We start from the raw sequence: 115343 nt of genomic DNA, 5'->3' as shown, positions 1-115343 counted from the left end.
GCGTTGCGGCGCTGAGCACACCCCGGCACAGGAATTCAAAACTGCCCACCCGCATCGGCAAGGGGAACAGCCCGAAGGCCTCGTCGTCGAGCGTCGCCGCGACATGGTTGTAGAGCGCGGCGTAGTGGGCCAGGGGCACGCGGGCTGCGGGGTCGGCCAGCAGGGCGGCGTCGATGCCGACTTCGGCGGCAAGCTGCTCTGCATCGCGATCCTGGGCCGACGCGCCCGCCAGCATGCCCAGCACGAAGCCGATCGCCACGGTGGCGCGCGAGGGCGGCGAAAGTTCGGAATTTGTCGCGTGCATGACAAGCCAACTGAAGCGCGAAAGCGATTGGCGGAGTTTGCACGATCGGCGGCCAATCCGGCACTGGCACTGCGATGTGCGGGCGGCTACTTTCACAGGAAGCCCGCCGAATCTTCACGATGCGGGCACCGGAGAACACCGATGACCGACCCGCGCGTCCACACCCAGTTGGCCCCGTACAAGACCAAGCACCGCGTCCGCTTCGTCACCGCCGCCGCGCTGTTCGACGGCCACGACGCCTCGATCAACATCATGCGGCGGCTGCTGCAGGCGACCGGCTGCGAGGTGATCCACCTGGGGCATAACCGCTCGGTGGGCGAGATCGTGAACGCAGCGCTGCAGGAGGATGTGCAGGGCATCGCGATCACCTCGTACCAGGGCGGGCATGTCGAGTTCTTCAAGTACATGGTCGACCTGCTGCGCGAGGCGGGCGCGGGGCATGTCAAGGTGTTCGGCGGTGGCGGTGGCGTGATCGTGCCGGCCGAGGCGCGCGAGCTGATGGACTACGGCGTGACGCGGATCTACTCGCCGGAAGACGGCGCCGCGCTGGGCCTGCAGGGCATGATCAACGACGTGGTGGCGAAGGCGGATTTCGAGATCGCGCGTGAGCTGCCGACCGATACCGACGCGCTGCTCGCCGGGCTGCGCGGTGGCGACCGGCGCCTGCTGGCGCGCACGATCACCGCGCTGGAAGCAGGCTCTGCCGCGCCCGCTGTGCGCGAGGCGATTCTGCGCGAAGCCGAGGCACTGAGCACACCGCGCCTGGGCATCACCGGCACCGGTGGTTCGGGCAAGAGCTCGCTGACCGACGAGCTGATCCGCCGATTCCGCCTCGATCAGGCGGACCGCATGAAGATCGCGGTGATCGCGGTGGACCCCTCACGCAAGCGCACCGGTGGCGCGCTGCTGGGCGACCGCATCCGCATGAACGCAATCGAGCACGCCAACATCTACATGCGCTCGCTCGCCACCCGCGACACCGGTAGCGAAATCTCGGCCGCGCTGCCGGAAGTGATTGCCGCCTGCAAGCTCGCCGGCTTCGATCTGGTGATCGTGGAGACCTCCGGCATCGGCCAGGGCGATGCGGCGGTGGTGCCGCATGTGGATCGCTCGCTGTACGTGATGACGCCGGAGTTCGGCGCCGCGAGCCAGCTCGAGAAGATCGACATGCTGGACTTCGCCGACTTCGTCGCGATCAACAAGTTCGACCGCAAGGGCGCGGCCGATGCGCTGCGCGATGTGGCCAAGCAGGTGCAGCGCAACCGCGAGGCCTTCAACCAGCGCCCGCATGAGATGCCGGTGTTCGGCACGCAGGCGAGCCGCTTCAACGACGATGGCGTGACCGCGCTGTACCAGGCGGTGCGCGCCGAGCTGCAGGGGCTCGGCCTGCATTTCGAAGCGGGCCGCCTGCCGCTAGTGCATGTGCGGCATTCGACGCACCAGACGCCGATCGTGCCGCCGGAGCGCAGCCGCTATCTCGCGGAGATTTCGGACACGCTGCGCGGCTATCACAAGCGCGTGGCCACGCAGAGCCGCATCGCACGCGAACGCCAGCAACTGGCAGCCGCACGCGAGATGTTGCTGTCGTCCCCGCGCAGGCGGGGACCCAGCGACTCACACGCGACGCTGGATTCCCGCCTGCGCGGGAATGACGCGCTCGGTGCGGACCTCGACGCGCTGATCGCCGAGCGCGAAGCGCAGCTCGGCGCGCACGAGAAGAAACTGCTCGCCGACTGGCCGCAGGTGGCGGCGTCCTACGCCGGCGACGAGTACGTGGTGAAGATTCGCGACAAGGAGATCCGCACCCGGCTGGTATCCGAAACCCTTTCCGGCAACTTCATCCGCAAGGTGTCGCTGCCGAAGTACGAGGACCACGGCGAGCTGCTGCGCTTCCTGATGCGCGAGAACCTGCCCGGCGCCTACCCCTACACCGCCGGCGTGTTCGCGTTCAAACGCGAGAATGAAGACCCGACGCGGATGTTCGCTGGCGAGGGCGACGCCTTCCGCACCAATCGCCGCTTCAAGCTGCTCTCCGAAGGCATGCCGGCCAAGCGGCTTTCCACCGCCTTCGACTCGGTGACGCTGTACGGCAACGACCCCGACCTGCGGCCGGACATCTACGGCAAGGTCGGCAACTCAGGCGTGTCGATCGCGACGCTCGATGATCTGAAGGTGCTGTACTCCGGCTTCGACCTCTGCGCACCGAACACCAGCGTGTCGATGACGATCAACGGGCCGGCGCCGACGATTCTCGCGATGTACCTGAACGCGGCGATCGACCAGCAGCTGGAGAAGTTCGAAGCGGACAACGGGCGCGTGCCGACCGAGGACGAGATCGCGAAGATCCGCGCCTGGACGCTGGCCACCGTGCGCGGCACGGTGCAGGCCGACATCCTGAAGGAAGACCAGGGCCAGAACACCTGCATCTTCTCGACCGAGTTTTCGCTGAAGGTGATGGGCGACATCCAGCAGTACTTCGTCGAGCACGATGTGAAGAACTTCTACTCGGTGTCGATCTCGGGTTATCACATCGCCGAGGCCGGCGCGAACCCGATCTCGCAGCTCGCCTTCACGCTGGCGAACGGCTTCACCTATGTCGAGGCGTATCTCGCACGCGGCATGCACATCGACGACTTCGCGCCGAACCTGAGCTTCTTCTTCAGCAACGGCATGGACCCGGAGTACGCGGTGCTGGGCCGCGTCGCGCGGCGCATCTGGGCGGTGGCGATGCGCGAGAAGTACGGCGCCAACGAGCGCAGCCAGAAGCTCAAGTACCACATCCAGACCTCCGGCCGCTCGCTGCACGCGCAGGAGATCGACTTCAACGACATCCGCACCACGCTGCAGGCGCTGATCGCGATCTACGACAACTGCAACTCGCTGCACACCAACGCCTTCGACGAGGCGATCACCACACCGACCGAAGACAGCGTGCGCCGCGCGATGGCGATCCAGCTGATCATCAACCGCGAGTGGGGTGTGGCGAAGTGCGAGAACCCCAACCAGGGCAGCTTCCTGATCGACGAGCTGACCGATCTGGTCGAGGAGGCGGTGCTGAAGGAATTCGAAGCGATCGCCGCACGCGGCGGCGTGCTCGGCGCGATGGAGACCGGCTACCAGCGCGGCAAGATCCAGGAAGAGTCGCTCTACTACGAGCACAAGAAGCACGACGGCAGCTACCCGATCGTCGGCGTGAACACCTTCCGCAATCCGCATGGCGATGCGGTGCTGGAGAAGCTGGAACTCGCGCGCTCGACCGAAGACGAAAAGCAGTCGCAGCTCGCACGCCTCGCTAGCTTCCATGCGAGCCATGCCGGCGAATCCCCAGCGATGCTCGCGCGGCTGAAGCAAGCGGTGATCCACGACGAGAACGTGTTCGCAGTGCTGATGGACGCCGTGCGCTGCTGCTCGCTCGGCCAGATCACGAATGCGCTGTTCGAGGTCGGCGGGCAGTACCGCAGGAACATGTAGCGCGCGATCCGTGTCCGCGCCGAACGGCCAGTCGGGCCGCTGCGTTCAAGGCTTCGGCAAGGCCTGCGCCGCAGGCAGCGGGCCCGGCGCGTCGTCCGGTGCAAGCAGCTGCGCCTGAAGCTGCTGCATCACGCCGCGATACAGCGCCAGATCGCCCACGACGCGGCTGCACACCAGCGCGCCTTCGATCAGGATCTTGGCTTCCCAGGCGCGCCGTTTCGCAACGGCCGGGGCGACGCCGCAATCGACCAGCAAGTCGGCCAGGTGTTCGGCGCGTTTGACGAAGCGTTCGCGCAGACCGGCGCCGAAACGCTCCAGCCCGTTACCGATGCCGAAGGCGTTGGCCGGCGTGAGCTGGCTGGCGCGGTACTGCACCTCGTCGATGACCTTGAGGTAGGCGGCCAGGCGTTCGCGCGGGGGCAGCGGGCTGGCGAGCAGCGCATCGACATGGGTCGTTGCCCAGGCGTCGGCCTGCATCAGCACGGCCACCGCCATCTCGTCCTTGCCGCCCGGGAAGTGGTGGTAGATGCTGGCGCGGCCAAGCCCGGTGCGCACGGTGATCAGCGCCAGCGTGGTGCCGTCGTATCCGTACTCGTAGAACAGATCGACCAGTTGGCCGATCAGTTGTTCGCGCGTGTCGCTCTTGGGTCGTGCCATCGCTGTTTCAGTGCTGCAGGGCGGTTGACAATCCTACCGTGATAATTACTATACCGATCGGTCGGTTAATTAACGGAGTGTCCCCCGTGTCTCTGATTCCGAAACTTCGCCGCATCGTGGCCCTGCTCGCATTCGGCGCGCTGTCTGGCGCCGGCGCCGCGGCGTCTCCGTGGCAGGCGGCAAGCCTGACGGCCACTGCAAACATCCGCTACGGCCAGCATTACATGGTCGCTCTGCCCGACGGCTACGAAGCCGACCCGCAACGTGCCTGGCCGCTGATCGTGTTCCTGCATGGTGCCGGCGAGTGGGGTGAGGATCTTGCGCGGGTGAAGACGCAGGGGCTGGGCGCCTACATCGAAGGCGGTGGCAAGCTGCCCGCGATCGTCGTCGCCCCGCAAACGCCAAGCGGCCAATTCTGGCATCCGCTGTTCGTCGATGCGGTGATGCGCGAAGTCGGCGCCCGCTACCGGATCGATACCGACCGCACCTACCTGACCGGCTTGTCGCTCGGCGCAATGGGCACCTGGAGCACCGCCCTCGCCTTCCCCGATCGCTTCGCCGCCCTGGCGCCGGTGGCGGGTTCCTTCCCGAACGACATGCTGGCCTACAACCTCGGTCGCCCCGAGCCCACCGCCGCCGACTGGCTGCCCGCCATCCGCCCGCTGAGCCACCTGCCGGTGTGGCTGGCGCATGGCGAAGTCGACCCGGTCGTCCCGTTCGCGATGGCCCGGCGCGTCGCCGGCGTGCTCAAGCAGCTTGGCATGACGCCAAAGACCGAGTGGATGCCAAATGTGGGCCACGATGCCTGGACGCGCACCTATGCCGAAACGCCAGCCTTCTATGAATGGCTGTTCGCGCAGCGTCGCGGCACCGCCCCCGCCGCACCCGCCCCCGGCGCCGAACTCGCGGGCCACTACCGGGCCGACAACCGCGAGACGGCGGATGTCACCGTGCATGCAGATCGGATCGACATCGCGCTGAGTGAAGGCTCGCAGATCGAGTTCCTGCCGATCGACCGCCGCCAGTTCATCGGACCATTCCTGATCCGTTTCGAGGACGACGCCACGGGCGCGCCGCGCGCCTTGGTGATTCCCGGCATCGGCCGCTTCGAACGGCAAGGTTGAGGCAGCGCCATGACCCGAGACACCTGTGCCGGGCTCGTGTTCGGGGCCATCATCGCCTGCCTGATGCCGCACGGTGCCGCGCACGCCGCGCAAGACGACGCGCTGCGGGAAACCCTGGATGCGTATGTCGAAGGCTGGTATGCCGGCGACGCCGCGCGCATCGAAACGGCCACCCATCCCGATCTGATCCGCCGCAAGCCTGCGCTGGCCGGCACCGACGGTACGATCCAGCTCGAAGAAATCGACCAGCTCGGCTTGCTCGCCGCCGCACGCAGCGGGCTCGGGCGCCGGGCTCCGGCGGAAGACCGCAAGCGGATGGCCACCGCGGTGTTCGCCCAGCGCGGCATTGCTGCGCTGGCATTGGTCGAGACAGGCGGCACCTTCAGCTACCTGCAACTGGTGCGCAATGGCGGCCGCTGGCAGGTGCTCAACGTGCTGTGGGAACCCAAGGCCAGCCCCGACGATGGGCCCACGATGCAAGAGGCGCCGCAGGTCGAGGCCGCCGTGCGCGACTATGTGGACGGCTGGTACAGCGGCGATGTGGCGCGGGTGCGCCGTGCGCTGCACCCGGAACATATCCGGCGCGAGCCGGCGCTGCTCGACGCAGGCGGTGACATCCGCATCACGACGCGCGATGCCGGAGCAGTGGCGGGCGCGGTTCGTAAAGGCGTCACCGCTGGGCGCTCGACCACGCAGGCGCAGACAAGGATCGAGGTCGCCGAGATCCGGGGTCGCTCTGCCGCCGTCATGCTCGAAGCTGGCGCGCGCGTCGAGTACCTCCAGATGGCACGCAACAAGGGGCGCTGGCAGATCGTCACTGTGCTTGCGGCACCCATCCCTGACTGACACACCCGCTAGCCACCGCCTGTCGCCCGTCAAGACGCCGCCTGCCGGCGAACGACGCACCCCGCGTTTGCGTCAGAATGCGGGATTGCACGCAACAGCCCGCAAGCGCTCATGACCTCCTCCAGCCACCGCACCCTCGCTTCCATCGGCCTCATTACCCTGCTCGCCGCGTGTGGGGGCGGCGGGGGTGGATCGTCCGGCGGCGCGATCCAGAACGCCGGCTTCCCCGCTTCATCCACGCTCGCTGCGCAGTGCATTGCGCCGCGCAGCGGCAGTTCGCCGGTGACCGGCATCCCTTATGCAGATCGCGCCGGATCGGCGGCGACCGAAAAGGCCTGGCTGCGCTCGTGGACCAATGAGCTCTACCTTTGGTATCGGGAAGTGCCGGATCCGGACCCGACGACCTTCTCGACCGTGCTGAGCTACTTCGACGTGCTGAAGACCACCGCGAAGACCGCCAGCGGCAAGTCCAAGGACCAGTTCCACTTCACCTACGCGACCGACAAGTGGGAAGCCATGTCGCAGGCGGGCGTATCGGCCGGCTACGGCGCGGAATGGGCAGTGGTGTCGCGCACGCCGCCGCGCGAGATCCACGTCGGCTATGTGCAGGCGGGTACGCCGGCGGAGCGCGCCGGCTTGCTGCGGGGCACGCAGATCCTCACCGTCGATGGTCTCGACGTCGCCAACAGCAGCAACGTGGATGGCCTGAACCAGGGCCTCGGCCCGGACGACCCCGGGGCGACGCACACCTTCACCGTGCGCGATCCGGGCGCGAGCACCACCCGCGATATCACGATGACCTCCGAAGCGATCACGATGCAGCCGGTGATGAACACGCACTGGATGCTCACCCCGACCGGCACGCTCGGCTACTTGCAGTTCAACGATCACATCGCGCCAGCCGAGGCCGCACTTGTGAGCGCAATCGAGCAGTTGCGCACAGTGGGCGTGAGCGATCTGGTGCTGGACATCCGCTACAACGGCGGTGGTTACCTCGCGATCGCGAGCCAGCTCGCCTACATGATCGCCGGGCCTGCGCGGACCACCGGCGCCACCTTCGAACGACAGGTGTTCAACGACAAATATCCGAGCACCAACCCGGTCACCGGGCGCGCGCTGACGCCAACGCCCTTCTACAACACCACGCTCGGCTTCTCGCTGACGCAGGGGCAGGCGCTGCCGACACTGGGCCTCAACCGGGTCTATGTGCTGACCGGCGCCGGCACCTGTTCGGCGAGCGAGGCCATCATCAACGGCCTGCGCGGCGTCGGCGTCGAAGTGATCCAGATCGGCAATACCACCTGCGGCAAGCCGTATGGCTTCTATGCGCAGGACAACTGCGGCACGACCTACTTCTCGATCCAGTTCCGCGGCGTCAACGCGGCCGGCTACGGTGACTATGCCGACGGTTTCGTACCCGCCAGCTCGGGCGACGCCGGCCTGCCGGGCTGCGTGGTGGCAGACGACTTCAGCCATGCGCTGGGCGACCCGGCCGAAGGCCGCTTTGCGGCGGCGCTGGGCTATCGCGCTACCGGTACCTGCCCGGTGCAGACGGCCGCCCGCTCGACGCTGGGCAACGCAGGCGGCCCGGCGATCAGCGGACGCGCACCATGGCGCGACAACCGCATCCTGCAGCGCTGACGATGCGCCGCGGCCTCGCCAGCGTCACGCTGCTGGTCGCGGCCTGCCAGGCCACACCCTTTGCGGTCGAGCAGGATGCCTTGCTCGACGCACCCGACGCCGCGACGCGGCAGGCGATTCAACGCGCCGCCAGTGATCTGTTCGATGGCGCCGCGCTGCTGCTGGCCGATGACGCCTTCACCCGCGACAGCAGCGTATCGATCGCGCAACGCGAACGGCGCGGGCCGGACGGCCTGCGGATCGAATCCCGCGACTTGGCGGTGCCACACGTGCTGACGCTGCGCACCGGCCGCGACGGCTGTGTGCTGTGGCGGCCCGATAGCGGCCGTCGCGCAACGCTGCCCGGTGTGCGTTGCCGCCCGGCGTAACGCGGCAAAACGAGCGGCCGGGCCCCGCTTGGCGCAATCCACACGCAAGCCAGCTGTGCTAGCGTGATGCGCACCGTGCGGGGGCTTGACGCCCGATCCGCACACCGCCTGATCCGGAGCCCTGAGATGTCCGCCGCCGCTCGAATTGCCGTGATCGCCGCGTCGCTGCTTGTTCCCTCGTTCGCGCAGGCCCAGGCCAAGCCGTTCTCGCTTGTCGATGGTTCCCAGCTGCAAAAGGCCGCCAATGGCGTCCTGTCCCTGATGAGTTACTCGGTGATACCGGACATCACATCGAGTTCGCTGTCGATCAGCAGCGCCTCGACCGGCAACCCCGATCTGGTGATGTCGCAGTTCGGCGGCGGCTTCACCTGGAGCACCGAGACGCCGCTCTACCTCGAAGGGGCTGCGGCCTACAGCCGTTACGACCCGAGCTTCGTCGCCACCAACGGCAGCGAGACCCGACCGATCCCGGTGAAATGGGTGTCGCTGTCCGCCACCGGCGGTATCGGCTGGGATTTCCCGATCGCCAAGTACTGGGTGTTCCGCCCGGTATTCAACTTCTCGCTCGGCGCGGTAACCAGCGATCTTGCGATCGGCAAGGCCTTCATCAACTACAAGCTCGGCCGCGAGGCCGACTTTCTGGACGGCGGCACGCTCAATTCCTACGGGCTCGGCGGCAGCCTGATGCTGGATTACGAAAAGAAGGTCGAGTCCCATGAGACCGATATCGAACTGCGCCTGACCAACCTGCAACTGCAGAGTTTTTCCGGCACCAGCGATTCGATCAAGGGTCACGCCAACTCGACCACCGCCAACCTGTGGGCGCGCTACCGCGCCCCAACCGGCTTCGTGGTGATGGATCGCCCCTTGCGCTACGTGCTGGAGTGTTCGCATTCCGAGTACTTCGGAGACCAGCGCGGCGCACTCGGCTTCGTGCGCCTGAGCCAGATCGGCGCCGGCATCGAGTTCGACTCCAGCGCGTACGACATCATCATCACCCGCACCCGGCTGGTGGCGCGCTATGCCTTCGGCGAGGGCGTCTCGGGCGTGTCGATCGGCTTCGCAGTCAGCTTCTGACGGCGCGGCGCGCAGGCAAGTCGCACCCTCGCGGCGATCCGCAAGCCCTTGTTAGAATTGCGGATTCATCCGCATCGCCCGCCCGCTCGTGAACCTCAACGTCGTCCTGCTGCTCGTCGTCACCCTGGTCTGGGGCACGACTTTTCCGCTGCTCAAATCCGCCGCCGCCACGCTGAGCGGCGTCGAGATCTCTGCGCTGCGCTTCCTCGTCGCCGGCGCGGTGATGCTGCCCTTTGCGTTCAAGGCCTCGCGTGCGGCGTGGCGTGACGGGGCCCTGCTCGGCGTTGTCGCGCTGGTGTCGTATGTGACGCAGGCCTTCGGGCTGGAATACATCTCTTCGAACCGCAGCGCCTTCATCACCAGCCTCAATGTGCTGATGGTGCCCTTCCTCGGCCTCGCGCTGGGCGGCCGCCTGAACCTGCAGGTGCTGCTGGCCGGCGCGCTCGCCTGCTTCGGCATCGGGCTGTTGTCGTGGGAAGGCGGCGGCAACTGGGTCGGCGATGCAGCCACGCTGGTCTGCGCGCTGGCCTACGCGATCTACGTGATCCTGCTGTCACGCTGCGCCGCTGCGCACAACCCGCGCACCCTCGCTGCCACGCAGATCGTGCTGATGGCCGCCTTCGCGGTGGTCTGGATGCTCGGCAGCGGCCTCGGCGGCGAACGCCTCGCCACGCTGCCGGCACGCCTGCAGCCGGTGTGGGTGTCGGTGCTTTATCTGGGCCTCGTCGCCAGCGCCGGCATGCTTTTCCTGCAGGCCGTCGCGCAACGCCATGTTGCGGCCGAGAAGGCCGCCGTGATTTACGCCATGGAACCGGTGTTCGCCTCGATCTTCGCCTGGCTGTGGCTGTCGGAGTCGCTCGGTGCGCGCGGCATGGTCGGCGGGGCGCTGGTGGTGGGTGCGGTGGTGCTCAGCGAGTGGCGCTTCAGCCAGGCCGCCGATGCGCGGGCAGGCTGAGCTTTTCGCGCAGTCATCCAAACGCTACGCCAATCCGGCAGGCATGGCGGCAAAGCCTTAGCGTCCGCCGCGCCCGGTCATGGCGCGCCGGGCGGCAGCAGCCGTCCGGTCGCCCACAGCCATGCGGTACGCAGCGCGAGCCCGCCGATGAACAGGTTGGCCGCAATGAAAACCGGCAGCGCCAGCATGCCCGCCGCAGCAATGCCTGCAATCGCGAGCTTGAGCCCCACCACCGTCGCAGCCGCAACGCCGAAGGTGTAGGCCCAATACGTGGGCGCGAAGGGCTGCGCGGCCAGCCATTGGCGCAGGCGCACGCCCAGCAGCAACTGGAACAGGCCGTAGCCCCACAGCATCAGCAGCCAGTGATCGTGGCCGACCGGATCGAGCATCAGCCAGGCCATCGCGCACACCACCGGCGGTGCGAACTGGATCCCGATCAGCGGGCGTTGCGGCGGCGGCAGCGCCGGACCCTGCCAGAGACGCTGCACCACCGGTGATTCAAGCGCAAACCACGAGAACAGGCCGGCACCGAGGAACAGCCAGCCCCAGTCCGCCTGCCCGAGCGCACCCAGCGCCGCGGCGCTGGTGAAGTTGCCGGCCACCGTGGGCAGGTAGATCGCCGGGACGATGTGCTGCGGGTCGCGTCCGCCTTGCCACAGCAGGCCGGTGTGCCACAGCGCGAACGCAAGGTGCCAGGCGATGCCGGCGAGCGCGAGACCCCAGGCCAGTCCAAGCGAATACGGCCGCGCCGCGAGCACCATCAGCAGCGTTGCCACGCCCAGCAAGGCCGGTGTGCTGCCCTGCACCGGATGGGTGAACTCGGCCGCGACCCGCGATGGTTCGCGCACCGCCTGGATTGCATACCCCAGCAGCAGCACCGCCCAAACCAGCGCGGCCAACAGCAGCACCCCTTCCCCCAGAGATTCCGGCACGCCCCAGAGGCGATGGGCGAGGCGCCAGGCCTGCCCGAGCCCGGACAGGCCCAGCACCATGCCGAAGAAGGAGGCGGGAAGAGGCGTGATGCGCATGATCGAATCGGAAGGGGGTCGCGATCGGGCGATTCTAGGGCCTGACGGCAGTTTCACGCGGCAGGTATCGAAACGTAGCGACGACACTTGTGCGTCACGTTGCAGGTGCTAGCCTGATGGCATAGCCTGGAACGAGCCGCAGCCCGATGAGCCCCCCCGCCACCGCACCGCTGATGACGCCCGACGTTGCCGCATTCATCGGCGGCGGACTCTCGATCACGCTCGCGTCCTGCGACAGCCGGCTGGTGCCGTCGATCGCCAAAGGCGTAGGTTGCCGCGTCGCGGAAGACCGCTCCACGCTCACCGTGTTCGTGTTCGCCGAGAGTGCCGAAGCCACCTGCCGCGACGTCGCGGCCAACGGCCGCATCGCGGTGACCTTCAGCCGGCCGAGCACGCACGAGACGATCCAGATCAAGGGCAACGACGCGCGCACGGTGCCACTGCTGCCGGGCGATGTCGCCTGCGTGCGGCGCAACCTCGATCGCTTTGCCGAGGACATCACGCCGCTCGGCTGGGGGCCGGACTTCATCGACGCGGTGTTCTGGCGCGACCCGGCCGAGTTGATCGCGATCCGTTTCACGCCGGATGGCGTCTTCGGCCAGACGCCGGGCCCGCGTGCCGGCGAAGCGCTGGCGAGGCGTGCGTGATGGGCGCGGTGCAACTCGAGGCGATCCGCGGCTGCCTCGAAGGCTGGATCCCCGCGGTGATCGCCACTGCCAGCGCCGACGGCACGCCGAACGTCACCTATGTCTCGCAGATGCAGTACGTCGACCCGCGGCATGTCGCGCTGTCCTTCCAGTTCTTCAACAAGACGCGCGAGAACATCCTCGCCAATGCGCGCTGTGCCGGCCTGGTGATCGACCCGGTAAGCGCCGAGAGTTTCCGCGTCGAGATGCTTTACCTGCGGACCGAGACCGAGGGCGCGCTGTTCCAGCACATGAAGGCGAAGCTCGCCGGCATCGCGTCGCATTCAGGCATGACAGGCGTCTTCAAGCTGCAGGGTGCGGACGTGTACCGGGTGCTCGGCGTCGAACGCATCCCCGGCCCGGCGCTGCCGCGCCCGCCGGCGCGGGTGAACCTGCTGCATGCGATGCGCAGCGCCAGCGCGCGCATCGCCGCCTGCACCGATCTCGACGGCGCGGTCGACGCGGCGCTCGAAGCACTCGGCAGCGATTTCGCGATCGACCACGCCATGCTGCTGTTCGCCGAGGAAGCGTGCGGCCGGCTCTACACCGTGGCCAGCCGCGGATATGCGGTGAGCGGGGTGGGTTCCGAGATCGCCTTCGGCGATGGCGTGATCGGCGTCGCGGCGCAGTACCGCACGCCGATCCGCATCAACCACATGACCATGGAGTACAGCTACGGGCGCGCGGCGCTCGACGGCGTGAGCACGCCGGCTTGGCCGCTGGAAACGCAGATCCCCTTTCCCGGACTGCCGGAGCCGCACAGCCAGCTCGCGGTGCCGGTGCTGGCGCACGGGCGGCTGCTCGGCGTGCTGTGCGTGGAAAGCCCGCACGACCTCCATTTCAGCTACGACGACGAGGACGCGCTGGTGGCGCTGGCAACACAGCTCGGTTCGGCGATCCATGCGCTGCAGCAGCAGGCACTGGCCGAGTCCGCCACGGCCGGGCAGCCGGCTGCGGTGACGCCCGCGCCGCTCGGCCAGCCGCTGGAAGTGCGTCACTACGGCGCCAACAACAGTGTCTTCGTCGGCGGTGATTACCTGATCAAGGGCGTGGCCGGCGCGATCCTGTGGTGCCTGCTGCAAACACGCGCCAAGACAGGTCGCGAGGATTTCTCGAACCGGGAATTGCGCGTCTCGCCGGAACTGCGCCTGCCGGATATCTGCGACAACCTCGAAGCGCGTCTGATCCTGCTGCAGCGCCGGCTCGACGAGCGCAATGCCGGCATCCGGATGCGCAAGACCGGTCGCGGACTCTTCCGCCTTGAAGTGGCTCTGCCCCTGACGCTGATCGAGCTGTGACACCGCCGTGAACGAAACAAGGGGCGGCTGCTCACCGCCCCCCGGCGAAGCGGCGCGCCCTCAGGCCACCGCAGCGCCCCGGTGGCGGAACACGTTGATCGCGAAGGTGAGGATCGCCGCGAACATCACCACGCTCGACACCGCAACGAGCGGTTCGATCGCGGCCATGCCCAGCGTCAGAGCGGCCAAGCCCGCCATCATCACCGGCAAGGACAGGTTGTAGAGCCAGAAGTGGGCGCTCGCCGCACGCGTGCCGGCAGCTTGCGGAAACTGGCTGTACACCCAGCCGGTGAGCGCCAGCGACACCCAGCCCAGCAGGTTCAGGTGGGCGTGCACCGGGCGCAAGCGGAAGTCGTGGGTGGCGGCCATGCCGACACCGAGCCCGACGGCGAGCACGAAATACACGAGCGAAAGCAGGATCCAGCGTTGGGTGGAACGGTTCATTGAAGTCTCCCTGGGGTTACGTCTTGTCATTGGGTCGGCCCGCCGATGGGGGTGGCGGGCTCGACACGCTCAGATGCCGAGCGCGAGGCTGAGCTTGCGCCAGTCACGCCCACCAAGCAACGGCCTGATCAGGTTCAGGACACCCTCGAACATTTCCGCCGGCGCGGTTTGCCGCATGCCGCCGAGCATGCCGGCGCGCTCGCTCGGCGTCATGTGCGGCAGCATCCAGCGGATCGCGAGCTGCAGGTGTTCCGGCGACTCGTTGGCGATGATCGCGTGCTCGATCGCGCGAATCTCGTCATCGCTGTAGTGCGCCCACAGCACCGCGTTGTGCTCGCGCTCTTCCTTGCCCATGTGCTCGAAGTTGTGCGCGACAAAGTCCGACAACTGGCGGTAGAGGCCCTGGGCGGCCTGCTCGTTTTCAGGTACGCGTTCGAGCAGCCAGCGCAGCTGCGCGATCTCGTGTTCGTGCGCGACGTGCTCGGCCTCGACCTCGGCGCAGGCGCCGGGCTGGCGCGCCTGCATCGCGCTGTGGATATGGCGGTTCTCGTTGGCGAGGTGGTGGGTGCAGATGTCGAGCAGCGCGCGCACTTCATCGCTGACGACGGCGACCTCGGCGGCGTCGTGCGCGTCGAGCCGGCCAACGCGCACCAGCGTGTGCGCCATGAAGGCGCGCAGGCCCTTGTGGATGAAGGCGTAGATATCGTGACGGGGGGTTTGCATGATGGTCTCCTGCAGTCTCTCGGGGTAGGCCGGGTCGGGTGATCCGGCCATTGCAGGATAGGAAGGACAGCAAGCCGGCGTTGCTAAATCTTGGCTCCGGCAATCCTAAGAATTTCTTAGTTGCGGCGGGCGCGTGAAGCGCATCACGCGCCCGGCGGGGCTCACTTGAGGATCAGCTCCTGCGCCATCTGCGAGCCGAGCACTTCGCGCATCACGCCACGGTCAGCGCCGCCCTGCTCCATCTGTTTCATCGAGCCCATGACCTTGGCCGACACCGCCTCGTCATCCGCCACGCGATCGAGCGCCGCCCAGTTCGGATAGGTGGTGGTGAGGATCAGGTCGGGCTCGCCGGGGTTGCGCGCCGCGACCGAGTACACCGCGTAACCGGTGATCAGGCCCGCCTTCTTGCGCGCTTCCATCAACGCCTTGTAGGGGCCGGCGAGAAAGCTCATGTAGTCGCTGAACTTGCCCGGCTTGATCTTGATGAAGCTCTGCTCCATCACCGGGCCTTCCTTGTAACTCTTCTCCTGGGCCATCGCCGAAGCGCCTGCAAGGCTGAAAGCGACACATACCGCAAGGGTGCAGATCGAACGCATGCGAATTCTCCTTCTGTCGGGTCGGGGATCGGCCGGTCGGCCGATTCGTTGGGTATAGACGGCGACAGCGGCCTTGCAAAGTCGCGTATCGCGCGCGACGTCGGCATCCCGGGATATCGGTCGTTCAATGCATGCGGTGCGTGAAATCCGTCACGGGTTTCTGATGGCATGAGCCGCGATTCACCGGCACGTCACACGAGGTCGGCAGGCTCCGTCGACCCGCAGGGTGAAGTCGTGCGCGGGGCGCCACGTTGTCAGAAAACATTCCAGGATAGAGACCATGCACCAGAAGAAACTGCTCGCGGTATTGATCGCCGCGCTTGCGTCCCCCGCCTTCGCCAGCTTCGACCTGATCGCGACCGGCGACCTGACCGGCAGCAGCGCCGGCTCCTTCGCCGACCTCTCCGGCCTCACCGGCACGCTGGAAAATGGCGCCGCAGCGAACCTGCTCGGCGGCCTCGGTTCCGGCCTCGCGTGGGCCGGCGGCAATACCTTCATCGCGCTGCCCGACCGCGGCCCCAACGCCGTCAGCTACAACGCTGCGGTAGACAACACCACCAGCTACATCCCGCGCCTGCAGACGATCACGATGTCGCTGAACGCCTCGCCCGCGGGCAGCTTCACGCTGACGCCGACGCTGACCTCGACCACGCTGCTGTACAGCACGACCGCGCTGACCTACGGCAGCGGCGCTGGCCTGGGCGTTGGCAACGGCGCACCGGCCCGGAACACCGCCGACAAGTTCTACTTTTCGGGACGTTCGGACAACTTCGATGCGACGAAGAATTCGCTCAACCCGAACAACGCGCGCCTCGATCCGGAAAGCATCCGGGTTTCCAACGACGGCAAAAGCGTCTTCGTCTCGGACGAGTACGGTCCCTATGTCTATCAGTTTGACCGTTCGACCGGCGCCCGCATCAAGAGCTTTGCGCTGCCGTCTGAGCTGGCAGTCAGCAGGTTGAGCCCGATCGGTCAGAACGAGATCGACGGCAACGCCACCGGCCGCGTCGCCAACAAGGGCATGGAAGGCCTTGCGATCACGCCGGACGGCAAGACGCTGGTCGGCATCGTCCAGGCACCGCTGAAGCAGGACACCAACGGCAATGTGCGCATCGTCACCATCGACATCGCCAGCGGCACCACCAAGCAGTTCGCCTACAAGCTGAGCACCGGTTCGGGTGTGAGTGACATCGTCGCGATCAACGACCACGAGTTCCTGGTCGACGAGCGTGACGGCAAGGGCCTGGGGGACAACAGCACGGCCAAGGTCAAGCAGTTGTTCAAGATCGACATCACCGGCGCGCAGGATGTGAGCGGCCTCTCCGGCGACCTGTCGTCGAAAGCGGTGACCAAGTCGGCCGCACCGATCCTCGATCTGGTCGCGAAGCTCACTGCGGCAGGCGTCAGCGCCAAGGACATTCCGGCGAAGATCGAAGGCGTGTCCTTTGGTCAGGACATCGTCGTCGGTGGTCAGACCCGCCATACGCTGTACATCGCCAACGACAACGACTTCGTCAGCACGGTGACCGATTCGAATCACCCGGCTGGCATCGCGAACCCGAACAAGTTCTACGTGTTCTCGTTCACCGACGCCGATCTGCCGGGTTATCAGGCACAGCAGATCAGCGCCGTGCCGGAGCCGGAGACCTACGCCATGCTGTTGGCCGGACTCGGCATCATCGGCGTGAGCGCACGTCGCCGCGCCAAGCGTGGCTGATTCGAAGCTGCTTCAAGTCTTGGCTCCAACCGCCCCGCAAGGGGCGGTTTTCATTTGCTCGGCGCGAGGCCGTCGTCGCCCCAGCGCAGAAAGAGACGCCGCAGTTCGCCGCTGCGCTCAAGCGTGTGAAGGCCGGCCGCGATGCGCTCGGAAACGGGCGCCGACACATGACGACCGACCAGCAGGTAGTACGGCGTGCTGTCCATCACCGCCGGCAGGACTTTCACTCGCCCCTTGAAGGGTCGCAGTTCGTCCTTGAAGCCGGGGCTGCGGTAGTAGAAAAAGCGGCCACGCCCGGCGAGCAGCTTCAGCAGGTTTTCGCCGCTCTCGCGCCCGCTCGAATCCACTTTCAGCCCGGGCATCGCGGCGAGCCGGGTCGCCGCACCAAAGCCGAAATTCACCAGCACGATGCCTTCGTCCCCCAGCCTTCTGACGTCGTCCCAGTCATTGACGCGCACTGTGTCGTTGGCTCTCACCGCGAGCTGCCAATTCACCGTGAACAACACGACCGGCGGGATCGTGAAATGCGCCTGGCGCGAGGGCGTGATCTGCTGGCCGCAGGACACATCGAGGGCACCGACTTCGAGCAGCTTTTCGATGCGCGCCAGTGGCATCCAGTCGTCGGTGCCGGAGAAGCGCAGACCGCCATCGACATTTTCGAGCGCGCGCAGGATATCGACACACAGGCCGGTTACGCCGTCACGCTGCTCGACGAACTTCGGTTCGGAGTGCAGTTGCGCAGCGGTCCGCAGCACCGTTGTGGCAGCGGCGCTGGCCGCGCCGCTCGCGAGCACCGCCAGGGCGCCGGCCAGCGCAAGCCGCCGGATCGTGCTGAACCGGCTGCCTGGCTCAGTCGGGCACGTAGCGCGCGTAGATGCGCTTGAGCTCACCACTCTTGTCCAGTTTTTCCAAAGCCGCGACCAGCCGCTTGCGCGCCGGCGCCGCGAGTTGTTTCGATACCGCAAGGTACTGTGCGTCGTCCTTGAAGGAATGCGGCAGGATCACCACCAGGTCCTTGAGGTTCGCCTCGGCAATGTAGTCGATCAGGTTGAGATCGGCCTGGTAGTAAAAGCGCACGTTGTTCACGCCCAGCGTGAGCTTCTTGAGGATGCTCGCCGGGTCCTTGCTGCCGGCGTCGATCTTCAGGCCGCCTTGCTTCTCGAGGAACGCGACGTAAGCGGTGCCCTGCGTGGTGGCGATGGTGCCGTCGAGCTTGCGCAGGTCGTCGAAGCTCGCGATCTTGAGGCCCTTGTCGGCGGCCTTTACCGCGATCTTGTGCTGGAAACTGAAGACCTTCGGTTCGAGGAAGTCGAACTTCGCCTCGCGCTCGGGCGTGCGGATCAGGCCGACGAACAGATCGATGCGCCCCTCGGTCAGTGCTGCTTCAACCTCCGGCAGTGGCTTCAACTGATTCTGTCCGGAGATCTTCAGATCGGGGTCCACATGCATCAGCGCCTGGATGATCTCGATGCACACGCCGGGCCGGGCGGTATCCGCGGGATCGTATTTGCCTTTGGTGGCCGACTGGCCGAGGGTGCTCAGCTCGAGCGGTGCAGCGTTCGCCTGCGAAAACCAGCACAACAACAGCAGCAGAAGGGTGCGGCGCATGGTGTACTCCTTCGTGTCGGACTGAGAACGCAGCGACGCAGCGGGGCGCCGACTGCCGGTTTGATCGAGCTAGTGGCGATTTATCGTCCGGTTCAAGCGCAGCTTGAGCGTTTTGCCGCAGTTCAGGCGCGCAGCAGATCCGGCTCGCCCTCGATTTCGGCGGCGGTGCGCCCTGCCAGCGCGCGCAGCACCCGAGCCATCCCGGCTGCGGACGTAATCGGCGCAGTATGCTCCACCGCAAGCAGGCCGATCACCGCGCCATCGCGCCCCTTGAGCGGCTGGCCGACGTAGGCCTCGATTTCATTCGCGCCGGGGTAGAGCTCGACGATGTTGCACGGCACGCTCACCGCCTCGCCGCCCAGCACCGTATGGCACGGCAGTTCGCGGGTAAGGTAACGAAACGGCTGGGAAAGGTCTTCGCCGTCGGCGATCGCGAGCACCTGGGCGTGTTCGCGGCCTTCGCGCCGCACCGCGATCATCGCAAAGCGCACCTGCAGCACGCGTGCAAGCGCCAGCACCAGCGCCTGGAGGTAGCGGGCGCCGCGAAAATCAGCCGTGATTTCGGATATGCGCAGCAGACGACTGGCCGGCCAGTCATCGTTACGCAGTTCGGGGTCTTTGGTCATCGCCGGGCTCCTGTCGGACAAGGCGGCCGGTTGGCCCGCCAAGCATGACACGAAAGCAACCGGGCGAGGTTGCGATCAGCCCGGTGCGCTGAGGAAAGCCGCGATGGCCTGCTTCGCTTCGGGCGCCGGATGGACGAAATGCAGCCCCACCTTGAAACCGTTCTCGCGCCGGCTCAGCACGCTGTGCAACACGGTCGCCTGGATCTCGACCACGGTCGGCGCGCGCAGTTTGACCGGCAAGGAAATCCGGATCTTGCAGTTCATCTTCGCCGGCGGGTTGGCCGGTGCGACGATGGCCATGCCGCCGGGGCTGATGTCCAGGGTGCGCACCGCGATCGGCTGCCGCCCCGTCAGCAGGACGTAGGCCACGCTGTGGAAAGCCTTGCGGGCATGCTGGCGGCGTTCCTGGCTGGCGACGGCGGGGTTGTTCATGACAGATCGGGTACAGCGGGAAGATTGTGTGCTGCCCGAATTATCTGACCGCGGAGCGTCTTTCGCCAGCCTGCGCTGCGTCTAAGCGGTGAACAATCGTCACAGCGCGCCAGCACGCTGCCACACGCCGGACTACCAGACGTAGCCGACGCCCGCGATCACCGTCACCTCGTTGTCGTGCCCGACGATCGGGCTCTGCGCGGTGCCGCTGTCGAAGAACTCGACGTTGCCCGTCAGGGTTGCCATCCAGTGGCGGTCAAAGCGATAGGTGGTGACCAGACTCACCATCGGCGACCAGGTCGCACCGGTGTCGTGCTGCGGCCGGCCGGGCCGCGCCTCTTCGGCCGAAACGCCGCCAAAGTAGTAGTTGGCAAGCTTGCTGGAACGCCACAGCACGCCAAGTCCGGGCATCACCAGCAGGCGATCACGCACGACCGGAAAGTCCGACCACAGCAGGCACTCCTGCCCCTTGCTGGTTCCGCTGATGTCGGTGGCCGCGCGCATGGTCAGCAGCGCATAGGGCGTGATCAGGTTGGCGCCGATGCCCGCCTCCGGCTCCCACTCGCGCTTCTTCATGCCGGCGAGCTCCGGCACCTCGGCCGGGTCCAGATTTCCGAAGCGCACACGGCCGTATGCAAATGCCGCAAAGCCGCCATCGCGACGGAAGTAGTAGCGCGCCCGATCGCCGAGGTACATGAAGCGCTCGCCAAAATACACCGCACCCGGGATCAGCAGCGCCGTATCGTCCTGCCCCTGATAGCGGGCATTCGACCCGATGAACACACCCCCCAGCACCAGGCCCTGTGGCACTGGCGAGGCGTCACCGGCGCCGCTGAGCATGTCGAGCGAACCGAGGTCCGTTTCCGCCAGCGCAGGCATCGAAGCCAGCCCGAGGCACGACAGGGCGCAAGCCAGCAAGACGCTCAACAATGAACCAACACGACGGCCATGACGCGGCATGAAAAGCTCCTGATAAGGAATCAATGCCGCGAGTCTATCCGTCGCGTGCCCGTCGACCAATCGACCCGGTCAAACGCAGGGCGTTTAACGATGGACTGGGCCTGAGGGGATGGTCCCGATCTTGCCGGTGGCGAACGCGGGTTGACCACAAGCCCTTCGGGCAGTAGGGCCTCGCCAATCAGCCCTACGGCCCCTTGGTTTCTTTGAGGGAGCAACGCGCTGCGCTACCCTTGCTCCTTCCTCTTGGCAGCGAAACCGCCAATCAAAGCGCCGCCGCAAAGGAGCATTAATGCGGCGCTTGGTTCGGGAACCGGTGCCGCAACGAGCGAAACGTTGTCGATGAAGACAGACGACGCATTGGCAAGATCGCCCCCCTCAATCACGCCAAATCCAACCGTCCAGGTACCAGTCTCTGGCACAACCATCGTCGTGTGGAGCCACGGCGTCCGGCCGTAATAGTTTTCGCCAAATGCACTGACTGTCTTCGAAACGAGTAACGGACTTGTTGAGTCAACGAGTGTCTTCACCAACTGACCGTGACTGAGCGAAGACAGTGTCGCGAAGGCGAAGTCGTGATACGTGGCGCCGCGATCGCTAGGTTCCCCGCTCCAAAACTTGAAGTCAAAATTGATGGAGTCTCCGGCCTTTGCCTCAATGGCTTGCCTGATCGCAGCGCCTTGAGAAGGCGCTGTTGTGGAACCCGACGCGGCAAAGGCCCCAGCACTTAGGCCGAGATGTGTTTCCAACAGTTCGACCGAAACGATTGAACTCGGGTTGCGCCGAATCCACCCTGCGGGGTTGCTACCGCTTCCTTCCCACTCCACTATCTGGCGCAAAAGCCCGTCCTGCTTCCAATCCGACTCGTGGCCTTGAAAATTGCCGTTCAATACATCTGCCTTCGCATTTACGGAGATGCCACACCAGATCAACACGATCATTGCTAAGAACGCGCTTCGCATATATCCCCCTTGGTTAAGTGCGTGATGCCACAAAGCAATATATGCACCATGCATTGCGCGATGGGAACAATGGAAGGGATACCGTTTGTCGAATCCGGTGTCGAAGTTTCCGATGTCAATATTGTCGACGCAGAAGCTTAAAAGGCTAGGACCGTCATAAGACCGGCGCCAGCCAGCGCGCCGCTTCCTCCACGCTCATGTGCTTCCTCTTCGCCCAATCTTCGAGTTGATCGCGGCCGATCTTCGGCACCGCGAAGTAGTGCGCTTCGGGGTGGCTGAAGTAAAAGCCGGACACCGCCGCCGCGGGCGTCATCGCGAAGGATTCGGTCAGGTGCAGTCCGGTCGCGCGCGGGGCTTCGAGCAGGTCGAAGAGCGGGCCTTTCTGGGTGTGGTCCGGGCAGGCCGGGTAGCCGGGCGCCGGGCGGATGCCTTTGTACTGCTCGGCGACGAGGGCCGCGGTGTCGAGCGACTCGTCGGCGGCGTAGCCCCAGTCGGACTTTCTCACCTTCTCGTGCAGGTACTCGGCGAAGGCTTCGGCGAGGCGGTCGGCCAGCGCCTTGAGCATGATGCCGCTGTAGTCGTCGTGCGCGGCGGCGAACTCTTCGAGCTTCTTCTCGATGCCGACCCCGGCGGTGACCGCGAAGCCACCCAGCCAGTCGGGCTTGCCGCCCTCGGGCGCGAGGAAGTCGGCGAGGCACCAGTGCGGCTTGCCGTCCGGGCGCTCGTGCTGCTGGCGCAGCTGCGGCAACAGCTGGCGCACCGCGCTACGTGACTCGTCGGTGTAGACGACGATGTCGTCGCCGCGACGGGCTGCCGGCCAGATGCCGAAAACGCCGTGCGCGGTGAGCCAGCGGCCGTCGATGATCTTCTTCAGCATCGCCTGCGCATCGGCATACACCTGCCGCGCGGTGACGCCGACCACCTCGTCGTCGAGGATGGCCGGGAAGGGGCCGGCGAGATCCCAGGTCTGGAAGAAGGGGCCCCAGTCGATGTACTCGGCGAGCTTCGCCAGATCCATGTTGCGCAGCGCGCGCAGGCCGGTGACGTCAGGCTTCGGTGGCGTGTAGGCATCGAAGTCGAGCTTCGCATGGTTGGCCGCAGCCGCGGCGTAGGGCACCAGCTGCACGCCGCGCTTCTTGCCGTGCTGTTCGCGCACCTTCTCGTAGTCCTCGGCAACTTCGGCGACGAAGGTGTTGCGGTGGTCGATGGAGAGCAGCTTGGTGACCACGCCGACGGCGCGCGAGGCGTCCGGCACGTAGACCACCGGGCCTTCGTAGTTCGGTGCGATCTTGATCGCGGTATGCGCGCGGCTGGTGGTGGCACCGCCGATCAGCAGCGGCACTTCAAAACCTTGGCGCTGCATCTCGGCCGCGATGTGGCTCATCTCTTCGAGCGAAGGCGTGATCAGGCCGGAGAGGCCGATCGCCTGCGCGCCGTGTTCGCGCGCGGCGTTGAGGATCTTCTCCGCCGGCACCATCACGCCGAGGTCCACCACGTCGTAGCCGTTGCAGCCCAGCACCACGCCGACAATGTTCTTGCCGATATCGTGCACATCGCCCTTCACGGTGGCGATGACGATCTTGCCTTTCGCGGCAGCGCCGGTGCGCAGCTTCTCCGCCTCGATGAAGGGGATCAGGTGGGCGACGGCCTGCTTCATGACGCGGGCGGACTTGACCACCTGCGGCAGGAACATCTTTCCGGCGCCGAAGAGATCGCCGACGACGTTCATGCCGTCCATCAGCGGGCCTTCGATCACCGACAGCGGCGGCTTGCCAGCAGCTTCGAGCGCAGCGCGCGCTTCCTCGGTGTCGGCCACCACGTAGTCGGTGATGCCGCGTACCAGCGCGTGCTTCAGGCGTTCGCCGACCGGCTGCTCGCGCCACGCGAGATCTTCGACGCGCTCTTTCGCGGAGCCCTTCACCTGCTGCGCGTACTCGACCAGCGCTTCGCCCGCGCCCGGGTGGCGGTTGAGCACTACGTCCTCGACCAGTTCGCGCAGCTTCGGTTCGAGCTCGTCGTACACGCCGAGCTGGCCGGCGTTGACGATGCCCATCGTGAGGCCCGCCTTGATCGCGTGGAACAGGAACACGGTGTGGATCGCCTCGCGCACATGGTCGTTGCCACGGAACGAGAAGGACACGTTCGAGATGCCGCCGGAGGTCTTGGCGTGCGGCAGGTTCTGGTGGATCCAGCGCACCGCCTCGATGAAGTCGACGCCGTAGTTGTCGTGCTCGGCGATGCCGGTGGCGATGGCGAACACGTTCGGGTCGAAGATGATGTCTTCGGGCGGGAAGCCAATGCCGGTGAGCAGCTTGTAGGCGCGCTCGCAGATCTCGATCTTGCGCTGATAGGTGTCGGCCTGGCCCTTCTCGTCGAAGGCCATCACCACGGCGGCCGCGCCGTAGCGCATCACCAGCCGCGCCTGTTCGAGGAACTTCTCTTCGCCTTCCTTCATCGAGATCGAGTTGACGATGCCCTTGCCCTGCAGGCACTTGAGTCCCGTCTCGATCACTTCCCACTTCGAGGAATCGATCATCACCGGCACGCGGGCGATGTCAGGTTCCGAGGCGATCAGCTTCAGGAAGCGTTCCATCGCCGCCTGCGAGTCGAGCATCGCCTCGTCCATGTTGATGTCGATGACCTGCGCGCCGTTCTCAACCTGCTGGCGGGCCACCGCCAGCGCGTCGTCGAAGCGGCCTTCGAGGATCATCTTCGCGAACACGCGCGAGCCGGTAACGTTGGTGCGCTCGCCGACGTTCACGAACAGCGAGTCGTCGGAGATCGCCAGCGGCTCCAGGCCAGAGAGGTGCATCACATGCGACTTCTTCGGCCGGTAGGCGGGCTTCACGCTAGCCACCGCTTCACCGATCGCCTTGATGTGATCCGGCGTCGTGCCGCAGCAGCCGCCGACGATGTTCACGAAACCGCTCTGCGCCCATTCGCCAACCTGGCGCGCCATGTTCTCCGGCGTGTCGTCGTACTCGCCGAAGGCATTCGGCAGGCCGGCGTTGGGGTGGGCCGAGCGCCAGGTCTCGGACACGCGCGCCATCTCTTCGACGTACTGGCGCAGCTCCTTCGCGCCCAGCGCGCAGTTGAGACCAATCGTCAGCGGGTTGGTATGCGCGAGCGAATCCCAGAAGGCCTCGGTGGTCTGGCCCGAGAGCGTGCGGCCCGAGGCGTCGGTGATGGTGCCGGAGATCATCACCGGCCAGCGGCGGCCGGCTTCGTCGAAGAAGCGTTCGATCGCGAACAGCGCGGCCTTGGCGTTGAGCGTGTCGAAGATGGTCTCGACCATCAGGATGTCGGCGCCGCCTTCGACCAGGCCCTTGGCCGACTCGATGTAGTCGGCGACCAGCGCATCGAAGGTGATGTTGCGGAAGCCGGGGTCGTTCACATCCGGCGACAGCGACGCGGTGCGCGAGGTCGGGCCGAGCACGCCGGCGACGAAGCGCGGGCGCCCGGTCTTCGCGGCGAACTCATCGCACACTTCGCGCGCGAGCCGCGCACCGGCGACGTTGAGCTCGTAGGCCAGATCCTGCATGCCGTACTCGCCCTGCGACACGCGCGTGGCGTTGAAGGTGTTGGTCTCGATGATGTCGGCGCCGGCATCCAGATACGCCGCGTGGATGCCGCGGATGATCTCGGGCTTGCTCAGCAGCAGCAGGTCGTTGTTGCCCTTCACGTCGCTCGCCCAGTCGGCGAAGCGCGTGCCGCGGTAGTCGGCCTCCTGCAGCTTGTGCTTCTGCACCATCGTGCCCATCGCGCCGTCGAGCAGCAGGATGCGGGTTTCGAGCAGGTCGCGGAGTTCTTCGGTACGGTCGGCTTGCATCATCGTTCTCGTCTGTCGTGTCGCATCGCCGGTGTGCGGCGGCAATGCCGAAATCTTGGGGGGCAGAAGGCGCGTCAGCGGCTCTGCATCAGGGTGTTCATCATCAGGCTGGCGATGGCGTCAGCGTCCGGGTTGTCCTGCTGGCCGAGGGCGCTGACGACGCGCAGTCGATCGGCCGGCGACTTGTTCTGCGACAGCTTGAACTTGGCCTCGACGCGCTGCATCTCAAGCGCGAAGCAGTGGATGTGGGCCAGCATGCCGGCGCGCTCATCTCGCCGCATGTGCCGCGTACCCGCCTCGCCGAGCGGATCGGGGTCGAAGGTATCGACCAGGTGGTCGAGCATTGCCTGCGCGGCCTCGCCGTCGATCACGCGCACCTTGGCATGCACATGCACCGTCGCGTAATTCCAGGTCGGCACGCCGGCCTGTTCGTACCAGGTCGGTGACACATACACATGCGGGCCGTGGAACACCGCGGTAACGGTGGCGCCTTCAGCTAACAGCGCGGCGTGCGGATTGGCACGCGCCACATGCCCGACCAGCGTGCCGGTGGCGTCGGCCACCAGCGGCAGATGGGTAATCACCGGTTCGCCGCCAGCCACGCTGATCAGCGTGGCAAACGGGTGCTGCGCGATCAGTTGAACGATCGCGTCGCGGTCCGGTGCGGCAAAGTGGTCGGGAACGTAGAGCGTCATCGCGGCCCTGAAAACAGAAAACCCGTTCGGCCTCGGCGGCGGAACGGGTTCTTGTGAAACGCGTCTCGCTTTAGCTGATTTCGGCCCGGTCGGGGTCGGCGCCCAGCAAGCTGAGGTCAAAGCGGCGCAAGGGGTGGCAGTTTGTTGCGACCCTGCAAAATTGTCAAGAATCCTGAGGATTCAGGGACTTGTGTGGCGGCGGCGCAAGCTGCCGGGCGCCGGCATTCGGGTGGTAGCTCGCCCGCACGGGGCCTTGTCGGTCGCCCTGCTCGGGCGCAGCATAGGCCATCGTCACTCGCCGCTGCCGGAGCCCCCATGACCCCCATCTACCTTGGCCTGACCCTGTTCTTCGTCGCCCACCTGTCGAGCGTGCTGCCACCGATGCGTCAGCAGATCGTCGGTCGCATCGGGGTCAACGCGTGGCGCGGCGTGCATTCGCTCTTGTCGCTTGCGGGTCTGGTACTGGTCGGCATGAACTGGGCGCAGGCCCCCGCTACGGCGGTATTTGCGCCAAGTCCGCTGGCCTGGATGCTGGCGCCGTGGACGAACACGCTGGCGCTGATCCTGTTCGTCGCGGGCGGGTTCAATTTCCCCGGCTACCTGCGAGCACGCCTGCATCACCCGATGGTGATCGGCGTGCTGATCTGGTCATTGACGCATCTGTTCGCCAACGGCGGCTTGCGGGAAACCGTGCTCTTCGGCTGCTTCGCGGCCTATTCGGCGTTTGCGCTGATCGTGGCTGTCGTCTTCCGCAAGCGCGCCACGGTAACGCCCGCACTGGGCGCCGACCTCAAGGCGGCAGCGATCGGGCTGATCGCCGCCGGTGCGGTGATGCACGGCCACGTCTGGCTGTTCGGCGTGCCCGCGCTGATGCCGCACTGAGGTCGCGCTGGGGCGCGCCGGCGCGCCTCAGACGCGGAAGCGCGAGGTCACGCTGTCGAGTTCGGCGGCGGTCTGTTCCAGCGCCTGCGCAGTCTGGGCTGCAGAGCTCATCTCCGCCGCGGTTTCCTCGACCTGGTGCGCAATGCGATCCACTTGCTGCGCGAGCAGGCTGCTGGCCTGGCTCTGTTCCCGCGTGGACGACGCGACATCGCGCACCAGCGCCTCGGCGGCCTGCGCGCCGGCCGCAATCCGGCTCAGCGTATCGGCCGCCGTCGCCGCCGCTTCGCGCGCCTTGTCGGCCAGCGGCAGCGCGTGATCCATGGTCTGTGCAGCGTCCAGCGTATCGCGCTGGATGCGCTCGACGACGTGCGAGATTTCCGAGGTGGCCGTTTCGGTGCGGGCCGCGAGCTTGCGCACCTCATCCGCCACCACCGCAAAGCCCCGCCCGTGTTCGCCGGCACGCGCCGCCTCGATCGCCGCATTGAGCGCGAGCAGGTTGGTCTGGCCAGCGATATCCTTGATCACCTGGGCAATCCGCGAGACTTCCTCGGCATTCTTTGCCAGCGCGCGCACCTGCTCGGCCGCGCCACCCAAGGTCGACGCCATGGTGCCGATGTCGTCCGCTGCCACGGAAACCTGGGCCTTACCCTCGCTCGCCAGCCCGGCCGCGTCGCTGGCGTGGCGCGCGGTTTCGGTGGCGTTGTCGGAGATGTGATTGATGGACACGGTCAGCTGCTCCATCGACGCGGCCATCGATTGGGTGCTGTCGGTCTGTTCGGCGGCCGCGCCCGCCACGGTGGTCGACGCGGTGTTGATCTCCTTGGCCGCGCTTGTCACGCGGGCAGCACCGGCGCCGATCTCACCGATCACGTCATGCAGCTTGCGCACCAGACGATCAAGCTCGCCGAGCAGGCTGTCGCCGCGCGCATTGTCGAGGCTGACCGTGAGGTCACCATTTGCAACCGCGCGCATCACCGCCACCGCCTTGACCGGCTCGCCGCCAATGTCGCGCAGCACCGCCCGCACGACCGCCGTCGCGACAAGCCCGACCAGCACCAGAATCACGACGATCGCCGCCAGTACCTTCACCAGTTCCTGCTGGAACACGACATCGAGGTCATCGACGTAGAGGCCGGTACCGATCGCCCAGTCCCAGGGTTCGAAATAGCGCAGGTACTGCAGCTTGGGCAATTGTTCGGTGCCACCGGGCTTGACCGTCAGAGTATCGGTGAAGCCGCTCTTGTCGAGCGCGGCGGTGACCATCTTGCGTACGGTGTAGACGCCGGACTTGTCCTTGCGATCCCAGTGGCTCTTGCCTTCGTATTCCGGCCGGATCGGGTGGGCCACCCCATTGCCCTTCGAGTCGTAGACGTAGAAGTATTCCTTGCCCTGGTAGCGCATCGACTTGAGCGCCTGCTTGGCGAGTTCCTGCGCCTGATCCTTCTGCAATTCGCCCTTTTCCACCCGCGCCTGCAATCCGGCGACGACGCTGTAGGCGATGTCGACGGCCGAAGTCAGTGTGAGCTTGCGGTCTTCGAGCAACTGCGTGCGCAGATGAACGATCTGCAGGGCGGCAAGAAACAGCATGCCGAGCAGGGCGACCGCGACGAGCACCATCAGGCGGGTTTTCAAGCTGAGTCTGGCGAACATGGGCGACCTCCGGTCTTTCGGCGCTCACCCCTGCAGAGCGCAATGCAGGGCTGGGTAGAGTCTGGTTAACGGCCTGATGGGCGCCGGGCTTGAGCGGGAGACGACACCACCCGGCGCAGCCTGCGTTAGAGTGGCGGCCGCCTTTCGTTCCCGCTTGCGCCATGAAGCTCTATCTCGCCGGCCCCGATGTATTCCGCTCCGATGCCCTTGCCTGGGCCGACACCGCACGCGCCCTGTGTGCCGCGCACGGACATGAGGCACTGGTGCCGCTCGATGGCGACGCCATCGATGCGGCGGGCATCTATGCGGCGAACGTTGCAATGATCCGCGCCGCCGATGTGGTGATGGCCAACCTGATGTCCTTCCGTGGCGTGGAGCCGGACTCGGGCACCGCCTTCGAGGTGGGTTTTGCCAGCGCGCTCGGCAAGCCCGTCATCGGCTACCTGCCGGACGCCGCGGTGCTGCGCGACCGGGTCGCGCAAGGATTCGGCCCCTTGCGCCAGACGGAAGACGGCGCGCTCGACCGCAACGGCCAGCGGGTGGAAGATTTCGGCCTGCCGCTGAACCTGATGCTCGCGATTGCTGCGCGAATCGTCGTGGGCGATCTCTCTGACGCGCTCGCCGCGCTTACGCGTTTCGTTCCGCACGACTGAGCCCATCGCGGGAATGTTGACGTTCCGCTTTGCGTCGTCATGTGAGGGGATCAGAATCGGGCTTCCACAACTTCGCATAGGCCCCCGCCATGGATGCCCCGAAGACCGAAGTGACCCGCACGCTGCTTGCCGTCATCACGATCGCCTTCCTGATCTTTGCCTCGCTGTGGGTGCTGCAACCCTTCATCGGCGGCCTGATCTGGGCAACGATGGTGGTGGTGGCGACCTGGCCGCTGATGATCGGCTTGCAGAAACGCCTGTGGGGGCGACGTAGCCTCGCCACCGCGGTGATGGTCGGCGTCCTGCTGCTGGTCCTGTTCGTGCCGCTGACGATCGCGATCACCACTGTCGTTACCAACGCCAACAAGGTCGCAGAACTCGTGCCGCGCCTGCAGGACGCCACCGTCCCGGCACCGCCGGCCTGGCTGGCAACCGTGCCGCTGGTCGGCGAGAAACTTTCCGCAACGTGGCAGGGGATTACCGAAAGCGGCATCGCACCGATCCTCGCAACGATCAAGCCCTACGCCGGCACCGCATTGAAGTGGACCGCCTCGCATGCGGGCAGCCTTGGCCTGGTCGTCATCCAGTTCCTGCTCACCGTCGCGATCGCCGGCATCCTCTACAGCACCGGCGAACAGGCTGCGCGCGGCGTCCGCGGGTTCGCCCGCCGCCTTGCCGGCGACCAGGGCGACCGGGTGGTGATCCTCGCCGGCCAAGCGATCCGCGGCGTCGCAATGGGCATCGTCGTGACCGCGCTGGTGCAATCGACCCTCGGGGGGCTCGGCCTGCTGATCTGCGGCGTGCCGTTTGCCGGACTGCTCACCGCCGTCATGTTCATGTGCTGCCTCGCGCAGATCGGCCCCATCCTGGTCCTCGCCCCGGCGGTCGGCTGGCTTTACTGGACCGGTGACACCACCTGGGGCACGGTGCTGCTGGTGTGGACCCTGGTCGTCGGCTCGCTCGACAACATCCTGCGCCCCTGGCTGATCAAGAAAGGCGCCGACCTCCCGCTGCTGCTGATCTTCGCCGGCGTCATCGGCGGCCTGTTCGCCTTCGGCCTGGTTGGCCTCTTCATCGGCCCAGTCGTACTCGCGGTGACTTACACCTTGCTGGATGCGTGGATCGGGGATGCGTGGCCGGCAAAGGACGAAATCTGATTTCACGCTCATCCATTCACCAGAAAACAAACGAGCACCCGAGGGTGCTCGTGCTTTATCCGACCAGTGCGCTATTCGTACCGAAAGAAGCACACGAGCCAAGTCTGTCTAGTCCTCAAATGATTCCTTCGCGATTTCGCTCTTAAAGATGAGCTTGAGGGAGCTGCCGTTCCACAGATAGTAGAACTTGCCCTCGTCCTCGTCGTTCTTGCGCCCCGTGACGATGAATAAGCGGCTTTCGACACGATAGGCCAATCGATCTTCTCCGTTGCCCATGACGCCGGCGACATACTCCAGATCCGGCACCGTATAGACCTTGCCATTGCGTTTGTTGATGATCGCAAAGCCGTGGCAATCGGTACCGCATCCCCAGGTCGCAACCCGATAATGGCCGGCAAAGTCTGGGTCCTGGCGAGACTGCTGAGTGATGACCGTCCGGTACTTCTTGGCAAGTTTGGTTTGTAGGACGAGGGTGACCGATGGGAACAGTCGGCTGTGTTCGACCACAGGGTAGTCATCAAAAGACGGGGCACACTTTGCCGCGCCACAATCGGTAGCGGAAGCGCAATCCGGTGCGGCGAACGCTATCGCGAGTGCGGCAAATACGGTGAATTCCCTATTCATGTTTTTCATACAGCCGCTCGCCTTCCGGTGATAACCAGAACCGTGTTTGCCCAATCGTCGTCCCTCGTGAGCCGCGACCACCGCGGAAGTTGTCAAAGAGGTAGTCGCTGTTCGGACCTGCCTTGAGGAATTCCCGAACCGCGTCAATGGCCTCTTCAAGATCGAAGCACTCAGGCTTTGACAGTGATTCATAGGTGTCCGGGTCGGAGCCCGAGAATTTCGGTGTCCCGCTGTAGACCGATTCGAACTGCCCTTTGGCTTGGCAAACGTCAGTGAATGTTTGGGGCGCGTGGCGATTTGGGTAACCCATCCGGTTGAGCCGGAAATGCTTGACGTTCAGAATCGCGGCCTTTTCCTTCATCCGTTCGTCCCGATCTGTAACCTTGGCAGAGCCCGACGACTCGGCGTAAAGAACTCGTGCGACGAAATTCAAATCTGCACCAGTGAACACAAGGCTGCTTGTTCGTGCGGGTGCATTGGCGATCTGATAGGTCTTTGTCAGATCAAACCATGCGACATGGCAAACGGTAACGACAATCGGACTTTTGTCACTTTTCGCGGTGAGTTGGCCATTCTTGATGATGAGCATGGTGCTCCGTCGAGTCGAGTTGCGCGATTAGTCAGTAGATAACAAGAACAGAGAGCTGTGATGGCGAGAGCACCTGCGTGGTCGAAACCGACGGCAACCCCAGCTGACCCGTCCCGGAGTAGGCATTGCAGGTCAAGGAAGCGCTTGCGCGTTTACTTCCACTGCCTTTCGCCTGCAAATCAATGCTGAGATCGACATCGGACGCTTGTGCATTCGCGACCTTCACCGGAATCGTGTAGACCTCTACGTTTCGATACTCTGGAGACGATGGTTCGAGCTCTGCCAGTGCTTCCCCGACTTGTTTTGGGTTGCCGCAATGCTGGAGGATCAATGATTGCCAATCGCTTCCCCCAACCTTGACCGGGCGGAACGCCGGCCTCACTCGATAACGCAGCCCGAGTACCGTTTCGCGCTGGACCGAAAGTCGAATTAGCCATGAACGCGTGACCTGGAGCTGCCAGATCGGCAGTCCAGCCCGAAATGCCTCTGCCGGCAATTGCTTCTGAGCGACCCTCTTCGCTATCGCGCGTTCGTCCGTCTTAACGTCTTCTCGTGCTACCAAGTAGGGGTCTATGGCGCTACGACGGAGCGAGGCGGCAATTTCGTCACCGTCGAGTAGAGCAGAAACTCTGGTTCGCGGTATCTGCGGTTTGCCATCGACCTTTAGCGCTACTTCTGGAAAATGCAGGTCGTTGTATTCGGCGGCTGCGCCTTGCCAACCGAATGGCGCGAGGTAGCTCGATAGCTTGAATGACTTTGGCTTTACCGTCGAGTTTTGCAGCGTGTATTCGATAACGACGCTTTCGGCAGAAAGCCTGACGTTTGTGGCCTTGAGGGAAATGCCTTCGGGCAGGGTGCCGACGAGCGCCGGAAAAACCGCGCCGGATTCCGACTCCCATGCAATTGCAGGCCCTGCTGCGAAGAGCATATAGCAGAGGGCCGTACTAATGCCCTGTCGCATCATTTGCATCCGGCCTCTCCCGGCAGAAAGAAATACCTGAACACGCGATACTTATCACCGCGAAACGTTGCGATGTTGTATGGGCCATACGGCACGTTGCGCTTTGCGTTGAATGCTGTGTACATATTGTTCTGTATGGCCTTGCCCGCTTTCATGACGCCGGTTTCGCGTTTAGGGTGCCCTTCCGGAAAGGGCGCAAAGATCGCCATGTGTCCAGTCCAGAACAACACGTCACCTGCTTGCATCGGTTGTGTCGCGGGATCAATTTCGCGGAAACGATTTGTCTCTGTGACGTAGGCTACGAAGTCCGCTGTCATCCTGTAACCATAGGGAAAACCGGCCTCGGTATAGATCTTGAATGTGGTGCCGGAACAGTCTCCTACTATCCCTTTTTCAGAGCGGGCGCCGACCATCTGGTAAGGCGTTCCCTCCCATGTTGCTGCGACTTCCACGATCTTCCAGCCTTCGGCTTCAGAGAGATAGCGCCCGACGGTGCACTCCTTTCCCTGAGTGTTAGACCGTTCGCTGGTGACCGATCTTGCGATAAGTGTTTCGGCCATCAGTCGCCTCCTTCGCCGTTCGAGTGTTCGTGGGGAATGAAAAGGAGTTCGACGGACTCGATGGCGTCATTCTTGTATAGGCTTGTGCGACCTTGGTCATCGGTTACACCATCGATCAATGCACCACCCTCGGCTCTAATGCGATAAGTCATGTTGGCTATCGGTTGCCCGATGGGGTCAGTCAGTATGAAGTGCTCATCAAACACTTCATTCACGAGTTCGAACCGTGCAATCTGATCGATGAAGCCTTCAAGTATTTTTGTTTCGCCATTTGGTCCTGTCACACCCTCGATCGCGACGTTGCCCGACTTTGCCCTATAGCGGCGATTGGCAATAGGTTCGCCCTTATGTGACTTCAGCACGAAGTAACGATCACCTTCTTCTCCGTTGCTCTTCGGCATGCATGGCAACTCGCTGCTCGCTCTCGCCCCCCCAGTCAAGTTCTTCTGACTCGCCTTGAGCTTCACGCTGCCTGGTGCGGTGAGGGTGATGTTGCCGCCTTCGATCTGGATCGCGGCACCGGCGGCGGTGAGGTGGACGTGGCTCTTGGCGCTGATCTGCACGCTGGCGTGCGTGCTGGAGAGGGCGACCTGCTTTTGCGCGGCGACGGTGGCGGTGTTGTCGTGGGCGTGCGCGGTGACTTTTCCGGCTACCGCGTGCAGTTTGATGCCAGCGTCAGTGATCGGGCGGGTGGCATCGGCTTTCTTGCCAACGGTGTAAAGCACGAGGCCACCGCCACTGGCCCAGCGGATCGCTCCCTGCGCGGCGGCTTCGAGGCTTTGGCCGGCGGTGACGATGAGGTGATTGGCAACCGCGGTACTGTGCGCCGGCGTGGCGAACGCGATGCTCGCCTCGCCAAACAGTGAGAGGTGCGGCGCAGCCCAGGCGGCGGCGGTTCCGGTGCCGCCGGCGATGCCGGCGGGACTTTGCCCGCAAGCAGTGGTTTCAGCCAGATCCTTGGTCTGACTTGTGCAGCCCGCGAGCGGCGGCAGTTGCTTGGGCTCCGACGGGTCTTTCGGCAGTTTCGCGCGAGAGGTGCTCGCCGCCTTGGCGAGGGCTGTCGCAAGCTCACTGCTGCTCTCCAGCACTGCGCTGGCACCACTCGCATCGACATGCGACGCACCGCGATGGCCCGCTTCGCCGGCCGAGACTTGCAGGCCCTGCCCGGCACGCACGGCGCCGGCAGCGCTCGTGGCCAGTTCCGCACCATGACCACGCGCCGCTTCGCGCGCGTTGTCGGTCTGCGCGCGCAGGTGCCCCAGTTGCAGGCGGCTGTCGAACTGGGTCGTGGAGAGGCGCAGGCCGTCTTGCCCCGGCGTGGCGTCAAAGATCAGCGCGTTGTGGCCGCCGGCGCGGGACTGGCTCGCTGCTAGCGCTTGCGTTTTGATGCCCGAGAAGACCGGCTTGTGCGCGTGGGCCCCTGTGGTGCCAGGAAACCACGCGGGCGCGTTGCCGGTCGCCTTGGCCGCACCGGCGGAAACTGCATTGCCTTGGGCGTTTTCCTGCCCACGTCCGTTGTAGGCAAGCCCGACCACCACCGGCCTGTCGATGTCGCCTTCAGAGAATTCGACCAGCACTTCCTGACCTATGCGCGGCGTGAAATGCGCGCCCCAGTTGTCACCCGCCAGCGCGCTGGCGACGCGTACCCAGGTGCCGACGCTTTCATTCGCGGCCGCGTTGTCATCACCGCTGGGGTGGGGCTGGCGGCTGTGCGACTGGCTACCGCGCAGCCAGGGCAGCTGGATCTTGATGCGGCCGTCGCGGTCGGCGAGGAGGGGGCTGCCCTGGCTACCGACCACGATAGCGGTGTGCGTACCGCGCATCGTGGGCTTGGGGTGGATGCGTGCGCCGTGTTCGTCGCGGTCGAGCGGCCGGTAGGGCGTGTCGGCCGGGATCGCCAGCACGCCGTTCTGGTACAGCGGCGTGTCACTGTCGTTGCGGACGCTGCCGGCATGGGCGGGCAGGACGCCGAGCAGTGCTTCAACCTGGGCCAACACGTCGGCAGAGAGGTTGTTTCGCGCGCGATGTTCGACTTCGAGGATCGCGAGTTCGACACCGGCCACATCGTCGGGCCGGCCGAGCGGGGAGTCCGTGAGCAGGATGCGTTGGGCGGGCGCGAGACGGCGTACGCTGCCGCGCAGCCGGTATTGCAGTGCGCGCGCTTGCCAGGCCTGCAGCTGCCGTGTGGCGTAACGATCGCCGTCTGACTCAGTGGCAAAGCTGTAGAGCCCCGGCGTGTCGTCGCGCGGCAGATCAAGCGGTGCGCTGCTGGCAACTGCCGTTTGAGCAACGATGCGTTGATGCGCGCGGTAATCCCAGCTTGCGATGCGCACCCCCGTGGGGACGCAGCGCGCAATCGGCACCGCGCGCTGCACCGTATCGCTGCGCTCGGTGGCGGCGGCGCGGTGGAAGCGGATGCGCTCTGGCTGCGCAAAGGCACCGTTGTGATCGGCAATGACAAGTGTGTGCGCATCGGCCGCGTGTTCGAACCAGTAGAACAGCCCCTCTTCAGCGAGCAGGCGTTCGACGAAGGCGAGGTCGCTTTCGCCCGCCTGGACACACAGGCTGCGCGGCAGCAGCTGGTCGGGTTCCGCCAGGTCCCAGCGCCATTGCGGCGCCAACGCGCCTTGACCCTGCCAGCCGCTGAAGATGTCGTCGAGGATCGCGACGACGTTCTTGTCCTGGAACGCCCAGCTGTCGCGGTTATGGCCCAGGAAGGCCAGCCAGGGCTGCACCCGCATGCGGTAGCGGGCGAAGCCACCGTCGGCGCCGAGGATGCCGAATCCGGTGACATGACCATGAAAGGGCCGCTCGCGCGGGCCGGCCGTGCCATCGGTCAGCAGGTACAGCGATACCGCTTGCCCGACCAGGCGCTTGTGCGCGATGTGTGCATCTTCGCTGAGCAGATGCAGGTCCAGCTCGAATCCGCCGTTTCCGATTGACTCGCGGATGTGGGCGGTTTCCACCAGCAGGGCGTCGTCCCCAAGTGGCGTGGTCAGGCGCAGGAGCCGGTTCGCGTCTGAGAAGCTGCGCGACAGCAGAGCGGAGAGGCTGGGACCGGGCATGGGCGAATTCCGAACGCGGTGTTGTCTGGGTAGGCGGGGAGCATATCGCAATGGCATATCTGCGGCCGTGAAGTGCGGCCGCTTCCGGCCACGGTCGCGGCGGCCGGACGATCAGCATTGCGGGGAGTGCCGGGCGGCCCGGAATGATCGAAAGCGTGACGATCGCCTCACCGCGCATGAGGCCGGGCACATTCGGTCAAGGCATCCCGCGCATGCCGCCGGTATGATCCGGCGTTATTGCGTTCCGCCCCGGTCAATCGGCCGGGCGCACTTGGCAGAGGGTTATCGTGGGACTTTTCGATCAGCTCAAATCGATTCTCGGCAAGACTTCGCCGTCGCATCAGCCTGAGGCCGCACCGGAACCGGCGCCGGCCAACGTTGCGCCGCCCGCGGATCGGCGCGTGCGAGAACGTCACGATGCGCGGCCGGGGACCAGCGCGCTGATCGTCGATGATTCGCCAACCATTGTTGCCGCGCTGCGCAAGATGCTCAATTCGGCCGGTTACGTCACGCTCGAAGCGCTCACCGCCGAAGAAGGCATCGAGATCGCACGCGACCTGACGCCTGACATCATCTTCCTCGACATCGTGCTGCCCGGCATGAACGGCTTTGCCGCGCTGCGTACCTTGCGCCGCGACGCGGTGACCCGCGACATTCCGGTGATCATGATCAGCGGCAATGAGCAGGCGACCGAGCAGTTCTTCGGCACGCGCATCGGCGCCGACGACTTCATGAAGAAGCCCTTTTCGCGGCTCGAAGTTTTCGCCCGCATCGAACGCCTGCTGGATGCCGACATGGTGCCGCGTCGCGTCGTGACCAGCACCGGCACCACCGCTGCCGCGCCGGCGGGCAGCGGCGACTCAGCAGCCTGATCTCTGCTCCACCGCATTTCGAGGGGCCTTATGGCCCCTTTTGTTTTCGGAATCGGCTCCGCGTCACCCGCCACCCGCTTGCTGCCCGCCGGCCAGATGGGGCAGGCGTAAAATCACGGCAGTCCGCTACTTTCCTGCTTCACCGCAGTTGCCAGAATGTCTCGCCCGCTTCGCTCCCGCATCCTCCTTGGCGCGCTCGTCGCGTTGCTGCTCTTGCTCGCGGCGCTGCCGGTCGGGTTCCACTTTGCGGTTGCCCGACTGAAGAGCGAAGTGGAATCGGCACTCGGCGAGCGCAGCACGGTCGGCGCGATCGAGGTGGGCTGGAATGCGCTGACCTTGCACGACGTAGCGGTGCGTTCAGCACCCGACTGGCCCGTGCCTGAGGAACTGCGCGCACGCAGCATCCGTGTGTCGCCCTCGCTCCTGAGCCTGTTTTCCCACGACATCGTGATCCACGAAGTGGCGCTCGACGCCGCCTACCTGTCGATGCTGCGTACCCGCAAAGGCAACTTGCGCGTGTTGCCCGCAGTGCTTGAGGCGCCACACGACGAGGCAGACGAGAACAGCCAATCGGCGCCCGCGGCGGCGGCGCGACGGATCACGATTGAGGCGATCTCGCTGGCGGACTCGGCGCTCGACTACTGCGACGCCAGCGTCGCGCGCAAGCCGCACTGCATCGCGCTACGCGCACTCAACGGACGCTTCACCAGCCTCGCGCTACCAGCGCTGGATGCACACAGCGACCTGCATCTGGATGGCAGCGTCGAAGGGCCCCAACGCAAAGGCAGCCTGTCGCTGGATGGCGATATCACGCTCGCCACGCGCGACCTCGACCTGACGCTGAAGCTCGCCGGGGTCGATCTGCATACGGTAGAGCCTTACCTGATCAAGGCGGCCGAGACCGGCGTGCGGCGCGGCACGCTGGATCTGAACATTCACGCCAAAGTAGCGCGGCGCAAGCTCAATGCGCCCGGGCAACTGACGCTCAGCGACCTTGAGCTGGCCGAACATGGCAACAGCTTCCTGGGCATGCCGCGTTCGCTGGTGATCAGTTCGTTGAAGGATCGCGATGGCCGGGTTCGTGTCGACTTCTCACTGCAGGGCAACCTCGACGACCCGAAGTTCTCGCTCAACGAAATGATGGCGACGCGGGTAGCCGCCTCGGTCGCGCAAGGGCTGGGAATCAGCCTGCAGGGCGTTGTCGGCGGCGTCGGCAAAGCCGCCGGCGGAATCGGCGAGGGCCTCAAGAAACTCTTCGGTGGCTGAGCGACGGGCTCAATACGGCACCGCCCGGCGATCAGGCTTGTCTTCAAGAAAGCAGCCGTTGACTGCGCGTTTCACGAAATCCTGCGCGAACTCGTTGGCGACGACTTCGTTGAGATGCGTATCGAGCACCAGCTTGAAACAGACATCTGATCGACTTGGATGCGCCCAAAGAAAACGCCCGGGAAACCCGGGCGTTTGTATGTCTGGGATCCGTCGGACCCTCTCACTATCTGTGGCACCCGACAGTTCTGTTGGATGTCACCGAAAGTGCAACGTTGATCACTGATTTCATTTGGTTTTTTCGGTTTCTGTGTCACAGGGCGTTCCGTCTGCGCCACCATTAATGAAATTCCCCGAAAATCTGGGCACCGTTAGTGAAATTTTCCGAACGGCACGTCCGGAGACGTTTTCCACCGTCCCGTCGTGACGCTAACGCCAAGCGTGAGTCTCAAGATGACTTACCGGGTCGCCAGGTTGCGCTGAAGACCACACTAAGACAGCCCACCGTGAAGTGTTTGTCCTCTCGCGGTCGCCCACCTGAACTATGCTTTTCGCATACACAGGAGGCAACCCCTTGGACAGACCAACTTTCCACACGGCTTGGGCCGCGTTTCTCGAGATCAACGTGCCGGTCGATCAAGTCGGCAAAAAGATCGGCGGCAAGGTGCAACAGAACATCGAATCGGGCATCTTCCAAAATGCTTGCCCGATCCGGATGAGCTACGTCTTGAACAAGTCCGGACGCCCCATCACCCGAGGAGCCGGCTACGAGGTAGTGAGCGGCGCCGATTCCAGTCTGTATCGGTACCGCGTGAACGAGATGCTCGATTACCTCACGCGTACACTTGGGAAGCCTGACCAAACGGTCGCCTCCCCCCAACCTTCGGACTTCGCGGGCCTGCGAGGCATCCTCGTCGTCAAAGGCCACGGTTGGTCGAACGCCCGCGGGCATGTCACGCTCTGGGACGGCAGCCGGTGCTCGGATTCCTGCCATCTGATGCATGATCCTGACAATGGCCCGTTCACTCCAGAAACGGCCTCACTCTGGATTCTCCAATGACCCCAAGGATCATCGTCTGCCTGTGTTTGGCGACTTTAGGGACGACGACCACTGCTGTGGCCCAGGAGCCCACGACCGCCAAGTACTCCCAGAAGACTTTGCTCAAAAATTGGGCGCTCAGCCGCTGTCTCGCCCAGATCGCCCCGGACGAAGCGTCGCGCAACGACGCAAATGCCACCGCGGCGGCCTACCTGGAGTTTGGTCATCAGCCGATCGAGACCTACGAGGCAATCGACAAGCTAGTCGTGACGTTTATCAAGCGCGAGTACGCGGGATCGACCAAGTCCTCGTACAACTCGATGAAATGCATCGACCTGTTCCACAGTCGGGATCTTGATGCAATCGTGCGAACAAATGTCGGTGGGCCAAGACGCAGCAAATAGGCGCGACCGCAGAGGGGCATTGACAATGAAACAGCGGGCGGCAATCAACAATTGGCGCCAGCTACGTCACTCATTGTGACCCTGCGCAGTTCTGTAGCGAGACTCAATTGGTGGCACAGGCCCCCTAGCAGCCGCAAGGCCTACAGAGGATTCCGGAACCAAAAATTGGCACACATTTACCCAATTAGTGTCACACCGCTACCCGGTGGCGTAACTAGGGCTTCCGCACAAAAGCCAGGAGAATCAAATAGTTAAGTATTTATACGCCAACAAGCGTTTGCGCTCAAGCCCCCGGAGGCTGGGTATGCATATCGCAAGAAACCGGGCCTCATGAGCTGAGAACGCCTGTGTGCGGCTCTGACTACGCTGCCCAAGCGAGCTAGCAACACGCGTCTCCCCCGTCATTGGGGCGGTCTCAGATGCAGTCGGCAATCCAGAATCTGCTTGCTTCAGGGTGACGGAAACCGTGGAAGCTAGGAACACAAGAGCGCCCGACGACGGGCGCTGAAAGTCCAATACGTTCGCTGGTCTCTTGTAACGCTACGAGGCACCGCTCGTTCTAATCGACTGTCTAGGCGAACGCATCCACTGCTCTTGCAGAGCCGACCACGTAGAGGAGTGACTTCGCGCGAGTGGCCCCAACGTAAAGGTATTCCCACTGTTTCTCGTCAATAACCTCGTCGCCGACCCAAAGGATGACCACCGGCGCCTCCAAGCCCTTGAAACGGCCCACAGTGTCGACGAGTACTGCTCGATGCGGTCCCGGGGCCTCAATAGTCCAAGAGTGCCCACCCGATAGCTTTTGGTCCTGAAGCAATCCATACAATCGAGCCTTCGGTCGCTTGGCCAACAGAACCGCAATTTCAGTTGGTTGGACCGCATCAGCGAGAAGCTTTTTCACGACGCTTGCTATTGCAACCGCTTGTTGGCCGTCGTCGTCGGCGGCCATTCGAGTGACGGGGTCTCCAAGCAGGTCGGGGTCGTCAATGGCATCACCCTTGTAGAACGCGTAGCCAGCTCGATGAATGGGGACAGTGTTGCGGCAGTTTGCGAGAAGACGGTAGGTCTCGTCCTTCACCGGCAAGTTGGCATGCTTGCGGTAGAGCGCTTGGTTCTCGTCGATGAAGATGTACAGGAACCCTTGCTCAGGTTCGCGGAGCAATTCCTCTATCGAGAACCAGTAGTCGTCGCTGAAGTCCTGTGCCTCATCGACAACCAGCGCGTCATACTTCGCGTCAAGAACTTCGTTCGACCGAGCTAGCGCGAAAGGCATTTGGACCTCGAAGAGGTGCTTCTCATCGTGGCCTGGGAATGCTTCCTGCGCTTCTGCAAGCAGGTCCACGCCGGCCGCTTTGCGAGCCTCAGCGATGCGTCTATCGCAGAGCTGATGGAAACTGAGTACCGTGATGCGGGGTTCGTCAATAACACTTGCGGCCAGAGCTCCCGCGAGTGGTCTGTTGTAGCAAAGCAGTAAGACTGACAGTCCCATCTCCGCGAGCTGCCTTGCCTTTTCGACCGCTATCAGGGTCTTGCCTGTGCCGGCTCCACCCGCAATGACCGCACGCTTACGACCTCCCAGTATGCGGAGGACTTTTGCTTGATTGGTCGTCAGCCGTATGCGCGCTTGCTCAGCAGCATCAAGAACGGCTCGCATGGCCGGTCGAACCTCTACAGAGCTACACAGGATTTCCTCGACCAACTGAACGCCGTGGGCGCCGAGTGGGCTCTCATTTGTTTGTGTCCAGAAGGCCTGCAGCTGTGCCATCCACGGCACAAGCGCGCTGATGTCCGTATCGACGCCGATGATTGGTCGCTGACGGTTTGGCGCAACGAGTTGTTGTGCGTCGTGAATGTCCGGCAACATCACCGCATGGCCCAGAGTCACTCGGGAGCCTCGCCACCGACGCCAGAGGGGATGTCCAAGAAGTTGGTCCCGGAGGGCGTGGCGCTCACCAGCTGCTTGGCTGAACGGGTCCTTGATGTCGTGTATTACCTTGTTTCGGTCGATGGACTGCCAACGCCCAGTGACAGAATCAAACGACACTCCTCCGCCTTTGACCTCAATCGCGAACACACCGCTTTGCGGTACGACGATGGTGAAATCCGCCTCCCCCTCGAATAGCCAACCCCGGCCGTCCCGATATATCCAGTTGACTGAATAGATGACGAGAACATCGTCAGGCAACTGTTTCCGACACTCTTCGTAGAAGCGGGCCTCGGCCTGTGACTTCAGACCTTTCAGCTGCTCTTCGGTCAACTCAGGAAGCATGCGTGCCATGGTTACTCGTAGCTCAGCGTCATCGTTGAGGGGTTGAATACCTTGCTGAAGGACAGCCTCCCGTCCGCGAACTCGATGTGCAGTTTCTTGAAGCGCCCGCTGCCCTTCACTTTGGTGATTCTCCCCTTCCCATCATTCTCAATGGTGACAAACATGCCGACCTCCGGGCAAAGGGGCTTTGCGGCGACCGTCTTGGCCATTGCCTTCCAACCCTTGTCGAAGCGAAACTGCGTCGTTAGCCCAAAGGGGTCCTGCACCAGGAACAGCTGACGACGGTTGTCGTCAGTAGCATGCTCGACTACGCAGAGCCAATACCGCCTTCCGGCTGAGAACGCCTTGGCGAGTTCGGTGGGTGTTAACGCAACCCCTTCCTCGGTCCAAGCGCCACCCTGACCTTTAACCTCGATGTATTCCTCGCCGCCATCCATGGCGATGGCCTTGACGTCAAAGCCGGCGTTTCCGGGTGGCATCACTTCTGCAGACTTCCACTGCGGCGCAGCCTTCTCAAGAAAATAGGTGACCGCAGCTTGTTCAACAGCGAGATTCCATTTTGCGGCCTCGGAGTTCGACTCCGCGTCTGGCGGTACCGACGGCTTCGTTGGGTCGGAGGTGTCTGCGTAGCTAAGCAGCCGTCCTCTCTTCGTTCGCGCTGGCCTGGCCTTTTGCGCTCGATGTCCTACTTGTGGACCACCGCGATAAGTCCCCGTACTGACCTGTGCTGGCGCTAGTCCTCCCTCGGAAGCGCCATTCCGACTGCCTCTTGGCGTGTACGCACCTTCGGACGCCTGTCCGCCTGCAGCACCTCCATTCCTAGCAGTGCCAGGCGATTTCGGCGTGGGCGTAGATGCAGTAGGCACACTGGAGTCACACCTTGGTGAACTGCTGCCGTCCGTGGCGCTCGCGACGAGTTGCGACGAACTGTTTCCGGCAGAACCTGCGCGTGAACATATATCGCCTGCTGCCGACTTGGAGAGCGGCGCAAAGTTCTTGTCCAGACCCTCATCTGCAGGCGGACGAGGCTCAGTACCTGCGGCGCCCAGTGGCAGTGATGCTGGGCTAGGAACCGTTGCAGCAGGCTCCGTCGCGGGAGCTGTTAGTGCAGTCGTCTTGACCTCGGTGTCCTCGCTCTCCTGACTAGGCGGCACTGCTAGCGCTGGCGGTGCAAGACCGAATGCTCGGTCCAGCGCGAGCGTTTCCTCAGGCGGGAGTGCGCTGACGTTACGCAGTCGGAGGTACGCTTCCGCGTCCTGCACTGTCGGTGAAATCAACACCCGGCTGATGATGTCGGTGAGCACAACTGGCAGTCGCAAAAGCTTGCGGACTTCTAATGCCACTTGGTCCAAATGCGAAGGGGCTTCCGCGTGGAGCAAGAGTTCAGCTCCTCGTCGAGCCACTGGACCGGTCGTCCTGCGCACAGACGCACCAAGCGTTACATCAAGCACCAAGTCCTGAACGATGACAACCTCAAGGTTATGCAGCTCTTCAAACAGCTTCTCCTTGATGGCCGTCTCAAAGCGCTGTTGGTTATGCTCATAAACCACGCGAGCGAAACACACGAACATGTCCCGCAGCTTTTGAGTGAGTCGCTCGCTAGATGTCCCCTCAATGCCAGGTGCGACTGCTATCGTTAACGACGAAGAAAGAGTTCGGACTCCCGACTTGTTGAGAAGTAGTTCGACTGCGGACCAATCATCCCGCGCAAGGGTCAACAAGGAAACGTCCGGTGAGTCCTTGAAGAGCGCGGCGTATTCAGGCGCATCGTTGAAGTACAGCGCAGCAGAGTTCGCAACAAGTTTTCCGCGGTGACTAAGAAAGAGCTGCTGCGACTCGAACCGCCCCAGCCACGCGGGCGGTGGGCTAGGCGGATTGGTAGATGACTGCAAGGCGAGTTCGCGACTCAGGCGTCTGTAGATAACGCGGGCAATGTCTTCGCGCTCACTTTTCGACTCCACCCCCTCAAGTTCCGCGAGCGCGTCTACCCACTTGGTCAGTTCCAGTTCGGGTGGAACATGCAGCAAGCGGGTAAAGAAATTCGAGTAGTCGACGTACTGCGTACTCAGCGGGGGATGCCGTGTATCGAGGAAGCGCACGTTCGTTGGACGCCAACACGCATCGCTCGGTAGAACCCATGTGAGGCTGTCACCTCGCCCAAGAGCGATGAGCGCTTCGCTTGCGAAGGCGGCTTTAATCGTGGGCCCGTCGATGTTCCAGAGGTCCTCAAGCCGTCGGTAGATGCGTCGTATCTGCTCTTTGGTAGTGCCGCCTTCGGCGCGAATCTGGCGGAGCCGCTTGAGACACGCGTTGGCATCCACCTTGTAAGTGATGCCGCACGAAGCAAGGAAGCGCTCATCCGAAACGTCAGCATCCACGTACGTAAGGTTTCCGCCCAGGAGGTCACTCACCTCGGGACGGTCGTGATAGGTTTGCTCCAGCGGCACCGTCACTCGACGTCGGGTCGGTGCGGCAGTTGCTCGCAACGCCGCCGCGAACTGCGTCCGCTGCGTCTGGAAAACCGACCTCCCTGAACGAGCTTGATATGTCGTCAGGTGACTGTATCGACTCCAGTGCTTGTTCAAACACTCAAGAGTCTCCCTCCGCACCGCTTTGTCTTCAGCCGTCAGCAGCGCAGAGAGTTCGTCGCTGCAAGCAACATCACCCGTGACCTGAGGGACGACCTGTGGAGCGTCGTGCACCCCGATTCGAATGAAGAACTCACGCCACCGCTGAAGGTCAGCTGCAGTTTCCTCCTTGTCAGACCTACCCGCCGACTTGACGATGTACTTTTCGGACAACAACTTCTTAGGGGGAAGCTGGTCGCCTAGCAAGCCTTCAATATCGAAGGCCGGACGATATTCTTTGCCCAAGTAAATTGAGTCTGGCCGGCCAAAGTACCAGGAACCATCTTCTTCATACTTGTTGCACAAGTACAACCCTGTGCGAAGTGTCTTCAGGGCTGTTTCTTCTGACTGACCATCACGAGCTTTGGCTAGATAGGCGTCGAGCTTATCGCGGAGATAGCGGATATGCCCAAGAAGCGCTACTCGGTCCGCCTTCTTAAACCCGTCGGGTGTGTGGTGTGGCAAAACGTGGTGCTGGACGAGTTCGTACGGCTCGTCGTGTTGAACCCCAAGGCTATCCAGGAGAGCAAGTACATCCGGGGATATCTCACGAGCCCGAGCATGGAACTCGCCATCAACAACGGTAAGCAGGTGCTCGAAGCCGTACTTCTCAGCTGAACTCAAGGGATAGAAGACTGCGTCGCTCTGCGGCGTTGCCATCTTCCCACCTGCGGCAGGAATGCAAGGCAGCTTCAACATTTCTTTGACGTAGTCGTCCCGCATTGGCGACTTTGCAATGTACTCGTAGAACCGAACCTTCCACGTTAAGTCCTTACCCTTTAGCCATTCGCTGCGCTTGCCGAAGAGCTCAAGCACCTCCTGGATGAAAAGCGTACGGCATGACAATCGCTCAAGGCCGCCTTCCGGTGCCACGAAACCAGGCGTCGGGTAGTCAGCCCCGAACAGCGTCACTGCGTCGGCCGAAGTAAAGAGTTCGCGGATTGCATCAGATGCCAGCAACACCTTCGACGGTTTGCGCCAACCACCTCCTTCAACAGGAATGCAGGCGACCTCCTTAAGCGCGTCAACGGTCTGCGCCACGACAGGGGCGAAGAACGGGTCCACGACATCACTTTTTTTGGGTAAGAACCGCAGGTAGCTCAGCGCCAGTGCCGGATGCCGCTTGAACTCCTCGACTGCGGCTACGAACGCCGGAGCAATTGAATCGCGCAGACGTCGATTCCAAGGCAGTTCCTCGTGTACGCCCTCGCGACTGGAGATAAGGACGAAGTCCGCCTGGATGCAAAAAGAGAAACCGAAACTACGGATGGGAAGAAAGGCATAGGTCGGGCACCCCTCAACCGGTGCCGCAGCGCCGTCGTCTGAAAGGGGAAAGGCAAGCACGACGTCAACACGTTCAACTTTCTCCCGCTTCGGCTCAACGATGTCTGCCATGTCAAGCGAGTACTTTGAGCGGAGGTACGTCGACGTCTCTCTCGACTCAGCCTCACCAGCACGCTTACTGACTACTGTCAGCGCGCTGAGGAAGTTGTCATCCGCTCGCTCATAGCGGAAGGTGCCATCGTTCGTGTGAACTTCGAGCAGGCGAAGTTTCTCCAAAAACAGGAGCAACGTCGCGTTGATGTCACCCAGAAGCTCTGGCGAGAATTCGCTTCCTGCCCTAGCCGGAAGAACGACAGTGGTGACTCTCTCATCGTCTTCTGCCCGGGGGGCCACCCAATGGGGAACGACATAGCCCAACTGGTCGTTGGGGTCGGTCAAGTCGAACCGGAAGTGATAGCCATTGGAGTGAATCTCCGGCGTGTCCGTGACCTTGAACACCGACTTGAAGCCGATTCCCTTCTCTCCGATGTAACCGACCTTGTTCTTCTTTGAACTCTCGCCAGCGCTGCAAAGCGCACGAACGTTGTCAGACGAAAAGCCGATTTCGTTGTTCGAGACTACGATTTCTCTAGAGGTCAATCGAAATGCAAGAGACGGAGCGACACCGGGAGCGTAGCGGTTGTCATCGGCGTTTTGGAGCAACTCGAGCAAGAAGTGCGACTCTTTTGAGTTGAGGTCCTTTGCGACCGTCTCCAAGAGATTCCGGTATTTTCGAACCATTCGGTCGACGACTTCCCGGCCATCTCCAACGAGCTCGGCTCCGATGCCAAACTCGTACCGCCTGATATGTTCGATGACGGCTTTGGGTGTAGTCGAGCCTTCCATTTCGGTAGCCATGCTCGTCGCTTTATCGATTGGTTTGTTGGCGTGCCGGTAGCACTCATGTCGACAATTGTCAGACTGCCATACCGGACGGAGGACGAGCCAGCTCAAAGTTAGGAGTCGTTAGGCCCCATCGCACACCATGAGAGTCAGGACCTAGCCACGGTTTTCGATTTCGGACATTTCATGTGCTGCCGTAGGAGCATGGACCACCGATAAATCAGCTACGCTCGCAGCCCCGCAAGGGTGCTAGGAAAAACTGACCCGCAACTGGGCTCCGAGCCACGTTTTCGCCAGCAATGTAGACAACGTGCGGCAACTGAGGTCGGCACCGCGCGCTGGCGTGCATTTCACTGCATCTGTCTGGTTGTGCTCTCTTAGCAACGCCGGCCAGTCAACGCGCCAAGTCTCCGACGACCCTCGCCAGCATTACAAGCACTTGGCCACGTTGCGACGACGAAGTCCTTCACGGTGAATTCGAGGAGCCTATCTAGTCGGCACAGCACGCGTTCGCGGCCGATGCGGCACTCACGCAACCCAAGCGCCAAGAATCTCACTCAGTGTGTCGCGGGACAGCAGGGCCTTTCGTTCTTTTCGGGATACCTCGGCGTATGGCCGAACGCGGACAAACACAAATTGCGCACCGCGACCCGCCCGTTCACGCAGGCGTTCTTGCAGCCGCATACAAACCTCAGGCGCGTCATCGACAAATAGGGTGACGTCAATGTTTCTTCTCAGCCGTAACGCAGACGCTGGCAGCGGCTGACAGTAGGCCTCCCGGCCCTCGTGACGCAGCCTCTCGACTTGTTCCAGTGCTTCGGACGCCCAATTGCGCAACCAGCGTTGTGTCGCGTCGGGAAGGTCACTCAACCACGCCGCTGCGCTTTCCAGTCGCTCTGCGCAGCGTTCGTAGTCCGAGGGCTCCAGCACCGTGCGGTCACCGTCAGGCGTCGGTCCATAGAGTGAGAGGCGGCCGTACTCCTGCCTGAGTGACGAAAACATCCGGTCCGGTTCATCGAGCGCGCCCTCCAACTGGGCCACAACGTCAGCGGTGATGCGTCGGGCCGCTTCGACATTCGCGTCAAAGCAACGTCTGGCGCAGTCCCCCAAAATGTCATCTCTCGCGACATGGGCCACGAGTTCCTTGGAGTTCGCCGCAAGGGCAGTGGTTTCCGAAGCCGCAGGCTGAACGAGGCTCCTGACGACGGTCCGATTCCCTTCGCTTAGCTCGACGATGGCGTGCGGATTGACGCTACAGCATCGCCACGATACGGCTGCTCTCGAAGCAAACCTTTGCGGCGGGCCACATCGTCCTCGGTCAGCGGAACCCCGAAGAGCGAAAACGCCTCGATGTCCCGTTCAGTGAACGGCTTGAGCGCATAACCCCTCGGGTTGCAGACGACCCGCGTGCCATCAGCAACGAAATCCAGCGCATGATGAAGATGTCCGTGGACCCACACTGCGACGTGACGCCACGATTCTCGACTCACGGTCCGAGGGCTTGCATAGCACGCGACCCGGACGAGTCGGTCGTCTCGCTGACCCCAGGTAATGGGGTCGAGGACGTCTGCCCCGAGGCCAGCGCGTTCGAGCGAACGAAAGCTCGGGGCGTGATGAGAAACCACTACCGTTGGACCTTTGAACGGCTTCGCCAATTCCCGCTGAAGCCATGCAACGGCGCGCAGGTGCGCTTGATACGAAATGACGGGATGAAAGCGCGACAGCCGGCTGCACGCGTCCTGCGACGGTACATGCAGACCTGCCGCCTTTAGTTGTCGACGAAAGAAGGCAAGGTTGCGCGCAGAGCTATACCAGCTCCGTGCGCCAATTTCAGCGTAGTCGCGCATCTGGCGATGCGCCTGATGAACGAGGTTAGGGTGCCACTCGCCAAGCGAAGTCCACAGCGTCGCTCCGAGGAAACGCACGCCCGCAATCACTACGTGAGTGCGCTCCAGGACGTGGACCTGCGTGCCACGCGCCGCCGCACGCGCTGCCGGCAGCACTTCATCAAACTGACGCCCCCAAAACTCGTGATTGCCGAGGACATACACGACCGGCTTCCCGATGGCCGCAAGCCACGCCACCGCTTCCTCGACCGGTCCGATGTCACCCGCGGCAACGAGCACATCAAAGCCCAGCCCATCGGGCAGGGCGTAAGGCCCGGTTTCGAGATGCAAGTCCGACAGCACATGGATGCGCGGGTAAGGCCTTGCGGTCACCAGGCGCCAGAGTGCGGAATCCTTATCCGCCATCGTCGTCGTCCGGGGTGAAGGACCGAACGAAGCCGCCGATGTCGGCATGGCGAGGGTCGAGGCGGTCGGCTTGTTCAAGCGCCCAGCGCTTCCAAGATAAGAACGCCTCATCAGCGTCAACGCCACGCTTGGCAGCCATGGCGTCGACCAGCGCGCGAATCGCTTCTGATTGACGCAGCGCTTCGGAGGCCGCGAGCAACTGTTTAATTTGCGCGTTCTGCCGCCGTTGTCGGGCCTCACGTCGCGCTTGTTCCCGCGCCTCCGCTTCGCGACGCGCAGTCTCGTGCAGCGCGTCGCGACGCTCTACCAGCCACTGATGCTGCCGAATTGCCGAAGCGCGGTGCGCGAGTTCGCCGAACACGAGCGCCGACACAGCCATGTGCCGCAGCTCCTCCTCAATTCTGTGACCAGCTTCGTCGGACCAGCGGGTCGCAATCTCTTCCCACTGGGCCACTGATACCTCCAGCCGGAAGGTCAGGTTGGGGGTTCTCGTCTTCTGCCGTGCTGACTTTTTCGCATATTCAAAGACAAAGCTCAGATGCTGCTCGCCGACGCAAACGCGTGCCGAGAGTGCGTCATCGGAGACAGCAATGAGCTGAGCGTCGGTGCGTGAAATCAGGAGCCCCAGCGCATTCAGGATTTTCAGTCGCCGCTGGGCCTCGGGCGTGTCGAGCTTCGGTTTGTCCCAGTGCCACGCGCTCTCGGCGCATTTGCGCCGCCGCACCTCGTCAGCCTCCATCACCTTGGCTACCGCAGGCGTGAGCGGTTCAAGCCCCCTCGAAACACGGCCCTTTCCAATGAAACGGGACGCTTGCTCAATCAGGGCTTCGAGCGACTCAGAATAGCTGGGGGCCGGTGGCAAGTGTTCGAACTCGGCGTCGCTGGGTGGCCAGCGCCGGAATCCGAACGTGACAAGCTCCGCTTGGCCCAGCCCGCGTGCCGGCAGCGGCGGGGTGGGCGGGCGTTCATTGGATGCCGCAACGCGCGCCCAATGGCCGCGCGGCGGGACAGGAATCAGGGCACGCCGGCAGGCTTTTCCGAGCGCGACGTCAGAAATCCCAAGCGATGCAGCCAGGTGCGTCATCGGTGTCGACCAAACCTTCTGATACAAGGCTTCGCGCGTCAGTTCGACATACTCGACGCGCCCGCGACGGTTCGCTTTGCTACTCACACGACCCCGCGCCGGTCGTCGTCTGGCGCATGAGCGGTGAGCGCGCGCGCGAGGGCAGCCATGGGCACAAGACCACCGCGGCGTGTGCCGTTGGGCAGCGCTTTCATACCCTCCACCGGCACGCCTCGGCCCTCAAGGGTGCTCACCAACTTCGCTGCAGGCATCCCAACCGATGCGGCGAGTTCGCTCACCGGAACCCACTGGCTGCGGAACTCGCACAGCGCTGCGCTCGTCACCACCCGGGCCGGGCGCCCAGCAAGCTCGACAGACTCAATCCGAAGCAGCCCCAGCGAGGCCCAATGCGAAATCGCCTCGTACTTCCAACCGGTCGCGCGTTCAAGTTGCAGCAGCGTCAGACCGCTTGAAAGTGCGGCAGACCCGAGATAGCGCTTCACCTCATTGGCTGCAAAGAGCAATCCACCCAGACCATGCTCGCTGTCGCGCCCGACGGGTCGAATCTGGCCTTCAAAGATGGCCTGGTACAACGCGATGAGCGCCCTCCCGTCGAGCGTCCGGCGTGCCGTCAGTTGATTGAAGGAGAGCGTCTCGCCAAAAATCGGACTGGGCTCGATGAAGCCGATAAGGCGATGAGAGAGTTCGTCGAGGCTGGCGGCCATGACCGGGCCGCTCTTGAGAAACGTCGACCGCCAGGTGGTGTCGACGCGCACCAAGCCGGCGCGAATCAGATTCTCAAGCACAGTCTCGCTCACACCGAGCAACTCCGCCGCACGCGATTCCGGTAACCAAGCCTCGCGGCTAGCTTTCACCCGCTTGACTTCGGTGCGCTCAATCATCGCCACGGTGTAGTGCGTGCCGCGCTCACTGGCCCGCGCATGGACCTCGCCGCCGGCAATCGCGCTGGAGAGCGTCGGACTGCTCACACCAAGTTCTCGCGCTGCCTCCTGCACTGGGAGAAACATGCGGACCTTGTGGGGAGAGGGCCTCAGCACACCACCGCCGCGCAGCATGCCGTCAAATGCATCAAACACCGCGTCCGAGAAAGCCTGCCAGACCGGGGCAAAGCAGTCTTGCCCCCGACACAACGCTTGGAGCGACATGTACCAGTGACCGAGCCGACTGGCCAACCCCATGGCATTTGGCTTGCCCGCGCGAATCCGCTGTTTCACGTGAGCTTCAAAGGCGCGCGGCCAGTCGTGGAACAAGGTCAGCGTGCCATCAAGAAACGTCACCGCTTCCGATACGGTCTTCGGTTTCGCGATTTTGCTCGGCTTGATGCGCGACGAAATGTCCAAGCGCGCGGCGAGCTGAAAGAGCAGCGGCCCCAATAGCCTGTAGTCTTCCGGTCGCCCGAGTTCGGCAACGCCTTCGATGGTTCGCATGTCGCCTTGCAGTCGCGCGCTGACGAACCGGTGCATCGCGCTCAGCCCCGGCGTCTTGGCGTACGCCAATTCATAGCCACACTCGCAGTGCTCGAAACTAAAGGCCGCGTCGTGCAAGCGCTCACCGCAATCGGGGCAGTGGTCGAGAAGCTGACAGTCGTGCTCTGGACACCCCACCACGAAGATGTGTTGCCAGGCTCGCCTGAGGTAACCATATTCAGCCAAGCAGGCCGGACACACGGGCGAGACGCCAGCGCGCAGGTACTGCGGGTCATGAAGTCCCACGCCGTCCATCGCTGTCGGCATCACCTGTTCAAGCCAAACGGCATCAAGCTCCAGCGATTGGGTCAGATGCGCCTTGTTCTTCCACAACGCATTTCGCGAAGGGTTGATACCGGTGCTGCGCACCAGCGCACGCCAATCGGCGTAGCCGGACGGCCCCGCAAGCCGCCGCAAGTAGCCAATAGCGTCCTCGTCCGGACGTGGTTCGAAGAGCTCTATCAGACTCATTTCCGGCCTCTGGTCTTCCTTGGCGCCTGTTGCATCTTGCTGCGCAAGTGACCGACCTCGGCCAGACCTGGGTCCGGCGGGAGGACGATGTCGTTCTCTGCAAGCGCCGCGGACAGGACTTCCATCAGCAAATCGTCTGTGGGTGGTTGAGTTGAGAATGGGGCCGTCTCGACGCCACCCGGGGGATTGAGCTTCGAGGCCGCTGCTTGCAGCGCTGCCAGCGTGATGGGCTGTGGTGTGTCGAGCGGCTTGGCCAGTTCAACGAAGAAGCGCGCCAATAAGCCCACGTGCCCCGCGCTCACCAGGTAGGCATAGCGCACAAAAGCGTCCATCGTCATCTCGACGATGCAGCCTTCGTTCTCGAAGAGGTCGAGAAAGGCACGCACACACCCCGCAAAGTTCAATCGTTCGTCGCGTCTGTCCCATCGGTACGGCAGCAGTTCGATGGCGCGCGGAGCGCGTCCTCGCACTTGTTCGTTGCGCTGGAGAAGCGCACGCAGCCGCGGGATACCTGCCACTACGATGCTGATATTGGCGAGCTCGTTAAGGTGTTTAAACCAATCAGCGGCTTGGCGGGGCAAAATGCGGTGCCCGATATCAACTAGATGGTTACCCTCATCAAACAGAATTGCCCTAACGGATGCGTTTTTGAGCAAGTCGCACATCTCGCCGAACAGTTCTCCAGCGGTCCGAAATTTGGCGCCGCGTCGGATGCCCAGGGCCCTGATAACGTACTTCGGCAAATCTTTAAGGGCGACACCCGGTGGCAGACTGATATAGAGCACGAGAACTTGAAGACGTCCCTCAATTCTTGTAGGGGGATACGCTTCAGCGATGGTGCGCAGCATCTTCGACTTGCCTGCTTGGGTCGGGCCCAACAGCACCAATACCTCGGAAGGCAGGCCGTCGATGGTATCGGTCACCGCATCGAGAATAGCCTGACGCACCGCCACAAAGGCTGGATGTTCGATGACCAAGGTGTCGATGTTGAGTCGAAGCCATTTTGAGAGCTTCATTTGCTTGCCTGTCCTCGTGAAGACTTTGCTGCGGACCGTGCGACGGTGAACGACGGAATGGCGTCTTCGGAAATGTGCGACGAGGGCGCCAGCGGGGCCGGTGAGGTCACCGGGAGCGGATTTTCGACAGCTCGCCGAACAGCCTGCTCAGCGCGCACGGCCTGATGCTGGGCCTTCTTCGCGGCTCGGCCAGCCGGCTTGCTGAACGCTGCGGCGGCAAGGTCTCGGTCAAAGAGTTCAGCGTGAGGATGCGTCGGCAACGCTCGGACTTCGACAGCCTTGCCAGCCTTTATCGCCTTGAACTCCTTGAAGGTGTAGGCGGGGCCATCCGCCAGCGCCTCGGTGTTTACAAGGGTGAGCAATTCCCCCGACCGCTGCGAAATCACCTTAACAACCCGATAGTCGTTGGGGTCGTAGAACACCTCGACGACGGCATCGGGCCCGTACTCCTGAATCAGGCGGCGCAGGTTCTCGCCTTTGAAGCGGAATCCCTCCAACGGAATCCCGGTCTTCGGACTCAGGCTACGCGTGACCTTCAGATAAGACAGCGCAGCAACGTCTTCGCGCCTTGGTGACAAGGGCAGAGGCAACGTGTTTTCGAAGTACTGCCAGCGCGCAGCGGGCGTGAGCCCTGGGGACTCTTCCGTGTGATACGACTCGGTCACAAATCGTTGGAGGACGTGATGTGCCCAGCTCTGGTGCATCCAACGAACAATCCATTGTTCGAGCTCACGCGGTGTCATCAATGCGTCGTGAAGCGCGGCCTCCGTACGAGCACCGTCTTTTCCGTTAAAGCGCGTGCAGCCGGGCAGCGTCTGAAGCGCCTCTTTCAAGCTGCGATTGATACGTTCGACGAAGGGCTTCTTTTGGGGCGAGTTGACGGGCGTTCGCGTGAGGTTGATGCCTATCGTCGAGAGCCGGTCTATCTGAGGCCCTTTGTTCTCCGGGCCATTGTCCACAACCAGTTCAATGCAAAGCCCATAAGGGTCCACGGTTGCCTCCACACCAAGGTCTGATAGCAGCTGCCGCTTGGAGAAAAGGATGCGGGACACGCAACTGAGGGTGTCTGCCGTGGTGGGGGCCGCGAGCATGAACCACCAACCGACTACAAGCGACGTTGCGCAGTCGATTGCAATCATCAAATTGACCGTCGTGTAGATGACGCGGTGTGCACGCAACACAAAGGGCAGATTGACCGTATCCATCTCCACCCGCTGGAGCGCGCTCGCAACGTAGATTTTCTCCGCCGCAACCGCCTTGGCCGCCCGCGCAATTCGCCAGTCCAGTCGCCGAAAATCGAGGTCCGGGTTCCACATCGTCACAACGATTCGTCGGACGAACTTGTAGGTGACAGATACCCCCGGCGAGAGCAGTCCGCTGTCGCTTCCGCGTCGCGACGCTGCAAAGGCGATTTGCTGCAAATTGATACGCGACTGCGGCTGGGCGTAGAACTCGTCGACGAGCTGGAGAATCAAGTCCACCAACAGCGCCGGATATCGACCGACACGATTTCCACGAAGGTCAAACCGCGGCAGGAGCGTTTTGTTGCCCTCGATTCGCCGCCTCAACAAACGGAACATCGTGCGGTTAGAGCAAAGCGGCACTGCATTGCCGTCGGCATCCTGAAGCCCGCTGGTTTGCAACGCCAACACGGCAGCACGCGGCGTAGCTCCCTTACGAATTCGTCGCAGCAGTTCATCGACTATCAGCAGGTTGTGGTGCTGATGCAGGAGTGCAGGCGTCGTCGCGGTGGCACTGACGACCGACCCAATCGGATTCTTCTCCTGCAAGACAAACGTGCCATCCGAGATGTGCTTGCGTACATCCCGGTAACCCAACAGCTCGGTCTCCTTCGACTCGGGATTGAAGAGCTGCACCAGCTTTTCGTCTTGCAGCACACTGATGACAATCCGGGGACCGTTCGGCGTTGCGAAACGCATATCCGCGCGCAAATACCGGCTCATGGCGCAAGCAGTCCTGGTTCGAAAGGCAGGAGCGAAAGACTGGACAGGTCTCCGTGCGCCAACTCAACGATAAGGTTCGTCGATATCCGGTTGGATTTGAGGTCCGCTCGGAGCACGCCATCAAGGAACAGGCCGGGAGACGTACGAACTGAGAGGCCGGCCGCTTTCAGAACCTCTGCCAGCGGTCGCTCACCGTGGGCAAGACAATCAGCGATGGCGTCGACGCCACGTGGCGTGAGTGATTCAGTCGCGGTATGACGGAATGAAGTCAGGACGGCGGCATTCCATTCAAGAGCATCGAGCTCCTTGCGCGAGAAGCACACCACCGCAAATCCCCTGCCCGCTGTCCGCAAGATATGCGCCGCGCGTTCGACCTTCTTCCAGTACTCAGCGTCGCCGAAGAAGCGCTCGTCCTTGGCCTCGACCGCGACTTCTCGCCACACCAAACCGAAGTTGAAGTCGGGGGTGTAGTCGCGCTTCGTTGCCTCGGTCTTCTTTCGCGCCTCCCTCGCCGTCTGGAGCGCTTCGCGTGTCGTAAAGATTTGGCCCGTTTCAACGTCAAGCGTGAAGGGTTGGGCCACGACCCTACGGACGTTCGGGTCGACGTCAGCAAGTTGCACCGCGGTTCGCTCAAGTCGCGATTCCAACGCGATGATTCCCGACGCCTTTAGGCTGTCGTACATGTACGCGTGTCGGCCGCCGACGGTGGCAAGCTTGCGGATGCCTTGCTCAACCTCGGCAGACGGTCCTTTGTTTGTTTTCCGTTTCATCGGCAAACAAAGTATACTAAGGCTGATTGGCTCGCAAGAGGTACGTTCGCCTTAACGGCATGGTGAACCAGGATTGAGCCCTAGAATCGGGGCTTCGCAAGTGCGCTGCAGATGGAGTTGAGATGGGTCGTCGTGTGCTGATGGATGCCGAAAATCCCTTGTGGCCGCAGTGGCTTGCTCAGGGGAAATTAATCGCAGCCATAATCGACGACGCGCCGGGGAGCGCAGCTACAGTTGCTGAAACGCAGCAGAGCATCCTCGACAAGACTGGGCTTGATGCGCGCACCGCACGGCGGTTTGAGCGCCTCTACCGCTTTCTCGCGAGCGAGTATCCGGAAGCGCTCAACGGCAAACCCCTTGCCGCCGGCTCAGTGGCGGTTGCCGAGTTGGCAAAATTGCACGACTGCTCGCCGAGCGCTGCGCGCGAGCTAGCCACCGAGGTGTTCACGGGTACTCTTCCTGCAGACGGCATTCGCGCGCGTCTCGACGAAGCGCTCGCTCAGAGCACAGCGTCGGTTCGACATCGGCGGCTGAGTACGTCGCGACGGGTCGCAGAGTTTGAACGCGACGCGGTGGAACGGATACGACGGAACCCGGAATTGCTTGGCTTGGGTCCGGTCGACGAACTACAGGTCACGCCATCTGGTCGTCCGCTGATGCCTGACATGGTGCTCTTGCAGCAAGGGCTTCGCATCGCGGTAGAGGTGAAAGCCGCTGGGCAGCAAGCGCCCATGCATGTGGTCGGCGGCTATCTGGCGCGACTCGCGCAACTGCTACAGCGCTACGACCGTGCCGTCCTCGTGTTGCCTTCGGATTGCGTCGAGTTGGCCAATCTCGCGCATGCGCTTCAGGACGAGTGGGCGCCAAGTCCGATTCACGTGGTGTGCTTGTAACCGGCGCTTGTTGGGCAGAGTACTGGAAGTACTCACTTACCAGTCTTTGCTGGACTGGCGCACTTCGTGTCCAAACCGTGCTACCGACCGCGAGGGCTCAGTGCTCCAGACTTCGCTCCGTCGCAATTCGCCGACGTTTTCGGGGAGCACATCATGAGCAAGTCGACCAAAACAGCGCCTAATCATCAGCCCAAATCGACACCGAACGGGCAACAGGGAGCCAAACCCGCTCCTTGCGTTGATAGTCGCGGCCGCCCGTTGAATCAACACCCAGGCGGAAATTGGCCGAGCACCACCGGTGAAGTGTCCGGGGGAAACCGAAGTAACGCTGAACCGCGCAACTAGCAGCCCGCTTCAAGCGCGTTCTGAATACTGATAGCGCTTGTCACGGGCGGCACGCCGGTGAAACTCAAGCCAGAAGGCGTACCTTGATTCCGCCCAGTCCTCGAAGCAGCCAAATCCATGCGGATAGGACTGGGCATGTTCAAGTAGCTCACAGCCGAGAGTCCCGAGCAGATTCAGATGCCGCGCAGCAGCGCGACGAGCCTTGAGCCCCTCGGCCTGGTCTTCATTAAGAAGCGCTGCAGTAAGTCTTTTCAGAAGCTTATCGGTTGGAGACTTCGTGCCCGCACTCCAGCGCTTTAGTGTTGAGATGTCCGGGCTGTCATCACCCAAGTTCGCGGCATCCAGAATTTCATTCATCGACGAAGCGCCAACTGTTTCGCAGAGCCAGTCGTAGAACAGACTCGTCGGATTACGTCCTAGGGCTTTGCGGGTGGGTATGACGTCCGCGAGCGCGGACCTAAACTCGCCGCTGCTCCCGGACATGGCGTTCCACTCACAGGCCATCAAGAAGGCGAAGTGCGCTTCCAAGGCAAACGCATACCTGAGGACGTTCACCTCTTCGAAGCTCCTCGTATCGCGAAGCCGTTCAAGCGCTTCAGGCCAAAGGACATGCGCCCACAACTCGTCTTGGGCCAAGTAATCTGCGGTGTCGGACACACTCCTTTTCATTGCAACAAACTCAGCAACACGGCTTGCCCGCTCTGCAATCACCAAAAACGCGTGGGGCGGTGACAACGGGTTCGGGTAATCCCAAGCGAGCAGGGTTTGGTGCCAGGGTCCCGTCCGAGCCAGCTCCACTGCATGACCATCTCCTCCTCGCATCGCTTCTTCAAACTGCTCTCGTAGCCCATCGGGCAAACCAAACCAGTCGTGCAGCTCACGAATGAGCATGGGGTCGAACGCCTGTTTCCCTTGGCTCATGCGCTGCAGACGCTTGTAAAGATGGGATGCGCCTTGGTCCGAGAACATCCGGGAGAACGGCGCACCAAGCAGACGCCAGATGACCTCAGGGTCGAGCATGCAGAAGCCCGTCAGCTCGACTGGTTTCGGTTTTCCTTGAAACGGGTTGTTGAATCTGGCAGTACGCGAAGGGTTTCGGGATTTCATTCACAGGGCCGTTGTATGGGGCGTTAGTCGCTTCGTCTTTGGTATGGCGTATTCCTGTGGAGTTTTTCCAGGACGCACCTGCCTATTCCAATTAAGCACCTTGTCAGCCTGAACGACGCAGTTCGTTCTCCCGATGGAATGCCAAGTAGTGAAGGTGTGAATCGCGAAGGCCGTTGACCTGCCAATCCGCGGACACGCCCAGCTGAACACGCGCGGCTGGAGGCAACGCATCGGATATCACCACGTCGCCGTTTTCAGCGAACGATATCCACCCTCCATCGAACAGCGCATCGACGTGAGGGGCGAGCAGGAGGCCATTGAAGACGTCCAGACGCTCGTCGTCGTTGTCACACTTGGCCCACGGTTTGATATGCGATGCCCGCAGGAGATGGGGCACAGCCAAACCAGTCACGCAGCATGCACCCTGCCAATAGTCGAGCAATGCATCTCGAAACATGCCTTGCCCAACACGTTGCACCACGAGACGCTCAGCCTCCGTCGCGGTCGGCAGCTTCGCCGTTTGAGCGCGAAAAGCATCGGCGATGCGATTCGGCAGCGTCCGAGCGTGAGCGGCTGTCGTCCTCAAGATTCGGTAGAGCTCATTGAAACCGGCGACACTGACCGGACCCTCGTCTTCTGAGCGGCCAAGAAGAACAGGCGTCGATGGCACCAGAAGAAACGATGACGGCCCGGTCTGTCGCACGATGACCGTTTCCGGAAACCTGGCCGAACACATTTCGAGCCCGTCGTCCAGGCACCGAGGCTGCATCTCAAATCCGCAGTCCGCAGCGGCTTTTTCGAGGCGCAACCTATCCAGCGGTGTCATGTACTCGCGCCAGACAGCGTTTCATACCCTTGCCGAATGATGTTGGCGATGAGCGGTCGCCGCGCTGCAAGAAATTCGTCATAGCTCAGCGTCCACCAATTCTGTGGCAGGGCATGCCATCGCATCATCGCAGTGAGCGTCTCGGTGTCGAAGCGCTCGGCATACTTCCCCCAATACGACGACGGTGCAGCATCTGAGATGGCAATGTTGTCATCCCACTCAACCAGTGCGTAGTTCGCAATCTGGTTGATATCGCGCACGCTGTCTATTCCCTTGCCCTTCAGGTACTTCTTCGGAAAAAGGTGGTGGCGTTCGAGTGCTTTCTTTTGTCCCTGCGCTGGAGGGTCCAGCAAATCAACGACTGAGCTATTCGAGAACAGCGCTCTGGCGCCCAGCAACGCCTGCGCTGCATAGAAGCCGAACAAGGCTGGGCTGCGACCGGCCGACGTCGCCAGGTCCATGGGCAGGGTCTTGGTCCAGTAGTCGTCGGTAAGCGTGTTGGTCTCGACCGCCTCTAACCGAGCAAGGAACTGGTCAGACGACTTCAGTTCCCGCAGCTCAGCAAGGTCTTGCTCCATCCGAGACTCAGGCGATGACGTAAACCGCCCCGTGAGCAGCGACATAAACAGCCAGCGCGCAATTGCCTTGCGCAACTTGAAACCCTCAACGTCATACTCGGTGCGACCAAGCAAGTACAGCTGATATGCGAAGACCAAAGCGTTCACCGAACTGATGTGCTTGGCGCTGCGATAGCCCGCGAGGCGAACGACGTTCAGGAAGTCCGCCCAGTAGGTCAAGTTCAGCACCCTTGCTTGAGCATCCCGTAGCTTGCTGAACTGGTCGGCCCGCTTCTCGGGGCTGGACTCCCCGGAGGCCAAATCCTTACCCCGCAGCAACGAATAGACATGCTCCAGCCGAGCGCGACGGAAGGCCACGCCAACGTCTACCCGCAACAAGTGGTCCGGGTCCGGTTGAAAGATGGCGTTAAAGGGGCTGGCCTGACCTGCTAGCCCAGGCTGTCGCGCCGCACGACAGAAGGTCTCCAGCTCGGTGCGGCCTTCATCCCAGAAGACGGACATCAACGTCAGGATGAAGTCCGATTGGTTGAGCTTCTTCCCTTCGCTGTTGATGCGAACAAAGACATCGGCGACTTGTTCTTCACTGCACTGCTGTGAAAGCTCCAACGCGATGAAGGGAAAGTTGGTGAGCCCAGCCAAGCGACCGATGGCCTCGGCCACCTGCTCCTCCTCCTCGTCGGAAACGAGGCGCGATGCCGTCAAACGCTTGAGATACTCCCCGATGGTCTTGTGCGTTGGCCGGCTGAACACCTCAGAAATATCCAGGATGTACTCCGGGTCACGCTCTGTCGTTGCATCTGGCACCGCAAACGTACCGCTCTGCGGGCGGAATGCGATGCGGATATGCTCGCGTTCAAAGTTCTCACGCAACACCGCTTCGCGCCGAATAACGGCATACAAGGAGGTCAAGCGCTGCTGGCCGTCGACGATGAGAAGAGAGGGCGCCTTCTGCTTGTGCGTGTCACCGATAACCTTCGCGTCCACTCCCTCGGCGCCGGTCTCCCAGAACAGGAAGAAACCCACCGGGTAGCCGCGGTACATCGAGTCAAACAGGTCGCGGACCTTGGCGTTGCTCCACACGAACGGGCGCTGGATATCAGGAAGGCCAATCTGGCCCATGCTGATGCCATTGACCAACCCGCCCAAGGTGTAGCGGACCTCTTTGAACAAAGTCTCAAGCATCTTCGACTGCCCCCAGTGCACTTACCAATCAAATCAACTACCAGGAAACTTTCATCACCCGAGCATCCGCCGTCGGCTCTAGTCGAACTTTGAACCCCAGAACCGTAAGCAGTTGAATCATCAGCTCGTCAGGAAATGGGCTCGTCCCGATGGGCTCGCCTGAGGAGACAAACTTCGTCATCTCGTTTTCCCCCCATCGTTCGGGTTTCATGGGGAGGCTCATCAGCAGAAACTCTGTCTCCCTCAGCCCGCGGTCGGCATCTCGTTGATAACAGAGCCCCATCCTCTCCATCAGCCAAGCACCTCCTTGACTGACCATCCATGAGGGCGCCTGATGCAGCGCGGTGAAGCGTGCGTCGACCACATCGATAGGCTGCCAACTCCCATTTAGGCTGCAAACGATTTGGTCCTTCTGGTCGCTCTCCAGATGTCGAATTACATGCAACCTTATGAATAACTCGTCGTTCGGACGGAGCGCAATGCTCTTGTCTGTGCGAAGGTCATGGGTCAACTCAAGCAGACGCTGCTCATCTTGACGCTCAAGCGCGTCACCCAATTGGCTTCTGTAGTGCTCAGTCCCTGGAATCGATGCCACTCTGCTGAGCATCTTGCTGACAACTCTTGAGGTCGTAATCCAACGTTTTGAAGAATCTCGGATGTAGCACTCATAACCCATGCCCTGAAGTCGCTCGATAAGCTTGGACTCGACTTCTGTCGTGATAAACGCAGAGTCGACTTCTATGTCTGCAGCCTTCGCACCCACCAAAGCGGACTTGATGGCAGCGCGAACGAAAGTCGCTATGGTGGTATCAACCAGCTTGCGAATTCGCTCGCGCTCTTCTTGAGCTCGCCGCAGCCTTTCCTCTTCAAGCCTTCTGAGTTCTTCCTCCTTCAAGCGCTTCGCCTCCTCCTCCTTGCGCTGCCGCTCGAGGCGCTCTTCGGCCTCCCTTGAACGCTTCCTCAGCCAGTCAGGATTGACCATGGTTGTTGCCCGCCGTAGTTATGTCGGAATCATCCGGTCCCACGCCTCCAGCACCAAGCGCCGCGTCCGGTACTCCCCGTAGGCGCGCATTTCGTTATCTTTGAGCACGCGGAAGGTTTCGCTGGGGTAGTCGGCGCCCATCACGTCTTTGGGGTCGAGGATGTAGCGCAGCTCGTCTCGGGTGAGGCCGTAGAGGCGGGCGTAGTAGGCGTCGAGCTCGGCGCGCAGGTGGGCGCGTCGCTCAGGGTTCCAGGCGAAGGGGCGGCCCTGTTCGGCGGCAGGGCGTGGGTCGTATGCTGCTAGGTCCTGCCCCCAGGCCTGCAGGTCGTCGGTGGTGTAGGTGAGTTCGAGGACGCGGGGGACGATGAAGGCGAGGTCGGTGTCGGTATAACGGTCAGGGGGCAGCACCGGGAGCTGCTTGTAGATGAAGTAGTTCAGGTGCATTCCGCCGACCTTATGCCTAGCCACGAAATCTAGACTCATTGAACACAGATTGCCCAGCAAGGCGGCGAGCGAGCCGCCGGCTGCGCTGGAGCGGAAGAGCATCAAAGGCAGGTTGTTGCCCACCCCCACCCGTGGCACTACAGACGCAATTACCGTGCGTTCGTTGGTAGCGTTGGTAATGTCCCGCCACCCCATCAACCACCGCGGGCTGCGCCGGTCCATCCACAGGTCGAGCAAGGTCTGCAGGGCATCAGCCAAAGGACTCGCATGCAAGGCATTTGCGAGGGCCGACAGCTGGTCGTCGTCTAGGCGAACGTCACGATTCTGTGCAGCCCACTTAGGGAAGTCGACCAGGGCCTTTTTGGTCGTCAGGCCTTCGCCGCGCAGCACGTCGTTCAGTCGTGAGAAGCGTGCTTTCAGCTGCTGTTCGGTGGTGGCAATGTGGGGCTGGGCTTGGGTAGGCGTCCAACCCTCAGTGCTGAGCGCTGGGCCAGCCGTGCTATGGAACAGCTCGCCGGCCACCCATTGCGACAGCGCGAGCAGAAGGTCGGCCAGCGCGGCGTCCTGGTCAGCGGCGTTGGCCGCATCGCGGGCGGCATGAAGGGCCTGCCAGGCACGGGCCACGCGGGTAGGCACGCGGGCGATGCGGACGAGCACCTCACGCTCGTCCACCCAGTAACGCGGGCGCACGGTGCAGGCCGGGTCGGCCTTCTGCGTATCGCTGACGTCCGCGGTTTCCACCTCGCCCGTCGCTCCGCCGGGGACATCCACATAGGTGGCCCAGCGGTGGTCGAACTGGTGAATCATCTTCGCCTCGTACAGCGGCAGGCGTCGGAGCTCTCCTGACGCAGCCTCGCGATTGCGGAAGAGGCTGCTGTCGGTGTTCATCATGAACATCAGCTGGAACTGCAGGCCCCAGGGGTTGTGTTCAGTCTGAATTACCTCGTCGGCTTGATTGCGCAGTTCCTCCCGCCAGAGCACCGGCGTCGAGTTGTAGAGCTTCTTCGTAAGCGCAGCGTCGGCTTGACTCCGAAACACGGGGCAAGTTCGCGTATTGGGATTTAGCAGCGCGAAGTCCGACGGCGAAAGCGTGAACCGTCGACGAAGGTCAAGCAGGTCACTTGTGTTACCCGAGAAGAACTGGAAGTCGACCTGACGCGTCTTGCCCATGGTCAGCAGACAGAACTTGTAGCTCCGGTGCACACCAGCAAAGATTGCCTCGCGGTTCTCGAAGTCGTACAGACTGGCGAGGTTGCCATCAGCGATGGCATTGAACAGATGTTGGGTGAAGGAGTCCGTGGCAATGCCAGAGGGGAGCACCAGGCCGGCACGGCCTGGCTGCCCGAGACTCGTGGCTTGCAACACCGTTTCTGCGAAAAGGGACGCCAAGTTGATACGTCCAAAACCTGAGTGCGGGAAGCGCCCACTCGCGTGAACAAAGGATTGAACCGCCTCCGTTCCGCGCACAGCGGCCCAATACTTGGCGTGGAGGTGCGGGCGTTCCGTCTGTAACGCTGCAATGAGCTTCTCGCGGGCCGCCATGTGTTGCGCGTTGGCAATGGAAGGCGCCTCTGCAGCAAAGAACTCTTGCGGGTCGAGCTGCAACATCTCCCACGGTGGGTTGCCGAGCATCACGCTGAAGCCGCCTTTGGCCGCTACTTGCGGGAACGCCAGCCACCAGTGGAAGACAGCGTGCTGGCGGCACAGAGTCTGGACGGCACTATCCACGTGGGCCTTGGCCGGTTGTCCGCTGAGCACGCCCCAAAGGTAGCCGGACAGCGGCACCGTGGCGCCTGCATCGGCCAGCTTAGGCGCCAGGAAGGCGGCTACGTAGGTGTCGGCCAAACGGGCGAAGGTGCTGCGCTGCGCCTCGCCCTCGGCCTGCAACCACGCTTGACGCTTCGCGGCCAGGTGGTCGGGGGTGTCATCGTCCAGCGTCTCCACGCCGACCGCCTGCGCGGCCAGTCCCGCCTGGGTCAGAAGGTCGCCCCCTGCAATCTGGCGCCAGCTCTTCAGGTCGGCCTTGTTCTGCTTCTTCAGGGCCTTGGAGACTTCCTTGTCGTCGCCCGAGAGCGCCGTGTAGGCCTCGTCGGGGATACCATGCTCCAGCACCTTGGGGTCAAGTACGCCCAGCAGTGCATCACCTACGCGCAGGTGATGGTCGACGAAACTCAGCGGCCGGTCGGGTGAGTAGGCCTCCAGCCACAGCGCCGTCTTCGCCAGCTGGATGGCCATGGCATTCTTGTCCACCCCGTAGATGCAGCGGCTCACAACGTCACGCAGCGCGTGGCGGTAGTCGGTAGGCGTTGGGGCGCCGCCCTCGCGCTCCGCTGCTGCACGGTGCAATGCCACCTCATCGGCCAGGCGACGTGCAGCCGACAGCAGGAAGTGGCCGCTGCCGCAGGCGGGGTCGCAGATGGTGAGCGACAGAAGCGCCTCGACCGGGCGGTCCGGATTTGCCTTGACCGTTTGAGCGATGACAGGCTCCAGCGCGCTCTTGATGAGCTCCTGCACCAAGCTGTCAGGCGTGTAGTAGCTGCCAGTGAGCTTGCGGGTGTTGCCCTTCGTGGAGGCGTCCGTCTCGTCGTCACCCATGAAGGCCAAGCGCGCCGTAACGGGTGAGGCCAGACCCTGCAGGTCGGGAACAAGCTCCAGCAGACTTTCGTATACGCTGCCCAGTTCCTCGGGGCCCATATCGCGGTAGTTGACGCGCGACAGACCACCGTCGGCACGGAACCAGCCGAGCTGGAATACGGCCGCCAGCAGATGACGGTTGTCCAGCTGCGCCGCATCCAGGCGCGGACACTGGTCGGTGTCGAACAGGCCTCCGAGCGCCGGTAGGCCGAGAGCCGGTTCGCCGCGGGCGAGCGCGTCGAAGGTGATGGTGAGCCCCTGCCAGAGGTCGGCATGACGGTCGTGCTGGCTGCGGCGCACGGCCCGCTCGCGCAGCCAGGTCAGCGAGTAGCCGGCCAGATAGCGCGCCTTGGCCTCTTCTGATGCGTCCGGAGTGAAGACAAGCCGTTCGCCGGTGCCACGGTCGCGCCGGTCTTCGACAGTCGCCAGGAAGATGAGGCGGTAGACCAGGCGCAGCAGTTCTTCGAAGAAGGCCTGTCGGTCGTAGCCGCTTTCAACGTTCTGCAGCGCCGCACGAAGCGCGCTGTTGGCTGGGTGCGAAAGAAAGCCGGTGCCTAACTCGCGAATCGCCCTAGCCACCTGGTCGCGCAAGTTGCCGCGCACCGTGACACCGGCTTGCTGGCCGGCGGCACGCCAACGCTCCCAGGGGCAGTCGTTGGGTTGGGTCTCTGCATTGCCGAAGCGACTGGCGTGGGTCAGCAGCCAGAAAGCGCTGAAGTCGGCCAGGAGCTCTTCATTGAACAGCGCTTCGAGGTCGACTTCAATGTACGCCGGGCGTGTGAGGCTGGCATTGTCGCGCAGGATGCGCAGCATCAGACCGTTACTGACGATGGCCCAGAGGCAATCGTCGCTGGCATTGAGTGCCTCCTGCGCCAACATGAAGGGGCTGCGACGGCGCGTTTTGCCGGTGTCGGGATTGGTTTCGCCAAAACGCTCAGCTGCAGCGTCCAGCGGTTCGTCGAATCCAGCAAAAACCAGCGGCACATGCCCACCGTTGCCCGCATGGCCGATGGCAAACGAATGCCCGGCGTGCTCAATCGCGGGACAACGGCCTGCATCGTGGAAATGCAGCACGTCGCGCAGCAACGGCAGCAGCCACTCGCGGACGGTGACATCAAAGGCGCGAACGTCTTGCCGCTGACGCAGGGTCTGGAAGTCTTGCCAGAGGTTGAGTGCAATCTTGAAGTCGCGGGCGATTTCGTCGCGCAGCTTCAGGCCCTTGGCGATGCGGTAGTGGCTTTCTGTCTGCTCCGTGTCCTTGGGGTCGGCGAGCAGGGTCAGGCGCGTAAGCTCTTCGGCGGGGATGAGACCGCCTTCAATCCGGATGGCGCGGTAGGCGAGCTGGTGAGTCGCGCGTTTGAAAATCGACTTTGCCATGGGCTCAAGCTCCCACGGCGATGTTGGCGGCTGCGCCGACGTCGGGCAGCAGCACGTAGAGCCCCATCACATCGACGGGCAGGCTGGCGGTGACCTGATAGCTGCCGCGACCTTCGGCGGCCTCGCGTACGCGGCGATGGTCCAGCAACAGCGACTGGGCGCGGGCCTTGGCGATGGCCTCGAACTGCGTTTGCCATTCAGGCAACGCGTCAAGCGCGGATTGAAGGTGTCGGTCTCGCAACGGTGGCGGCATGTTGCGGGTGGCTTCAGCGCCGAGCAGCTCTCGCGTCTGCTCAGGTGAGAGTTCGTTGAAGGGTTCCGAGCCAGCACTTGCGACGGCGACGGCTTCTTCGCACATCAGCAGGCGGGTCGATGAGCCGTGGGTGACGGTGAGCTGGTGGCGAATGCGCAGCAGCAGCACTGTGGTCTTGAGGCTCACTGCGCTCACAAAAGCGGCGCCAGCCCGAGCGACTGCGGCCGCTTCGTCGCCGCTTGGCGAGTCATCGAGGGCTTGCTCCAGCAAGGTGTCGGCGAGTACCGACACCAGAGGATGGGTGCGGTGAATGAAGGTCGCGCCTTGGGCGGCGGGTTGTCGGAAGTCGATTCGCAGGGTGCCCGACAGACCTTCAGCCACCAGACGCTCTTGCACCGCGACGGGAAGGTGTTCCGTCGGCAGCTTGAAGTGCTGCTTGACCGGTTGCAGCGGCGAACCGAGCTGATTGGCTGCGCGGCTGACAAATCGCGCGACATCGGCTTCACCCCCCAAGACCGCTGACGACTTGCGCCACTCGGGCAACACGTCTTCCGGCTTCAGACGGCGCTGGGCGAAGATACTGCGATTCTGTTTGGCTTTCTCCTTGGCGCTTTGCCACGCCAGGTCGATTTGCTTGGCAGGTTCGCCAAACAGGTCGAGTTGGGACTGCGCGTTGAGCGGCGCGCCCTTGCGCAGCAACACTGCGTTCATCAGTGCCTGCGTGAGCTTGCCTTCATCGTCGGGCATGGGCACGAGCACGCCGAGTTCTTTCCGAATGCTCTCGGCCTTGCGCAAGATGACTTGCAGCACCGCGCCGTCGACCGGGTTGTCTTCGCCGTAAAGCATGGTGCTGCGCACTTCGGGCGCCTTCTGGCCGAAACGGTCCACTCGGCCTTCCCGCTGCTCGTGGCGAGTGGGGTTCCAGCTCAAGTCGTAATGAACCACGGCGGTAAAGAGGTTCTGCAGGTTGATACCTTCCGACAAGCAGTCGGTGGCCACCAGGATGCGAACCTCACTCTCGCCCAATTGCTCGACTGCAGCCTCACGCTCGTCCGGCGTCAGTTCGCCGGTAACTGCCTTCACGGTGGCTGACTTGAACTTTTCCTGAAGCGCGGCGGCCAGGTAGTGCGCGGTCGCGATGTAGCGGCAGAACACCACCGGCAAGAAGCCATCTTTCAAGAGAACGGCCAAGTGCTCCAGCAACTTGGCGAGCTTGGGGTCGTTCTGCTGACCGGCCAAGGCGGCAGCGCTTGCGACAAGTTCTTGCAGCCGCTGAGAGTCTTCGGTCTGTGCCCCGGGTTCGATGTCGTCGGTAGAGAGCGCATCTTCAGTGCCATCGAGCACCCGGTCGCTGGCTTGGGCTTCAAGGTCTTCAAGCGATACGTCGCCCACGATTCCTTCTTCCGATTGCGCGGCCTGAAGGCGCGTGCGCAAGGCATTCACCGCCGCGGCTGGCGACGATGAAATGCAACGTAGCAGGGCCAGTGCCGCCCACCAGTTCATGCGCTGTTCGCGCAGCCCTTGTCCCTCGGAACGCTCGACCAGCTCACGGGCGTAGGTCAGCACGTCGTTGAACAACTGCCCCCATGCACCGGTCAAGCGGTAGGTGATTTCCGCCGACTTGCGGTCGGGAAACATGGAGGTGTCCTGCCACTCCGCAATGTCCGGGCGGCGACGCTGCACGAAGTGACGCGAGAGCGCTTCACGCAGGTCGCTACGCTGACCAGCCGGCAAGTCCTTGAGTTGCGCAAAATCGGCACGAAGGAGGCCCAGCAGGTTGAAGAACGCATCTTCGTCACCGCTATGAGGGGTCGCGGTCAGCAACACGAGATGGCGCTCGGGGTCGGCCACAAGACCTTTCAGCAACTGGTGACGTTGCTGTCGCCCCTGACCTGCCTGAGTGCAGGTGTGCGCCTCATCGACAATGACGAACTCGGGGCAGAAACGCTGGAAGGCCTCGCGACGGCGTTCGGACTTGATGTAGTCGAGACTGACCACCGTGTAGGGGTGCGCATCGAAAAGCGATGCACCGGGGGGAAGGTCGCGCTCCAGCCGGTCGGCGGTGTTGGAACGGACAACGACAGCAGGGATGTGGAAACGCTCTACCAGCTCGCGTTGCCATTGCTCACACAGGTGCGGCGGGCAAAGCACGGTCAGGCGTTGAACCTCGCCCCGGTCGAGCAGCTCACGAGCAATGAGCGCGCCTTCGATGGTCTTGCCAATACCAACGTCGTCGGCAATCAGCAGCCTGACGGTGGGCTGCTTGAGCGCCATCAGCAAGGGCACGAGCTGGTAGGCGCGAGGCTCGACGGCGATGTTGCCGAAGCTTCGAAACGGCCCGGCGCCACTGCGCAGCTTGAGTTGCAGGGCATCGAGCAACATCTGGCTGGCCGAGTGATTGCGCGCCTGGTCGAGCGTGGGCCATGGGAAGGTGGCGGCCTGGACCGGCTGTCGTTCAAGCGGCAGATAGATGAGTGTTTCATCCCGTTCGCCGCCGCCCAAAGGGCGTAGGCGCAAGGTCTGTGCATCAGAATCGGGGAGAACAATCCATTCGCGGCCACGGGCCGAGACAAGGCTTCCCGGAAGGAATTCGGGCATCGGTGCGTTCATGATTCTTGTGATTTTCCGGGGCCAAACAGGTCAGCGTTGTTCTTGAAGAGGTCACGCCAGCACTCGACCTCCTTGGGGAAACGGACCACGAGGTAACCGAGGTCATCGAGCTTGCGGTCGATTGCCGCATCCAGCGCACGCTGTGCGTCAGTTTCGTGGTGAGGGCCGTCGATGAACACCGCGAGGTTGAATTCGTCGTAGAAGAAGTCCGCACAGGCATTGGCGGCAGGAATGCTGTGTTGACCGCGGTCCGGTTTGCGGTACCCCTGCTCGTTCACATGGTTGAGCCAGGCTTGCTCAAGTGAGCTGCCCGCGGTGCGCTCAAGTTGCGCATCGTGCTCGTCCGGCGCGCGGCCCTGCGTTCCTTGGTTGGTTCGCGCTTGCGTCAAGCGACAGAGCAGGTCCAGCAGCAACCCGCTCGCGACCTTGTCCTTGCGGTCAATGAGTGTGTGGTCTGGCTGGTTGTGGTACGAGAGCAGACAGCGGTAGCAGCCGGCTTCACAGAAGGGCTCACCGTTGTGGTCGAGTTCCTCCTCCAGACTGTCTCGCTTCCAGACGTGCCCGGCAGGCGGTGCTTTGAAATGGATGATTTCGAGCGCCTTGGCCGCGACTGCGGCCAGTGCGTCCGGCTCGGTGGCCAAACGTGTCAGCACCCCGGCTCCGCCCTCGGCTGCTTCAAACAACAGGATGGATTGACGGAGCTCACGCGTAGGAAGCGGCTCTGCCATGAGCTCGCTCTCTTCGAGCTGGTAGACCGCTTCGATGCCGCGCTTGAGCGCGTATTGCAAGGTCGTCAGCGTCTCAGGTTCAAGCACACCCAGCGCATGGTGAGGCCGCACGATGAGAATGTTACGGCGGTCCTCGACGTAGGGAACGATACGTTGCGGGGGCGTCTTGTCGGGCGGGGCCTCCCCCTCACTCTCGGTTTCACCGTTGCCATCATCAACACCGCCCACCCAGTGACCAGTCACCGGGTTCATCATGAAACCCTGGATGGACTTCTCCTTGCGGCGACGCCAACCAAAGTTCATGCGCCAGACGGTTGCTGCTGGCCCGTACTGCATCTGCATCAGTGGCCCGCTGGCATCCTCGACGACCGTAGTGACCATCTGCAACTTGCCCTCGGCTTGGGCGAACTGCAGCGTGGTCTGCATTTCGTAGCCCTGGCGCACCCGTTCTTCTTCGTTGGCAGTGATGCGTTCAGCACGTTTGGTCGAAACGTTCTCGATTCGATAGAGGTTTCTGACCTCTTTCGCCTCTGCCAGAGAGGCACCACAGGAAATGCAGCGGTCGACGTCACGCTGGGAACGGAAGTGCCCATAGCCGCAGGCCGGACACAGGCGTGCGACTTCGGTGGGCAGGCGAGCACCTTCAGTGACCTGGTCTTGACCGGTAATGGTAAGCAGGGCTTTGGTGACCCGGTACTGGCTTCCCTCGTGGTAGATGAGGCTGTACGGGCCAAACTCGCCCAGCGCCAGGAAACGCGGCCGGGACAAGAAGCTTTCGCGACCAATGGAGCCACGCCGAGCGGGGAGATACGCCAGCAAGGGCAAGCGGGGGAAGTTGTATCCGGGGAGGAACCCCTGCGAGGCAAGGTAGCGGTAGGTGTAGAAATCCGAGTTGAACGCGCTGTCGCCCGCCAACAGCAGGTCGCGCTGCTTGCGCGCTTCGTTGTGACGTTGCTGAGCCTCGCGGCGTTCCCGCTCACTTGCTGCTGGGTTGTTCTCAATCTTGAAGTTCAGCTCAATGGCCTGCGCGGTCGCCCGATACAGGTCGCGCCAACGCTGTAGCGATGCATCAAACTCCTGGTAGGTTCGTTGGAACACCGACTCGGCCCAGTGCTCGTTGTACCAAGGCGCATTGCGCGGCGTGAGTTCGTTGGCCAACATCGAGAGGACACGCAAGCCCCGCTGATGTGCACGGCGCTTTGCCTCAGGCTTGTCAAGGTCAGCCGCGACCTCTTCCATGATGGGAAGTGCTTCGGGCTGATTCATGTCCAGCAGGTCCCGGACGCTGTTGCCGAGTCGCCGACCGGTCTCCGCAAGCCAGATGGCGTGCATGTGACTCTTGACCAGTTCGAGGTTGGCGAGGTCCAAGGTCGGCGCGTTCACCTGACCGTGCACCATGCGAACCGGGTCGCGGAAGTAATACTGGTCGTGCGGAGACTGGCTCGCACAGTAGGTGATAACCAGTGCAGGCTGCCCAGCGCGCCCAGCTCGGCCACTGCGCTGTGCGTAGTTCGCCGGAGTCGGCGGGACATTGCGCATGTAGACCGTGTTCAGCGACGAGATATCGACGCCTAACTCCATGGTCGGGGAGCAGAAGAGCACGGGCAGCCATTCGAGCTCGTGACCGTTCTTCTTGCGCCACTCGTCCCGGTCCTTTTCAGTGAAACGGAAACGGGCTTCCCGCTCAAGGCGGTCGTCCTGCTCTACTTGCGCGGTATGTTCGCGAGCCTCGAACTCGAAGAGCTGGTGCACCGGGCTATCCAGCAGTCCAGCGATGTTGCGATACAAACCACGGAAGAACGCGTTGTCCTCAGCTTGGCGCTGACTCTGTCCATCACCGAGTTGCCAGAGCAGCGCGGTGCCGTTGAGCTGCCAGCCGGTGAGGCCGACATCCGTCTCTTCCTTGCGAACCAGTCCGTAGGACTCCGCGGCCTTGAGCAAGGCACCAACGACAGCGCCCCATGTCTGGTCGTTGATGGATTTGTAGAACGGATTGGCCCCGCCCCAAGTGCTGCCATGGCGCAGCGACCGCCCCAGTCGGGAGCGACTGGAACCAATCAACAGGAAGTCCTCAACCTGGAGGCGACGACCTCGGCGGTCGGTTTCTTCCTTCGGGCGTGAAGTTACAAACCAACGGGCTGCAACGGGCCGCTCGTCTTCTGTAAATCCCCACGGCTCACGAAGGTTCGCATAGCTTTGAGTCCGAAGCTGTTCGAGCTCCGTGCGGTCCAAGTAGCGCGTCGCGATACACAAACCCTGCCGCATGAAATCAAAGAGCTCACGCAGAACCCGCGCCCGCTCCGCCGGGGTTGCCGCTTGCAGGACCTGAGGGGCCTCTGCCCATTCCGACGCGTCCGACGCCAGGTCTTCTAGGTCTTGGTACTCAATGCGAACCAAGCCCAGTTGTTCAAGGTTCGGATTGTTGAATCGCCAACCGCGACGCAAGTCGAAGTAAGTGCGGTAGCCGAGGATGCTGCGCATGGCTTCTTGCACCTGCCTGCGCGTGTTGCCCTTGAGCTCAGGCTGTTGCATGTACTCCGAGCGAACTGCCGGGTCGTCACGATGGAAGCCCAATGCTTCAAAGACCGCGTTGCCGACCTCCCGCTCGGTCAGGAGATTGCCACTCGCCCTTTGGACGGCCGACAGCAGTGCTGCCCGAGTCAGAAGGACTTGGAGGAAGTCGTTGAAGTGTCCCGCTTGAAGGGCCGCATCCTGACGGTTGTCGGAGAAGCCCAGCACCTTCTTCGCTTCAGCGGAAAGCTGCTGGTCCTGCTCATACAGATAGCGCAGCGCTGACAGCGTCAGCATGGTCGTCGCCGAGCTACGGCCTTCTCCGGAGAGGGATGTCAGGCGAAGCGAGTCTTTCCCGGCCGAGCTGTGCGAGACGCCACATGCGAGGCAGAATCGGAACGAGCCTGGGATGAACCACGCTTGGAGGCCTTGCTCGTTCGTTGCAACACCGTCGGGGCGCACCTTGACCGCCTGCGGCATGAACTTACGCTGAGCGGACTTGATTCGCCATTCCCCATCGGCGCGCTCTTCCAGCCAGGACTCCGGGTAGCGTTCAATGTTCTCGGGCTCCCAGGTGTTCTTGCCATCCGGCATCAGGAAGCCGAATTTGACCTGGTCGTCTTCGTGCTGACGCTCTTCGATGTTTCGCACGTCGAAGGTGCGGCCTTCTGCGCCATCGGTGTCCCAGACCGGGATGTACTCCTGCCCGCAGTCGCGACAGAAGTGGGTGTGGTAGTAGCGTCGCTGGCGCGTTTCATCGCCTGAGACGAACTGCTGGCCATCCAGGGTGATGGCGCGACGACCCGGTGCTTCGAGCGTCGTATAAACCTTGCCGCCACCCGCAATGAACTGGTGAAGCTTGAATGCGAACAGGCTCTTCCCTGTCTTGTCGGTGACGGCATGGGCCCGAAGCATGAACTGCTGCAGGTAAGCGAGTGACGCTTCAAAGGATTCGCCTGAATCGCTTTGGAGGGCTTGGGCCGCCTGCGCCAGGGTGAGCGGTTTGGCGCGCCGCGGCTTGTCGCCCTCATAGCTAAGACCGAGCTTGAGTTCGACCCACACCGACATCGGGTGTGCAGCCATGGCTTCGAAATCAAGATGAGTCGGAACTCCCGCCTGAATCGCGTCACGGAGTCGAGGACGCACAGATTCGAGCGTCTCGTGCTCGGGAGTCGTACGGCGGAGGGTCTCGGTGATGATGTTCCGGTCGGCGATGGGGGTGCCGAATAAGCGGCGGGCGACGTTCGCTACCACCGCATTGCGTTCCATCTGCGTGCCTTCAGACGCCATCGTGGCGGAAGTGCCGATGCAGATGAGGTCCTCCGCCAGGGCTTCGCGCACGCGTCGCACGAGCAGTGCAACGTCGGCCCCCTGGCGACCGCGGTATGTGTGCAGCTCATCGAGCACAAGAAACCGCAGCCCCTTGGCGTTGCGCATCACCGCTTTGTCGATGTCGTTCTGCCGGGTCATCAGCAGTTCGAGCATCATGAAGTTCGTGAGCAGAATGTCGGGCGGTGTGGCGGCCATCGCTTGCCGCTCTTCGTCGCTCTCCTGTCCGGTGTATCGCCCAAACGTGACTGAGCAGGCTGCAGGGTCGGAGCCCAGAAACTTCTTGAGCTCTTCGAGCTGGGAGTTCGCGAGCGCATTCATCGGATAGATGACGATGGCTCGGGTGCGTGGCGTGGGGTCGACTTTCTTGGCCTTGAGGCACGCATCCACAACCGGGATGAAGTAGCTCAGTGACTTGCCGGAGCCGGTTCCCGTGGTGAGGACGTAGCTCTCCCCTGCTAGTGCCAGACTGATGGCCTCCGCCTGGTGCTGATGCAGTGGCAAAGGAACGCCAGCCGAACTCGCCGACTTTCCAAGGCGGAAGATTCCTGCGCACTCCGGACTCAGCAAACCGCTTGCGACCAGCTCATCAACCGTCCCCCCGGAGCGGTAGGTCGGATTTATCTGAATGAGCGGTTCGGGCCAGTACTTCTGGCTCTGGTATTCGCGGTCAACATGCTGGCGGATATCGTCGGCCCGAATCCGCGTGAAGCTGCGGGTGAATTGCTCGTATTCGGTGACGACGTGCGCGCGAAACTGAAATACGTCCATGTGGCTATCGGTCTCAATCGATTGGTTCAGCCTGCATCTGGCAGCGTCCAAGGCCCCCGTGCCCAGTTCATGGGCGACAGGTACAGCGGCACTTCGACTGGAGCGTCAGACGCAGCAACCTGCGGGTATCCGAGGAGGGGAAAGAGTACCGCGAATAGAAAGCATATCGGCCCCATGTCCGTTGACGAAAGTCGCACGACTACTGGAAATCTTCGTAGTCCTGGAGTTGATGTTCGTGAACACGACGCGAAGGACGCCGACGTTTGAAAGAGAGCCCAAACGGCTGCTTCTGCGCCAATGGGGCGCTGAATTGATGGGAGCTCTGAAACGAAAATGGCACCAGACGAGGTCTGGTGCCATTTCGGTGAAGCTTGCCAACTGGAAGCCGACGTAAAGAGCTGCCAGCTTGTAGGACAATCAATAAGTCTTTGTTTTTATTATTATTTAGTCAAAATCCAGCAGATTTCTGTGCCACTAATTGCTTCCTGATGTGTCACTAATTGGGTCTCGCTACAAGTTCTTACACGTCGATGTTCCGCGCATACAGAGCATTGCTCTCGATGAACTCACGACGTGGCTCGACCTGGTCGCCCATAAGCGTGGTGAAGATTTCGTCGGCGGCGATGGCGTCGTCGATCTGCACTTTCAGCAGGCGGCGCACGGCCGGGTCCATGGTGGTTTCCCACAGCTGGTCGGGGTTCATTTCGCCGAGGCCTTTGTAGCGCTGCTTGCTGAGGTTGCGCTCGACTTCGTTGAACATCCAGTCGATGGCTTCCTTGAAGCTGGTAACGGCCGCACCCTTTTCGCCACGGCGCATCTCGGCACCTTCGCCGATCAGGCTGTTGATCATTTCGGCGGCGCGGCGGATTTGCGCGTAGTCGCCCGAGACGAGGAATTCGGCGTCGATGATGCCGCGGCGGACGTTGCCGTGGTGCATGCGTTCAACGGCCAGTTCCCAGGCTTCACTTTCCTGATCGAAATGTGCGCGGACGTTGACGCCTTTGGGCATCGAGGCCTGCAGGCGCGCAGCGGAATCGGTGGCGGCCGCTTCGTCAGCGAGTGAGACATTGATGTCACCGGCGAGCATGGCATGCAGCGCAGCCGGGTCGATGAAGCCCGATACACGATTGATGACCGCTTCCGCGAGCAAGTAGTTGCGCGCGAGTTCGCCGAGGGCTTCGCCTTCGATCGGTGTGGCGCCGGCTGAAGGAATGAGTTGTGCACCGTCGAGGCCCATGCGCAGCAGGTGGGCGTCGAGTTCGGCGTCGTCCTTGATGTAGCGCTCGGTCTTGCCGTGCTTGATCTTGTAGAGCGGCGGCTGGGCGATGTAGATGTGGCCGCGCTCGACGAGTTCGGGCATCTGACGGTAGAACAGCGTCAGCAGCAGGGTGCGGATGTGGGCACCGTCGACGTCCGCGTCGGTCATGATGATGATGCGGTGATAGCGCAGCTTCTCGGGCTTGAAGTCGTCCTTGCCGATGCCGGTACCGAGGGCTGTGATCAGCGTGGCGATCTGTTCGGACGAGATGAGCTTGTCGAAGCGCGCGCGCTCGACGTTGAGCACCTTGCCGCGCAGCGGCAGGATCGCCTGGAATTTGCGATCGCGGCCTTGCTTGGCCGAGCCGCCTGCGGAGTCACCCTCGACGATGTAGATCTCGCACAGGGCGGGGTCTTTCTCCTGGCAGTCGGCGAGTTTGCCGGGCAGGCCGACGCCGTCCAGCACGCCTTTGCGGCGCGTCATTTCGCGCGCCTTGCGGGCGGCTTCGCGGGCACGCGAGGCTTCGACGATCTTGCCGCAGATGGTCTTGGCGTCGATCGGGCGTTCGAGCAGGTATTCGGAGAGCTTGGCGGCGACGACTTCTTCGACTGCCGGGCGCGCTTCGCTCGACACGAGCTTCATCTTCGTCTGCGAGGCGAATTTCGGGTCGGGCATCTTGACGGACAACACGCAGGCGAGGCCTTCGCGCATGTCATCGCCGGTGATCTCGACCTTGGCTTTCTTCGCGATCTCGTTTTCTTCGATGTACTTGTTGATGACGCGGGTCATCGCCATGCGCAGGCCGGTGAGGTGGGTGCCACCGTCGGACTGAGGGATGTTGTTCGTGAAGCACAGCACCTGTTCCTGGTAGCTGTCGTTCCACTGCATCGCGACTTCGACGCTCAGTTCAACCGTACCGCCGCCGCCGCTGACGGGCACCTGGGTGGCGCCGGCTGCGTAGAACACGTTGGGGTGCAGCACGGTCTTGGCGCGGTTGATGTACTCGACGAAGCCGCGCACGCCGCCGGAGAAGGCGAAGTCTTCCTCGCGGGCGGTGCGCTGGTCGATCAGGCGGATACGCACGCCGTTGTTGAGGAAGGAAAGCTCGCGCAGGCGTTTGGCGAGAATCTCGTAGTGGAACTCGATGTGGCCAAAGATTTCTTCATCGGCGAGGAAGTGCACTTCGGTACCGCGCTTTTCGGTGTCGCCAATGACGCGCAGCGGTGAGACCTCGACGCCGTTCTGCACTTCGAGCAGGCGGTCGGCGGCGTGGCCGCGCTGGAATTCCATGAAATGCTTCTTGCCATCGCGCCGGATCGTGAGGCGCAACCACTTCGACAGCGCGTTTACGCACGACACCCCGACGCCATGCAGACCGCCGGAAACCTTGTAGCTGTTCTGGTTGAACTTGCCACCGGCGTGCAGCACGCACATGACGATTTCGGCGGCTGAGCGCTTGGGCTCGTGCTTGTCGTCGAACTTGATGCCGACCGGAATGCCGCGGCCGTTGTCGGTGACCGAGATCGAGTTGTCGGTGTGGATGGTGACCACGATGTCGTCACAGTGCCCCGCCAGGGCTTCGTCGATCGCGTTGTCGACGACTTCGAAGACCATATGGTGCAGACCTGTGCCGTCGGAGGTGTCTCCGATGTACATGCCGGGGCGCTTGCGCACCGCTTCCAGGCCTTCAAGCTGCTGGATGCTGTCTTCGTCGTAGGCGGGTTGCTGATTCTGTTCGGACATCGGGTGACCTTGCTTTGAAACTGATTATCGTCGCCGCGGTAAATGCCAGTGCAGGCGGATCACTTCGAACCGGATCCGCCTGCACCCGCGGTGTTCTGCGGCTGAGTCTGGTGTGGTGAGGGCGGGATCAGATCCGCATCGGCATCACGACGTACTTGAAGCGCGCATCACCGGGCAGGGTGATGAGGGCGCTGGAGTTGCCGTCGTTGAGGCGCAGCTCGATCTCGTCGGTCGATGAGTTGGTGAGCACGTCGAGCAGATAGGTGACGTTGAAGCCGATGTCGACGGTGTCGCCGGCATAGTCGACTTCGATTTCTTCCTGCGCTTCTTCCTGCTCGGCGTTGGAACTGACGATCTTCAGGCTGCCGCTTGAGAGCACCACGCGGACGCCGCGGAACTTTTCGTTGGTCAGGATCGCGACACGGTGCAGCGAGCCAAGCAGTGCGCTGCGGCCCAGCACCAGCAGTTTCGGATGGTTCTGCGGGATGACGCGCTCGTAGTCCGGGAACTTGCCATCGATGAGTTTGGTGATCAGTTCGATCGGGCCGAAGCGGAAGCGGGCCTGGTTGCCGGCGAGCGCAATTTCCAGCGGCTCGTCGCTGTCGGCGAGCTGACGCGCGAGTTCGAGCACGGTCTTGCGCGGAAGGATCACTTCGGTCTTCGGCAGCTCGCCGTCGATTTCAGCCGAAGCGAAGGCGAGGCGGTGACCGTCGGTGGCGACCATGCGCAGTTCGTTACCCTGGGCAACGACCAGCAGGCCGTTGAGGTAGTAGCGGATGTCCTGTGCGGCCATCGAGTACGCAACCTGGGCAAGCTGGCGCTTGAAGGCCTTTTGCGAGACGGTAAGCGTGACCGCTTCGGCATCGTTGAACTGCATGCGCGGGTAGTCGGTGGCCGGGAGCGTCTGCAGCGCAAAGCGGCTCTTGCCGGCATGCAGTGACAGGCGGTTCGCGTCGAGCTTGAGGTTCACCTCGGTGCCGTCGGATAAGGCACGCAGGATGTCCTGAAACTTGCGGGCACCGACGGTGAAGTTGGCGTCTGCACCGCCGCTGGCCTGGCCGGTGGTACGGATCTGGATCTCGATGTCGGTGGCCAGCAGGGTGAGGTCGTCGCCGTGCTTTTCGATCAGCACGTTCGACAGGATCGGCAGGGTGTGTCGCTTTTCGACGATCCCCGAAACCGACTGCAGGGGTCCCAGCAGGGCTTCACGAGAGGCTGTTAACAGAAGCATTTAAGTAAACCTCTATTATTAGTTAACTGCATCCGGTTTCTGTGGATAAGCACAGAAAATCAAATAACTACAACAACTTATGCGGTTCAAAACCTTGTTCACAAGGTCTGTAACTGTCAATGAACAAGTGGGGAGCATTTTTGCCCTTGCCGCTTGTCCTTCGTTTGTCCCCAAATCTTGCCATGTTCAACACACCGGATTTCCACAACCGGTGTCCGATGGTGTTGGTGTTCTTGCAGCCTGTTGAAGCCGCCAACGCATCTGAACTGTTGTTAACAAGATCTTGTAAACATATAACTACTATTAGTAAACCAAGCCCTACTTCTGTGGATAACTACGTTTTCCGTTTTCCATTCAATACGTTGCGTGATCTGAAACCATGTTCGCAACCTACGTATGGCGAGCTGAACAAGTGGGGATGAATTTCGCGTCGTCGGGAAGAATCAAGCTTGTCCCCAAAGGCTCCCTCGATCTGTCCACCTACTATTCACAGTGCTGATTGATCGGTTCTCCTGCCATGTCATCCACGCAAGGTTTGCGTCAGCACATGCAGATCGTGATTGAGCTGCTGGTCTGCCAGGCGCAGCTCAGCAATCGTCCGGCAGGCGTGCAGCACCGTGGTGTGATCGCGACCGCCGAAGGCCTCACCGATCGATGGCAATGAAGAAGGGGTGAGTTCCTTGGCAAGGAACATCGCGACCTGGCGCGGGCGGGCGATGGCCCGTGTGCGCTTCTTCGAATGCATGTCGGCTACCTTGATCTTGTAGTAGTCCGAAACGGTCTTCTGGATCAGTTCGAAGGTGATCTGGCGGTTGTGCGCGGCAAGCAGGTCGCGCAGCGCTTCTTTGGCCAATTCCAGGCTGATGTCGCGGCCGTGGAAGCGTGAGAAGGCGAGCACCTTCTTCAGAGCGCCTTCCAGTTCGCGTACGTTGGAGCGCAGGTTCTTGGCAATCAGGAAGGCAACGTCGTCGGTGAGCGGCGTGCGCTCGGTTTCGGCCTTCTTCTTCAGGATTGCGACCCGCATTTCGAGTTCGGGTGGCTCGATCTGCACGGTGAGACCCCAGTCGAAGCGCGAAACCAGGCGGTCCTGCAGGCCTTCGACTTCCTTCGGATAGGTGTCGCTGGTGATGACGATCTGTTTGCGTGCTTCGACCAGTGCATTGAAGGCGTGGAAGAACTCTTCCTGCGTGCGCTCCTTGTTCTTGAAGAACTGGATGTCGTCGATCAGCAGCAGGTCGAGGTTGCGGTAGTAGCGCTTGAACTGGTCGAAACTCTTCTGCTGGTAGGCGCGCACCACGTCGGCGTAGTAATCCTCGGCGTGCACGTAACGGATGACCGCTTTCGGGTTGTGCTTCCAGACGGCGTTGCCGAGCGCGTGGATAAGGTGGGTCTTGCCGAGGCCGACACCGCCATAGACGAAGAGCGGGTTGTAGCTGGTGCCCGGATTCTGCGCCACCTGCATTGCAGCGGCGCGGGCGAGGTCGTTGGCGCGTCCGGTGACCAGGTTGTCGAAGGTGAAATCCGAGTTGAGCCGGGTCCGCTCGTAGGGTGCGTTGTCTGCGCTTGGCGCAGGCACTCGCGCGGCGGTCTCGTCACGCGATTTGATGATTGCGGGGGCTGGCGTGTCAGGCGATGCGGCGGGAGCTGCCTGCTTTGGGGCCGGCGCGGTTGCGCGTGGGGTGGCAAGCGGCTTGACGTGGGCCGATATCGACAGGGTGACCTGAATCGGTTCACCAAAGATCTCCTGGCCGATTTCCTCGATGCGTCGGAGATAGCGCTCGCGCACCCATTGCAGCACGAAGCGGTTGGGTGCGTGCAACTCGAGGCTGCGCGGGCTGGTAGCCGGCGAAGGGGCAAGGGCCCTGATCCAGGTGTTGAACTGCTGTTGCGGCAGTTCAGCCTCGAGACGGGACAAGCATGTAGACCAGAATTCTTGACTCACGTTTTGCGCGAATGGCTCCCACCCCGCATCGGCGCGTTTGGCGGCGAGCGGTGCGGCATCAACTCTTTGATTTTTATGTGATTATTGTGCTCGAACGGGCAGTGTTCTGCGTGCAGGTGACAGGCTGACCGGGGAGCGCGGAAAGCGGGTGATTCTACGCGTCATCCGGAAAATTATCCACAGGCGCTTCCCTGTGGAAAACATGAAAACGCTTGACAAACAGTGCGTTACGCTGTGTAATCGCGCGTTTTTCCCGGCTTACCAAGGAATCAAATCATGAAGCGCACTTACCAGCCTTCCGTCGTTCGTCGCAAGCGTACCCACGGTTTCCTCGTCCGTTCGCGCACCCGTGGTGGCCGCGCTGTTCTGGCCGCTCGTCGCGCCAAGGGCCGTCATCGTCTCGCCGTCTGATCGGTTGGCGGAAACCACCGGCTTTGACCTGTTGCCGGCCTACCGGCTGCACACAGGTGAAGAGTTCTCGGCAGTTTTCGCTCACCGGCGGGTCGTCCGGGGCCAGGTTTTTAACCTGCACTATCGACCCAATGCCTTGTGCAGCGCGCGTATCGGCTTCGTGGTTGCCAAGAAGCTGGCGCGCCGTGCAGTGCAGCGCAATCTGATCAAACGGATCGGGCGCGAGGTGTTCCGTCTGGAGCGCGCGAGCCTGCCGTGTTGTGATCTTGTCCTTCGGTTGTCGGCATCTCCGAAGGCTGTCAGTCGCGAAAATCTGCGCGCTGAAGTCCAGATGCTGTTCAAGCGCCTGCCGCGGGGATGATTCGGAATGCAGTCCGTGTTGATCGCCCTGTTGCGTGCGTACCGGCTGTTGCTGAGTCCGTTCCTCGGACGTAATTGCCGTTTCCACCCCTCCTGTTCCGCGTACGCGATTGAAGCGCTGCAACGTCACGGTGCTATCAAAGGATCCTGGCTTGCCGCGCGCCGTGTGACCCGCTGTCACCCGTGGAATCCGGGCGGTTATGATCCGGTACCCTGATGCCTGTACCGCGGGCACCCAAGATTGATACCCCTACCAGAAACGACTGATTCCGATGGATAACCGCCGCCTGATCCTGTTGGTGATCTTCAGCATGTCGCTCGTCATGCTGTGGGATGCCTGGCAGAAGCATAACCAGCCAAAAGCACTTGCCACCGCGAATGCGACGCAATCGGCAACGCCTACGCCAACGCAGTCGGCGCCCGGCACTTCACCGGACAAGCCCGCGATGGCGCCAGCGGCGGTGAGCGCTGCAGAGCGTGCAAAAGCGCCCCGGCTCACGGTGGATACCGATATGGTTCATGCCGAGGTGTCGGCACTGGGTGGTGACATCGTACGTTTGGAACTCAAGAAGCACGGTGCGAACAATGCACCCGACAAGCCGTTCGTGTTGTTCGACGATGGCAGGGTTCATACCTACCTTGCGCAGAGCGGCCTGATTGGTGCCGGCTTGCCTAATCACAAGACCTTGTTCAGCCTCTCGCAGGCCAAGGTGGTGCTGAAGGATGGCGAGGAAGCGGTGTCCGTCCGGCTGCAAGCGCCAGAGCATGATGGGGTCAAGATCACGAAGGTGCTCACTTTTCATCGTGGCAGCTATGTGATTGATGTTGGTTACGAGATCGATAATGGTGGTGTGAGCGCGCTTGGTGGTCACGCCTATTATCAGCTGACACGTGACAACAAGGAGGCTGAGAGCACCGCCGGGTTCTTTGGTGGTGCGCAGACCTACACCGGCCCGGCTTTCTACGCCGACGCTGAGAAATACACCAAGATTTCGTTCAAGGAAATCGAGAAGAAGGAAGCCAAGCTGCCGAAGCCCGCATCGGACGGCTGGGTGGCGATGGTGCAACACTACTTCGTATCGGCCTACGCGCCAAAAGCGGGGCAGCGCGAGTTCTTCACGGATGAATTGGGCGGAGGTCTCTTTACCGCTGGGGTGATTCAACCTCTGGCGGTGATCGCGGCGGGTCAAAAGGCTACGGTTTCTGTTCCGCTGTATGTAGGCCCGCAGGAGCAGGAAAAGCTCAGCGCGCTCGCGCCAGGCTTGGACCGCGTGGTCGACTATGGTCGTCTCGCAATCATCGCCGAGCCGATCTTCTGGTGCCTTTCTTGGCTGCACAAGCTCGTCGGTAACTGGGGCTGGGCAATCATTGCGCTCACAGTCCTGATCAAGCTCGCGTTTTTCCCGCTTTCCGCAGCGTCCTACAAGTCCATGGCGAAAATGAAGACGATCATGCCTCGCATGAAGCGGATTCAGGAGCAGTACAAGGACGACCGGATGAAGATGAACCAGGAGATGATGGAGTTGTACAAGAAGGAGAAGGTCAACCCGATGGGTGGGTGCTGGCCGATGCTGATCCAGATGCCGGTGTTCATTGCGCTGTACTGGGTGCTGCTGGGTGCGGTCGAGATGCGCCAAGCGCCGTGGCTCGGGTGGATTACCGATCTTTCCTTGAAGGATCCGTTCTTCGTGCTGCCCATCATCATGGGTGTCACCAGCCTGATCCAGATGAAGCTTTCGCCGTCGTCGCCGGATCCGGTGCAGCAGAAAGTGATGATGTTCATGCCGATCTTCTTTACGGTGATGATGGCGTGGTTCCCGTCCGGTCTGGTGCTGTACTGGGTGGTGAACAACATGTTGTCGATCGGTCAGCAGTGGTACATCACACGGATGTTTGGCGGTGACGCGAAGCCCGCGAACAGCTGACACGATAGCGGCGATCGCTACCGCGCCAGGGCGCGGTGGCATCGGAGTCGTCCGTGTTTCAGGGTCTGGGCTGGCGCGTATCGCGCTGGCGCTGACGGGGCGGAATCCGGAAGCTCGGGTCGCGCAGCTGTCGAAGTTCCTGGATGGAGAAGGCCGGCCAATCGATGCCGGCCTTTTGCTTTTTTTCCCTGGCCCGCGCTCCTACACCGGGGAGGATGTGCTGGAACTGCAAGGGCACGGCGGACCGGTGGTGATGCGTCTGTTGCTGGCACGGTGTCTGGAGTTGGGTGCCCGGCTGGCGCGTCCCGGTGAGTTCACCGAGCGTGCGTTTCTGAACGACAAGCTGGATCTGGCGCAGGCAGAGGCTGTCGCGGATCTGATCGATGCCGATACTTCGGCCGCCGCCCGCTCGGCGCTGCGCTCGCTGGATGGCGAGTTCTCGCGACAGGTGCACGGCTGGCGCGACAAACTCGTTGATCTGAGGATGCTGGTTGAAGCCACTCTGGATTTCCCAGAGGAAGAAATCGACTTCCTGAAAGCGGCGCGGGCGTTCGAACGCCTGGATGTGCTCGGCACGGATCTCGATGCACTGCTGGCGAAGGCCAAGCAAGGTAGCCTGTTGCGCAGTGGTCTCCACGTGGTGCTCGCCGGGCAGCCCAATGTGGGTAAGTCGAGTCTGCTGAACAGGCTGTCGGGTCAGGACCGGGCCATCGTGACCGACGTGGCGGGTACGACCCGCGATGTGTTGCGCGAGACGATCCAGATTGAGGGGATTCCCTTGCACATCGTCGACACGGCGGGGCTGCGAGAGACTGATGACTCGGTGGAACGAATCGGGATCGCGCGCACTTGGAATGAGATTTCGCGTGCCGACGTTGTCGTCCGGCTGGTGGATGCGCGTCAGGGTATTACGGCTGGCGATCACGAGATCGATGCGCGATTGCCGGGCGGGGTTCCGGTGATATGGGTCTTCAACAAAGTCGATTTGTTAGGAACGCCTGCGAATCGCGTGGACGTAGGCGATGGGGTCGAGGTTCACTTGTCGGCTGCAAGCGGGGAGGGCGTCGACCTGCTTCGTGCAGAGTTGCTGCGCGTCGCTGGCTGGGAGGCCCACGGAGAAGAGGTCTTCCTCGCGCGTGATCGGCATCTGGAAGCACTGCGCAGCGCGCGCGATTGCGTCGCTGAGGCGCTGGTTCAAGCGCATGCTGGTGCACTTGAATTGATGGCCGAAGAGCTGCGCCTTGCGCAAGAGGCGGTTAATCGGATTACCGGCGAGTTTGGCGCAGATGATTTGCTCGGTGTGATCTTCTCTCGTTTCTGTATTGGAAAGTGACGGTGTATGAGCGAGTTTGACTTGAAGTACTACGACTCAGAGGCCGGGCAACTCGCGCTGGAGATCGAGCGCAAGCTGGTGATTCTCGGCATCGATTGGAACAGCGAGTCCGGGTTGCGGGCGCTCGCGCGAGATGTTCTCGGCGTGAACAACGGCGGACACGCGATCGGTAGCGGCGCTGAGTTTTCACGTGATCAGGCGAGTGAAGAGTTGTACGGACTGATTGCTCTGATGAACAAGTTGATGGCCGAGGCAGCCGGCAAGGGTGTGGAGGTTCACGGCAACGACGTTTGGAAGGCAATTGCCCGAGCCTTGTGGGCCGAGAAGGAAGTGCGGGATACGAGTGTCTGAGTGCCAGTGTTCCACGTGGAACATTTGATTGGAGTTTGAATGGAGTGGTTGCTGCTCGGGTTTGCTGCCTTCATCGCCGGTCTTGTTGATGCAGTAGTGGGAGGCGGGGGTCTGATTCAGATTCCTGCACTGCTGGCGGCGTTTCCCGGTGTTGCCATCCCAATACTCTTTGGAACGAACAAGGTCTCGTCGGTCGCAGGCACATTGAGCGCATGCGTGAGGTATGCACGAACGGTTCCGATTCCGTGGACGGTAGCGGGGTGGGCAGCTGCAGCAGCGCTCGCTGGCGCCTGGTTTGGGGCGCAAGCGGTTTCACTGCTTCCGAAGGAAGTGATGAAGCCTTTCGTTCTGGTACTTCTTGTATTGGTAGGCGGCTACACCTTCACGAAGAAGGACTTTGGCCGGCTTGAACGTCATCCCCTTCGAACAGGCTTGGTTGTCCCCGCTGCATTGCTAACTGGAGCGGGTATTGGTTTCTATGACGGTTTCTTCGGCCCGGGTACCGGTAGCTTTCTGATTTTCATTTTTGTGCGTTGGTTCGGCTTCGACTTTCTGAAGGCCTCGGTCTCGGCGAAGGTAGTCAACGTCGCGACAAATCTTGCGGCGATCGCGTCGTTCGGCCTGTCCGACGGCATCCTTTGGCGCGTGGGTGCGCTGATGGCCGTGGCGAATCTCTGTGGTGCACAGGTCGGTAGCCACCTCGCACTCAAGCATGGAAACGGGTTCGTGCGCTGGCTGTTTCTCTTCGTTGTGTCGATGCTCGTGGCGAAACTGGGCTGGGATTTGGTTCACTCGTAATGTTCCACGTGGAACACATGTCGTCATGGCCCGATGACCATGCCGCAGCGCGCAGCTAGGTTTTTTCTCCGCCACCCCGTATCATTCCGCCCCTTCCCCCGAACCGGATCTTCCCGGAGAGCAAGATGCTGTACCCCACCCGTTTTGATGTCATCGTTGTTGGCGGCGGTCACGCCGGCACAGAAGCCGCCCTCGCCGCTGCCCGCATGGGCTGCATGACGCTCCTGCTGACCCACAACATCGAGACACTCGGGCAGATGAGTTGCAACCCGTCGATCGGCGGGATCGGCAAGGGACATCTCGTCAAGGAAGTAGATGCCTTGGGCGGTGCCATGGCCGAGGCCACTGACGAGGGTGGCATCCAGTTCCGAATCCTCAATGCGAGTAAGGGGCCGGCGGTGCGTGCCACCCGCGCGCAGGCCGATCGCGTGCTCTACAAGGCCGCTATCCGTCATCGCCTGGAAAACCAGCCCAACTTGACCCTCTTCCAGCAGGCGGTCGACGACATCACTGTTGAAGGTGATCGCGTCACCGGCGTCGTCACCCAGATCGGTCTGCGCTTCGAGGCGCCAACCGTCGTCCTCACCGCCGGTACCTTTCTGAACGGTCTCGTTCACGTGGGTCTGGAGCATTACACCGCGGGCCGTGCCGGGGACCCGGCAGCGGTGACGCTGTCGCACCGCCTGCGGGACCTGAAGCTTCCGGTCGGCCGACTCAAGACTGGCACCCCACCGCGCATCGACGGGAAGTCCATCGACTTTTCGCAGATGGAAGAACAACCCGGTGATGATCCGGTCCCGGTCTTCAGCTTCCTCGGTAATGCCGGGCAGCATCCGAAGCAGTTGCCGTGCTGGATCACCCGAACCAACGAACGCACGCACGAGATCATCCGCGCCAATCTTGATCGCTCGCCGATGTACACCGGCGTCATCGAGGGGGTAGGGCCGCGTTACTGCCCGTCGATCGAAGACAAGATCCATCGCTTTGCCGACAAGGATGGCCATAACGTCTTCCTTGAACCCGAGGGCCTCACGACCCACGAGTTCTACCCCAACGGGATCTCGACCTCGCTGCCTTTTGATGTGCAACTCGCGATCGTGCGTTCGATCCGCGGCATGGAAAACGCCCACATCCTGCGCCCCGGTTACGCCATCGAATACGACTACTTCGATCCGCGTAACCTCAAGGCAAGCCTTGAAACCAAGTCGATCGCCGGGCTCTTCTTTGCTGGCCAGATCAACGGTACGACCGGCTACGAGGAGGCGGCGGCGCAGGGCTTGCTCGCCGGCGCCAATGCGGCGCTTCTGGCGCTGGGGCGCGACGCGTGGTGCCCGGCACGCGGCGAAGCCTATCTCGGGGTGCTGGTGGACGACCTGATCACCCGCGGCGTCGCCGAACCGTACCGGATGTTCACTTCACGTGCGGAATACCGCCTTTCGCTGCGTGAAGACAACGCCGATTTGCGACTCACCGAAGCCGGCCGTAGACTCGGCCTGGTATCGGACCTGCGCTGGGATGCCTTCTGTCGCAAGCGTGACGCGATCGAGGCAGAAGCCGCCCGCTTGCGCGCCACCTGGGCGGTGCCGCACAAACTCGCCGAGGGCGAAGCCGAGAAGCTGCTCGGGCAGCCGCTCGAGCGCGAGGCCCGATTCTTCGACCTGCTACGCCGCCCCGGCATCCGGTACGAGGCGTTGATGGCGCTGTCGACCGCGCCGGCAGATCCGGTCCTGGATCCGCAGGCCATCGAGCAGATTGAAATCTCCGCCAAATACCAGGGCTATATCGACCGCCAGCAGGACGAGGTCGAACGCCAAGCCGCGCAAGAGCATACGGCCTTGCCTGCAGACATCGACTACGCCGAGGTTCGCGGCTTGTCGAACGAGGTACGCCAGAAACTGGCGCTCCACAAACCCGAAACCATCGGACAGGCGAGCCGCATCCAGGGTGTTACCCCTGCGGCCATCTCGCTTCTGCTGATTCACCTCAAGAAGATCCAGAACCTTCGCAACGCCGCCGCATGAACGCCGAAACGCTCCTCAACCAAGGGCTCGCTGAGCTCGGCATCGACCTGCCCGCCGACGCGCGCACCAAGCTGCTCGACTACGCCGCGCTGATCGCCAAATGGAACAAGGTCTATAACCTCACCGCGATCCGCAACGCGGACGAGATTGTCACGCTGCATCTGCTCGACTCGCTTACCGTGCTGCCCCATGTGGAGGTCGATCGCATTGCTGACATCGGTGCCGGCGCCGGCTTGCCGGGCATCGTTCTGGCGATCGCGCGCCCCGATCTGCAGGTCCACACCGTCGACACCGTGCAGAAAAAGGTTACCTTCATGCGCCAGGCCAAGATCGACCTCGGCCTGAAGAATCTCGAATCCCATCACGTCCGGGTCGAGCACTGGCAAGCGGAAACCCGTTTTCCGGCGGTCATTTCACGTGCCTTTTCCGACATGGCGGACTTCGTCAGGCTCACCGAACACCTCGTCGCTGATTCGGGTCACTGGCTGGCCATGAAGGGCGTGTATCCTCACGAGGAAATCGCGCAACTGCCGCCTGCCGTGCGGCTGCGTGAAGCGATTGCCCTGCGGCTGCCCGGTGCAGCCGATACCCACCGACATTTGATCGTTCTCGAGCGAAGCTGATGGCCCGCATCTTTGCAGTCGCCAACCAGAAGGGTGGCGTCGGAAAAACCACTACTACCGTCAACCTCGCGGCCGCCCTGGCGGCGCATGACCAACGCGTGCTGCTGGTCGACCTCGACCCGCAGGGCAATGCCACGATGGGCTCTGGCGTCGACAAGCGCAGCCTCGGCAGCTCGGTGTATCACCTGCTGGTCGGGTTGAAGACGCTGCCGGAAGTGCGCGCGCGATCGGAAAACGGCGGCTACGACGTGCTGCCCGCCAACCGCGACCTCGCTGGCGCCGAAGTGGAAATGGTCGATCTCGACAACCGCGAGAACCGTCTGCGCGATGCGCTGCGGACCGTCGACGCCGACTACGACTTCGTGCTGGTCGATTGTCCGCCCTCGCTGTCGATGCTGACCCTCAACGGGCTCTGCTCGGCGCATGGCGTGATCATCCCGATGCAGTGCGAGTACTACGCGCTGGAAGGCCTGTCGGATCTTGTGAATACCATCAAGCAGGTGCACGCCAAGCTCAATCGCGACCTGAAGATCATCGGTCTGCTGCGGGTCATGTTCGATCCGCGCAGCACGCTGTCGCAGCAGGTATCGGCCCAGCTCGAAAGCCACTTCGGCGACAAGGTGTTCAAGGCGGTGATTCCGCGCAACGTGCGCCTCGCGGAAGCACCCAGCCACGGCCTGCCCGGCGTGGTCTTCGACAAGGCTGCCAAGGGCTCGCAGGCCTACCTCGCTTTTGCCGCCGAGATGATCGAGCGGATCCAGTCGCTCTGATCGACTCGATGGGCGCGCCGCTCGACCCCCGTTCGGTACCCGCGGCGTTGCGCGACGCGTGCGATCCGCTTGCAGCCTGCGCCGAAGACGCCGGGCTCAACGCCACGCATGTATCGGAACAGGCCCTCGTGGCTGGCTGGCTGGTGCGCTTCGCCAACAGTCGCGCCAAACGTGCGCGCAGCGTCAACGCCATAGGCGTCGGAACCGCGCTGTCGTTCGCCGAGCGGCTCCAGCGCGTCGACGCGCTCTACGCGGCGGCGGCTTTGCCGACCACGTTTCGCATTACGCCGTTCTCGCAGCCTGCAGGTCTTGATGACATGCTCGCCGAACAGGGCTTTCTCGCCTTCGAAGAGTCCCGCGTCATGACGCGCTCGCTGGACGCGCTGCCGGCGCGTATCGATGGGTCAGCGCCCATTCATGCAGTCGATGCGCGCGAATTCGCCGAGACCGCCGGGCACCTGTATGGCGACGCCCCGGCGCGCATCGCTGTCGATGTGGCGCGCGCACTGGCGTTTCCGGCCCGTGGGCTGCGCCTGCTGCTGGGCGAGCGCGACGCGCCCCTCGCCGTCGGCTGCATCCTCTTCGACGGCCGCATGGCGGGCGTTTATGGCCTGCACACCCGCGCTGATGTGCGTGGCAGGGGGTACGGGGCCCGCCTGCTCCTCGAACTGCTCCACGGGGCCGCAAATGCCGGCGCAGCACATGCGTGCCTGCAGGTCGGCGCGGCCAATGATCCAGCCCGCGCACTCTACCGGCGCACCGGCTTTGGCGATCGCTACGCCTACTGGTACCGCGCCCGCGAAATCGAATGACCGGTGCGCTTGGCGGCGCACCCCGAATCACCACTTCAGAAAGCATGAACATGGTCAAGAAACCCAAAGGTCTCGGACGCGGGCTCGAAGCCCTGCTCGGCGCGGACCATCAGGCCGAGGACAAGGGACGCCTCGACACCCTGGCAATCGACGACCTGCAGCCCGGCAAGTATCAGCCGCGTACCCGCATGGATGCCGGCAGCCTCGAAGAGCTTGCGGCGTCGATCCGCGCACAGGGCGTCATGTCGCCGATCCTGGTGCGGCCGATCGGCGGTGGGCGGCACGAGATCATCGCCGGTGAGCGACGCTGGCGTGCTTCGCGCATCGCCGAATTGAGCGAAGTGCCGGTGCTGATCCGGGACATCCCGGACGAAGCCGCACTGGCGATGTCCCTGATCGAGAACATCCAGCGCGAGAACCTCAACCCGCTCGAAGAGGCGCAGGGCATCCAGCGTCTGATCGACGAGTTCGGCATGACGCACCAGCAAGCCGCCGATGCGGTCGGGCGCTCACGTCCGGCCACCTCGAACCTGCTGCGGCTGCTGGCGCTGCCCGAGCCGGTGCGCGAGCTGCTGATGGCCGGCGACATCGAGATGGGCCATGCCCGTGCGCTGCTGGCGCTGGATGGCGCGCAGCAGATCCTGCTCGCCAATCAGGTTGTCGCCCGCAGGCTGTCGGTGCGTGAAACCGAGAAGGCGGTACAGCAGGCGCAGAAGCCCCAGGCTGAAACACAGCCCAAAGTCGTCAACCGCGATGTCGCTCGGCTCGAGGAAGACCTCGCCGACAAGCTCGGTGCGATGGTCAGAATCAGCACCAACAAGAAGGGCGCTGGCAAGCTCGTGATCGAGTTTGGCAGCCTCGATCAGCTCGACGGCATCCTCGGCCATATCGCCTGACCCTTTTGCTGCAGGGCACAGGGCCGCCTGCGGGCGGCCTTGCTCATTGCGGTGAGCAATTCAACGGAAGCTCAAGCATTGCCAGATTCGGCCGTAGTAACTGCGACATGAGTCCTTCTGCCGAGCCACGGAGCATTCCTTGAAGTTACTGCAGTTGCTCGCCGATCACGTCAAGGTGGGTGTACCCCTGTTGTGGAACGTCCGCGACCGGGACCGCAACCTGCTGCTCAGTCGCGGCAACGTCGTGCAGAGCGAGGCACAGCTGCAGGCACTGCTGGCACGCGGCATGTATGTCGACGAAGTCGAGTACCGCAGCCAGCGCGCCGCTTCGGAAAAGCCCAAACCGCAGGCCTTCGATCCGATCTGGCTGTGGTCGGACCTGCAGACAAAGCTTTCGCTGCTGATGCGCGAGAACTCGGCGGACCCCGAGTTTCTCGACAAGCTCGGTCAGCTCTCGATGCTGATGCAGCTCCTGATCGAGCGCGACGCCGATGTCGGCATTTTCGTGATGATGCAGGCGGATGCCGTGAAGTACGCGGTATCGCACTCGGTGCATACCGCGGTGATCGCCGAACTCATCGCAAAAAAGGTCGGCGCGAGTGACGATGAGCGACGCACCATCATCAACGCCGCGCTGACGATGAACCTTGGCATGTTCGAACTGCAGGCGATCCTCGCGGCGCAGGCAACGCCGCCCACGGACCAGCAACGCGCGGCAATCCGCGCCCACCCGGCGCGCAGCGTCGCGATCTTGCAGCAAGCCGGGCTCAAGGACGTGGACTGGCTACGCGCGGTCGCCGAACACCACGAGACACCTGATGGCAAGGGCTATCCGCGCGGCATCAAGGACATCAGCGTGGCGGCCGAACTGATCCGCCATGCCGACGTGTTCGCCGCCAAGATCAGCCCGCGGGCCACGCGCAGCGCGCTGCCGCCCAATCGCGCAGCGCGCGAATCCTTCCTCTCGATGGGCGGGCAGGAAAACCCGATGGCGGCCCTGCTGGTCAAGGAAGTCGGCATCTTTCCGCCGGGTGCCTTCGTGCGTCTGGCCAACGGTGAAGTCGCCATCGTGCTGCGGCGTGGCCAGCTCGCGAGCACCCCGACCGTCTTCAGCGTCACCAACAGCAATGGCGTGCCCTACATCGAGCCGGTCAGGCGCGACACTGCCCGCAAGGATTTCACCATCGACAGCATCGTGCCGCGCCAGAGCGTGATGGTGCGGGTCAATCCTTCCCGACTGTATGGATACGACAAGGGTTAAGGCTTCGCCAGGTACGACCAGCGGGCGTGCGCGGCGCACGCTGTGCCGCGCTGTGGCTGCCGCTGCCCTGTTGCTGGCGGGCCTTGCGCATGGCGCCGACGATGCGCTTGTCGTGTTCGGTGACGATAACTACCCGCCCATCATCTGGGCCGAAAACGGCGAACCGCGCGGGGAATTGCCCCGCATCCTGTCCGAGGTCGAAGCGCTGCTCGGCAAGCGTTTCACGCTGCAACAGTCTCCATGGCGGCGCGCCTACGAGAGTGCGCTCGCCGGCAAGGGCGGCGTGATTGGCGTATCCCTGACCAGTGAGCGCCAGAAGCTGTTCGATTTCTCCGACCCGATCTATGACGACAACATCAACGTGATCGTACTTCGCGGCCATGAGTTCGCTTTCCGTGCACTGGAGGATCTGAACGGCAAGAAACTCGGAGGCCAGCTCGGCGCCAGCTATGGCGAAGCCTTCGACACGGCGCTGCAGAACCGCAGCCTTGTCGTGGATCGCGATACCAGTCAGATCCAGCGGCTTCGCAAACTCCTTGCCGGGCGCATCGACGCCGCACTGATCGGAAACGGGCACGCCGGCCTTGACGCGACGATCGCCGCTGACCCGGAACTGCTGCGCAATCGCGATCGCTTTGTCGCGCTCGAACGCCCGCTGGCGATCGACCGTCTCTACCTCGCCTTTCCGAAGTCAATGCAGGCGGGCGAGCTGCTGCAACAATTCAACGCCGCACTCCACCGATTGCCGCGCTCCAAGCGCTGATCAGACGCGGCCTAGGCCGCAAGCGGCCACACCACGCGAACCCGCAGCCCGCCCTCGGCGCGGTTTTCCAGCCGCACCTGCGCACCGTGCCGTTCAGCCACATTCTTGACGATCGCAAGACCGAGGCCGGTACCCGGCTGGTCTGCGCCGGCCAGGCGGCGGAAGCGTTCGAACACCCGTTCATGTTCCTCCGGGGGAATGCCCGGCCCGCTGTCTTCGACGCAGAGCGCCACTTCCGACGCGGTCGCCGCAACCGAGACATCCACCTGCCCGCCGGCCGGCGTGTAGCGCACCGCGTTGTCGATCAGGTTGTTGATCAGCATCCGCAACTCGCTCTCGCTGCCCTGCACCGTGGCCTCGGCACTCTCGCCGAGGCCCAGATCGATGTGCCGCGCTTCGGCCAGCGCCGAGAGGCCGACCACGCCGTCGCGTGCCAGCGTGTCGAGGCGCACCGGCGCCACGCCCGGCAGGTGATCCGGGTCGAGCCGCGCCAGCGCCAGCAATTGCTCCACCAGATGGGCGGCGCGGGTGCAACTCGCTTCGATGTTGGCGATGGCGCGATCCCGCTCCTGCGCGGTCTCGGCACGTTGTGCCAGTTGTGCGTAGAGGCGGATCGCGGTCACCGGCGTGCGCAGCTCGTGCGCTGCATCGGCGATGAAGCGTCGCTGGCCGTCCAGCACGGCCCCGATGCGTTCGAGCAAGTGGTTCAGCGTGCCCACCAGCGGCAGCAGTTCGCGCGGCGACTGCTCGGTCGGTAGCGGGTTGAGCGAGGCCGGGTCGCGTGTGCTGAGCGCTGCCCGCAGGTCAGACAGCGGCGCAAGCGCGCGACTCACGCGCAAGCCCAGAATCACCGTCAGCAACAGCGTCAGCCCGGCCAGCACCGTCAGCAAGGGCAGGGAAATGCGCTCGAACAATTCGCGCCGCGCACCGGATTCGCGTGCCACCAGAATCGTCTGCCCCTGGTAAGTGCGCACGAAACCGTGCCAACTACGGTCGTCGTAATGAAAGTCCACCTCGCCCGACTTTGCAGGCCGAGGTGCAGCGGGCGAATGGCTTGTGTACAGCAGCTTGCCGCTTGCGCCCCACACCTGGCTCAGGAAGTCGCCGGGCTGGTCTTCCTCATCGCTGTTCTGTCGCTCGATCCCGTGGCGCGCGACCGCGTCGGCGATCTGCGACAGCTCAAGATAACGCAGGGCGTCGAAGGAACGCACCGCCAGCGTGTAGGCCGCCATCACCGCGACCGATCCGAGCAGCAGCATCGCGCCGAGCTGCCAGCCCAGCACCGTGATGCGGATCGAAGGGCGGCGCACGCTCACGCGACGACCTTGTAGCCCACGCCGCGCACGTTGCGGATGCGGTCCGCGCCGAGCTTCTTGCGCAAGTTGTGCAGATGCACTTCGAGCGCGTTCGACGAGGGCTCTTCACCCCAGCCGAAGAGGCGGTCTTCCAGCGTTTCGCGCGACAGCACGGCACCCGGCTTCTCGAGCAGGATTTCGAGCAGCGAAAGCTCGCGGGCCGACAGCGTCACCGCCTCGCCTTCGAGCTTGACGGTGCGCGCCTCGGTATCGAAGGCAATTGCGCCGCAGGTGATCACCCGCTGGGTGCGGCCGCTGTTGCGGCGGATCAGCGCGCGCAGCCGCGCCACCAGTTCATCCAGATCGAAGGGCTTGGTCAGGTAGTCGTCGGCACCGGCGTTGAGGCCGGCAACGCGGTCCTGCACCGCATCGCGCGCGGTCACGACGATCACCGGCAAGCGGTTGTCCTGGCCGCGCAGGCGGTTGAGCAGGGCCATGCCGTCGATCTTCGGCAGCCCGAGGTCCAGCACTGCCGCGGCGTATTCATTCGCCTCGATGGCGAGCTCGGCGGCGCGGCCGTCGCGCACCCAGTCCACCGTGAAACCCGCGCCCAGCAACCCGAGCCGGGCCGCGTCACCGACCATCGGATCGTCTTCCACCAACAGCACCCGCATGCCCGCGTTCTCCACAATTCCTGTACGAATCCTGGATTATCAACCAGGCGCGGCCTGGAAAAAAAAGAGCCCCGGCGTGCCGAGGCTCAACTCTCCACATCAGCCGCACAGGCAGCCGGACGTGTCACTTCATCACCACCGCGACAGCAACACCCGCGACGGCGAAAACACCCTGCAGACAACTCGGCAAGCCGTCACCGCACGATCCATACCTGAGGGCGGAACCGTGATCGGCAAGCGCGCTTGCGTCCTTGGTTCATGATGCGCACTTCCGGGCGCCACAGGCTTAAGCGAAACTTAAGACTTGCCCGGGTAAGCCCGGCTTGACCACCGGCCGTGCGCCCACCACCATCCCCCGCACCTTCCTCGAACCACCGGAGACCGTTTCATGGACCGCAGCGCACCGCAGATCACCTCTTTCCACCCGCCGCGTCGCGTGCTGATGGGCCCTGGCCCGAGCGATGTACCGGCGCGTGTGCTGCAGGCGATGGCGCTGCCCACGGTGGGCCACCTTGACCCGGCCTTCAGCGGCATGATGGAAGAGCTCAAGACCCTGCTGCGCTGGGCCTTCCAGACGAAGAACGAACTGACTTTCCCGGTCTCCGCGCCCGGTTCGGTCGGCATGGAAACCTGTTTCGTGAACCTGGTCGAGCCGGGCGACACCGTGATCGTGTGCGTCAACGGCGTGTTCGGCGGCCGTCAGGCCGAGAACGTGCGCCGCTGCGGCGGCACGCCGGTGATCGTGGAAGACGAGTGGGGCGCGCCGGTCGACCCGGACAAGGTGCGCAAGGCCTTTCAGGCCCATCCGCAGGCGCGCATCCTCGCCTTCGTGCATGCCGAAACCTCGACCGGCGCCTTGTCGGACGCCGCCACGCTGGCGCAGATCGCGCGCGAGCACGATGCGCTGACGATCATGGACTGCGTCACCTCGCTTGGCGGCGTGCCGGTGCTGCTCGACGAATGGGGCATCGACGCCGCTTACTCGGGCAGCCAGAAGTGTCTTTCCAGCACGCCGGGCCTCTCGCCGGTGAGCTTTGGCGAGCGCGCGGTGGCCAAGCTCAAGGCGCGCAAGCACCCGGTGCAGAGCTGGTTCCAGGATCTGAACCTGGTGCTCGGTTACTGGTCCGGCGCCGGCAAGCGCACCTACCACCACACCGCGCCGGTGAACCCGCTCTACGGCCTGCACGAATCGCTGGTGATGCTGGCCGAAGAGGGGCTGGAAGCCTCCTGGGCGCGCCACCGTGCGATGCACGAGATGCTGCGCGACAGCCTCGCAACCATGGGTATCGAATTCGTCGTGCGCCCTGACGCACGGCTGCCGCAACTCAACGCGGTACGCATTCCGGCCGGGGTCGATGACGCCGCCGTGCGCGCCGCGCTGCTCAGCGACTACGGGCTGGAGATCGGTGCGGGCCTCGGCGCGCTGGCCGGAAAGGTATGGCGGATCGGCGTGATGGGCTACGGCGCACGGGTCGAGAACATCCGCCTGTGCACGGCCGCGCTGCGCGACGTGCTGGGTCGTCAAGGATAACGATGGCTCGCTTTGCGCCGCGCGGCATTGCGGGTCTGCTGCTTGCCACGCTGCTGCCCGCTTGCACGCTCGGCGATGTATTCGCGACGTGGGGCGTGCTGCACTATGCAATCGATCAGCAGTGCGACGCCTCCGATCGTTTCGACGCCCGCGCGCGTCGCCAGCCGCCGCTTGGCGAGGGCATGGCGCGCCTGGTCGTGTTCCGACCGGCAACCATCGTCTCGTCGGGTTTGCGACCGGATCTGGCCCTTGACGGGCGCAAGCTGGGCGCCCTCGACGCCGGCCGCGTGATGGTGGCCGAATTGCCTGCGGGCGAACACCGCCTCGACGGCAGTGGCGACGCCAAACATGCGCTCGTGCTTGTGCTGACCGCGGGCGAGACTCGGGTGGTGCAGGCAACCCCGCAAACGGGCTGGTGGAACGGCTGGCTGCTTCTGACTGCGCTTACGCCAGAGCAAGCCGCCGGTCAGCTTGGTACGCTCTGCGCGCATCCAATGCCGACGATGGACACCCGACAATGATTCCTGGTTGCCCTTCTGTTCGCGTGCTGTGCCGGTGTTTCTGGGCCGCGAGCCTGGGTTTGTGTACCCTGCTGCCGGTTGCCTGCAGCAACGGTCAGCCCGAACTGGCGCAGGCGATCGAGGGTTGCCGCCGTGGCGTGCGTTTCGACGCGAAGCAGCGCAGCGCGCTCGACTCCACCAAGGCCTTCGTGGCCTGCGTCGACAGCCATGCCGGCAAGGACGGCCAGCGCCTCTTCGCCGAGAAGCGCGCAATCTTCGATGCGCTGCCCCATCACCCCTGCGAGTACGTCGGCATCTGGGCGGCGACGCGCAGCGAACAGCACTACCGGATGGTGCTGGACGAGGACGGCAGCTTCCGCGGCCAGGCCTACTCCGACACGCGGCAGGTGACGAGCGGCATGACCGGGTCGTGGGGTGTGGCGGGGCAGCGCATCGTGTGGATGTACGACACCGGCCTGACCTGGCCGCCCGACATCAATACGATCCGCCCAATCGGCAAGAACGCCTTCGAGCTGGACGAAGTCGACGGCAGCACCACCCGCTACGATCTGCTGGACCGCAGCCCGTTCGAACGGTGCGCGCCGCCCTCCTGAGCCGCACGCACGCTACGCTCAGAGCTGCGATTCGATTGGCAGCAGGCCGAGGAACCACACGCCCAGACGCCGCAGGACCCCGGTCTCCGGTTCCTCGGTCAGCGTGCGGCTGCCCTCGGCGCCTTGCTCGATCCACACCAGCCGCTGGCGCCCCGTCTCGTCAGCGACCAGCGCGAGGCGCCATGCGACCTTGTCGATGCCGCGTTCCAGTCCGCTGGCGATGGTCTCCGCCAAGTCGGCGCTTTCGCACAGCAGGCCGATCTCGGTGTTGAGCTGAACCGAACGTGCATCGAGGTTGAGCGAGCCGATGAAAACCGTGCGCCGGTCGAAGACGAAGGTCTTGGCGTGCAGCGACGCGCGCGACGCGCCCAGCAGCGTCTTTTTCTTGTCCTTCGCAGCCTCGATTGCACCCGGCTTGAGCTCGTAGAGCCGCACGCCGGCTTCGAGCAGCGCCTCGCGATAGCGTTTGTAGCCCGAATGCACCGCGCCGACGTCGCTCGCCGCGAGCGAGTTGGTCAGGATGGTGACCTTCACGCCCCGGTCGGTGAGCTTGCGGAACCAGGCAACGCCCGCCTCGCCGGGGATGAAGTAGGGCGACACCACCAGCAGTTCGGTGCCCACCGTGTCGCCGATATTGCCGAACTGGCTCAGCAGGGTGGCTTCGGTTTGCCCGGGTGCGCGCTGGATCTTGTCCGGTTCGTCGTAGAGCAGGCGGGCACCGCCGGTGAACCAGCGGCCGTCCGGGTCCGCACGAACGCGCGCGACCACCGCGGCCAGATCGCGCACATAGGGGCTGTCGCGTTCGGCGGCCACGAAGGCGTCGAGCACTGTACGCAGGCGTGCCAGTGCCGTTGCGTTGCCCGCAGCACCGGCGATTGCCGCGATCGGCAGCGAAGCCTGCGCGTTCCAGAAGCGGTCGAAGCTCGCCGACACCTCGGGCACCACCGGGCCGAGGGTCAGCACGTCGAGGTCGCCAAAGGCGACGTCGCTGCCGGCGTCGAAATACTCGTCGCCGATGTTGCGGCCACCCAGGATCGCGGCCTGGTTGTCGGCGACGAAGGCCTTGTTGTGCATCCGGCGGTTGGTGCGTTCGAAATCTGCCGCCATGCCCAGCATGCGGAAGCGCCGGTTGGCGACAGGATTGAAGAGGCGGATCTCGATGTTCGGGTGCGCGTCGAGCGCCAGCAGCACGTCGTCGTCGGCGCCGCTGCCCACATCGTCGAGCAGGACACGCACCCGCACACCGCGGTCGGCCGCATCGAGCAGCGCATGCGCAAGGTGACGACCGGTCAGGTCGTCACGCCAGATGTAGTACTGCAGGTCGAGGCTGCGCTCGGCGATCTGCGTGAGCGCGAGGCGGGCGAGCAGGGCGTCGACGCCGTCGGGCAAGGGACGGAAGGCATTGCGGCCCGCAAGGGCGCTGGTCAGTTTGGCCGAGGCCTGGCCCAGTCGTGTCGCGGCGGTGTCGGTCGGTGCATGGGATGCCTCGCGCGCGACGTCGACCGGCAGCGTGGCGCAGCCACCCAGGCCCAGCGCAAGGGCCACAAGCGCGGCGCGCAGGGCAATCAGCGGGCGCATTCGATCGCGATGTCCGCGTAGTCGCCGGCCGCCTTGGCGCCGGTGTTGTCGGTGTCGCTCATCACCGCAATGCCGAGCACCGGCCCCGGCGCGCTGCCCCAGGCGCGGCGGTAGTCGGCGGCGACGTCGCGCGCCACCGCCTGCCACTGCCCCAGGCTGCCCGGCGCCAGCGTGATCAGCTTGACCTGGCTGGTGTGGGCCGAGGCCACCACCATGTCGTCGGGCACCTTGTCGCTCCAGGTGTACATCAGCACCGCGTAGGGCACGTCCTTGCCGAGCAGCGTTTTCGCGCGCTTGAAGCGCTTCTGCTCTTCCTCGGGCAGCGATGCGTGGTCGCCGTCGAAGGCCACGATCACCCGCAGCGGTGCGTCTTCTTTCTTCTTGTCGCGGCTGTCGGCGCCGGGCACGGGGGCGTCCGTCTTCCAGCGCCAGCGCAGCACCGGTGGCGCGGCGATTGGCGTGTTGAAGGCCATTGCGTAGAACGAGGCTGATCCGTCGGCGGCGGCGTGCAGTACCTTACTCCCGCCCTCATCGGCCAGGGTGTAACGGGTGTCTCGCTTGGTCTTCGACAGCGGGCGGTGCGCCCAGCCGGGCTGGTCGAAGCCAAGCTTGCGCGGTGAGCAGGGGGCGTCGGCCTGCGCTTGTGCGCTCAGCACCCCGAACACTATGGCGATCGTGACGACACGGACAGCGGCGGACATGGCAGCTCCAGGTGACGACGGGTGATCATCATCTTGCACCCGAAGTGGCACTCGCGCATGTCTGCGCCTCAGCATGCCGTGAGCGTCGTCAAAGCCGGTGTCGGTTAGACTGTTGCAACGCGGCGCGGGGGATGCGCCGCCTGACAATAACGGAGACATGGCTTTCATGAGAGCAGAACAATTGCGCGCCGCGCTGTTGGCGGTTGCGCTGTCGGGGGGCGTTGCATACGCCGCGGCGCCGGCTTCGGTGTGGCAGTTTGGGACCAGCACTTTTGCGCTGTACGGCGTTGATCAACTCTCCGAAAAGGGCGAAGCCTGCATCAACAACGAGCTGACCCTCGTGCTGCGGCAGATGATCAACGAGAAACTCAAGCCGGCCGGCGAGCCGCTCAACATCAACCATCCCATGGTCACCGGGGTGATGAATGGCACCAGCGTCAAGATCGTGCCCATCACCGGTGGACGTACCGAGTACTGGCTGCCAGTGAAGCCCGGCGCGCAATCGGTGATCGTCCGCCGCTACGGCATGAGCTTTGAGGGCGTGACCCTCGTCGACCGGGCGACTCTGCCGGATCTTTCCGCCTGTCTCGCGCTTGACGCAAAACGCTGAGCCCCCGGGGCATATCGTCGAAGGCCATCCGCAGGATGGCCTTTTGTCTTTTCGAGCGCCTAATCGCGTTGCCTTAGCTTGGCGCCGAACAGGTCGATCAGCGCCTGATTCGCGTTCGCCGGATCGATCGGCTTGCCGTAACCGTAGTACAGCGCGAAATGGTCTTCGTGGTAGCTGTGCCAGGTCCATGGCAGATCCGCCGCTTCAGCCAGATCGACCATGTCCGCTGCCCATGCCAGACCGTTGCGCTTGGCCTCGAAGGCCGCGCGGATCAGCCCGAACTCGCCCAGATAGAGCGGCACGTCGTGACGCCGTCCCCAGTCGAGATAGCGCTGCAGGCCGCGGCTGATCTCACCGCGCCGTTGCGGCCCCCACTGTCCGCCTTCGACATGTGCCATGTTGGCCCAGGGCGCATGGGTGTGCGTGAAGGCGAAGGGCTCGTAGAAGTGAAAGGTGTAGACCAGGTTGGGGTCGTCAATGGTGACGAAGTTCATCTCCGCGTCGTTGTCCCACTTGCCGGCGACACTGTTCACCCGCTCCACGATCACCGTGTGCCGGGCATCCACCTCGCGGATCGCACGGGCGGTGCGTTGCGCGAGGCGCTGCCATTCCAGCTTGCTGCGTGGCACCACCGGTTCGTTGAGGAGGTCGTAGCCGGCGATCACCGGCTCGTTCGCGTAGCGCGCCGCGATCGCCCGCCACATCGCGACGAAGCGCTCCTGATTGGCCGGCTGTGACCACAGCGCGACGCCCGCGCCGAGCGACTGGAAGCCCCCCTGCGGTACATGCATGTTCAGGATCAGGTACACCCCGTGCGCTCGTGCCCAGGCCAGGTTGCGGTCCAGCCAGGCCCAGCCCTCGTCCTTGTAGCGGAAGGGCGCAGCGTCGTCTTCCAGCGTGCCGTAGTAGAGGTAGAAGCGGACGAGATTCATGCCCATCGCGCGCAGCCGAGCGTAGTCGGCCTCGCCGTGGTGCGCCGTTGGCAGCGGGTTCTTCGAATAGACCTCGTTGCCGAAGGCGACGCCACGCAGCCGCACCGGCGTGCCAGCCTCATCCACCCATTGCGTACCGGCCGCATGCAGGAAGCGGTACGGACCGGTCGTTTCAGCCGCCGCGCGCTTGAGCGACGGCGCGGCGGGCGGTGGGTAGTCCAGGGTGCCGGCGCAGGCTGACACGGCGAGCAGCAGCAGGGCGGTAAACAGGCGAGGCATGATCCGAACGCTCGAATGCGAAAGGCAGATCTTCCCGCCTCCCTGCAAGCGAGCAAAGCGCTCCGTCACCGATTTGCCGCGTTGGGTCAGTACTTGCCGGTAGCGAACGCGCGCGCGGCAGCATGGATGCTTCCCGCCAGGGACATGGTTCCGGAAGCATCGCGTCAAAGCACAACGGGCCGGAACCCTTGCGGATTCCGGCCCGTTCGACGCTCAGGGCGATCGGCTTACTTCTTCGGCGCTTCGGTCTTCGCGGCGTCGGCCTTGACCGGTGCTGCGACCGGCGCAGTCTTGGTTGCCTTGACCTTGTGCGTCTTCGCCTTCTTTGACGGTGCCGGCGCGGCGGTCTTGGTGGTCGCAGGCGCTGCGCTGGCCTCAGCTGGCTTGGCCGGCGTGGTGGCCTCGACCTTCGTTGTGGCCTTGACCGGTTCCGCGGTCTTCGGTGCGACCTTCGCCGGTTCGGCGGCCTTCACTGCGGGCGTTGCAGCCGGCGCAGCCGGGGTGGTCGTCGCAGCGTCGGCAGCAAACACGCCGGCAGCGAAAGTCAGGGCAGACAGGGTCACGATCAGCTTTTTCATGGTCTTTCTCCGGTTGTTTGGTTTGTTCGGCGACTCGTCATCGAGTGCACGACTGCATTCTGCAAACCCCCGGCTTAAGCCTTGATTAGCCATCCTTAAGCGCGAATTAAGCGCGGCCTGCCCCGGCTGCGGTCAGCGCCAGGCGTCGAACATCGGGCCGACTTCGGTGCTGGCCACTTCTGGCCGCGCCTTGAGCCAGCCCTCAACTGCGCTGCGGTTTTCTTCGCTTGGCGAGCCGCGGTCGCGCGAGGCGACGCTGCCGAAGATCGCACCGTGTTCTTCCAGGCGCGCCATGCCGCCAACGATCGGGCCGGCCTCGCCCACAAAGCGGCCGAACTCGGCGGAAAAGTGCGCGAAGTCGCCGGCTGACAGCGGCGTGTGCGTCGCCAGCCGGAACGCGAAGACGAACTCCTGGAATTCGCCGACACGGATCTTCTTGCGCTGGCGGCGGTTCATTCCACGGATGCGGGTTCGGGTATTGGCGAGGGGCATGGCAGATCCTTTGCGTTGACGCGGCAGAGCCCGGGCGCGCCGGTGGGCGTGCAGGGCAGGTAGTGCGGGATGGCGCATCGGCGGGCCGGGTAGGCCGCGCCGGAGGGCAATCGGTGTCCGAGCGGGAACCGTACTGAGGAGGGCCGGTGACGGCGCGGCGCGGGGACCGGCAATCAGCGAACGGCCTCTGAGCGATCGTTGCTGCGGCCGGCATTATCGCCCGGATTGGCGGGCGCAGGGGCTGCCGCGATCAGACTTCGCCGATTTCTTCCAGCTCGGTATGGATCTCGAGCCAGCGCAGTTCGCCGTCGTCGATCAGCGTCGTCAGCTCGCCCTGGCGTTTAAGCAGGGTCTGGATCTGCGCGTTGTCGGTGCTGCCGTTGTAGAGCGCGGGGTCTGAGAGGCGCGCGTCGAGCAGCTTCTTCTCGCCGTTCCAGCCTTCCATCTTGCGTTCGAGTTGCTCGAGCTCCTTCACCAGCGGGCGGCGGCGGGCGATCTTGGCTTGCCGCTCGGCCTTCTCGTCGGCACGGGCCTGCAGGCGCTCGGCCTTGTCCTGCACGGCAACCTGGCAAACGTTGGCGGCGGCGGTGCGGGCGCGGCGCGCTTCGAGCCACACGAGGTAGTCGTCGAGATCACCGTCGAAGGGCTCGACCTTGCCGTCGGCGACCAGCAGGAAGGCGTCGCACACCGTGCGCAGCAGCGCGCGGTCGTGCGAGACCAGCACCATGCTGCCTTCGTACTCGGCGAGCGCCTTGGTCAGCGCATGGCGCATTTCAAGGTCGAGGTGGTTGGTCGGTTCGTCCAGCAGCATCAGGTTGGGCTGGCCGCGCACCAGCAGCGCCAGCGCGAGGCGCGCCTTCTCGCCACCCGAGAAGGGCCCGATCGGCGTATCGGCCATCGTGCCGCGGAAGTCGAATCCGCCAAGGTAATTGCGCAAGTCCTGCTCGCGTGTCTGCGGCTCGCGGCGAATGAAGTGGGCGAGCGGCGATTCGTCCTCGCGCAACTGTTCGAGTTGATGCTGCGCGAAGTAGCCGACCGCGAGGCCGCGCGCTTCGGTGCGGGTGCCGCCGAGCGGCGAAGTGTCGCCGGCGAGCAGCCGGATCAGGGTGGATTTGCCGGCGCCGTTCGGCCCCAGCAGGCCAATGCGCATGCCGGGCCGCAGCGTCAGCTTCACATGTTCCAGCACGCGCTTGTCGCTGTAGCCGGCGGCGATGTCGTCGAGCACCAGCATCGGGTCCGGCGCGCGTTCGGGCGCCGGGATCGTGAAATCGAAGGGCGTGTCGACGTGCGCGGCGGCGATGCGCTCCATCCGATCGAGCGCCTTGATCCGGCTTTGCGCCTGGCGCGCCTTGGTGGCCTTGGCGCGGAAGCGGCTGATGTAGCTTTCCAGGTGCGCGACCTCGCGTTGCTGGCGCTCGAACATCGACTGCTGTTGCGCCAGCTGCGCCGCCTTCTGGCCCTCGAAGTCGCTGTAGTTGCCGGTGTAGAGCGTCAGCCGCTGGTCGGCCAGATACAGCACATGGTCCACCGTGCCGTCGAGGAAGTCGCGGTCGTGCGAGATCAGCACCAGCGTGCCGCGATAACCGGCCAGCCATTTTTCCAGCCACACCACGGCATCCAGGTCGAGGTGGTTGGTCGGCTCGTCGAGCAGCAGCAGGTCGGAGCGGCACATCAGCGCTTGCGCGAGGTTCAGGCGCATGCGCCAGCCACCCGAAAAGCTCGCTACCGGGCGTTCGATCTCGTTCGGCAGGAAGCCGAGGCCATCGAGCAGCGCGGCCGCGCGGGCGCGGGCGCCGTAGGCGTCGATCTCGAGCAGGCGGGCGTGGATCTCACCGATGCGGTGGCCGTCGTGCTTCTCCTCCGCGACCTTGAGCTCGGCTTCAAGCCGGCGCAGCTCGGCGTCGCCATCCAGCGCGTACTCGATCGCGGCCTGGTCCAGTGCCGGGGTTTCCTGCGCCACATGCGCGATCGTCCAGGTCGCCGGCATCTCCAGGTCGCCGGTGTCGGCATGCAGCAGGCCGCGCAGGGCCGCGAACAGCGTCGACTTGCCGCTGCCGTTGGCGCCGACCAGGCCGATTCGCCAGCCAGGGTGGATCTGCAGGCTGGCGCCGTCGATCAGGCGCTTGGCGCCGCGGGCGATGACGAGGTTGCGGAAGAGGATCATGAGGCAGGCCGGGGCAGCGAAAACCCGCAATTGTAACGGCGCGGCGCAGCGCGAAATCGGCTATCGTTCTCTCTCCCTAGTCCACATGCTTGCTGCCTTGCGCCTCGTTTCTTCCGTTTTGTTGCTGTGTCTGTTCGCCAGCGCGCCGGCGCACGCCGATGACAGCTGGGCCGTCCGAAATCAGGCCGACCTTGAGCAGGCGCGCAGCCTGCGCGATCAGGCCGCTGCCGAGAGCGCGCAGATCGAACACGATCGCGTCGTCGGCGAAGCGGAGTGCGCCAGCAAAATCCTCGTCAACCGCTGTCGTGATCGCCTCAACGACGCGCTGGTGGAACGCAGCAAGGCCCTGCGTGACAAGGAGGTCGCGGCCGGCAAGCTGGAGCGGGCGGTGAAGGCGCGCGAGGTGGCGGCACGGGAGGCAGAGCGCGAGTCGGGTCAGGCCGAACGTGACCGCGTGCGGTCGGAGGATGCCGAGCAGAACCGCAAAGACGACGCCAAGCGCCGTCAGGAAATCGCCAACAAACAAGCGGAGCACAATCGCCAGCTGGCGGATGGCCCGGCGCGCGCGCAGACCGAACTCAGCAAGCGTGCTGCCAAGGACGCCGAACTGGCGCAGAAGCGCGCGCACGCGGCCGAAGCTGCCGCCAAGCGCGCTGCGCAGGCGCGCGCCGACAAGGAAGCCTACGAACGCAAGCGCGCCGAGTACGCGGCCAAGCACCCGGCTGCGGCGGCACAATCCGCTGCGCAAGCCGCGCCCTGATCCTCGGCCGGTTCAGGCCGCAATCCGCACTTCCGCTTCAAGTCCGCCCAGGGGGTGGTTGCGCAGGCGCAGCTGGCCGCTCTGCGCGGCGACCAGGTTCGCGGCGATTGCCAGGCCGAGGCCGGTGCCGCCGGTCTCGCGCGAGCGGGAGCCCTCAAGTCGGTAGTAGGGCTTCAGAACGTCTTCGAGATGCTCGGGCGGGATGCCGGGGCCGCTGTCGCGCACCCTCACCGCAATCTGCGCACCTTCGCGGCTGACGCTGACTGCCGCGCTGCCGCCGTACTTCACCGCGTTGTCGATCAGGTTCAGGAACACGCGCCGCAGCGCATTGGCCCGCGCCGGCACGACGATACCGGCGTCGCCGCTGAACTGGACGGCCTGGCCCGAGTCGCGCGCGTCTTCGCACAACGTGTCGAGCATGGCCGAGAGGTCGATGCGCTGGGCCTGCTCCTGTGCGTCGAGGCTGCGTGCAAAGTCGAGCCCCTCGTTGATGAGTGTCTGCATCGCGCTGACGTCTTCGCCCAGCTTGCCGCGCAGGGCGTCGTCGTCGATCAGTTCAAGGCGCAGCCGCATGCGCGTCAGCGGGGTCTTCAGATCATGCGCGATCGCGGCGAGCATCTGCGTGCGCTCATCGATCTGGCGGCGGATCTGCGCCTGCATCGCGTTGAAGGCGTGCGCGGCGTCGCGCACCTCCGTCGGGCCGTCTTCATCCAGCGGTGCGCGCTGCAGGTCGCGGCCGAGGCCGGCGGCATGCTCGGCCATCGCGCGCAGCGGGCGGGTGGCGATGCGTACCGACAGCCACGCCAGCACCACCAGCATCACGATGCCGATCACCCAGGGCACCCAGTCGGCATCGCCGAGCTTGACCCAGCGCGTGGTGTATTCGACGCGTACCGGCTGGCCGTCGGCGAGCGCCAGCTCGGCCGCGAAGCGCTTGGCGAGATCGTCGCAGTCCGGCACCGCGGCCGGCGTGCAGGGCTGCGGCGCCAGCGCCTCGAAGCGCACCTTGCCGGGCGGCCGGCGGATGCCGCGCGCGAGCTTGTCGCGCAGCATCGGATCGAACTCGCCGGCGCCGCCGACGGTGCTCGGAAAGCTCACGGACAGCCGCTCGAACGAGATGCCTGCTGCCGCGACCGCGCGGTCGGCGCGCGGCAGCGTGTCGAGCACCCGCACGACGTCGCTGATGCGCTCGATCGCCGAGGTCTGGCCGAGCCGTTCGAGTTCGTCGGTGTAGAGCTTCTCGATCACCCAGCGCGACAGGAAGGTCGCCGCGACGATGCCGCCCGCCATCAGGAAGAAGATGCGGACCGCGAGCGATTTGGGAATCAGGCGTAGCTGCATCAGTCGCCCTCGCTGTCGACCGGTACCGCGAAGACGTAGCCCTCGCTGCGCACCGTCTTGATCAGCCGCGGGCTGCGCGCGTCCTCGCCGAGACGGGTGCGCAACCGGCTCACCTGCAGGTCGATCGAGCGGTCGAAGGGGTCGGCGTCACGACCCTTGGTCAGATCCATCAGCTGGTCGCGGTTGAGCACCCGGCCCGGGTGGGTGAGGAAGGCATTGAGCAGGCGGAATTCGGCGCCGGACAGCGGCACCAGCACCCCATCGGGCGACGTGAGCTGGCGCGTCTCGACCGCGAGCACCCAGCCTTCGAAGCGGAAGCAGCGTGCGCCCGGCGTCGTCAGATTGGTCGGCAGCGCCTGCGCGCGCCGCAGCACGCTGCGGATGCGGGCGAGCAGTTCGCGCGGCTCGAAGGGTTTGGGCAGGTAGTCGTCTGCGCCCATTTCGAGCCCGACGATACGGTCGACCGGTTCGCCGCGCGCGGTCAGCATGATCACCGGCGTGCGGTTGCCGCTGCCGCGCAGCGAGCGGCACAGCGAGAGGCCGTCTTCGCCCGGCATCATCAGGTCGAGCACCACCAGATCGATGCGCGAGGCTTCCATCACTTCGCGCATCTGGCGCCCTTCCCCGGCCAGGCTCACGCGGCAGCCATTGCGGCCGAGATAGCCAGCCAGCAAGGCGCGGATTTCGCGATCGTCGTCGACGACCAGGATATGAGGCATCGTTTCCATGGCGTGTTTATACCGCCACCAGCGGCGCCTTGGCGCCTGCGCGGTAACGGCACGTGTCCTCGCAAACGGGAGATACAGAACGATACACGGCCGGCGGCGGGTGAAATGTGCGCGACACCGGGACGTCGCCTAATGCGCTTCGCACGGCGTGGCGCTACCCCGGATCCTCCCGCCGTGCAACCGCAGCCCGCCGGCAGACCGGGCAGAAATGAGGAAACGATGAAACTGACAGCATTCCTGCTCGCCGCGCTGTGCGCGAGCACCACAGCCCATGCCGCCGAAGCGCCCGCAAAACCGGCCGATACCCCGATCAAGGTGACGGCGCGGCCGGTGTTCATCGCCGCCGATGCGCCGATCGACCGTATGGTTGTCGTCGGCCATCGCAGCGCCGCGGCCAAAGCGAAGGCCGTTGCCACTGCCGACGCCAGGACCACCGTCGCGCAGGCGAAGGACCGCTGCGACGGCAACCGGCGCGGCTGACCCGGCTCCAGTTCCCGCAAACGCCAGGTGCCTTGTTGCCGCGACCGCCTACCCGGCGTTCGCGGCCTCTTTTTTCAGACGCGCGTGTTAACCGCCATCGTGTAGGCCTCGCGCAGGTCGCGTTCGCGCGCGATGCTCATGTCGAGGTCGCGCACCAGGCCGTCCTGCAGGCCGTAGCACCAGCCGTGCACGGTGACCGGCTGGCCGCGTTGCCAGGCGTCTTTCATGACCGTGGTCTGGGCGATGTTCACCACCTGCTCGACGACGTTCAGCTCGCACAGCCGATCCACCTGCGCCTTCTCGTCGCCAATCGCCGCCAGCTGGTCGCGGTGCTTGTCGCGCACGTCCTGCACATGGCGCAACCAGTTGTCGACCAGGCCCAGGCGCAGGTCGTTGAGCGAAGCCTTGATACCGCCGCAGCCGTAGTGGCCGACAACGAGGATATGCTTCACCCGCAGCACGTCCACGGCATACTGCAGCACCGACAGGCAGTTGAGGTCGGTGTGCACCACCAGGTTGGCGACGTTACGATGGACGAAGACTTCGCCCGGCGCGAGGTCCACAATCTGGTTGGCGGGCACGCGGCTGTCGGAACAGCCGATCCAGAGGTATTCCGGATTCTGCTGTGCCACCAGGCGCGAAAAGTAGGCGGTGTCTTCCGCGACCATCTCGCGGGCCCACTCCTGATTGCGTTCGAGCAGCTGGTCGAGTCGTTTCATCGTTGTTGCCTAAGCGGGGGGACTCCGGATTCTACCTGCCGGCACGCTGCCTGACTGCACTGCAACATACCTGTACTGGAGAGCGCACCATGGCCATCATTACCTTCAAGTCCCCCGCCGCGGGTGACGTCATCATGTTCGGCAAGGTCGCGCGCGTGCTGCTCGAGGTGATCGGCAAGGACCCGGACGACGCGCGTGGCATCGTCACCGTGGCGCAGTTGCCGGACGCGATTGCCGCGCTGCGCCGCGCCGCTTCGGAAGACAAGGCGCGCGCCGAGGCACCACCCGGCGATGCGGATGAGGACGACGACGCGCCGCGCGGCATGGAAGGGCCGGTCGCACTCTGGCAGCGCGCGGCGCCGCTGATCGAACTGATGCAGTACGCGCTGGCCGAGGAACAGCCCGTCATCTGGGAATGATGCGCGCGCTGCTCGCTGCGTTCGGGCTGTGGTTGTGCGCCACAGCGACGGCGGCCGGTGAAACCGCGCCGACGCTGACTGTCGTCGGCGACGACGCGCCGCCGTTCCGGATCTTCGAGCGCGATGCCGCTCGCGGCTTCTATTTCGATGTGCTCAACGCGCTCGCGAAACGCGCGGGCATACACCTGCGTTTTGTCGAAGTGCCTTCGGCCCGCGCGTTGGCCATGATGCGCGCCGGCGAGGCCGACCTGATGGTCGGCCTGCTGCAGACGCCGGAGCGTACCGCCTACCTTCACTATCTGCATCCCAACCTGCCGCCGGTCGATAAACGCTTCCTGGTCCGGCCGGGCGGGCCGCGCATCACCCGTTTCGAGGATCTGGCGCATCTGGTGGTTGGCGTGGAACGCGGCAAGTCGTATTCGCCCCAGATCGATCAGGCAGGCGCGCTCGCGCGCGATGTCTCCGACAGCTACGCGATCGCCTTGCGCAAACTCGGCGCCGGCCGCATCGACGCAGTGCTGATCCCCGAGGCCGAAGCGGACTGGCTGATACGCGAGACCGGTCAGCGTTTCGACAAGGCCGAATGGGTGATCGCAGGGCAGCCGACCTACATCACGCTGTCGCGAGCGTCGCCGCATGTCGCGCTCTTGCCGCGACTCGAACAGGCGCTGGTTGAACTCGCCACCAGCGGCGAAATCGGCGCGCTGGCGCTGCGCTATCGCTGAGCGCCCTCAGGCCGGGCGCACCTCGTTCACCAGCGTTTCCCCGCGCGCAAAGGCGCTGGCGTTGCCCAGCGTGGTCTGTGCGATGGCGCCGAGGGCCTCGCGGGTCAGGAAGCCCTGGTGCGAGGTGATCAGCACGTTCGGGAAGGTCATCAGGCGCGCCAGCGTGTCGTCCTGCAGCGGCTGGTCGGAGAGGTCGTGGAAGAACACGCCTTCCTCCTGCTCGTACACATCGAGCCCGACGCCGCCGATCTGGCCCGTCTTCAGTCCATCGATCAGCGCCTGCGTGTCGATCAGCCCGCCACGGCTGGTGTTGGCGATCACCACGCCGCGCTTCATCTTGGCGATCGCGGCCTCGTTGATCAGGTGATGGCTCTGCTCGCTCAGCGGCAGGTGCAGTGACAGCACGTCGGACTCGGCCAGCACCCGCTCGAGCGGGGCGTACTCGAAGCCGATCTCGGCGGCGGCCGAGGGATTCTCGTAGGGGTCGTAGGCCAGCAGCTTGCAGCCGAAGCCCTTGGCGATGCGCAGCGCACACTGGCCGATGCGGCCGGCGCCCAGCGCGCCGTAAGTCTTGCCGTACAGGTTGAAGCCTTCCAGCCCGTCGAGCGAGAAGTTCTGCTCGCGCACCCGGTTGAAGGCGCGATGCGTCTTGCGCACCAGCGTCAGGATCAGGGCGAAGTTGTGTTCCGCTACGGCCTCGGGCGAGTAGGCCGGCACCCGCGCGACCTTGATGCCGAGGCGGGCTGCCGCTGCGATGTCGATGCCATTGAAGCCGGCGGCCCGCAGCACTACCAGCTTGACGCCGAAGCCGGCGAGCTTGGTCAGCACGCGCTCGCCGAGGCGGCAATTCACGAAGGGGCAAACGGCGTCGAAGCCTTGCGCGAGGTCGGCGGTCTTGCTGTGCAGGCGCTCCTCGAAGAACTCCAGCTCGTGTTCGCCGGCCGCGTTGGCGTCGGTCAGCGCACGTTCGTCGTAGGGGTGGGTGTCAAAGACTGCGATACGCATGGGTGCCTCCGGGGGTGAGGGCTCATTCTATTTTCTGGCGTCGCGGTCCACCACGACAAAATGCTTGCGCACCGGTTCGATGACCTCAAAGCTGCCTTCAAAGCCGGCGGGAATCACGCCTGCTTCGCCGGGGCCGAATTCGCGCGCATGGCCGTGCGCATCGGCGATGCGGATGCGGCCTTCGAGCACATGGAAATATTCCTCCTTGCCGGCTGGAAAGGCGATGCGCCAGGCACCCACCTCGCAGGCCCAGTATCCGGCGCTGGTCAGGCTGTCTGCGCTCTCGTGCAGGGTCCAGGTCAGGCGCGCCGGGTTGCCTTGGATCAGACGGTCGGGCCGCGGGCGGTCCGGTGCGGGCTCGGGCAGGGGATCGGAGAAGTGGATCAGGGCTGTCATGGGTATTTGCGAAGGGTCAAACCTCGGGCTGCCAAGCCTCGCATTGACGGCCGGCGGGGGCAAGTCGCCGGTGGCGGATCTGTTAGCCTTGGATCTTGCCATTGACCATCTTCCGTCCGCTTCAATGCCCCGTCCCAAGGGAAGTCGCCAAGTCCTCGACGTCCGCAATCGCGCGCTCGACGCCGCGCTCGATCTGTACTCCGCGGAGGGGCGATCGGGTTTGCAGATGCGCCGCATCGCCGCCGAGCTGGGCTGTGCGGTGGGCACCCTGTATCAGCACTTCGCGGGCAAGGCCGAACTGGAACGCGCACTGGTCAGCTATGCCTTCCAGCGCTTCCTTGCGCGGGTGATGCCGGTCGCGATGGACGCCGCGCCGGGGCGTGCGCGCCTGCAGGCGGTGGCGCGCGCCTATGTCGACTTTGCGCGGCAGTATCCGCGCGAATTCCGCCTGGTCTTCCTCGCGCCGATCGAAGTCGATCCGACCCTGCCGCCGGACCCACAGCCCGCCGGCGATACCGATACCGCGATGCAGATGGGTGCAGCGGTAGCGCACGAGTGCCTCGCCGAACAAGGCGTGACGCCGCCGCCCGATCGCATGCTGGTGCTGGCGCAGACGCTGTGGGCCGGCTTGCATGGTGTCGCGGCCCTTGTCGCAACGCTCGATCACGACCCCGACATCGTATGGGCGCCGCTCGATGCGCGCATCGACGCCATGGTCGAAGTCCTTTACCGGGGCCTTCCGGCGGCCGTCTGAGGCTCCCCGCGCGATACCCGTATCCAGAGTATTGATGCTCTGCCACAACTTTCTGTTGCGGCAGCCATGTCTTGTCATTGAATGAACCACAGTTCAATAATCCGACCCGCCCAGGGCACCATGGCGTCGCAGAGCGCCGGACCGGGCTAAAAAGACCAACACCAACAGGGGACAATCCATGATGCACATCCGCGCCAGCGCGAGCCTGCTGTCGCTCGCCTTCGTTCTTGCCGCTTGTGGCGGCGGCAGTGGCGACTCGACACCGCAATCCCAGACGATTTCCTTCACCGCGCCGGCAGCGCAGTCCGTCGGGGCCACGCCCGCGGCGCTGAACGCCAGCGCATCGTCGGGCCTGAGCGTCACCATCACGTCGCAGACCACCTCGGTGTGCACCGTCTCGGGTGCGACCCTGACGCTGGTTTCACCCGGCACCTGCACGTTGCAGGCGACGCAGGCCGGTAACGCATCATGGACGGCGGCGCCCCCGGTTTCGGTGAGCTTCACCGTCAACCCGCAGGGCACCGTCGTCACCGCGGCGAAGATGAATGACATCGACCTCAACGCGATCCTGCTCGCGGCCAAGGACGGCGACACCATCACCCTGCCGCCGGGCAAGTATTCGATGATGGGCCCGCTGCAACTCTCGGCGAAGAACAACATCACCATCGTCGGTGGCGGCATGGGCACCGACCCGGCCAAGGACACGATCCTGTCCTTCAAGAACGCGCTGACCCAGAACGGCATCTCGGCGACCTCGCTGACGAACGTCACCTTCAAGAAGTTCGCGATCGAGGATGCCTCGGGCAACGCGCTCTTCGTGCAGAGCACGACCGGCGTGGTGATCGACACGGTACGTACCGAGTGGATGACCGACCCGGTCAATACCTCGACCATGGCTTACGGCCTCTATCCGGTGAAGAGCGACAAAGTCCTCGTCATCAACAGCAAGGTCGTCGGCAGCCGCGATGCGGGCGTGTATGTCGGTCAGTCGACCGACATCCGCGTCGCCAACAACGAGGTCTCGTACAACGTCGCCGGGGTCGAGATCGAGAACTCGCACGGTGCCATCGTCGAGAACAACAACGTGCACGACAACACCGGCGGCATCCTGGTCTTCGCGCTGCCCGGGCCGACGCGCTTCCTCGATACCCGCGACGTGAAGGTGCGCAACAACACCATCATCAACAACAACGAGCCGGTCGCGAAGAACGCCACCGGCTGGGTCGCCACGGTGCCGCCCGGCACCGGCGTGATGGTGCTGTCGTCGCAGAACGTCGAGGTGTACGGCAACGCGATCACCAACGACAACACCACCGGCGTGCTGCTCGTCACGGCCTACGCGGCGGGCATCACCTTCAACGCGTCCACGCTCGACCAGCAGGGCAAGCCCTACGATCCTTACCTGCGCGGCACCTACGTGCACGACAACGCGGTCAGCATCTTCGGCGGCAAGCCCGGTGGCGCGTTCGCCGACCCGGCCCAGCTCGGCCCCTTCACGACGAGCCTGTTCTCGACCCTCGCCTCGTTCAACCAGCCGCAGAATTTCCCGGCAGTGATGTGGGACGGCATCGTCGATCCGGCCACCGGCTCGGGCCTGAAGAACGATGGCAGCGGCGGGGCCTATTCCGGGAACCTGCAGGTCTGCTCCAAGGGCAACGTCATCACCCCGCCGACCGGCGCCGCGATCTCGTACGAAAACATGGATCTCGACCTGATCGCGCTGCAAAGCGGTGGCAACCCGGCCTTCCCGAATCCGCCGCGCATGGACTGCACCATCACGCTGCCCGCTGTGACCACTTCGCTGTAAGCGGCCGTCAGCAGACCCATTTCACCTTGCGGGGCGCGCCCGGACGGCGTTCCCCCATTCCTTGCCTCGGGTGATTGAACATGAACAACCTATTCAGCAGCATCAAGTCATCGGCCGTGGTCGCCACGTTTGCGGCCAGTGTCCTCCTCGCCGGCTGTGGTGGAGGCGGCGGCGATGCCCCGTCGAATCCCGGCACCGGCACCACGCCGCCGCCGGTCGCGACGACGCCGACCGTGTATGAAGCGGCCAAGGCGCCCGCCAAGCTGTCGGCCTGGAACCTGGTCAAGCTGAGCGGAAACACGCTGTCGCTCAACAGCGCGATGGTGCCCTTCGACCTCAATTCCACGCTGTTCACCGACTACGCCTTCAAGTTGCGCGCGCTCTACGTGCCGGCCGGCAAAACCATCGGCTACACCAGCGCGCCGAACGATCCGCTCGACTTCCCGATCGGCACCGTGCTCGCGAAGACCTTCTACTACCCGAAGGCGACCGGCACCGATGCGGCCTACCTGCCGGTCGCACAAAAGACCCAGGCGGTGCAGGGCGCGACCATCGACATGTCCGCCTATCGGCTGATCGAGACGCGCCTCCTGGTGCGCCAGGCCGATGGCTCGTGGGCGGGCCTGCCCTATGTGTGGGACGACGACCAGAAGGATGCGACGCTGACCACCCAGGGCAAGTACATCTCGATGGAACTGGTGCCCGATGTCGGCGCGAGCCAGAAGTTCACCTACGCCGTGCCCAATTCACAGACCTGCCAGCAATGCCACGCCGCCAAGAGCAATGGCAGCGGTTCGACGACGCCGATCGGGCCCAAGGCACGCAACCTCAACAAGATGTACGACTACGGCAATGGCACGGTCGCCAACCAGCTCACCCATCTCGACGATCTGAAGCTGCTGTCGGGCTTCACCGGCGTGGGCAATGCGCCGGCCAGCGCCGACTGGAAGGACACGACGAAGACGCTCGATCAGCGCGCCAGCGCCTACCTCGACGTGAACTGCGCGCACTGCCACAACAGCAAGGGCTATGCGTCGCAGTCGGGCCTGCTGCTGAACTACGACAACATCGGCAACGCGACTGCCACCGATACCTGGGGCGTGTGCAAGATTCCGCTCGCTTACGTTGGTACCGGCCAACCCGGCTACAAGTACGACATCAACCCGGGCAGCCCGGAGACCTCGATCCTGCTCTACCGCATGAGCCATGTCGGGGCGTCGCAGACAATGCCGGTGGTCGGTCGCCAGACCAACCACATCGAAGCGCTGAGCGTGGTGAACGACTGGATCAGGCAGCTCGCGCTCGCCGCCTGCACGCCTTGATCCGGCGCGCCGCGCATTGA

The 115343-nt window shown here is 63.6% G+C and carries 95 protein-coding genes (1 of these 95 cut by a window edge); 43 read left to right on the top strand and 52 right to left on the bottom strand.

Annotation, left to right across the window (positions count from 1 at the left end; all coding sequences use genetic code 11):
• Window positions 1-304: the beginning of an AraC family transcriptional regulator gene (locus tag GGR36_RS15080; protein ID WP_183635620.1), read on the bottom strand. The gene continues 764 nt to the left of window position 1, outside the view; only the first 304 of its 1068 coding nucleotides appear in the window; its start codon is at window positions 302-304; its stop codon lies beyond the left edge, outside the window.
• A 141-nt stretch (window positions 305-445) separates the two neighbouring features.
• Here GGR36_RS15080 and icmF point away from each other — a divergent pair, with 141 nt between their 5' ends.
• The gene (icmF, locus tag GGR36_RS15075; RefSeq protein ID WP_183635619.1) at window positions 446-3775 is read left to right on the top strand and encodes a fused isobutyryl-CoA mutase/GTPase IcmF; all 3330 of its coding nucleotides are present in this window, start codon (window positions 446-448) and stop codon (window positions 3773-3775) included.
• Between the two features lie 45 nt (window positions 3776-3820).
• Here the strand turns inward: icmF and GGR36_RS15070 are convergent, their stop codons facing one another.
• A complete protein-coding gene (locus GGR36_RS15070) occupies window positions 3821-4432 on the bottom strand; it encodes a TetR/AcrR family transcriptional regulator (RefSeq protein ID WP_183635618.1) in 612 nt (203 codons plus the stop codon).
• 86 nt (window positions 4433-4518) lie between these two features.
• On the opposite strand from GGR36_RS15070, the gene GGR36_RS15065 reads away from it, so the two are divergent.
• The 6 genes from GGR36_RS15065 (at window position 4519) to GGR36_RS15040 (ending at window position 10443) form a co-directional block, all read left to right on the top strand.
• Window positions 4519-5556 (top strand): prolyl oligopeptidase family serine peptidase, encoded by a 1038-nt coding sequence (locus GGR36_RS15065; RefSeq protein ID WP_183635617.1) that lies wholly within the window; start codon window positions 4519-4521, stop codon window positions 5554-5556.
• A gap of 9 nt (window positions 5557-5565) precedes the next feature.
• Window positions 5566-6402: a nuclear transport factor 2 family protein gene (locus GGR36_RS15060; RefSeq protein WP_183635616.1), complete on the top strand. Its 837-nt coding sequence runs from the start codon at window positions 5566-5568 to the stop codon at window positions 6400-6402.
• Between the two features lie 111 nt (window positions 6403-6513).
• Complete coding sequence (locus GGR36_RS15055; RefSeq protein WP_183635615.1) at window positions 6514-8043, top strand: S41 family peptidase; 1530 nt, start codon at window positions 6514-6516, stop codon at window positions 8041-8043.
• On the top strand, window positions 8013-8411 hold the full coding sequence (locus GGR36_RS15050) for a hypothetical protein (RefSeq protein WP_183635614.1): 399 nt from the start codon (window positions 8013-8015) through the stop codon (window positions 8409-8411). The genes GGR36_RS15055 and GGR36_RS15050 overlap by 31 nt, the downstream gene beginning before the upstream one ends.
• Before the next feature lie 126 nt (window positions 8412-8537).
• Complete coding sequence (locus GGR36_RS15045) at window positions 8538-9488, top strand: hypothetical protein (RefSeq protein ID WP_183635613.1); 951 nt, start codon at window positions 8538-8540, stop codon at window positions 9486-9488.
• 88 nt (window positions 9489-9576) lie between these two features.
• Window positions 9577-10443 (top strand): EamA family transporter, encoded by an 867-nt coding sequence (locus GGR36_RS15040; RefSeq protein ID WP_183635612.1) that lies wholly within the window; start codon window positions 9577-9579, stop codon window positions 10441-10443.
• Window positions 10444-10520: 77 nt separating this feature from the next.
• Here the strand turns inward: GGR36_RS15040 and tehA are convergent, their stop codons facing one another.
• Window positions 10521-11471 carry a dicarboxylate transporter/tellurite-resistance protein TehA gene (gene tehA / locus GGR36_RS15035; protein WP_183635611.1) on the bottom strand — a complete coding sequence of 317 codons (951 nt, stop codon included), beginning with the start codon at window positions 11469-11471 and terminating at the stop codon, window positions 10521-10523.
• A 146-nt stretch (window positions 11472-11617) separates the two neighbouring features.
• Here tehA and GGR36_RS15030 point away from each other — a divergent pair, with 146 nt between their 5' ends.
• Both GGR36_RS15030 and GGR36_RS15025 read left to right on the top strand, forming a co-directional pair.
• Window positions 11618-12118: a hypothetical protein gene (locus GGR36_RS15030; RefSeq protein WP_183635610.1), complete on the top strand. Its 501-nt coding sequence runs from the start codon at window positions 11618-11620 to the stop codon at window positions 12116-12118.
• The gene (locus GGR36_RS15025; RefSeq protein ID WP_183635609.1) at window positions 12118-13455 is read left to right on the top strand and encodes a GAF domain-containing protein; all 1338 of its coding nucleotides are present in this window, start codon (window positions 12118-12120) and stop codon (window positions 13453-13455) included. The genes GGR36_RS15030 and GGR36_RS15025 overlap by 1 nt, the downstream gene beginning before the upstream one ends.
• Window positions 13456-13515: 60 nt before the next feature.
• Here GGR36_RS15025 and GGR36_RS15020 read toward each other — a convergent pair whose 3' ends face one another.
• From GGR36_RS15020 to GGR36_RS15010, 3 genes are all read right to left on the bottom strand, one after another.
• Window positions 13516-13899 carry a cytochrome-c oxidase gene (locus tag GGR36_RS15020; protein ID WP_183635608.1) on the bottom strand — a complete coding sequence of 128 codons (384 nt, stop codon included), beginning with the start codon at window positions 13897-13899 and terminating at the stop codon, window positions 13516-13518.
• A 69-nt stretch (window positions 13900-13968) separates the two neighbouring features.
• Window positions 13969-14622, bottom strand: coding sequence for a hemerythrin domain-containing protein (locus GGR36_RS15015; protein WP_183635607.1), 654 nt, complete (start codon window positions 14620-14622; stop codon window positions 13969-13971).
• A 161-nt stretch (window positions 14623-14783) separates the two neighbouring features.
• Window positions 14784-15218 carry a hypothetical protein gene (locus tag GGR36_RS15010; RefSeq protein WP_183635606.1) on the bottom strand — a complete coding sequence of 145 codons (435 nt, stop codon included), beginning with the start codon at window positions 15216-15218 and terminating at the stop codon, window positions 14784-14786.
• A gap of 280 nt (window positions 15219-15498) precedes the next feature.
• Here GGR36_RS15010 and GGR36_RS15005 point away from each other — a divergent pair, with 280 nt between their 5' ends.
• On the top strand, window positions 15499-16935 hold the full coding sequence (locus GGR36_RS15005; RefSeq protein ID WP_183635605.1) for an esterase-like activity of phytase family protein: 1437 nt from the start codon (window positions 15499-15501) through the stop codon (window positions 16933-16935).
• A 50-nt stretch (window positions 16936-16985) separates the two neighbouring features.
• On the opposite strand, the gene GGR36_RS15000 is transcribed toward GGR36_RS15005, so the two are convergent.
• From GGR36_RS15000 to GGR36_RS14965, 8 genes are all read right to left on the bottom strand, one after another.
• On the bottom strand, window positions 16986-17825 hold the full coding sequence (locus tag GGR36_RS15000; RefSeq protein WP_183635604.1) for a transporter substrate-binding domain-containing protein: 840 nt from the start codon (window positions 17823-17825) through the stop codon (window positions 16986-16988).
• A complete protein-coding gene (locus GGR36_RS14995) occupies window positions 17785-18543 on the bottom strand; it encodes a substrate-binding periplasmic protein (RefSeq protein ID WP_183635603.1) in 759 nt (252 codons plus the stop codon). Before GGR36_RS14995 ends, GGR36_RS15000 begins: the two co-directional genes overlap by 41 nt.
• 122 nt (window positions 18544-18665) lie before the next feature.
• Window positions 18666-19169, bottom strand: a complete 504-nt coding sequence (locus GGR36_RS14990; RefSeq protein WP_183635602.1) for a GAF domain-containing protein — start codon at window positions 19167-19169, stop codon at window positions 18666-18668.
• Window positions 19170-19244: 75 nt separating this feature from the next.
• The gene (locus tag GGR36_RS14985) at window positions 19245-19601 is read right to left on the bottom strand and encodes a PilZ domain-containing protein (RefSeq protein ID WP_183635601.1); all 357 of its coding nucleotides are present in this window, start codon (window positions 19599-19601) and stop codon (window positions 19245-19247) included.
• Between the two features lie 132 nt (window positions 19602-19733).
• On the bottom strand, window positions 19734-20561 hold the full coding sequence (locus GGR36_RS14980; protein WP_183635600.1) for a MipA/OmpV family protein: 828 nt from the start codon (window positions 20559-20561) through the stop codon (window positions 19734-19736).
• Between the two features lie 224 nt (window positions 20562-20785).
• Window positions 20786-21499 carry a PEP-CTERM sorting domain-containing protein gene (locus GGR36_RS14975; protein WP_183635599.1) on the bottom strand — a complete coding sequence of 238 codons (714 nt, stop codon included), beginning with the start codon at window positions 21497-21499 and terminating at the stop codon, window positions 20786-20788.
• 175 nt (window positions 21500-21674) lie between these two features.
• Window positions 21675-25349, bottom strand: a complete 3675-nt coding sequence (metH, locus tag GGR36_RS14970; RefSeq protein ID WP_183635598.1) for a methionine synthase — start codon at window positions 25347-25349, stop codon at window positions 21675-21677.
• Window positions 25350-25423: 74 nt separating this feature from the next.
• Entirely contained in the window at window positions 25424-26044 is a 621-nt protein-coding gene (locus tag GGR36_RS14965; protein WP_183635597.1) for an FMN-binding negative transcriptional regulator, read from the bottom strand.
• A gap of 315 nt (window positions 26045-26359) precedes the next feature.
• Here GGR36_RS14965 and GGR36_RS14960 point away from each other — a divergent pair, with 315 nt between their 5' ends.
• Entirely contained in the window at window positions 26360-26926 is a 567-nt protein-coding gene (locus GGR36_RS14960; RefSeq protein WP_183635596.1) for an NnrU family protein, read from the top strand.
• A 27-nt stretch (window positions 26927-26953) separates the two neighbouring features.
• Here GGR36_RS14960 and GGR36_RS14955 read toward each other — a convergent pair whose 3' ends face one another.
• Window positions 26954-28576 (bottom strand): methyl-accepting chemotaxis protein, encoded by a 1623-nt coding sequence (locus tag GGR36_RS14955; RefSeq protein ID WP_183635595.1) that lies wholly within the window; start codon window positions 28574-28576, stop codon window positions 26954-26956.
• Window positions 28577-28737: 161 nt separating this feature from the next.
• Here GGR36_RS14955 and GGR36_RS14950 point away from each other — a divergent pair, with 161 nt between their 5' ends.
• Entirely contained in the window at window positions 28738-29229 is a 492-nt protein-coding gene (locus tag GGR36_RS14950; protein WP_183635594.1) for a nucleoside 2-deoxyribosyltransferase, read from the top strand.
• Between the two features lie 89 nt (window positions 29230-29318).
• Window positions 29319-30386 carry an AI-2E family transporter YdiK gene (ydiK, locus tag GGR36_RS14945; RefSeq protein ID WP_183635593.1) on the top strand — a complete coding sequence of 356 codons (1068 nt, stop codon included), beginning with the start codon at window positions 29319-29321 and terminating at the stop codon, window positions 30384-30386.
• Window positions 30387-30494: 108 nt separating this feature from the next.
• Here ydiK and GGR36_RS14940 read toward each other — a convergent pair whose 3' ends face one another.
• Genes GGR36_RS14940 through GGR36_RS14920 form a run of 5 tightly spaced genes read right to left on the bottom strand, consistent with a single transcriptional unit; the run spans window position 30495 to window position 36185 of the window.
• Window positions 30495-31019, bottom strand: a complete 525-nt coding sequence (locus GGR36_RS14940; RefSeq protein WP_183635592.1) for a hypothetical protein — start codon at window positions 31017-31019, stop codon at window positions 30495-30497.
• Window positions 31003-31599 carry a hypothetical protein gene (locus GGR36_RS14935; RefSeq protein ID WP_183635591.1) on the bottom strand — a complete coding sequence of 199 codons (597 nt, stop codon included), beginning with the start codon at window positions 31597-31599 and terminating at the stop codon, window positions 31003-31005. Before GGR36_RS14935 ends, GGR36_RS14940 begins: the two co-directional genes overlap by 17 nt.
• Before the next feature lie 31 nt (window positions 31600-31630).
• Window positions 31631-32569, bottom strand: coding sequence for a DUF4424 family protein (locus GGR36_RS14930; RefSeq protein WP_207064454.1), 939 nt, complete (start codon window positions 32567-32569; stop codon window positions 31631-31633).
• A complete protein-coding gene (locus tag GGR36_RS14925) occupies window positions 32560-33120 on the bottom strand; it encodes a C40 family peptidase (protein ID WP_183635589.1) in 561 nt (186 codons plus the stop codon). Before GGR36_RS14925 ends, GGR36_RS14930 begins: the two co-directional genes overlap by 10 nt.
• Window positions 33120-36185 (bottom strand): type VI secretion system Vgr family protein, encoded by a 3066-nt coding sequence (locus GGR36_RS14920; RefSeq protein WP_183635588.1) that lies wholly within the window; start codon window positions 36183-36185, stop codon window positions 33120-33122. Before GGR36_RS14920 ends, GGR36_RS14925 begins: the two co-directional genes overlap by 1 nt.
• 287 nt (window positions 36186-36472) lie before the next feature.
• Here GGR36_RS14920 and GGR36_RS14915 point away from each other — a divergent pair, with 287 nt between their 5' ends.
• From GGR36_RS14915 to GGR36_RS14900, 4 genes are all read left to right on the top strand, one after another.
• Window positions 36473-37057, top strand: coding sequence for a response regulator (locus GGR36_RS14915; protein ID WP_183635587.1), 585 nt, complete (start codon window positions 36473-36475; stop codon window positions 37055-37057).
• A gap of 156 nt (window positions 37058-37213) precedes the next feature.
• Window positions 37214-38323 (top strand): DUF748 domain-containing protein, encoded by a 1110-nt coding sequence (locus GGR36_RS14910; protein WP_183635586.1) that lies wholly within the window; start codon window positions 37214-37216, stop codon window positions 38321-38323.
• A 574-nt stretch (window positions 38324-38897) separates the two neighbouring features.
• The gene (locus GGR36_RS14905; RefSeq protein ID WP_207064453.1) at window positions 38898-39383 is read left to right on the top strand and encodes a type VI secretion system amidase effector protein Tae4; all 486 of its coding nucleotides are present in this window, start codon (window positions 38898-38900) and stop codon (window positions 39381-39383) included.
• Window positions 39380-39766, top strand: coding sequence for a T6SS amidase immunity protein Tai4 family protein (locus tag GGR36_RS14900; protein WP_183635584.1), 387 nt, complete (start codon window positions 39380-39382; stop codon window positions 39764-39766). Before GGR36_RS14905 ends, GGR36_RS14900 begins: the two co-directional genes overlap by 4 nt.
• Window positions 39767-40337: 571 nt before the next feature.
• Here the strand turns inward: GGR36_RS14900 and GGR36_RS14895 are convergent.
• The 9 genes from GGR36_RS14895 to GGR36_RS14855 form a co-directional block, all read right to left on the bottom strand.
• Window positions 40338-42044: an ATP-binding domain-containing protein gene (locus tag GGR36_RS14895; protein ID WP_183635583.1), complete on the bottom strand. Its 1707-nt coding sequence runs from the start codon at window positions 42042-42044 to the stop codon at window positions 40338-40340.
• Window positions 42045-42046: 2 nt separating this feature from the next.
• Window positions 42047-46843, bottom strand: a complete 4797-nt coding sequence (locus tag GGR36_RS14890) for a protein NO VEIN domain-containing protein (protein ID WP_183635582.1) — start codon at window positions 46841-46843, stop codon at window positions 42047-42049.
• Window positions 46844-47356: 513 nt separating this feature from the next.
• Window positions 47357-47965 carry a hypothetical protein gene (locus GGR36_RS14885; protein ID WP_183635581.1) on the bottom strand — a complete coding sequence of 203 codons (609 nt, stop codon included), beginning with the start codon at window positions 47963-47965 and terminating at the stop codon, window positions 47357-47359.
• Window positions 47966-48051: 86 nt separating this feature from the next.
• Window positions 48052-49080, bottom strand: a complete 1029-nt coding sequence (locus GGR36_RS14880) for a metallophosphoesterase (protein ID WP_183635580.1) — start codon at window positions 49078-49080, stop codon at window positions 48052-48054.
• Window positions 49070-50164: a hypothetical protein gene (locus GGR36_RS14875; RefSeq protein WP_183635579.1), complete on the bottom strand. Its 1095-nt coding sequence runs from the start codon at window positions 50162-50164 to the stop codon at window positions 49070-49072. The genes GGR36_RS14880 and GGR36_RS14875 overlap by 11 nt, the downstream gene beginning before the upstream one ends.
• A gap of 83 nt (window positions 50165-50247) precedes the next feature.
• A complete protein-coding gene (locus tag GGR36_RS14870; RefSeq protein WP_183635578.1) occupies window positions 50248-52101 on the bottom strand; it encodes a TniQ family protein in 1854 nt (617 codons plus the stop codon).
• Window positions 52098-53117: a TniB family NTP-binding protein gene (locus tag GGR36_RS14865; protein ID WP_183635577.1), complete on the bottom strand. Its 1020-nt coding sequence runs from the start codon at window positions 53115-53117 to the stop codon at window positions 52098-52100. The genes GGR36_RS14870 and GGR36_RS14865 overlap by 4 nt, the downstream gene beginning before the upstream one ends.
• Window positions 53114-55081 (bottom strand): hypothetical protein, encoded by a 1968-nt coding sequence (locus tag GGR36_RS14860; RefSeq protein WP_183635576.1) that lies wholly within the window; start codon window positions 55079-55081, stop codon window positions 53114-53116. Before GGR36_RS14860 ends, GGR36_RS14865 begins: the two co-directional genes overlap by 4 nt.
• A complete protein-coding gene (locus tag GGR36_RS14855) occupies window positions 55078-55851 on the bottom strand; it encodes a hypothetical protein (RefSeq protein ID WP_183635575.1) in 774 nt (257 codons plus the stop codon). The genes GGR36_RS14860 and GGR36_RS14855 overlap by 4 nt, the downstream gene beginning before the upstream one ends.
• Window positions 55852-55985: 134 nt before the next feature.
• On the opposite strand from GGR36_RS14855, the gene GGR36_RS14850 reads away from it, so the two are divergent.
• Window positions 55986-56744, top strand: coding sequence for a hypothetical protein (locus tag GGR36_RS14850; protein WP_183635574.1), 759 nt, complete (start codon window positions 55986-55988; stop codon window positions 56742-56744).
• 354 nt (window positions 56745-57098) lie between these two features.
• Here the strand turns inward: GGR36_RS14850 and GGR36_RS14845 are convergent, their stop codons facing one another.
• From GGR36_RS14845 to dnaA, 10 genes are all read right to left on the bottom strand, one after another.
• On the bottom strand, window positions 57099-58196 hold the full coding sequence (locus tag GGR36_RS14845; RefSeq protein WP_183635573.1) for a hypothetical protein: 1098 nt from the start codon (window positions 58194-58196) through the stop codon (window positions 57099-57101).
• 103 nt (window positions 58197-58299) lie between these two features.
• Window positions 58300-59022 carry an HNH endonuclease gene (locus GGR36_RS14840; protein WP_183635572.1) on the bottom strand — a complete coding sequence of 241 codons (723 nt, stop codon included), beginning with the start codon at window positions 59020-59022 and terminating at the stop codon, window positions 58300-58302.
• Window positions 59019-60782: a GmrSD restriction endonuclease domain-containing protein gene (locus GGR36_RS14835; protein WP_183635571.1), complete on the bottom strand. Its 1764-nt coding sequence runs from the start codon at window positions 60780-60782 to the stop codon at window positions 59019-59021. The genes GGR36_RS14840 and GGR36_RS14835 overlap by 4 nt, the downstream gene beginning before the upstream one ends.
• A gap of 37 nt (window positions 60783-60819) precedes the next feature.
• Window positions 60820-61764, bottom strand: coding sequence for a hypothetical protein (locus GGR36_RS14830; RefSeq protein ID WP_183635570.1), 945 nt, complete (start codon window positions 61762-61764; stop codon window positions 60820-60822).
• Window positions 61765-61782: 18 nt separating this feature from the next.
• On the bottom strand, window positions 61783-66219 hold the full coding sequence (locus tag GGR36_RS14820) for an Eco57I restriction-modification methylase domain-containing protein (RefSeq protein ID WP_242533271.1): 4437 nt from the start codon (window positions 66217-66219) through the stop codon (window positions 61783-61785).
• Between the two features lie 4 nt (window positions 66220-66223).
• Entirely contained in the window at window positions 66224-69070 is a 2847-nt protein-coding gene (locus GGR36_RS14815; protein WP_242533270.1) for a helicase-related protein, read from the bottom strand.
• An 8-nt stretch (window positions 69071-69078) separates the two neighbouring features.
• Window positions 69079-74421 (bottom strand): DEAD/DEAH box helicase, encoded by a 5343-nt coding sequence (locus GGR36_RS14810; RefSeq protein WP_183635557.1) that lies wholly within the window; start codon window positions 74419-74421, stop codon window positions 69079-69081.
• A 520-nt stretch (window positions 74422-74941) separates the two neighbouring features.
• Complete coding sequence (gene gyrB / locus GGR36_RS14805; RefSeq protein WP_183635556.1) at window positions 74942-77422, bottom strand: DNA topoisomerase (ATP-hydrolyzing) subunit B; 2481 nt, start codon at window positions 77420-77422, stop codon at window positions 74942-74944.
• 127 nt (window positions 77423-77549) lie between these two features.
• A complete protein-coding gene (gene dnaN / locus GGR36_RS14800; RefSeq protein ID WP_183635555.1) occupies window positions 77550-78653 on the bottom strand; it encodes a DNA polymerase III subunit beta in 1104 nt (367 codons plus the stop codon).
• A 520-nt stretch (window positions 78654-79173) separates the two neighbouring features.
• Window positions 79174-80595: a chromosomal replication initiator protein DnaA gene (dnaA, locus tag GGR36_RS14795; RefSeq protein WP_183635553.1), complete on the bottom strand. Its 1422-nt coding sequence runs from the start codon at window positions 80593-80595 to the stop codon at window positions 79174-79176.
• A gap of 276 nt (window positions 80596-80871) precedes the next feature.
• Between dnaA and rpmH the strand changes: the two genes are divergently transcribed.
• The 14 genes from rpmH (at window position 80872) to GGR36_RS14725 (ending at window position 92919) form a co-directional block, all read left to right on the top strand.
• Window positions 80872-81006 (top strand): 50S ribosomal protein L34, encoded by a 135-nt coding sequence (gene rpmH, locus GGR36_RS14790; RefSeq protein ID WP_114403167.1) that lies wholly within the window; start codon window positions 80872-80874, stop codon window positions 81004-81006.
• Window positions 80948-81367: a ribonuclease P protein component gene (gene rnpA / locus GGR36_RS14785; RefSeq protein WP_338086704.1), complete on the top strand. Its 420-nt coding sequence runs from the start codon at window positions 80948-80950 to the stop codon at window positions 81365-81367. Before rpmH ends, rnpA begins: the two co-directional genes overlap by 59 nt.
• Window positions 81368-81373: 6 nt before the next feature.
• Window positions 81374-81583 carry a membrane protein insertion efficiency factor YidD gene (yidD, locus tag GGR36_RS14780; protein WP_183635551.1) on the top strand — a complete coding sequence of 70 codons (210 nt, stop codon included), beginning with the start codon at window positions 81374-81376 and terminating at the stop codon, window positions 81581-81583.
• 55 nt (window positions 81584-81638) lie between these two features.
• A complete protein-coding gene (yidC, locus tag GGR36_RS14775; RefSeq protein ID WP_183635549.1) occupies window positions 81639-83291 on the top strand; it encodes a membrane protein insertase YidC in 1653 nt (550 codons plus the stop codon).
• Entirely contained in the window at window positions 83266-84624 is a 1359-nt protein-coding gene (mnmE, locus tag GGR36_RS14770; protein ID WP_183635547.1) for a tRNA uridine-5-carboxymethylaminomethyl(34) synthesis GTPase MnmE, read from the top strand. Before yidC ends, mnmE begins: the two co-directional genes overlap by 26 nt.
• A 6-nt stretch (window positions 84625-84630) precedes the next feature.
• Window positions 84631-84975 carry a hypothetical protein gene (locus GGR36_RS14765; RefSeq protein ID WP_183635545.1) on the top strand — a complete coding sequence of 115 codons (345 nt, stop codon included), beginning with the start codon at window positions 84631-84633 and terminating at the stop codon, window positions 84973-84975.
• 39 nt (window positions 84976-85014) lie between these two features.
• A complete protein-coding gene (locus GGR36_RS14760; RefSeq protein ID WP_183635543.1) occupies window positions 85015-85773 on the top strand; it encodes a sulfite exporter TauE/SafE family protein in 759 nt (252 codons plus the stop codon).
• Between the two features lie 125 nt (window positions 85774-85898).
• Window positions 85899-87794, top strand: coding sequence for a tRNA uridine-5-carboxymethylaminomethyl(34) synthesis enzyme MnmG (gene mnmG, locus GGR36_RS14755; protein ID WP_183635542.1), 1896 nt, complete (start codon window positions 85899-85901; stop codon window positions 87792-87794).
• On the top strand, window positions 87791-88417 hold the full coding sequence (rsmG, locus tag GGR36_RS14750) for a 16S rRNA (guanine(527)-N(7))-methyltransferase RsmG (RefSeq protein WP_183635540.1): 627 nt from the start codon (window positions 87791-87793) through the stop codon (window positions 88415-88417). Before mnmG ends, rsmG begins: the two co-directional genes overlap by 4 nt.
• Window positions 88417-89187: a ParA family protein gene (locus GGR36_RS14745; protein ID WP_183635538.1), complete on the top strand. Its 771-nt coding sequence runs from the start codon at window positions 88417-88419 to the stop codon at window positions 89185-89187. Before rsmG ends, GGR36_RS14745 begins: the two co-directional genes overlap by 1 nt.
• Window positions 89188-89195: 8 nt before the next feature.
• Window positions 89196-89999: a GNAT family N-acetyltransferase gene (locus tag GGR36_RS14740; protein ID WP_183635536.1), complete on the top strand. Its 804-nt coding sequence runs from the start codon at window positions 89196-89198 to the stop codon at window positions 89997-89999.
• 50 nt (window positions 90000-90049) lie between these two features.
• A complete protein-coding gene (locus GGR36_RS14735; RefSeq protein WP_183637138.1) occupies window positions 90050-90895 on the top strand; it encodes a ParB/RepB/Spo0J family partition protein in 846 nt (281 codons plus the stop codon).
• A 139-nt stretch (window positions 90896-91034) separates the two neighbouring features.
• The gene (locus tag GGR36_RS14730) at window positions 91035-92156 is read left to right on the top strand and encodes an HD-GYP domain-containing protein (protein ID WP_183635534.1); all 1122 of its coding nucleotides are present in this window, start codon (window positions 91035-91037) and stop codon (window positions 92154-92156) included.
• Window positions 92137-92919 (top strand): substrate-binding periplasmic protein, encoded by a 783-nt coding sequence (locus tag GGR36_RS14725; RefSeq protein ID WP_183635533.1) that lies wholly within the window; start codon window positions 92137-92139, stop codon window positions 92917-92919. The genes GGR36_RS14730 and GGR36_RS14725 overlap by 20 nt, the downstream gene beginning before the upstream one ends.
• Before the next feature lie 11 nt (window positions 92920-92930).
• Here the strand turns inward: GGR36_RS14725 and GGR36_RS14720 are convergent, their stop codons facing one another.
• Entirely contained in the window at window positions 92931-94235 is a 1305-nt protein-coding gene (locus tag GGR36_RS14720) for an ATP-binding protein (protein WP_183635531.1), read from the bottom strand.
• Window positions 94232-94888, bottom strand: a complete 657-nt coding sequence (locus GGR36_RS14715; protein WP_183635529.1) for a response regulator — start codon at window positions 94886-94888, stop codon at window positions 94232-94234. Before GGR36_RS14715 ends, GGR36_RS14720 begins: the two co-directional genes overlap by 4 nt.
• 388 nt (window positions 94889-95276) lie before the next feature.
• Between GGR36_RS14715 and GGR36_RS14705 the strand changes: the two genes are divergently transcribed.
• The 3 genes from GGR36_RS14705 to GGR36_RS14695 are packed head-to-tail and all read left to right on the top strand — an operon-like array spanning window position 95277 to window position 97533.
• Window positions 95277-96419, top strand: coding sequence for a pyridoxal-phosphate-dependent aminotransferase family protein (locus GGR36_RS14705; protein WP_207064451.1), 1143 nt, complete (start codon window positions 95277-95279; stop codon window positions 96417-96419).
• A 2-nt stretch (window positions 96420-96421) separates the two neighbouring features.
• The gene (locus GGR36_RS14700) at window positions 96422-96940 is read left to right on the top strand and encodes a hypothetical protein (protein WP_183635525.1); all 519 of its coding nucleotides are present in this window, start codon (window positions 96422-96424) and stop codon (window positions 96938-96940) included.
• A 59-nt stretch (window positions 96941-96999) separates the two neighbouring features.
• Window positions 97000-97533, top strand: a complete 534-nt coding sequence (locus tag GGR36_RS14695; protein WP_183635523.1) for a hypothetical protein — start codon at window positions 97000-97002, stop codon at window positions 97531-97533.
• Between the two features lie 18 nt (window positions 97534-97551).
• Here the strand turns inward: GGR36_RS14695 and GGR36_RS14690 are convergent, their stop codons facing one another.
• Window positions 97552-99111, bottom strand: coding sequence for a phospholipase D family protein (locus tag GGR36_RS14690; protein ID WP_183635521.1), 1560 nt, complete (start codon window positions 99109-99111; stop codon window positions 97552-97554).
• Window positions 99099-99812 carry a DUF3047 domain-containing protein gene (locus GGR36_RS14685; RefSeq protein WP_183635518.1) on the bottom strand — a complete coding sequence of 238 codons (714 nt, stop codon included), beginning with the start codon at window positions 99810-99812 and terminating at the stop codon, window positions 99099-99101. Before GGR36_RS14685 ends, GGR36_RS14690 begins: the two co-directional genes overlap by 13 nt.
• A 181-nt stretch (window positions 99813-99993) precedes the next feature.
• On the opposite strand from GGR36_RS14685, the gene GGR36_RS14680 reads away from it, so the two are divergent.
• Window positions 99994-100422 (top strand): hypothetical protein, encoded by a 429-nt coding sequence (locus tag GGR36_RS14680; protein WP_183635516.1) that lies wholly within the window; start codon window positions 99994-99996, stop codon window positions 100420-100422.
• A gap of 59 nt (window positions 100423-100481) precedes the next feature.
• Here GGR36_RS14680 and GGR36_RS14675 read toward each other — a convergent pair whose 3' ends face one another.
• The 4 genes from GGR36_RS14675 to GGR36_RS14660 all read right to left on the bottom strand — a co-directional run bounded on the left by GGR36_RS14675 (window position 100482) and on the right by GGR36_RS14660 (window position 104867).
• Window positions 100482-101633 carry a glycoside hydrolase family 5 protein gene (locus GGR36_RS14675; protein ID WP_183635515.1) on the bottom strand — a complete coding sequence of 384 codons (1152 nt, stop codon included), beginning with the start codon at window positions 101631-101633 and terminating at the stop codon, window positions 100482-100484.
• Window positions 101634-101860: 227 nt separating this feature from the next.
• The gene (locus tag GGR36_RS14670) at window positions 101861-102211 is read right to left on the bottom strand and encodes an amine oxidase (protein WP_207064450.1); all 351 of its coding nucleotides are present in this window, start codon (window positions 102209-102211) and stop codon (window positions 101861-101863) included.
• Window positions 102212-102343: 132 nt separating this feature from the next.
• Entirely contained in the window at window positions 102344-102703 is a 360-nt protein-coding gene (locus GGR36_RS14665; protein ID WP_183635514.1) for a 50S ribosome-binding protein YggL, read from the bottom strand.
• A gap of 250 nt (window positions 102704-102953) precedes the next feature.
• Entirely contained in the window at window positions 102954-104867 is a 1914-nt protein-coding gene (locus GGR36_RS14660; RefSeq protein WP_183635509.1) for an ATP-binding cassette domain-containing protein, read from the bottom strand.
• Between GGR36_RS14660 and GGR36_RS14655 the strand changes: the two genes are divergently transcribed.
• Window positions 104827-105627, top strand: coding sequence for a hypothetical protein (locus GGR36_RS14655; RefSeq protein WP_183635502.1), 801 nt, complete (start codon window positions 104827-104829; stop codon window positions 105625-105627). The genes GGR36_RS14660 and GGR36_RS14655 overlap by 41 nt on opposite strands.
• Before the next feature lie 12 nt (window positions 105628-105639).
• Here the strand turns inward: GGR36_RS14655 and GGR36_RS14650 are convergent, their stop codons facing one another.
• Together GGR36_RS14650 and GGR36_RS14645 are read right to left on the bottom strand one after the other, a co-directional pair.
• Window positions 105640-106968, bottom strand: a complete 1329-nt coding sequence (locus tag GGR36_RS14650; RefSeq protein WP_183635500.1) for an ATP-binding protein — start codon at window positions 106966-106968, stop codon at window positions 105640-105642.
• Entirely contained in the window at window positions 106968-107696 is a 729-nt protein-coding gene (locus tag GGR36_RS14645; protein WP_183635498.1) for a response regulator, read from the bottom strand. Before GGR36_RS14645 ends, GGR36_RS14650 begins: the two co-directional genes overlap by 1 nt.
• A 219-nt stretch (window positions 107697-107915) precedes the next feature.
• Between GGR36_RS14645 and GGR36_RS14640 the strand changes: the two genes are divergently transcribed.
• Entirely contained in the window at window positions 107916-108176 is a 261-nt protein-coding gene (locus GGR36_RS14640) for a hypothetical protein (protein WP_183635496.1), read from the top strand.
• A gap of 74 nt (window positions 108177-108250) precedes the next feature.
• Here GGR36_RS14640 and can read toward each other — a convergent pair whose 3' ends face one another.
• Window positions 108251-108895: a carbonate dehydratase gene (gene can, locus GGR36_RS14635; RefSeq protein WP_183635482.1), complete on the bottom strand. Its 645-nt coding sequence runs from the start codon at window positions 108893-108895 to the stop codon at window positions 108251-108253.
• A gap of 89 nt (window positions 108896-108984) precedes the next feature.
• On the opposite strand from can, the gene GGR36_RS14630 reads away from it, so the two are divergent.
• A complete protein-coding gene (locus GGR36_RS14630; RefSeq protein ID WP_183635481.1) occupies window positions 108985-109314 on the top strand; it encodes a DUF1840 domain-containing protein in 330 nt (109 codons plus the stop codon).
• Window positions 109311-110039, top strand: coding sequence for a substrate-binding periplasmic protein (locus GGR36_RS14625; RefSeq protein WP_183635480.1), 729 nt, complete (start codon window positions 109311-109313; stop codon window positions 110037-110039). Before GGR36_RS14630 ends, GGR36_RS14625 begins: the two co-directional genes overlap by 4 nt.
• A 6-nt stretch (window positions 110040-110045) precedes the next feature.
• Here GGR36_RS14625 and GGR36_RS14620 read toward each other — a convergent pair whose 3' ends face one another.
• Together GGR36_RS14620 and GGR36_RS14615 are read right to left on the bottom strand one after the other, a co-directional pair.
• Window positions 110046-111044: a 2-hydroxyacid dehydrogenase gene (locus tag GGR36_RS14620; protein ID WP_183635478.1), complete on the bottom strand. Its 999-nt coding sequence runs from the start codon at window positions 111042-111044 to the stop codon at window positions 110046-110048.
• Between the two features lie 27 nt (window positions 111045-111071).
• On the bottom strand, window positions 111072-111440 hold the full coding sequence (locus GGR36_RS14615; protein ID WP_183635476.1) for a cupin domain-containing protein: 369 nt from the start codon (window positions 111438-111440) through the stop codon (window positions 111072-111074).
• Between the two features lie 124 nt (window positions 111441-111564).
• On the opposite strand from GGR36_RS14615, the gene GGR36_RS14610 reads away from it, so the two are divergent.
• The 3 genes from GGR36_RS14610 to GGR36_RS14600 all read left to right on the top strand — a co-directional run bounded on the left by GGR36_RS14610 (window position 111565) and on the right by GGR36_RS14600 (window position 115323).
• Window positions 111565-112194, top strand: coding sequence for a TetR/AcrR family transcriptional regulator (locus GGR36_RS14610; RefSeq protein WP_183635474.1), 630 nt, complete (start codon window positions 111565-111567; stop codon window positions 112192-112194).
• Between the two features lie 178 nt (window positions 112195-112372).
• A complete protein-coding gene (locus tag GGR36_RS14605) occupies window positions 112373-114001 on the top strand; it encodes a parallel beta-helix domain-containing protein (protein ID WP_183635472.1) in 1629 nt (542 codons plus the stop codon).
• Window positions 114002-114081: 80 nt separating this feature from the next.
• Window positions 114082-115323 carry an SO2930 family diheme c-type cytochrome gene (locus GGR36_RS14600; RefSeq protein WP_183635470.1) on the top strand — a complete coding sequence of 414 codons (1242 nt, stop codon included), beginning with the start codon at window positions 114082-114084 and terminating at the stop codon, window positions 115321-115323.
• Window positions 115324-115343: the final 20 nt, after the last annotated feature.

The sequence above is a fragment of the Niveibacterium umoris genome (genome assembly GCF_014197015.1).
GTDB classification, from domain to species: Bacteria; Pseudomonadota; Gammaproteobacteria; order Burkholderiales; family Rhodocyclaceae; genus Niveibacterium; species Niveibacterium umoris.
This window is presented reverse-complemented; position numbering and strand designations above follow the sequence as displayed.

What these genes read in the sequence shown, in the direction of transcription:
- GGR36_RS15050 (WP_183635614.1), top strand. Translation starts at nt 8,013, where the DNA reads ATGGCGCGACAACCGCATCCTGCAGCGCTGACGATGCGCCGCGGCCTC.
- GGR36_RS14860 (WP_183635576.1), bottom strand. Translation starts at nt 55,081, where the DNA reads ATGAGCCGGTATTTGCGCGCGGATATGCGTTTCGCAACGCCGAACGGT.
- GGR36_RS15060 (WP_183635616.1), top strand. Translation starts at nt 5,566, where the DNA reads ATGACCCGAGACACCTGTGCCGGGCTCGTGTTCGGGGCCATCATCGCC.
- GGR36_RS14890 (WP_183635582.1), bottom strand. Translation starts at nt 46,843, where the DNA reads ATGGCTACCGAAATGGAAGGCTCGACTACACCCAAAGCCGTCATCGAA.
- GGR36_RS14910 (WP_183635586.1), top strand. Translation starts at nt 37,214, where the DNA reads ATGTCTCGCCCGCTTCGCTCCCGCATCCTCCTTGGCGCGCTCGTCGCG.
- GGR36_RS15045 (WP_183635613.1), top strand. Translation starts at nt 8,538, where the DNA reads ATGTCCGCCGCCGCTCGAATTGCCGTGATCGCCGCGTCGCTGCTTGTT.
- GGR36_RS14880 (WP_183635580.1), bottom strand. Translation starts at nt 49,080, where the DNA reads ATGGCGGATAAGGATTCCGCACTCTGGCGCCTGGTGACCGCAAGGCCT.
- metH (WP_183635598.1), bottom strand. Translation starts at nt 25,349, where the DNA reads ATGCAAGCCGACCGTACCGAAGAACTCCGCGACCTGCTCGAAACCCGC.
- ydiK (WP_183635593.1), top strand. Translation starts at nt 29,319, where the DNA reads ATGGATGCCCCGAAGACCGAAGTGACCCGCACGCTGCTTGCCGTCATC.
- GGR36_RS14965 (WP_183635597.1), bottom strand. Translation starts at nt 26,044, where the DNA reads ATGACGCTCTACGTTCCCGACCACTTTGCCGCACCGGACCGCGACGCG.
- GGR36_RS14640 (WP_183635496.1), top strand. Translation starts at nt 107,916, where the DNA reads ATGAAACTGACAGCATTCCTGCTCGCCGCGCTGTGCGCGAGCACCACA.
- mnmG (WP_183635542.1), top strand. Translation starts at nt 85,899, where the DNA reads ATGCTGTACCCCACCCGTTTTGATGTCATCGTTGTTGGCGGCGGTCAC.
- GGR36_RS14725 (WP_183635533.1), top strand. Translation starts at nt 92,137, where the DNA reads ATGGATACGACAAGGGTTAAGGCTTCGCCAGGTACGACCAGCGGGCGT.
- GGR36_RS14950 (WP_183635594.1), top strand. Translation starts at nt 28,738, where the DNA reads ATGAAGCTCTATCTCGCCGGCCCCGATGTATTCCGCTCCGATGCCCTT.
- GGR36_RS14975 (WP_183635599.1), bottom strand. Translation starts at nt 21,499, where the DNA reads ATGATCGTGTTGATCTGGTGTGGCATCTCCGTAAATGCGAAGGCAGAT.
- GGR36_RS14935 (WP_183635591.1), bottom strand. Translation starts at nt 31,599, where the DNA reads ATGCTCATCATCAAGAATGGCCAACTCACCGCGAAAAGTGACAAAAGT.
- GGR36_RS14690 (WP_183635521.1), bottom strand. Translation starts at nt 99,111, where the DNA reads ATGCGCCCGCTGATTGCCCTGCGCGCCGCGCTTGTGGCCCTTGCGCTG.
- rsmG (WP_183635540.1), top strand. Translation starts at nt 87,791, where the DNA reads ATGAACGCCGAAACGCTCCTCAACCAAGGGCTCGCTGAGCTCGGCATC.
- GGR36_RS14605 (WP_183635472.1), top strand. Translation starts at nt 112,373, where the DNA reads ATGATGCACATCCGCGCCAGCGCGAGCCTGCTGTCGCTCGCCTTCGTT.
- GGR36_RS14830 (WP_183635570.1), bottom strand. Translation starts at nt 61,764, where the DNA reads ATGGTCAATCCTGACTGGCTGAGGAAGCGTTCAAGGGAGGCCGAAGAG.
- GGR36_RS14930 (WP_207064454.1), bottom strand. Translation starts at nt 32,569, where the DNA reads ATGCAAATGATGCGACAGGGCATTAGTACGGCCCTCTGCTATATGCTC.
- GGR36_RS14870 (WP_183635578.1), bottom strand. Translation starts at nt 52,101, where the DNA reads ATGAGTCTGATAGAGCTCTTCGAACCACGTCCGGACGAGGACGCTATT.
- GGR36_RS14765 (WP_183635545.1), top strand. Translation starts at nt 84,631, where the DNA reads ATGAGCGAGTTTGACTTGAAGTACTACGACTCAGAGGCCGGGCAACTC.
- GGR36_RS14705 (WP_207064451.1), top strand. Translation starts at nt 95,277, where the DNA reads ATGGACCGCAGCGCACCGCAGATCACCTCTTTCCACCCGCCGCGTCGC.
- GGR36_RS14660 (WP_183635509.1), bottom strand. Translation starts at nt 104,867, where the DNA reads ATGATCCTCTTCCGCAACCTCGTCATCGCCCGCGGCGCCAAGCGCCTG.
- GGR36_RS15030 (WP_183635610.1), top strand. Translation starts at nt 11,618, where the DNA reads ATGAGCCCCCCCGCCACCGCACCGCTGATGACGCCCGACGTTGCCGCA.
- GGR36_RS14685 (WP_183635518.1), bottom strand. Translation starts at nt 99,812, where the DNA reads ATGTCCGCCGCTGTCCGTGTCGTCACGATCGCCATAGTGTTCGGGGTG.
- GGR36_RS14615 (WP_183635476.1), bottom strand. Translation starts at nt 111,440, where the DNA reads ATGACAGCCCTGATCCACTTCTCCGATCCCCTGCCCGAGCCCGCACCG.
- GGR36_RS14855 (WP_183635575.1), bottom strand. Translation starts at nt 55,851, where the DNA reads ATGAAACGGAAAACAAACAAAGGACCGTCTGCCGAGGTTGAGCAAGGC.
- GGR36_RS15020 (WP_183635608.1), bottom strand. Translation starts at nt 13,899, where the DNA reads ATGAACCGTTCCACCCAACGCTGGATCCTGCTTTCGCTCGTGTATTTC.
- GGR36_RS14735 (WP_183637138.1), top strand. Translation starts at nt 90,050, where the DNA reads ATGGTCAAGAAACCCAAAGGTCTCGGACGCGGGCTCGAAGCCCTGCTC.
- GGR36_RS14940 (WP_183635592.1), bottom strand. Translation starts at nt 31,019, where the DNA reads ATGAAAAACATGAATAGGGAATTCACCGTATTTGCCGCACTCGCGATA.
- GGR36_RS14865 (WP_183635577.1), bottom strand. Translation starts at nt 53,117, where the DNA reads ATGAAGCTCTCAAAATGGCTTCGACTCAACATCGACACCTTGGTCATC.
- GGR36_RS14810 (WP_183635557.1), bottom strand. Translation starts at nt 74,421, where the DNA reads ATGGACGTATTTCAGTTTCGCGCGCACGTCGTCACCGAATACGAGCAA.
- gyrB (WP_183635556.1), bottom strand. Translation starts at nt 77,422, where the DNA reads ATGTCCGAACAGAATCAGCAACCCGCCTACGACGAAGACAGCATCCAG.
- can (WP_183635482.1), bottom strand. Translation starts at nt 108,895, where the DNA reads ATGAAACGACTCGACCAGCTGCTCGAACGCAATCAGGAGTGGGCCCGC.
- dnaN (WP_183635555.1), bottom strand. Translation starts at nt 78,653, where the DNA reads ATGCTTCTGTTAACAGCCTCTCGTGAAGCCCTGCTGGGACCCCTGCAG.
- GGR36_RS14875 (WP_183635579.1), bottom strand. Translation starts at nt 50,164, where the DNA reads ATGACGCACCTGGCTGCATCGCTTGGGATTTCTGACGTCGCGCTCGGA.
- GGR36_RS14670 (WP_207064450.1), bottom strand. Translation starts at nt 102,211, where the DNA reads ATGAAAAAGCTGATCGTGACCCTGTCTGCCCTGACTTTCGCTGCCGGC.
- icmF (WP_183635619.1), top strand. Translation starts at nt 446, where the DNA reads ATGACCGACCCGCGCGTCCACACCCAGTTGGCCCCGTACAAGACCAAG.
- GGR36_RS14845 (WP_183635573.1), bottom strand. Translation starts at nt 58,196, where the DNA reads ATGAAATCCCGAAACCCTTCGCGTACTGCCAGATTCAACAACCCGTTT.
- GGR36_RS14980 (WP_183635600.1), bottom strand. Translation starts at nt 20,561, where the DNA reads ATGCCGCGTCATGGCCGTCGTGTTGGTTCATTGTTGAGCGTCTTGCTG.
- GGR36_RS14610 (WP_183635474.1), top strand. Translation starts at nt 111,565, where the DNA reads ATGCCCCGTCCCAAGGGAAGTCGCCAAGTCCTCGACGTCCGCAATCGC.
- GGR36_RS15005 (WP_183635605.1), top strand. Translation starts at nt 15,499, where the DNA reads ATGCACCAGAAGAAACTGCTCGCGGTATTGATCGCCGCGCTTGCGTCC.
- GGR36_RS15025 (WP_183635609.1), top strand. Translation starts at nt 12,118, where the DNA reads ATGGGCGCGGTGCAACTCGAGGCGATCCGCGGCTGCCTCGAAGGCTGG.
- GGR36_RS15070 (WP_183635618.1), bottom strand. Translation starts at nt 4,432, where the DNA reads ATGGCACGACCCAAGAGCGACACGCGCGAACAACTGATCGGCCAACTG.
- GGR36_RS15055 (WP_183635615.1), top strand. Translation starts at nt 6,514, where the DNA reads ATGACCTCCTCCAGCCACCGCACCCTCGCTTCCATCGGCCTCATTACC.
- GGR36_RS14820 (WP_242533271.1), bottom strand. Translation starts at nt 66,219, where the DNA reads ATGGCAAAGTCGATTTTCAAACGCGCGACTCACCAGCTCGCCTACCGC.
- yidD (WP_183635551.1), top strand. Translation starts at nt 81,374, where the DNA reads ATGCAGTCCGTGTTGATCGCCCTGTTGCGTGCGTACCGGCTGTTGCTG.
- GGR36_RS14630 (WP_183635481.1), top strand. Translation starts at nt 108,985, where the DNA reads ATGGCCATCATTACCTTCAAGTCCCCCGCCGCGGGTGACGTCATCATG.
- GGR36_RS14995 (WP_183635603.1), bottom strand. Translation starts at nt 18,543, where the DNA reads ATGCGCCGCACCCTTCTGCTGCTGTTGTTGTGCTGGTTTTCGCAGGCG.
- GGR36_RS14835 (WP_183635571.1), bottom strand. Translation starts at nt 60,782, where the DNA reads ATGCTTGAGACTTTGTTCAAAGAGGTCCGCTACACCTTGGGCGGGTTG.
- GGR36_RS14740 (WP_183635536.1), top strand. Translation starts at nt 89,196, where the DNA reads ATGGGCGCGCCGCTCGACCCCCGTTCGGTACCCGCGGCGTTGCGCGAC.
- GGR36_RS14645 (WP_183635498.1), bottom strand. Translation starts at nt 107,696, where the DNA reads ATGGAAACGATGCCTCATATCCTGGTCGTCGACGACGATCGCGAAATC.
- rpmH (WP_114403167.1), top strand. Translation starts at nt 80,872, where the DNA reads ATGAAGCGCACTTACCAGCCTTCCGTCGTTCGTCGCAAGCGTACCCAC.
- GGR36_RS14990 (WP_183635602.1), bottom strand. Translation starts at nt 19,169, where the DNA reads ATGACCAAAGACCCCGAACTGCGTAACGATGACTGGCCGGCCAGTCGT.
- GGR36_RS14650 (WP_183635500.1), bottom strand. Translation starts at nt 106,968, where the DNA reads ATGCAGCTACGCCTGATTCCCAAATCGCTCGCGGTCCGCATCTTCTTC.
- GGR36_RS14665 (WP_183635514.1), bottom strand. Translation starts at nt 102,703, where the DNA reads ATGCCCCTCGCCAATACCCGAACCCGCATCCGTGGAATGAACCGCCGC.
- GGR36_RS14745 (WP_183635538.1), top strand. Translation starts at nt 88,417, where the DNA reads ATGGCCCGCATCTTTGCAGTCGCCAACCAGAAGGGTGGCGTCGGAAAA.
- GGR36_RS14920 (WP_183635588.1), bottom strand. Translation starts at nt 36,185, where the DNA reads ATGCCCGGTCCCAGCCTCTCCGCTCTGCTGTCGCGCAGCTTCTCAGAC.
- GGR36_RS14625 (WP_183635480.1), top strand. Translation starts at nt 109,311, where the DNA reads ATGATGCGCGCGCTGCTCGCTGCGTTCGGGCTGTGGTTGTGCGCCACA.
- GGR36_RS14815 (WP_242533270.1), bottom strand. Translation starts at nt 69,070, where the DNA reads ATGCCCGAATTCCTTCCGGGAAGCCTTGTCTCGGCCCGTGGCCGCGAA.
- GGR36_RS14925 (WP_183635589.1), bottom strand. Translation starts at nt 33,120, where the DNA reads ATGGCCGAAACACTTATCGCAAGATCGGTCACCAGCGAACGGTCTAAC.
- GGR36_RS14840 (WP_183635572.1), bottom strand. Translation starts at nt 59,022, where the DNA reads ATGACACCGCTGGATAGGTTGCGCCTCGAAAAAGCCGCTGCGGACTGC.
- GGR36_RS14700 (WP_183635525.1), top strand. Translation starts at nt 96,422, where the DNA reads ATGGCTCGCTTTGCGCCGCGCGGCATTGCGGGTCTGCTGCTTGCCACG.
- GGR36_RS14600 (WP_183635470.1), top strand. Translation starts at nt 114,082, where the DNA reads ATGAACAACCTATTCAGCAGCATCAAGTCATCGGCCGTGGTCGCCACG.
- GGR36_RS15010 (WP_183635606.1), bottom strand. Translation starts at nt 15,218, where the DNA reads ATGCGTTCGATCTGCACCCTTGCGGTATGTGTCGCTTTCAGCCTTGCA.
- GGR36_RS14715 (WP_183635529.1), bottom strand. Translation starts at nt 94,888, where the DNA reads ATGCGGGTGCTGTTGGTGGAAGACGATCCGATGGTCGGTGACGCGGCC.
- GGR36_RS14895 (WP_183635583.1), bottom strand. Translation starts at nt 42,044, where the DNA reads ATGGCACGCATGCTTCCTGAGTTGACCGAAGAGCAGCTGAAAGGTCTG.
- yidC (WP_183635549.1), top strand. Translation starts at nt 81,639, where the DNA reads ATGGATAACCGCCGCCTGATCCTGTTGGTGATCTTCAGCATGTCGCTC.
- GGR36_RS14955 (WP_183635595.1), bottom strand. Translation starts at nt 28,576, where the DNA reads ATGTTCGCCAGACTCAGCTTGAAAACCCGCCTGATGGTGCTCGTCGCG.
- tehA (WP_183635611.1), bottom strand. Translation starts at nt 11,471, where the DNA reads ATGCGCATCACGCCTCTTCCCGCCTCCTTCTTCGGCATGGTGCTGGGC.
- GGR36_RS14900 (WP_183635584.1), top strand. Translation starts at nt 39,380, where the DNA reads ATGACCCCAAGGATCATCGTCTGCCTGTGTTTGGCGACTTTAGGGACG.
- GGR36_RS14620 (WP_183635478.1), bottom strand. Translation starts at nt 111,044, where the DNA reads ATGCGTATCGCAGTCTTTGACACCCACCCCTACGACGAACGTGCGCTG.
- GGR36_RS14985 (WP_183635601.1), bottom strand. Translation starts at nt 19,601, where the DNA reads ATGAACAACCCCGCCGTCGCCAGCCAGGAACGCCGCCAGCATGCCCGC.
- GGR36_RS14960 (WP_183635596.1), top strand. Translation starts at nt 26,360, where the DNA reads ATGACCCCCATCTACCTTGGCCTGACCCTGTTCTTCGTCGCCCACCTG.
- GGR36_RS14760 (WP_183635543.1), top strand. Translation starts at nt 85,015, where the DNA reads ATGGAGTGGTTGCTGCTCGGGTTTGCTGCCTTCATCGCCGGTCTTGTT.
- GGR36_RS14675 (WP_183635515.1), bottom strand. Translation starts at nt 101,633, where the DNA reads ATGCCTCGCCTGTTTACCGCCCTGCTGCTGCTCGCCGTGTCAGCCTGC.
- GGR36_RS15015 (WP_183635607.1), bottom strand. Translation starts at nt 14,622, where the DNA reads ATGCAAACCCCCCGTCACGATATCTACGCCTTCATCCACAAGGGCCTG.